The organism is Arcticibacterium sp. SM2516 (genome assembly GCF_057914865.1).
Genome location: NZ_CP195290.1, coordinates 2,652,890 through 2,768,232, shown reverse-complemented (window position 1 = coordinate 2,768,232; position 115,343 = coordinate 2,652,890). Strand labels below are relative to the sequence as shown.

Genomic DNA, 115,343 nt, shown 5'->3' with positions numbered 1-115,343 from the left:
AATATCCACCTGTAATGTCATCTTCTTTAGTCCAAGTCACTTTTACTGGCATTTTAATAATGCTAGAAAGATGTGCTGCTTCTACAGCGTAGCCATCGTCTAGTCTACGACCAAAACCACCACCCATTTTCGTGAGTTCTAAAGAGATTTTTTCCTGAGGAATGTCTAAAAGTTTTGAGATAGAACCTACCGCTCTTCCAGGTGTTTGGGTTGGACCAGCCAGTTCCACCGTACCATCGGCTTTTACGTTGGCGTAAAAATTCATAGGCTCCATAGGGCTGTGTGACAGAAACGGGCATTGGTATTCCTTTTCTATGACTTTATCAGCTGCCGCAAAAGCTGCTTCTGGGTCGCCATTTTTTCGCATCACAGAGCCACTATTAGGATCTTTCATCTGAGCAGTGAAAATACGATTATGGTCGGCTGAGCTTTCTAGATCGCCATCTTGTTCGTAGTTAATGACCACTTTTTTACGAGCCTGCATGATCTCCCAAGTGGTTTTTCCTACAATGGCCACGTTATTATTAAAAGAAACCACGTCTATAATGCCGGGCATTTTTAGAGCTTCCGTGGCATCAAAGGATTTCAGTTTAAGACCAAAGGCGGTTGGTCGCTGTATTTGAGCATTCACCATGCCTTCCTTTTTGAAATCTATGCCATAAAGCGGTTTTCCTACCAACAAGTCGGCGTTGTCTACTCCGGCATGCCAGCCACCTATTTGTTTGTAATCTTTGGCATCTCTTAAAGGAACATCTTTAGGTGGTGTTAGTTTTGTGGCATCTTCTACCAGATCACCGTAGCTTAATCTTTTTCCGTATTCGCTTATTACAAAACCATTTTCGGTTTTCAAGGTGCTACTTGCTAGGCCCCATTTATTGGCTGCAGCTTCTTTAAGAAGTTCTCTGGCGGTGGCACCCGCAGTTCTTAATCTATCCCAAGAGTGTTTGATGGCACCACTACCACCTGTAAGTTGGCGGTCAAATTTATCGGAGAAGTTGGCTTGTACCACCTCTACGGTTTTAAAATCAACATCTAATTCTTCTGCCACTATCACAGGAAAGGCAGTTTTTATGCCCTGTCCAATCTCAGGATTGGGTGAATAGATGGTGATTTTGCCGTTTGGAGCTATGCTCAAAAAAGCATTAAACTCCTGTCCTATGGCGGATGGACTAACCACCTCTGCCGCAATGGCTTTATTTATCGTGTTAAATCCTATCACCAGCCCTCCAGTAAGAATAGAGGCCGACTTCAGGAAATCTCTTCTTGTATTTTTGTTGTTCATTTTTCTGTTTTTTGCCTGCCTTTCAGCAGAGATAAAAATTGGAATTAGATGCTTTCGTTCAACTGCTGACTTGGAGTACTTCCGTCAACGGAAATTCTTTAACTGAGACTTTCTGTCTGCAAACAAGGACTCGGAGTCAGGATCTCGAAGCGGTAGTACTCGAACTAGTAGCCGAGGTACTCGACGCTACATTTTACTCCCAGCCAATTTCACAGCTTTATGAATTCTGTGATAGGTTCCGCATCTGCAGATATGTGCAGACATGGTCGCTTCAATTTCTTCATCGCTTGGTTTTTTATTATCTCTTAAAAGAGCAGAAGCGGTCATCATCTGACCAGCTTGGCAATAGCCACATTGCGGTACATCTAACTCGTTCCATGCTTCCTGAACAGGGTGATCTCCGTTTTCTGAAAGTCCTTCTATAGTGGTGATTTCTGCATCTGCCACAGCAGATATTGGCATCACACAGGAGCGAATGGGGTTGCCGTCCATATGCACGGTACAAGCTCCGCATTGAGCAATGCCGCATCCGTATTTCGTGCCTACTAGGTTGGCGTGTTCACGCAAATACCATAGTAAGGGAGTGCTAGGGTCAATTTCCGTTTGATAGCTTTGACCGTTAATTTTTAGTTTTATTTCTGCCATATGACATTTAAAGGATTGAGATGGTAATACAATTTACACGGTTTAAAATTGAATGCAAAAAATTAGCCGAGCATACTTAAGATTAAAAGACTTAAGCCTAAGGATGAAACTGGCCTAGGTGTAGCTATTATAGAAACGTTTTAAGAGAAAATGTTGCATCGCTGGCTATAAGTCAATTTCACCTCCAACAGGTAAGCCACTAGGTACCTTCACAGGTACTTCTTTGTCAAAATTTGGGTCGTTAAGTGCGTTCAAAAAGGAAATAATAGGAGCCATGTCTTTCACTTTTATTCTTAAATTACCTACTAAGGTGTCCATTTGGGCTTGTCCTACTTTTTCATGTGTTTCTTTACCGTCGGCTATGTCTTCATAGAATTCTAAAACATCTTTTAAATTACTGAAACTGCCATTATGCATATAAGGAGCGGTGAATCTCAGGTTTCTTAAAGTAGCGGTTCGGAAAGCATAGGTGCTGTCAATGCCACTGTCAAAAGCTATAAGTTTCTCGTTTTTGGGTATTCCCAAGGTATGGGCTTTAAAGTCTGAGAACATGGGGCCATTGTGGCAGTTGCCGCATCCCACCTCTTTAAAGGTTTCAAATCCCTCTTTCTCTGAAAGGGAAATGGCATTTGGGTCGCCACGCATAAATTGGTCAAATCTGGAATTGGTAGCTACCAGGGTTCTTTCAAAAGCCGCGATCGCCTTACCAATGTTTTTTTCTGTAATGGGGTCAGGCTCATCAAAAGCTGCTTTGAATAACGAAGTATATGCTGGAATACGATTCAGTCGTTTTACTATTTCTACTAAGATTCCATCTTCCGAAAAATGAATGCCTCGCATTTCTTCATAGGTTTTGATGGGAAGTATAGCTTGCTCTTCTAAACTCTTTGACCTTAAATCCCAAAACATAGGAGCCTCTTCTGGCAAGTAATAGTTTTTTGTATTGATACCATTATAGGCCGTGTTAAGTATGGTATGAGCATTCCTTTTTACGAAAGGTATAGTATTTGGCTGCTTAAAAGTACGTTTACTGCCAAAACCCTTGCCGTTTACGCCTATAGATAGATCTCTAAATTCCGCATAACCATTTTGAGGATGGTGGCATGTGGCACAAGCCACGTCTTTATCTCCAGATAAAATAGGGTCATAAAAAAGGAGTTTTCCCAATGCTATCTTTTCAGGAGTGCTATGGTTGTTTTTAGGGTCGATGATTTCCTGGGGCAAAGCATTAAAAACATTAAGACTATTAAGCAATTCCTTTTGGCGGAGCTTTTCCACTTTTATGGATTTTTCTTCAGCCTTACTGTTAGAGCACTGAGAGAACAGCATGAGACCCAGAAAGAATATAATGACATTTTTTAGAATCACTGTTCAGAAATACATAGGGCTTTAGAAATCTATGGCAATATAACGTTTACCAATTTTCTTTTAAAATAAAATTGATGGTTTCATAGAAGGAGGTTTTGCCTTGGATCAAAACATATGACCGACCACATGTAGCTTAAACTAGCCAGCGAAATGCTAAGTTTTTCCTAAGTAAACCCATAATTTTTATAAAATCGTCTTTCATAAACGATGGAATTTTATCTATATTTAATCAGTATATGGAGCGGAAACCATAAAAAACGGGAGTATTCGAAAATCCAAAAGAGTAGAAACCCTAACCTCATATTTTATGGAAATTCAAATCAATTGGCTAGCGATTTTGCTCGCTGTAGTTGCAAATTTTTTTCTTGGTTTCTTATGGTATACACCTCTTTTTGGTAAAGCTTGGGCCAAAGAAATGGGTATGGATATGTCTCAAAAACCAGACCCCAAAGTCATGTTTAAAGGTATGGCTTTTATGGTGATAGGAAACTTCCTTTTGGCCTATGTTCTTTCACACAATATAGCCGCTTGGGGTTATGTACCAGGTATGGCAGAAATGGGCAAGTTTCCAAGTCTACTAAACACCGCCATTTTTACATGTTTGGGCTTTTATGTGCCTTATCATTTAGGAGCTATAGTTTGGGAAAACCGTTCTTGGAAGTTGTTTTTCATTAATGTAGGTTACTCCTTAGTGTCTTTATTCCTGGTAGCAGGTATTATTATTTATATGAATTGAGGAAATGTAATTTAACTTAAGAGAATTTGAGGGTATTGGAGCCCTCAAATTTATTTAATCTTGAGCATCATTGATGCAATTCCTGCCGATAAGCCGGTACTACGTTTATAGTAGGCAGCTCTGAACTCTATGGCGTTCAAATGCTTTATTCCCAATACGCCCCCAGGAGTAGATTTTCTAAAACCTAAACCCATATAGTGGCTATCAAAACCTGAAATGTCATAATCGCTGCTGTGATAAATACTGTTGGCATCGGCTACTCCATATGGAATGAAATAATCTATAGCAGTCTGTCTATTAAATCTATAGAATGGGCTAATAGATGTGAATGGCGTTATTTTAATAGGTATTTCTAGACTGGCTGTATGGCCTTTCATGCCCCAGTCGTCCGTATAGTATCTGTAAAATCCTCTAAGGATAGTATTATCACCAATAAAATAGCTACCTCTTACTCCTATAGGTAATTTAAGTCGCTGGCTTGGTAGTTTTTCCGTGGAGAGTGAGCCATCTGAGAAATATACACGATGGAAAGGTGTGCTCAATAGGCCATCTTGGAAAGAGGGGTCTATCATTAATAGAACTTGTAAGTTTTTATTGATCACTTGCGATAAGGTGACACCCAGGTTATAAGAGTTTCTTGGCGATTTGCCATTGTCATCTCTATTGTTGGTTCTTAATTCATAGGGTAAAATAAGCGTCCATTGGTCAAAAAATGCTCCCGCTTTAATGCTTATTTCAGTGTTTTTATCTTTAGAAAGTTTAGAGATTCCAGCATTAAATCCAATGGAAGTATAGTCGTATTCATAGGAACCAGAAACCCCAATACTTTTAGTGATTCCTGAGTTTGGATTATTTTGAGAATAGGTTAACGAAGGGTAAATGTGAAGGTCTGATCTAGAAGCCCCAGAATTAGTGACAGGGTCAATGTTATCAGACGAAGCCGAAGTATAAGCATCTACATTTAAGACACCATTCAAAGAATGTATTCTATCCTTTTTGTCTTTTAATGAAAGCGTAACGTCCAGTGAGTTTCCTACGTTTAAAAGTGCTTCCGTACCGATTCCGCCAGTAACTGCAGCGTGGTTACCATTCTGTTGGTAATAACTGGTTACAAAATTTATTTCTTCTAATTTTAGATTTTTAACGATGTAGTTCTTATTAGAATTTTCTTTGAATTTCTTCAAAGTCTGTCCTTGAGCTCCTAAATAGAGGCTAAAATATAAGCCGATTGCGATGAGTAGTTTTTTCATTTTTTGAAAAGGTTTTTAAAGGATCTGATAACTTTAGTAAGTCCATGCTTTATTATTGAGTTACTAGTTACAACCGCATCCTCCACCGCTTTTTCCGCCATTAGCACCCGCGGGTCCTTCTCTATAGAGATAAAAACTCTGCTCAAATTTTTCTGACTTTCTACTTGATAATATCATTTCGGCATCATTGATTTTTCCTTTTTGATATTCTTTTACAGATACACATGATGTTCCCAGCAATGCCAATGTCACAATGCCTAATAATGGTTTGATTTTCATTTTAATGGTTTTTAAAGGTGATTAGAGCTTATGCTATTTTGAGTTTTTTAGAAGTGAAAACGTTGTTTTCACTATCAATAATGATACATTCTAATTGGTTAATTTGATTTATTAAATTAAGCCCAGTTTCCACGCCCATAACCATTATTGGTGTCGCCATGGCATCTGCCAGTTCGGCGTTGGGTCCAATGACAGAAACACTCTTAATTCCGGTTACAGGAAGTCCAATTTTTGGGTCTATGGTATGCGAATACCGTTTGCCATCAATTATGGCATATTTTTCATAATCGCCAGAAGTGGAAATAGCCAAGTCAGTAATATTTAAAGTACCAATAGTGTCCTCTCTATTGTCAGGATTACTAAGTCCAATATTCCATAAGTTTCCGTCAGCTTGCTTTCCCCATGTTACTAAATCTCCAGAGGCATTCACATAGCCCGACTTTATAGCAGATGATTTGAGCAGTTTTTTTGCCATATCTGCGGCATATCCTTTGCCGATTCCTCCAAAACCTATTCGCATACCCTCTTCTTTTAGGAAAACAGTTTTTTCAAAATGATTTAATTCAATATTTCGAAAATTGATTTTTCTAACCATGCTTAAGGCTGTGCTTTCACTTGGAAGTTTTTTCATGGTCGTGTCAAAATTCCAAAGTGATTTATCCAAACCTCCATAAGTAATGTCAAAGGCTCCTTGCGTTAGCTCAGAAATTTTTATGGAACGAGCAATTAAGTCAAAGACTTCAGAGGCGACTTTAACTGGTGTTAAACCAGCGTTTTTATTGATTAAGTTTGTCTGAGAATTTTCTTTGAAAGTTGTAAACAGGTTTTCAATTCTTTTGACTTCGGCAACTGCTCCTTGAAGTAACTTTTGAGCCGTTTTTGGGTCTTCCTCAACCACACAAAACTCGAAGCGATTTCCCATCAGCTTTTCAACTAAGACATGATGGTTGGTCTTATTCATGGCTACTGGCTATAATTTCGGCTAAGAATTCCTCATTTTTACCATTAAATCCGTTCCAGGATTTTATAACATTACCGTTAGCATCTATCAAAACAGTAAATGGGAAATTGCCATCGGAATTATATTTATCAGCAAGGGCTTCATTTGTTTTAAGATCTTCATCTGGTAATTTATTCTTTTTAAGCCTTGGGAAATCTGCCCTTAAAAGAATCAGCCTTTCGGATGCAAAAGCGTTGAATTCAGGAGAGCTGAAAACTTGCTTTTTTAACATGATGCAAGGAGCACACCAGTCGGAACCAGAGAAATTTAAAAGAATTAGTTTGTTTTCAGTTTGAGCTTTTTCTTTGGCAAGTTCTAAATTGTTATCCCAGTCAGAACTTGGGAATATAAGACTCATGAATAGGAAAAGTGACAGAAGGGTTTTCATTTTATAGAATATTTAAGAGGTTTTTAGGAAATACTAAGAACATGACCAGACTGGCTTACGGTATATACCGCTAGGCCCTTTGATGCATCTTTATTTATGCCTTGTCCTGAAGGAGTGAATCTAGCCCCATGATCTGTACAATACCATTCATCATTAAGAAAAATTATTTTTCTTTTGTTCTCATGAGAACATATTTGAGTAGCGGCAATATAGGTTCCATTATTATTAGCAATCACAATGCCGTTGCTCACAAGGTAGCCGCCATTCGTAAGTAATGCATTATTGGTGTTGTCTGATAAATCTATGGACAATGCAAATTCACCAAGAGAGGTTTGTTCGGGGGAGACTTCTGCAGGTAAACAAGATATACCAGTACAGTATATGGCAAAAAGTGCCGAACCTTTGAATCCTAATTTCTTTAAGAATTCATTTCTTTTGATTTTGTCCATGATAGCGTTTTGGTTAGATAGTGTAAAAAGACATTTGTATTAAATACGAAAGGGTATAATCAAATGCAGTCTATGTAGGTCAAAATCTAATCGATAGCTTTGGGTGTTTCTGGACAAATGATGGTAAAAGGTATGATGAAAACGTGTTTTGTGGGGAGTATATTCTATTTGAATAAAAAATTGGTGTATTTATACTGGTTATAAATAAAGATAAAGGAATGCCTGTCCAAAGTTATTTGGACGGGCATTTGGATGAATAAACGCTTGAAAATTACTTACTGAAATCCAATGATTTTACGCCAAAAAGCGGTTTACCTTCGGCAGCTGAATTTTTAAAAACGAGATAAAGATCATTTAGACCTTTGGTAGCTGAAAGTTTTACTTTGATCGGTGTATTACTTACCTCCGGAACAGTAGTAGTTCCAATCAATTTTCCATCTATACCTCCAATTCTGAATTCCGCAGTTCCACCGACGGTCTGTCCTTTTTGGCCGAAAGCCCCCAAGTTTACGGCAGTAATGCCCGTCAAATCGAGGTTTTCATATTTTACCCATGAACCTGCCATAGCGACCACTAATTTACCCACTTGAGGTACATCAAATTCAATGACGTTATTTTTATCATCATAGGCTGTTGCAGGCAAGTTTGGACTTCTTAAAGCTAAAGATGAAGAGCCACTCTGTGGGCCTACCACTTTACCACCTTTGTCAAGATAAGTTGCCTGAATCACGTAAGCACCGTCTTTCTTACCTTCATGAGCTTTCGCAATATATGAACCCGTAGAAGATAGAGACGCTTTTTTGTCGTTTATAGAAAGAATGTATCTCACCATAGATTCTGCATCTGCTTTGGATAAATCTGGGTGCGGAGCCATAGCAGTTTCTCCCCATACACCACCACCTCCAGAAATTATTTTAGCAGTAAGCTTACCTACATTGGTATTATTTAAAGGGTATTTTGTAGCTATACTTTTATAGTTCGGCCCAATAGACTTTTGGTCTACCGTATGACAAGCGAAACAATCGGCATCTGCTATCAACCTTCTTCCACTAGCATTGGCTACACTTCTCTGATGCCCCTGAGCCACAGCATTTTTATCATATCCTTCTAGATAGTCTATACTCACCACCACGTCTTCGCTTTTAATGCCTTTTCCTATAGTGCCATCTTCAGCGTCCTTAACATTGACCTTGTAGTTGATTTTATCATCCCCAAAATAGAAACTCTGATTTCCGGTCACGTTTATAGCGATATCAGGTATCTCGTTTCCTACTTTTACAATTAAGGTTTTCTTACCCGTTTTTCCCTCCGTATCAGAGACAGAGAGTGTTACAAGATATTCACCAGGCTTTTTGAAAGTAACAGAAGGGTTTTTAGCCGTGCTGTTTTCTGCACCACCATTAAAGTCCCATGCATATGTTAAGTCGTCACCATCGTAATCTATAGTGCCTTCAGAACTGAAATTGGCCTTTAAAGGAGCCTTACCCACGGGCTTGTCTACAGATGCAACAGCAAGAGGAGGTCTGTTATGGGCATTAAAGTCTATTCTTGTTAGCGAAGCCTCTTCGTTTTGAGCAGACCATTTAGGACCATATTCTAGCAGATACATCACGCCGTCTTTGCTAAATGTCATATCCATCGGGTGATAAAATTTGGTATTTGGCATAAAGGGCTCCATGCTTTGATAATTACCATTTTTATCTAAAGTGACCACCATTATCCAATCTCTAATCCACTCATAAAGGAAGAGCTTGTTATCAAAATAAGTAGGGAAAGTATTTTCTCCTACCGCAGCGTCTTCCGAATGAAAAACAGGTCCAGCCATTGGATTACATCCTCCTTTACCAAAAAGTGGATAATCTTCAGAAGCACCATAACCATAATACATGAATGGCTCTCTGGCTGGAGGTAAGTTTTTAAGACCAGTATTATGAGGAGAGTCGTTTATCGGATTTAAAACATCATAAGGTTCTCCAGAAACTTTAGTCTCGAAATTATATTTATTGTAAGGTCTGTTGTTTCCAACGATGATAGGCCAGCCAAAAAAGCCAGGCTCCGTAGTTTGATTGAACTCCACTAAACCTTCTGAACCTCTGCCTTCTATTGTTTTGCCAGCATCAGGCCCAACATCTCCCCAGTATAAACGGTCGGTTTTTTTGTCTACAGATATTCTGTATGGGTTTCTACAGCCCATCACAAATATTTCTGGTCGGGCATTCGGGATACCTTTTGGATATAGGTTTCCTTGTGGAATAGTGTATGAACCCTCTTTCGTGGGCTTTATTCTTAAGATTTTACCTCTAAGGTCATTGGTGTTGCCAGAAGTGCTAAGAGCGTCCCAGCCTTCTCTTCCATCTCTAAAATCAATAGGACCAAAGCCGTCAGAAGCAAATGGATTAGTGTCGTCACCGGTAGAAAGATAAAGGTTGCCTTTTGAGTCCCAATCAATAGAGCCTCCAGTATGGCAGCATTCGTTACCTTTTATTTTTATCTTTAGCATGACCTTTTCAGAGCTTAGGTCCAGTTCGTCTTTCTTTTGGTCATAAGTAAATCTAGAAAGAAATTGCTCATTATGAGCGTCTGTGTTCGGGGTGTAATAGATATAAACCCAGTTGTTTCTATTAAAATTAGGATCTAAACCCACACCCATTAAACCGTACTCATAAGTACTAAATACATCTAAACTATTAGCCGTTTTAAATTCCTCTTTCTCCGGAATCCAAACTTTTACGTCACCTCTTCGCTCTACCAGTAAGATTTTACCATTAGGCATGGCGGCTAATTCTGTAGGCTCATTAAGATTACTAGCTAATATTGTTTTAACAAATCTATTTTCTTCAGGAGCTCTTTCTCTATATGCTTTAGCGTAATCTAGTTTTTCTGCCAATACAGATTTAAGACCTTCAATCATATGCTTTTGCATGGGCTCCTCTGTTTCAAATGTAGAATGCACATGGCCGAAATTGGTATAAAAGGCCTTTCCTCCATCATATTCATGATACCAAGCCATCGGGTGAAAATCACCCATTTTTCCTTGCTTGTAAGAATCTTCGTCTACGGTCACTAAAACGTTTAAAATATCTTTTTGAAAAGAACGGAAGTCGTAAAATTCGTCTTTTCTAGAAAACTTACTTGGAAGATGTTTTGTAGCTGGGTGAGTGTTATCAGTAACAGTCATTTCACCATTCTGTACATTGGAAACCTCACCACCCGGATGAGACATAAACCAGCCGCCTACAAGTTTATTATACCAAGGCCACTCGTATTCTGTATCTGCGGCAGCATGAATTCCCATAAAACCACCACCAGCCTGAATATATCTTTCAAAATCAGCTTGCTGTCTGTCGTCTAAAATATTTCCAGTGGTATTTAAGAAAACCACAGCATTGAAGTTTTTTAGATTTCCCTCGTTAATATCTACTGCATTTTCTGAAAAGGTAAAGTCAAGTTTTTCGGCGGTACTGATTTTTTTGAAAAAAGCTTGAGCAGGTTCAATAGAACTGTGCCTATATCCAGCGGTTTTTGAAAAAACAAGCACTTTGGGATTTTGTGCAAAACTGAGCGAAATCGTCATGAAGAAACATAACGATGACAAAAATATTTTTCTCATTTTAAGATCATAGGTAATGGTTGTCGAAATAATAACACAAAAATAAGGAATGAGACGGGATATGTGTGTTTACGACACTTTATTCCCATACCACGGTCTCTTTTTGATCGTACCATTCTTGAAATCGGGATTCGAATTTTTTCTCTATACTTATTCTTTTGATTTTAAAGGTCGGTGTAAGACAGTTGTTTGCTTCATCCCAAGGCTCTTTCAAAACAACTATCCGTTTAATCTTTTCGTATGATTTTAGTTTGGGATTTAGCTCTTCCAAGTTTTGAGCCAGTACCTCGTTAACAGACTTTTTGTTAGCCTTTAAACCCATTTCTGATAAAATAACTAAAGCGATAGGTTGAGGCAGGAGTTGACCTACCACACACACCTGCTCGATGAGTTCATTATCTGCAAAGCCAAATTCTATTTGAGCAGGAGCCACATATTCCCCTTTGGAGGTTTTGTACATTTCTTTGACTCTCCCTGTTATTTTTAGAAAGTTGTCTTGATCCAATTCTCCCACATCTCCTGTATGAATCCAGCCTTCTGGGTCTATAGTTTTGGCGGTAATTTCAGGTTCTTTATAGTATGCGTTCATAATCCAAGCAGAACGCGTTAATATTTCTCCGTTTTCTGGGTCTATTTTTACTTCCATACCCGGAAATACTTTACCTACGGTTCCGTCTTTCATATGGTCAAGAGGCATCATACTTACGGCACCTAAATTCTCTGTCATACCATATACCTCTTGAATATGAATGTCCACTCTTCGAAACCATTTTATAAGGGATATGGGCATTGGTGCGGCCCCCGTTAATACAAATATGGCTTCCGATAAGCCCAAACCTTTCTTGATTTTCCTTTTGACCAAATCCTTAATGACCGGAATGTTGAGCAACAAATTGAGTCTCTTTTGAGGCATTTTAGCCAATATGCCCAACTGAAATTTGGTCCAAATTCTAGGCACCGCCAAAAAATGTGTAGGAGATGCATTTCTTAAATTTTCCGCAAAAGTGTCGAGATTCTCTGCAAAATATACTGTACCTCCAGAGTAGAGCCCTCCAGCCTCTACCACATTTCTTTCGGCAATATGAGAAAGAGGTAAATAAGAAAAGAAGCGGATGTTTTTATAGTTCAAATGGGTCAAATGACGGGTATTATAAATGCCTTCGGCCATCGCTTTATATTTCAACATGACGCCTTTTGGATTGCCCGTTGTGCCTGAAGTATAAATAATGGTAAAAATGGAAGCTAAATCAGGATAGAAATTAACTTCTAGTCTGTCATTTTCTTTCAGAATTTGATTCCACTGTAGATGTTCTATATCTGGATTGTATCCGGGGAAAGAGACACAAGTAAGCTCATCAGGAATACCAAGTTTCATTTCTGGCCAGCGATCCAGTTTTCCGACAAATAGAAGTTTACATTCGCTATGGACTAAAACTTGGTTTATCTGGTCTCCAAGAAGCGTTGGGTAAAACGGAACAGAAATGTTATCTGACATCATAATGGCCAAATCGGCCAAAATCCATTCTGCACAGTTTTTAGAAACTAAACCTATATTACTTTTAGGGGGTAGCTTTTGAGCTTTTAAGAAGTTGGCCATCCTTCTCACTTGATCGGCAGCCTGAGCCCATGTGATATCTCTGTAGGTGTCGCCAGTGGGTTGCCTAAGGTAAATTTCATTGGGTTTTTCTTTTTCCCAGTGGTATAAATAATCTAGAAAGGTCTTTTTATTTGAGATTTCCATAGCGGTAAATAGGTATTGATAGACTAAATATAAGGAATATTTGAAGAAGGCAGTTTGCCTATTTTTCTAGCATTTTTGAAAATTGGAAGCCTGCTGTTTTCATTTTGAAAATAAAGCCACCAATTTTACAGGATGCAGAACATGCCATTGGCCGAGAGGCTTCGCCCCAAAAACCTTGACGAATATATAGGTCAGGAACACATTCTCGGAAAAGGAAAACCCTTAAGGAAATCTTTAGAGGCTAATTTAGTGCCTTCTATGATTTTATGGGGCCCTCCTGGTGTGGGTAAAACTACACTTTCTTTAATGTTGGCAGAACTTACTAAAAGACAGTTTTATTCACTTTCTGCCATTAGTTCTGGTGTAAAAGATTTACGTGAGATTCTCAAAAAGCCTTCCGGCTTGTTTCCACCCATTTTGTTTATTGACGAGATTCATAGATTTAATAAGTCTCAGCAAGACACGCTTTTAGGTGCCGTAGAAAAGGGAAAAGTAACACTGATAGGAGCCACGACAGAGAATCCTTCTTTTGAAGTAAATTCAGCCTTACTTTCGAGGTGTCAGGTATATGTTTTAGAAGCCTTTGGTCAAAAGGAACTGAACGCTATATTGGAAAGGGCTCTTAAAGAAGATGCTCATTTAAGGGAGAAAAATATCAAAGTAGAGACTACGGACTCACTTTTTAGGATTTCTGGAGGCGATGGTAGAAAGCTACTGAATTTGCTAGAAATGGTAGTCAATTCTCAGTTTGGGAACACGGAAGTGCTTATCAATGATGTTTTGGTTGAGGAGGTCGTCCAGAAAAACATGGCTCGATATGATAAATCTGGCGAGCAGCATTACGACATTATTTCGGCTTTCATTAAATCTATGCGAGGTTCTGACCCAAATGCTGCTTTATACTGGTTGGCAAGGATGCTGGTAGCAGGGGAAGACCCCAACTTTATTGCCAGAAGAATGCTCATTTTAGCTTCGGAGGATATTGGCAATGCTAATCCTACAGCGGTTATTATGGCCAATACCTGTATGGATGCAGTGAAGAAAATCGGTTACCCAGAGGGCAGAATTATCCTTTCTCAAACAGTGGTTTATCTGGCTACATCTGCCAAGTCTAATGCTTCCTATATGGCTATAGATGCGGCTATGGCGTTGGCAGAACGAACCTCACACTTGCCTGTGCCTATTGACCTCAGAAATGCACCTACCAAGCTAATGAAAGAAATTGGTTATGGGAAATCTTATAAATATTCTCACAATTATGAAGGGAGTTTTGCTCAACAGAATTTTATGCCGGATGACCTTAAAGGTCAAAAACTCTATGAACCAGGTAATAACCCACGAGAAAATGATATCAGACGTAACCTTCAAAAATGGTGGGACAAGTGGTATGGATACTAAAAAAGCCCATAGAAGGGGCTTTTTAGTCTATTTTAGGAAATGTTCTTATTTCGTAAGCGTTACTTTGAAATCAAGTCTTGCATAGTTTTTAATCGTCGCATCAATGATCAAACCTGTAATGAGGTCAAATGAACCTGACTGATCATTATAAGCATCCAAAAGGTCGTTTATATCTGAATTAAGAATTAGACTATTTGAGCTATCCTCTGTACGGAAATATAGGATTACTTCCTTTTTTAAAGAAGACTCTAGAAGTTTTAATTCTAACCTTCCGTTGTTGTAAACATAGGTATTAGACACTGTTCCTTTAGGGTTTAAACCAAGCTCACCAATTCCAAATTCCGCATTTGATGCGTATGTTCCGTCTGCATTGAATTCTATGAATAGATTATCCTTACTAAAATCAAAAGTGCTATTTGTGTTTTCGTTTGATTTGGTTTCAAAATTAGATTCTGCACTAGAAATATTCCATTTTCCGCTTATTTCTGCAGGTTTTACTTCTTCAGAATCGTCTTTGCTACAGGAGATAAAAAGTAGAGATGCCATAAAAAGCAAACCCAACTGTTTCAATACTTTATTCATGCTGTTAGATAATTTTAAATTTTTGTAAAAGTCCACGAAAATCGTGCCTCGTTTATTCTGTAACTAAAATCATAAAGGTTGCTTCTGAATATGTCGTTCATGTTATTTCCAGAGTTTCTTAAACTGGTAACATAGTTTACCGTATCCATCAGGAACGAAGGGCTATCCGTTGAGATATTAATCACCTCAAAGTTTAATTCGACGGTTGCATCATATTGTCGGTCATCAAATGTAAGTTTAATCATATCCTTATTTCCGGATTCAGAGAAGTCAAAGTTACCCAAAATAGGATTAGCACTTTCTAAGAGGATAATGTTCAAGCCTAAATCGGTATTTGTCGCAAACCTTCCATCCTTTAGAAATTCAAAGTAGAGTTCTTTTCCGGCGTAATCTTGTGTTTTGGCAAGGGCGGGAGCGGAGGACTCTTTTAGGTAGGCGTCAATTTTCTCTATCCTCCATCGGCCATATAAATCTTCAGGGATTTCGGGATCTTTTACTTGGCAAGAGCCTAATGCCATCAAAGCCATCGCGAAGGAAAATCCAAATAGAAAAGGTCTATTATATTTTTTCTTCAATGATGTACTCATTCTTGTTGATGTTTTGTTTCACAAATAGTTCACCAAGAAAACCAGCTAGAAAGAACTGCGTACCAATGATAATAGCCACTAAGGCTAGAAAGAATAGGGGATTATCTGTTACGTTTCTGTAAGGAAGTCCCTTCCACAGATAATAGAGTTTTTCAAAGATTAAGGAAAACGTAATAATAGAACCTAAAAGAAAGCCAAACACACCAAACGCCCCAAAAAAGTGCATGGGTCTGCGACCAAATTTATTGACAAAAGTAATGCTAATGAGATCTAAAAATCCATTAATAAACCTATCAATGCCAAATTTGGTGGTGCCATATTTTCTTGCTTGATGTTTAACTACTTGCTCTCCTATTTTTCCGAAACCGTTCCATTTGGCTATGACAGGAATATAACGGTGCATTTCACCATAGATTTTGATGTTTTTAACCACTCTGCGGTCATAAGCTTTTAGTCCACAGTTGAAATCGTTCAGCTTTACACCAGAGATTCTTCTGGCCGCCCAGTTAAATATTTTACTGGGTAAATTTTTAGAAAGAATAGGGTCATGGCGTTTCTTTTTCCAGCCAGACACCAGGTCGTATTTCTCTTCCGTAATTTTCTTATAGAGCTCAGGTATTTCTTCAGGATTATCCTGCAAATCTGCATCCATGGTGATGATAACATCACCCGAAACAGCTTTAAAACCCGTGTCTAAAGCGGCGGTTTTGCCATAGTTTCTGGTAAATTTTATACCATGTACTTTATCATTTCTACTATTAAGCTCTTGAATAACCCGCCAAGAGTCATCGGTACTCCCATCGTCAATGAAGTAAATTTCATAAGAAAGACCAGCGTTTTGGAGCGTTCGGTCTATCCAATCATGAAGTTCAGGTAGAGACTCCTCTTCATTTAAAAGTGGAATCAGCACGCTGATTTGTGGGTTTGACATGTCAGGAAAGCATTTATTTGGTAAACAAATTTAAAAAATAATGTAGTAATCTTTCATCAACGCTTGAAAATCATTTGAATAGGTAACATTATTGTCATCTTTAATATGGATTTCTGCCAGATCTAAAGTGGCGGTTTTAAAGGAAAAAGTTACTACTTCCCGGAAGACCTTTTGTCCCTTCTGATGTCTGATATGTAGCTTTTTAGAAGGCTTTAAATCCTGAGCCAGCATGAAGCTTTCCATTTGTCTCATCTCTAGAGAAGGTAATAACACTAGGACTTTACCTTCTGGCTTTAGTCTCTTAGAAATTTCCAAAGCTAAATCTTCTAAAAGTAATGTTTGTTGATGTTTTGCCAGGTTTTTTTGGGAATCAGGAGAGTTGAGTCCATTTTTATAGAATGGCGGATTGACAATGATGAGGTCATACATGCCACTTTCAAACTCTTTTATATCGGAGTGATAAATAGTTATTCTAGAATCAAATGGACTATTGACGAAATTTTCCTTTGCTTGTAAATAGGCACTTTCGTCGATTTCTACAGCATCAATCTTTAGTAAAGGAGATTTTTGAGCTAGCATGAGACTCAAAAGGCCGGTACCTGTGCCAATATCCAAGGCTGTTTTCTCTTCTTTAAGCATGACACTGGCTCCTAAAATGCAGCTATCTATGCATACCTTCATGCCACATTTGTCTTGCTCTACCGTAAACTGTTTAAATTTAAACATTACTTTCTTCCAAAGTCGGCGGGGTTTTCACCCCAGCTTTTGGTTTCCCATTTTAAGATTGGGTTTGCGTAAGTATTGGCTTGAAGCCATTCTTCTGCCCTGATGGTAAGTTCTTTAAGTTCTGCGTTATTTTTGGTCCACTCTATTTTGGTATTGGCCTTTTTCTTTTTTACCCAAGCCATGGCCGTTCTAGAATCTGAGTAAATAGGCATGTTGATGTCATGCTTTTTTAGTAAAGCCAAAGCATGAACTATTGCGAGAAATTCGCCAATATTATTGGTGCCGTCGCTATACGGTCCTTTTTTGAAAAGTAGTTTACCATTTCTGAAATCAAAGCCCTGGTACTCCATGTCGCCACTTCTGGTATTCCATGCAGCGTCAACCACGATACTTTCCTTAATTGGAGGTGCGGCATTGGGGTTAATAGCAGCCTTTTTTGAGCCTCCTCCTTTAGATACTACTTGGTAATAGTTTTTAGAAAATGCGTCTTGAGCTTCCTTTTCAGATTCAAAGGATTTGTATTTAGCTCCGGTAAAGCCATCTATTTGTTTTTTACAGGCATCCCATGAAGAAAAGATTCCGGCTTGCCTTCCTTCCCAAACTACATAGAATTTTTTCTTTTTTGCCATTTTAGGCCACTTCTTCGCTTGCTGTTGAAAATATTTGGTCAAATGATGACTGCAATTCCGCCTCGTTAATCTTCTTAACTGTGAAGTTTACATTGCCTGCGTATAGTTTTCTAATGCCTTCTGTTTTATCAATAAGCGACTGAACAAATGGATGTTTAGGAGCACCAATAGCCTGTCCAAACTCCTCAATGTTAGCTTTAAACATCAAAGTGATAGGTATTAAATAGTAATTGCCGTTTTTTGCTGAGCAAATACAGGTAGGTTCCATTTCCTCAGAAGCTCCTAGTTCATTATATTTTTGCTGAGCAGAAATGTATTCGTCTTCATTTTCTCCGAAAACTATCGCAATTTTCTTCTTGCTCAAGGTTTTGGCGGTAGCCATACTCTTGTCAATTTCTGCGAGTAAGTTTCTGTATTTATGTGTTCTTTTTCCTTCTCTTATTCTTTGAACAATGGACTGCCGAATGAGGTAATTTATGGATTGGCTAATATTGATACCTATTTCTGCCATTTGTTTGAATATAAGGCTACTCGGAGACATTCCTGGAAGCGTGTTTGGATCATGGAAAATGACCTTATCGTCTTCAGTTAAGAATCCATCTATTCTACAAACCACATTTTGGGCCAAGTCTTCAAAGGCCTTTATACCTTGTGTTTCTATTTTATGAAGATTCTCAAAATGGGTGTCAATCGGAATTCGCTTTTTGGTAACAGAAGATTGATATTTCGACTTAAAGTCGAAGCTTTCAATATCTCCATAGATTTCTGTAGGAGGAAGAGCAAAAGTGTTGAAATCCTCATCTTGGATGATGCCCATAGAAAATTCTTTCCCCACTATAAACTCTTCTATTAAAACATAATCCTCCGAATTGGAAGAACTAAGAATGACCTCTTCATTGTCTTTAAGAAACTCGTTTAATGCTTTCATTAAATCTGATGGATGTGCTTTCTCTTCCCCATTAATAATGACTGGGAATCCTATTCCTTCTCCCAGATTAAGCATTTTCTCTAAAATATTCTTTTTCTGTCTGGTACTTAATTTTATCCAATCTTTCTGAGCTATGATGGTATCAAAAAAGCATTGGTTCATTTTTTTTGAGAAGTCTTCCATGCTTCTCTTCTTCACAATACCTACGCCAATAGATGAACCTTGGTGAGGAGCTTTAATCACTAAAGGGAAGCCTAATGTTTTAGTAAGCTCACTAAATAAGGCAGAACGGTCTGTAGTATCCCACTCTTTTTTGCTAATAACTCTGGTTTTCTTTTGCTGCCCATTTGATTTGGACAATAGTGCATTTTGATAGGGCTTATTGATACCTATGGCAGAACCCAAAATACTTGGGCCAACATAAGGGATACCATACCACTCAAACAAACCTTGTATGTTTCCGTCTTCTGCATAAGGGCCGTGCATGACAGGGAAAGCTATGTCTATTTTTTCGGAGAGTTTCTCCACTTTAATTTGCTTCCCTATTTTATAAATTAGTTTGTAAAGTTGGGTTTCATTTAAATCACCCAGAGACTCAATATATACTCTGAAGCCGTGATTAAGATTTTTTGAAGGATAAAAATCTTTAATGGCATCTGAATAAATATATTCTGGGTTTATTTCAATGAAATTTCCAATGCTGTCAACAAAAATGAGGATAGGCTCATAATGACTTTTGTCAAGGTGCTGAAAGGCTGTTCTACCACCTTTAAATGAAATTTCTCTTTCTCTGGAAGGCCCTCCGAAAAAAATGCCAACTTTTAGTTTAGTAGTCATTGGACGTAAAGTTTATAAAGGATACACGTTTGTTATGCAATTTAAATAAAAAAGCTACTTACCTCGGCAAGTAGCTTAAATAAAATGCTTTATAATTTCTTATCCTGCTGGAGTGAGGTTAAGGGCAACTACTTTTTTTATTTCTGGCACCGATTTTAAAATGGCTTCCTCAAGACCTGCCTTAAATGTCATGGTAGACATAGGACAAGTACCACAAGCTCCTAGAAGCTCTAGTTTTACAGTGCCATCTTCGGTAATTTCTACGACATTTACATTCCCGCCATCAGCCTCTAAATAAGGTCTAACAGAATCTAAAGCCTTCTCTACACGCTCTTTTAAAGAACTCATTTTCTGAAACTATTATTTGTACAAAAATACTTCACAAGTGAAGAATATCCTAATCTACATTCCACACTTTACGCCATCTGAACTCTTTCTGTAGCGGGCTTAGAAGCATTTCTAATAGCCAACTGCTGAGCCAGTGCTTCTGCTGCTTCTTTAAAAGCGGCAGCTCCTGGATTATTTTCATCCATCATTACGGGTCTTCCTTCATCTCCTCCTTCTCTAATACCTTGAACAATAGGTATTTTTCCTAATAAAGGTACACCAAACTTCTCTGCAAGATTTTTTCCACCATCTTGTCCAAAAATGTAATACTTATTATCTGGCAACTCTAGTGGTGTAAAGTAGGCCATGTTTTCAATTACACCTAAAATAGGCACATTGATTTGTGGCTGCTGAAACATAGCCAAACCTTTGGTGGCATCTGCCAAAGCAACTTTCTGGGGAGTGGTAACCACTACCGCTCCAGTGACAGGCACCGTTTGTACCAAAGATAAGTGTATATCGCTGGTTCCTGGAGGAAGGTCAATCAACAAATAATCTAAATCACCCCAGTCTACATCTCCCAAAAATTGTCTTAGAGCTTGACTTGCCATTGGGCCACGCCAAACTACAGCGTTATCTTTAGGGGTTAAAAAGCCAATAGAGATCATCTTAATGCCATACTGATTCACAGGGTGAATCATGTTTTTGCCATCTTTTTGAGAAATAAGTGGCTGAATATCTTCTGCCCCAAACATCAGAGGGATAGAAGGTCCAAAAATGTCGGCATCTATAATTCCAACAGAAGCCCCCGAGTTTTTAAGGGCAATAGCCAAATTAGCCGTTACAGTAGATTTTCCTACTCCTCCCTTTCCTGAAGAAATGGCGATAATGTTTTTAACACCTGGCAGCTGCGGAGAACTATTTCTTATGGATGTAACCTCTGCGGTCATCGTGATTTCTACCTGTATATCTTCGCCCAAATCTTTATGAAGGGCATCCATACATCTCTGACGAATAACCTCTTTTAAAGGACAAGCCGGAGTAGTTAAAACAACCGTAAATTTTATATTGGAACCATTAACCTCAACATCTTTAATCATATTGAGGGTAACTAGATCTTTTTTAAGATCCGGTTCTTCGACATTGCTAAGAGCAGCTAAAACACTTTCTTGGTTAATCACAAATACTTTTTTTGTTTGAAAACGACCTAACTACCCAACAGACTTGTAGGGCGGAAAGTTTTGCAAAATTAGAAAATGTGGTAAGATTAAATAAGCTGAGCCTTCACTATTTCCATTTCTTGTTCTACATCGACAGAATGACTCAATTCTTCTAAGCGAATCATGAGCTTTTTCAAAAAGGTTTGGTGTGCCTCTGAGTCAGAGTGAAAGGGCTTGTGATTTAATTGACTTTGAACCTTACTCCAGTTGTCGATAAATTCATTGAGTTTTTGAGAAAAGGCGGTTTTTCTAAAGTGTTCAATGACATACTGCTGACCCGTGCTGTTGACATGAATCATGTCGTCCGCATAATATCTATAATCCCTAAGGTCGTCTAGAAGAATTTCGTAAGCAGGGAAATAATAGATATCCTTAAAGTCTTGTGTAAAATAATGGGATGCTAGCCTTAAAATACTTTTGCTGAGGTTGTTGCCTTGTAAGGTGTCTTTGGTATGTCTAACTGGACTAACCGTAAAAATGATTTTTATTTTTGGGTTAATGAGCTTTATTTTTTCATAAAACTGAGTGAATCTAATGCCAATTTCTTTATTGGTAAGCATTTCCTTATGGAAAAGACTAGACTCTTTTTTATGACAATTTGAAACAATGTAGGAGTTCTGTTTTAATCGATAAGCATAAGCTGTCCCTAGCGTAATAAACAGATAGTCAGCCTTTTTTAGAAAATTTCTTACTTTTTGGTGTAAGATGTTTAACTCATTCTCCAAATCACTTTTATTCTCATTAGAGAGCCTTGAATGGAAATCATAATGATACCAAAGACCCTCATTTTGAGTGAAATAATTTGTTCTTACTGGATATTGATTAATACTATGGGTGAGCAGCCTGAAAATGGAAACTGGATTAAACACAACACCGTAGGGATTGTGTAAACAATCTATTTTATTGTCAGATAAATAATTTCCAATATTGTCGGAAAAACATGACCCGATGGTCAATATCTTGGAATTCCGCTCAATTTTGAAAGGGAATTCCGAAAGTTCGATTTCGGTGCGAAAATTCATGTAAGACAAGTACTTTTAAGGGTTTGGCTAGGCTAATACCCTTAAAAGTAGCGAGTTTCTTTTGTTTACCCAAATATATAAACGCAAACTTAATGAGATTCCCTGTTTACGATACTACCAGATTTTCCAATCAAGAAATCCATGTCTGCACCTTCATGGGCTTGATTTACGGTGTCGATATATAATTTTATATAACCTCTGTTAAATCCTAAGTCAATAGGCTCCCATTTCTTCTTTCTTTCAGCTAGTTCCTCATCAGAAACATGAAGGTGAATGGTTTTGGCATGCACGTCACATTCTATAATGTCGCCATTTTCAACCAATGCTAAAGGGCTTCCTAAAGCTGATTCCGGAGAAGCATGAAGGAAAACTGTTCCAAAAGCTGTGCCGCTCATTCTCCCATCAGATATTCTTACCATATCGGTGATTCCTTTTTGAATGATTTTCTTCGGAAGAGTCATGTTTCCAACTTCTGGCATACCAGGATAACCTTTTGGTCCAACATTTTTCAAAACCATGATACAGGTTTCGTCAATATCTAAATCAGGGTTGTCTATTCTGGCATGGTAATCTTCTATGGTTTCAAAAACTACGGCCCTACCTTTGTGCTTTAAAAGAGATGGTGTGGCGGCAGATACTTTTATAACTGCTCCCTCCGTACATAAATTCCCTTTTACCACGGTAATACCGCCTTCTTTAAGGATTGGGTCAGTAATGGGTCTGATCACGTCTGTATTCCAGTTTCTAGCTTTTTGAGAATTTTCTATAAGCGTTTTACCATTGACAGTAATGGCCTCCTCACTTAAATGATTTTCAAGTTCCTTTAGAATAACTTGAATTCCGCCTGCGTAATAGTAATCTTCCATGAGATACTTACCAGAAGGCATAAGATTAAGTAAAAATGGGATTTTAGAACCGTGTATATCAAAATCTTCTAGCGTAAGCTCAACCTCCATTCTTTTGGCAATGGCCAATAAATGCAGCACAAAATTGGTGGAACCACCTACTGCGGAGTTTACTTTAATAGCATTTAAAAAGGCAGGTCTTGTTAGAATTTTTGAAATAGTCAATTCTTCTTTCACCATTTCCACAGCTCTAATACCGGTCATATGAGCCATCATTTTCTTTCTTGAGTCGGCTGCAGGGATAGAAGAAACACCTGGTAGAGTTAAGCCTAAGGCTTCCACCATAGTGGCCATCGTAGATGCCGTTCCCATAGTGTTACAGTGCCCAATACTTCTGCTCATACAGGCTTCAGCTTCCTCCATTTCATCTAAGGTCATTTTGCCAGCTTTAACATCGGCGTCAAATTTCCACACATCCGTTCCAGAGCCTAAGTCTTTGCCTCGAAATTTTCCATTAAGCATGGGTCCTCCAGAAAGAACTATGGAAGGTATGTCTACACTGGCTGCACCCATAACCAAAGAGGGGGTGGTCTTATCACAACCTGTTAAAAGAACCACAGCATCAAAAGGGTTTGCTCTGATACTTTCTTCCACAGTCATGGAAGCTAAGTTTCTGTAAAGCATGGCCGTTGGCCTCATAATGGTTTCTCCCAAAGACATTACGGGGAACTCTAGTGGGAATCCGCCGGCTTCATAGACCCCGTTTTTGACAAATTGAGCTAATTCTCTAAAATGACCATTGCAAGGAGTGGCCTCCGACCAAGTATTGCAAATGCCTATAACAGGTTTTCCTTTAAACTGATGTGCGGGGTACCCTTGATTTTTTATCCAACTGCGATATATGAAACCATCTTTGCCTTCTTTACCGAACCATTCTTGACTTCTTAATTTGCTTTTTTTATCTACAGGCATATATTATTATCTGTTAGGGTTGAATTTATTGATTCCAATTAACTGCAAATACCTCTTTTTTTTGTTTTTTTGCAATCTAATACTTGAATTTGAATACCAAAAAAGCACAGAGAAGATGACATTGTTCCAAAAATTTGATGAAAGCATAACGGATGAATTGATAGAAAGCTTGAAAAATTTGGGGGAGAGAAATTTAGGCGATACTAAAGGGGCAATTTATGCTATTTTCTATACTCTTTTAGCTGGCCTTATTAGGCGAGCAAATAGCGACATGAGCACGAGCATGTTGGTAAACCAAATTAAAAAAATACATGAAAAGGACTTGGCGGGTTTTGACCTCAAAAAGGGTTTTGACTCGACTAAAAGTTTAGCAGGTTTTATTGAAGTAGGAGAAAGGAATATGAGTCAAATATTTCCTTCTTTCAAAAGTCAGCTGCTTAATCTAGTCACTGCTCATAGTGGAACTAGCAAACAAGAAACAACCAAATATGCTTCTTTTATTAATGCCTTGATGATTAGCTTTTTAGCTGAAAAGTTAGACGAAGGTACTAGTAAAGAAGACCTTATGAATTATCTGAAAGAGCATAGAGACCCGCTATTTGCCAAAGCTCCAGAAAATTTGGTGGAAAAGATGATACCTGCTCTTGGCATGCATGATTTGAGAAATATGAAAATGCATTTTGCTAAGAAAAAAGAGCAGCAAGAAGCATTGGAAGAAGCAGGAATTGTTATAAGCGAATCTTCTTATAATGAGGAGGTTAGTTATGATGAAGAGGACAGCTTTTTTTCTAAAAAAACGATTCTAATTATTGGAGTGCTAATTTTAGTAGGTGTGTTAGGATATCTGCTGTATGACTCACGAGAAGAAATATTTGGTTCAGATGTACCAAACGAGTCTTCTGTAATAGAGTTAAATGACGAGCTTGCAATTAGTCCGGATAGCTTAAGCAATTCAGCTGATACGGTAATAGTAGGAGACCCAGGGTGGTTAGCCATTAAAGAGCTGGTTGGCGGTGGTGTGCTTCCTCAAAATAATGAAGTCAAAGTGGAATCATTTAGTTTTGCAGAGGGTTCTGTGGACTTTTTGGATAGCTCAAATCCTATTATAGATAGTTTAGCAAATCTGTTCAAAAGCAATCCTAGATTTCAAATTCAAATCAAGGGTGGGGATTCGAAAGGAAATTCTCAAACGGGAATAAAAAGAGCCTTTCATCTTAAGAAATTATTGCAACAAAAGGGGATAAATCCAATCAAAATTGATGCGATTTCGGATGCCGAGAAGCTCGATTTTTTAAAGCTTCGAATCGTCACTAAATAGATGAGAATTGATATTAATGAGCCTTTAATGGTGACGAATATCAATAGACTATAAGTTATTTTGCATTTCTAAAAGTGCCTGTTTGTGTATTGCAAGCAGGCATTTTTTTGTTTTATCCCGCATTTTCAAGCTTGGCTTTTTCCGAATTCATTTGGTAGCATGTTTTTTTTGCTTTCGTGCTGCCATGAAAATGACAATATTTGAATCGACACTTAACCGATATGCTAAATATTAAATGGCATATATTGATGCGGCAGATTCTCAAGACCATAGAGCAGTTCATCTGCATTTTAGGATAGAATATTTTTCCGGCAGCCTATAAGGCCTGAGTGTGGTTTATGATGCCTTAATGGTGGTAACGCTAGGTAAAGTGGATTATGGTACCTATTAGGATAAGTTAGTCGGTCATAAGTACGGATATTGATTCAGGAGAGTGATTGGTTAGCACAGCGGTTGTTATAATCACCAATACCTAAATGACATACTGAAGCAAGGCCACAACCACGATAACATAACTGACCCAAATTGCAAGTTATAGCTGTCAAGTGGATGTTTGTAAAGCATGGGGGTGATAAGAGCTTTAAGGTACGGTTATGCCTCGCTATGGATGTACTATAGATTAATGTACCAGAGACATCTTTTCACGGTCACGAGCCTACAGTTTCTATTCCAGTACAACTTAAGAATATCAAAAGTTTAAAGTAAAGAATCTATATTAGGGACGAAATACAAGTTTGAACTCGCAGCTTTGCTAGAAGCCTGTGTATTCAATTTGTATAAAAAGGCTCCTTTCTTAGAAAATCCTTTTTGTTTCTCATCTAACTTCGTTAGCCATCCACTGGATAGAATTTTTCTACTGAAATTTCTTTTATCAAAAGCAGAATCAAATATAGCCTCATATAAAGTCAAAAGCTGCGGCAACGTAAATTTCTCGGGAAGTAATTCAAATCCTAAAGGATGAAATGCAGCCTTATTTCTTAGTCTTTGAATAGCGTTTTCTACCATTAGACCATGGTCAAAAAGTAATTCGGGCAGTTCATCAAAATCAAACCATTGTGCCTGATGATCTTTAGAATCGAAGCGTTCGTAGTCATCCACATTTATGAGGGCAAAGTAGGTAACCGAAACCGTTCTTTCTACAGGGTCTCTATCTGGTAAACCAAAAGTGCTTACTTGCTCTAGATAGATGTTTTTTAATCCTGTCAGATCCTCTAAAATTCTAGAAGCGGCTTTATCTAAACCTTCGTTAGGTTTAAGCCAGCCTCCCATAAGTGACCATATGTTTTTACTGTCTTCAATTCCTCTTTTTACTAATAACAACTTGAGTTTAGAGCCGTCGAAACCGAAAATTATGGAATCTAGTGCTACCAAACATTTAGTTTGTTCGCTGTATTGTTCTAACATATGAAAGGAGGAGGGCAGTCTTTTTTTTAATATTTTGCTTTAAACTTAAGACTTCAAAATTGGAATTGCTTATTATTACCGAAATTATTTAAGTTAGCATTTGACAAAAGTACTTGAGGTACGGAATCTAAATTTCAGTATCGAAGACAAAACCATCGTAAGGAATGTATCTATTTCCTTAGAAAAGCATAGAATTTTGGCTCTTTTGGGCCAAAGCGGTTCTGGGAAATCTACTATTTTAAAATTAATTGCAGGTTTACTTGAACCAGATTCAGGGTCACTTAGCATTGGTGCAGAGAGGATAGTACCGCCATCAGAAAAACTCATTGCGGGACATCCTAAGATCAAAATAGTTCGCCAAGATAATCCACTCTTTCCTAATATTTCTTTAAGAGAAAATATAGAATACGAACTCCGATTTTTTAATGATGAGTATAAAAATCAAAGGGTAGAAAAGCTCCTAAAAGTTACCGGACTAAAAAAAGCTGAGCATCAACTGCCGAGACATTCTTCTGAAGGCGAGCAGCAACGAACCGCCATCGCTAGAGCACTGGCAGATGAGCCTTCTTTATTGTTGCTAGACGAACCCTTTAGTAACTTGGATTATAGAAATAAGAGTACACTAAAAGAAGAGGTTAAGCAGCTCGTAGCGGAAGAAGATATGGCTTGTATTTTTGTTACTCACGACATTTCCGACGTTTTTGGAACGGCTGACGAATTGGCTATTCTAAAAAAAGGAAAAATTACACAGCAGACGAAGCCATTAGTGGTTTATAACAAGCCAAAGTCAGTTTATGAGGCATCTATCACGGGAGATTTTACTTTGTTTTCCCAAGACGAGGCTTCGCAATTATTTAAAATTGACGCTAAAAAGAGAAGGGTATTAGTCAGGCCAGAGGCGATTGAAATTGTTGCGGAGGGGGCGTTTGAAGGGAGGGTTAAAACAGTTATAGATCGCGGTATTTTTAAAGAAATTATAATTGACATAGAATCTAGGATTCTTAAAGCCTTTTCAATGCAGAACTTTCAAATTGGTGACTTAATACGATTTAACATTCTTAAGTACGGCGAAGTGAATTAACTACTCCGCCAATATCATTATTTCATCAATATTTCTTCCGAAGCCGTCGTAATCCAGTCCGAAACCAATGACAAATTTGTTTTCAACTTCAAAACCGACATAGTCAATTTTTAGGTCAAATTGGGTCGCCTCTTTCTTATGAAGAAGTGTTAAAATTGTAACAGATGCAGGATTTTGCTTGTAAAAAGAAGGGAGAATTTCTGTCATTGTTTTCCCTGTATCAATAATATCTTCAACAATCACGACATGCCTGCCTTCAATGTTTTCACTCAAACCAATAAGTTCTTTCACATGGCCAGTAGAGTTCATCTCTTCATAAGATTGAACTTTTACGAAGCTAACCTGACAGGGCATTTTAATTTCTTTGAAAAGTTCAGAAAGAAACATGAATGACCCGTTTAAAACTCCCACAAAAATCGGATTTTTGTCGGCGTAATCATGCTCTAAACGCTTGGCTAATTCTTTGATTTTGTTTTGTAAAACATCTTTTGGAATTAAAGGTACAAACTGCCTGTCTTTTATCGTTCTCATTAGTATGAATTGATATATGAAGCCAAGAAAGGAAAAAAATACTTATTTCTCGCTTATAACCGCATATTTGAAATAGATTCGTTGAGTCAAATTTTATGAAGATTTTTTTAAAACTGCTTGTTCTATTAACCATCATTAGTTTTGATGGTTACAGTCAGCTTTTCGATATTTTTGAGAAAGAGAAGGAAAAGCCTGCAAAACTTCTTACCGATAGAGGTATTCAAATTGAGACCACGGCGGCCATAGATAACATGTATAACTTTAATTTCTATGAGTCTGAAAGGGAATTTAAATGGCTTTTGGTGAAATACCCGCACCATCCTATTGGACATTTTCTGCTAGGATTAAATTATTGGTGGAGGATAGTCCCAGATACAGGTATAAAAAAATACGATGACGTTATTCATAATTATATGGATAAGAGCATCGACCTGGCAGACGACCTTTTAGATGATGATAAAAACAATAAAGAGGCCGCTTTCTTCATGGCGGCTTCATACGCTTTTAAAGGTAGGATATATGCCGAAAGAGAAAATTGGCTCAAAGCAGCGTGGGCTGGAAAACAGTCTTTAAAATATTTGGAGCTCAGTAGGGGAGATGATAATATTAACCCCGAATTAATTTTTGGAGATGGACTTTATAATTTTTATTCTAAGTGGATTAATGAGAATTATAAATCTTTAAAACCTCTTTTGACTTTTTTCAGAAAAGGGGATAAGAATTTGGGTATTGCTCAGCTTGAAAATGTGAGTTCAAATGCCTTCTATACCAGAATGGAGGCTAGGTATTTCTTGGTTCAAATTTATGCTATGGAAAACCAGCACAATAAAGCCAGGCAGATGTCAAACATGATGCACGCTTTATACCCAAATAATTCCTTTTTTCACAGATATGCTGCAAGAAGTAGTTTTGTCTTAGGTAGAATGAATGAGGCAGAAGTGTTTGCCAAAGAATTACTAGACAATATAGCTGCGGAAAAATATGGTTATGGGGCTAATGAAGGCAGATATGCCGCATATATTTTAGGCTATATCAATCATAACTATAATAAAGATATAGGTACGGCTAAGTTTTATTATCAAAAATGTACCGAGTTTGCAGAAAGTAATGACTCCGAAGAGTCTGGTTATTATTTAGGATCGCAATTGGCTTTGGGTGATTTTGCCATGGATGAAGGTGATTTTTTAACAGCGGCTAGAAAGTATAAATTAATTATAGATGCAAAACAGAAAAAATCCGCTTCATACAATACTGCAAGAGAGCGGATTAAGACTTTGAAAAAGAAAATTACTGAAGCCAAAAAGAAAAAAAGAAAGGGCTAAGGAATTGGCAATACCTTGCTATTCTTAATGGTTTGCAGAATAACCATGGTTTGAGTACTTGAAACCACTTCAATGTCATTTATGGTGTCCATTATAAGTGCTTGATAGTTACTAATATCCTGTGCAATAACTTTTAAAAGGAAATCGCAAGAACCCGTAACGTGATGACACTCAATAATTTCGGGAACGCTGTTGATTTTGGCAACAAAGGAATCTATAATTGTTTTTTGATGACCTTTAAGGGTTACTTGGACAAATGTAAGTACACCTAAGCCTACTTTTTCCCTGCTAATTTGTGCATGATAACTTTCTATAATTCCTGACTGCTCTAATTTCTTTACTCGCTCTAAAGTAGGAGCTGGCGAAAGACCAACATCTTTAGAAAGCTGTGCATTAGTTATTTTTCCGTTTGTTTGAAGAATCTCTAATAGTTTGTGATCTATTACGTCTAATTTTCCTGTTGCCATGGTGAAGTATTTATTCAGAATTTAATTTGGCATAAAGGTACAATAACTAAACAATGATTTTATATATTATATTAACTAAAATTAATATTCTTAAAAGGAGAGGCCTTTTAATTAAGAATACACAAGAAAATTAGAGTAATTCTGTGTTAGGATTCCAGAAATGTCTATCGAAATCTTGAATTTTATCGTTTTCAATTTTCAAGCCTTCGGCTTCTAATTTTTGTTGCATTGTGGTGGGCGTATCAAAAGCATTTTTCCCTGAAAGAAGACCGATTCTGTTGACCACCCGATGGGCAGGAACATCGGGTCGGTGATGAATAGCATTCATGGCCCATCCCACAATTCTTGCTCCACCTTTTGAACCTAAGTATGCTGCTATTACACCATAAGAAGAGACCTTTCCTTTTGGAATGAGTTTTACAACGTCATAAATTTCTTCAAATTTATTCTCCTTCAATTTCCTTGGTGAGCTTTTGATACCATTCTTCGCCATAGGCCCTTTCTAATGGCTCTTTTAAGAACTTATAAACAGGTACACCTAATTTTTCTCCCAACTCACAGGCATCGCTGCAAATGCTCCATTGGTCGTAGTTTAAGGCGTGATAGCTTTCGTATTTTGTAATCCTGATAGGGTAGAGGTGACAGGAGATTGGCTTTTTAAAATCAATGGCATTGTCGTTATAAGCCTCTTCAATGCCACACTTTAAAGTACCTTTCTTATCATAAATGGCATATGCACATTCTTTGTCATCTACAGTGGTAGTACTGAAATCACCGTCTTCATCTTGTATGTAAATTCCTTGCTCTTCAATGGCCTGAATACCCTCTAAGGATAAATAAGGTTTTATTTTTTCATACAACTCTATAAGAACGGGTAGCTCAGACTCCTCTAAGGGTGCTCCCAAATCTCCTTCTACACAGCATGCTCCTTTGCATTTGTCGAGGTTACAAATAAACTGCTTCTCCTTTATATCATCACTGATACAGGTGTCATCTATTACTATCATGCCGTAAAATTACCAATACCATATTTCAAAATAGAACTAATGCTAAGAAGAAATTTATATTATCTAATTCTAAGGACTTGACCCACACTAATGGTATTGTCAGAGAGGTTATTCATAGACTTTAAATTGCCCAGTGTAATGTCATATCTTTTGCTAATGCTATATAAGGTTTCTCCCTTACTAACAGTATGTGTGCTAGCACTCTGAGAGTTATTGGAGGTACTATTAGTGCCGTCTTGAGAAACTATGAGTTGTTCTCCAATAGATATTTCAGTTCCAGATAAATTATTCCATTTCTGAATATTAACCACCGTTGTGTTGTATTGCTTGGAAAGTGAATATAATGTTTCTCCTCGTTGTACTGTATGATAGGAAAGCTCTTGGTTAGGTCTTTTAGAACTCGTAATTACCGTAGTAGGCCTTGTTTCTGTTCCTCTTCCTGCCTCGCTTACAATTAATTGTTGACCGTATTGGAGTATGTCGCTTGTAGACATTCCGTTCAGGTTCCGTAATTGGCCTACACTCAGATTGTATTTCTTTGATATTGAAAAAAGCGTTTCTCCCTGTGTAACATAGTGCATCTTACTGGCAGGATTTGAGGAGTAACTAGTGGATGCTCTTACAGGTTCTGAGGGTTCTATGTTAGGTTTAGAAATAACGGTTACGGGTTTGGATTCTACCTTTTCAGGTCTGGCTGGCTCACGTTCCACTCTTTTTACCACAACTGGCTTGTCGTCAATTTCTTCCTCTTGTACTTGTGTACTTAATTTTATGACATCTGTGTTCGTACGGCTGTTGGTGGTATTGGTTTCCGCTTCGGATAACACCACATCGTCTCTTTTATATCTTGTTTGTACTGGAAGAGAAGGAAGTTCTTCGTTAATTACTTCTTGAATAATCTCAACGGGCTGATTCTTAGGTCTCTTTTTCTGTAACCATACTACACGGCCAGGTTGGAGATCTTCTGGGCTTTTTAACCTGTTATATTTTAAAAGGTTCTTTAGTCTGATGCCGTACATTTGAGAAATCTCCCAAAAAGTTTGCGATTTACTGGCTGTATGGAATTGTGTAGGCCCTTTTTTTGACTTTTGTTCTAAGTAATAAACTTGACCAGTTTTAACAAGGTGTTTGTCGTCAAGGTCATTAAATTTTAAGAAATAACTTAATACAATATCGCCCTTTTTGGCTAGTTGGGAAGCTTCATCGCCTGGCTCTGCCAATATTCCCTTTTTCTCGTTGATTTCATATAGAATAGGGTCGTTATCGGAGGTGGTAACCAATGTTTTTCTTACCAAAATAGGATATCCCTTGTCCGTAGTGGTTAACTCTCTTCTTTTCTGAATTTGTGCTAATATTTCCTGTTCCCTAGATGCATTAATGGGTATAAGTACCGTATAATCTTTAGTAGTAGGAATGGATGCCGAATATAGCCAAGCATTGTACTCCCTTAGTTCGCTTAGATCTACCGTAAGCTCTACCGCGATTTCGGCTAAAGATTTACCCCGGGTTGGGTATTCAATTAGTTTTTTAGGAGATTTTTTTAATCTATTAAGGCGGTGTTCAAAAGCTATTCTATGAGCCAATGCTTTTAAAAGGTAATCTGGCGTGCTGTCATCAAAATCAATTTCACTGGCATAGGACCAGCTGGCAGGGATATCTTTAGTGGCTCCAGTGGGTCCTTGATTGTAGGCATAAATACATGAAACCCAGTTCTTAAAGATAATATTGTTCTTTCTGAAGTAACTTGCCGCAGCTTTTGTACTGGCAAAAATGTATTTCCGTTCGTCTATATTATTATCTATGGTAAGACCCAGTTCTCTTCCAGTGGCTTCCTTAAATTGCCAAAAACCTACAGCTGCCGATGAAGAAAGAGCATCTGGTTTTAAAGCACTTTCCTGAACCGCCAAATATTTAAGATCGTCGGGTACATTTTCTTTCTCAAGTATGGCTTCTATATAAGGGAAATACCACTGCATGAGCTGCAGTTTACCTTCCAAATAAGAGTTTTGAGGTGTTAATAAACCGACAACGTAATTGTTCACCCTTTTTTGCGTGGCAATGTCAAGGTTAACGATGACGTTCGCAAACTCAATTCTTTTAGGCGTTTCGGGCATGCTGTAATCTGTCTGGGCCGAAATACCAATTGAGATAAATAATAGAATTAGAAATAAAATATTTTTCATGTTAGGAAATTTTTCTTGCCACCAATAAACCATCACGGATAGGTAGCAGCACTTTTTGTATTCTTTTATCTTGCTTAAGCTTCAAATTAAATTTTCTTAGGGCTTTTGTGGTAAGGTCGCGAGATTGATCGTCAAACACCTTGCCGTCCCAGAGAACATTATCGGAAATGATTAAACCATTTTTTTTAACTTTATCTATAACTGCTTCAAAATAGTTTTCGTAATCTCTCTTATTTGCATCAATAAAAACCATGTCGAACTCCTCTTTAAGGGTAGGTATTATTTCAAGAGCGTTACCAGAAACAAATTCAATTTGGTCCTTAAAACCTGAACTTTCAATATTTGAGTTAATGCGGTCCTCCAATTCCTCATTGACATCAATACTGATTACTTTTCCATTTTCATTTAATCCTTCTGCCAGACAAATGGCTGAATATCCTGTATAGGTTCCTATCTCAAGAATTCTATCTGGACGAACTAAATGCGAAAGCATAGATAATAATCTTCCTTGAAAATGCCCTGACAGCATTCTGGGTTGCAGAACGTTGGCATTGGTATCTCTCCTGATTTCTTGTAAAATAGGAGGTTCAGAATCACTTATTGATGTACAATAAGCTTCCGCTTCAGAATTGATTATTAGCATAGCACTTTAACTTGGAGCAAATTAACCCCAAAAAAAGGAGTTATGCAAGTTATTAATAATATTATATTTTCAGAATATATTGAAAATAGTATTCCTTAAAATAGGGCTTGCATAAGCGAGCCCTATTTTAGTTTATTTTAGTGTTCTTTTGATTTCTCTTGTTTCAAAAGATTCTATGATATCACCAATCTGTAGGTCATTGAATTTAGTGATTTTAATACCACATTCGTAACCTTTTTTAACTTCTGACACGTCGTCTTTGAAACGTTTCAGCTGGTCAATCGAGCCTTCATGTAATACGATACCATCTCTAATAATTCTAACATTGTTGGCACGTTTGACGTAACCATCTGTTACAAAACTACCCGCGATAGTACCAACTTTAGAGATTTTGAATACTTCTCTAACTTCAATGTTACCTGTGATAAACTCTTCTTCAGTAGGAGCTAATAGCCCTTCCATCGCATCTTTTATTTCATCAATTGCTTGATAAATAACAGAGTAAAGTCTTATCTCGATTTCTTCTGTGTCTGCTATTCTACGGGCATTAGAAGATGGCCTTACTTGGAAACCAAGGATAATGGCATCTGCAGCACTCGCTAACAATACGTCGGATTCAGAAATTTGTCCTACACCTTTGTGAATGATTTTTACTTGAACCTCATCAGTAGAAAGTTTAAGTAAGGAATCGGAAAGTGCTTCCACAGAACCGTCCACATCACCTTTTACAATGACGTTTAACTCTTTGAAAGTACCAATGGCTTTTCTTCTACCAATTTCATCCAGCGTAATATGTCTTTTGGCTCTGATACTCTGCTCTCTAATTATTTGCTCACGTTTGTTTGCAATTTCACGAGCTTCTCTATCCGTTTCCATGACATTAAACTTGTCGCCGGCTTGTGGAGCTCCTGGTAAACCAAGTATCTGAACTGGTGTCGATGGACCTGCTACCTTAATCCTTCCACCTAGGTCGTCAATCATCGCTCTTACACGACCAAAGTACTGACCTGCAAGAATAATATCACCAACTTTCAAACTTCCTGCTTCTACCAAGATAGTAGCTACATAACCTCTACCCTTATCAAGTGTGGCTTCAATAACGGTTCCATTGGCATTTCTGTTTGGATTGGCTTTTAGTTCTAATAATTCAGATTCTAAAAGGACTTTGTCCATCAGTTCTTCTATACCTTGACCAGTTTTAGCAGAAATTTCTTGCTCCTGATATTTACCGCCCCAAGATTCTAAAAGGATATTTTGTTTAGAAAGATCCTGTCTGATTTTATCTGGATTAGCACCTGGCTTGTCAATCTTATTCAAAGCGAATACAATTGGAACACCAGCATTTTGTGCGTGATTAATAGCTTCACGTGTTTGTGGCATCACAGAATCATCAGCAGAAATCACGATGATAACAATATCCGTAACTTTCGCACCCCTTGCACGCATGGCTGTAAAGGCCTCGTGACCAGGAGTATCTAAGAAAGTAAGTGATTTACCCTTATTATCTCCAGTTTGAATTTCTACGTTATAGGCTCCAATATGCTGTGTAATTCCACCTGCCTCACCAGTAGCCACTTTTGTGGTACGGATATAATCTAGCAAAGAAGTTTTACCATGATCTACGTGACCCATTATGGTTACGATTGGTGCACGAGGTTTTAAATCCTCGGCTGCATCTTCTACTTCAAGATTCTCAGCATGAATCTCTTCTTCCGCCGAAATGAATTCAACTTCAAAGTCATATTCTAAGGCAATCATCTGAATAGATTCTGCATCTAAACGCTGGTTAATGGAAACAAACATGCCCATTTCCATACACGTACCTATCACCTCATTAACAGAAACATCCATTAAAGAAGCTAATTCAGAAGCAGAAATGAATTCTGTTACCTTCAGATAGGTGCTTTCGTGTTGCTCGATAGCTTCATCTAGTTCAGCCCTTTCAGCTCTAGTTTTACGTCTTTCTCTTCTTTGCTTAGCACCGAAGTCTTGCCCGCCCCTAGACTGCATTTTTGCCAAAGTCTGCTTAATGCTGTCTTTAACATCAACTTCTTTGACTACTTCTTTACGTCCTCCACCAGTTTTTTTCCTGCCGGTCGTCGTATTAGTATTGCGATTAGCAGGTCCTCTTTTATCTTGAGTAGAACCGGTGGCAGGAGTACCCGGCTTTTTATCTCCGGCTTGGCCTTCACTTTCTTTTTTCTTAAAGAACTGCTGATCCGTAATACCCGTAAGCTTACCCATTCGGCTAACATGCTTACGTTTTCTTTTCTTACGGTCAACACTGGATTCCGGTTTTTTCTCAACTGGAAGTTCAATTTTACCTAGGACTTTAAGCCCAGCTAATTTATCTCCTTTTGCCTTTATGACATTATCTACAGGAGTTTCTTCTTTTGGTTTTTCCACCACTACTTCAGCTTCCTGAACTTTAGTAACTTCTTTTGTTTCTTCTATTTTTTTCGAAGCTTCCGGCTCTTTCTCCTTAGGAACTTCCTGAGTTGGAGTCTCTTTAACAACTTCTTTTTCTTCCACAGCGGCTTTTTTAACCTCTGGTTCAACCTTTACTTCAGCGATAGGCTCAGGTGTTGGCTCAGGAATTTCTGGGGCCTTAACTTCAACTACTGGCTCTGGAGCTTTAACTTCAACCTTAGGTTCTGGTTCAGGTTGAGGTGTGGGCTCAGGAGTAGGTTCTGGTACAGGCTCCGGTGTAGGAGCTGGTGCTGGAACCTCTTCAGCCACGGGTGGTGTTGGAGTTTCCGTTTTTGGTTTAGATTTAGCGTTTAAATCTATTTTTCCAAGAACTTTAGGTCCATCTAATTTCGATTCGATCTTGATTTTCTCAATCTCTGGCTTTTCAGTAGCTACAGGCTCTTCTCTAAAATAAAGTATTTCAGAATCCTGATTTACAGGCTTAGTATCTTCTGCTTTTGGCTTATTATCACCAATTAAGGCCGTAGAATCATACTTGTCTTGTAAAATAAGTAATAATTCTGTGCTTAACTTGGCGTTTGGGTTAGTTCCTACGTTGTGACCTTCTGAGGCAAGTGCTTCCACCACATGAGATAAACTCACGTTTAAGTTCCTTGCCACTTGGCTCAATCGCATCACTTTATTTTCTGCCATAAATCTGGTTATCGCTTTTTTTTGTTTTAGAAGATAGATTCTGAGGGGTAAAGATACAGCCTTTTTATTCGAATTCGCTTGCCAAAATAGCTAATACCTCTACAACAGTACTTTCTTCAAGTTCGGTTCTTCTTACCAATTCTTCTTTACTTAGAGCCAATACTGATTTTGCAGTATCCAAACCGATGCCATGAAGCTCTTTTAGTACCCAAGAGTCAATTTCATCGGAAAACTCCGTTAAATCCACATCTTCCTCGATGAAGTCTTGCTCCACATCTCGGAATACATCTAGCTCCATTCCTATAAGGCGGCTAGCTAATTTGATATTCAAACCCCCTCTACCAATTGCCAAGGATACCTGATCCGGCTTAAGGAATACGGAAGCTCTTTCTCCATTCTCGTCTATCTGTACAGAACTGATTTTCGCTGGACTTAAAGCTCTTGAAATAAACAAGTGCGTATTATCAGTCCACTGAATTACATCAATATTCTCGTTTTCAAGTTCACGTACTATACTGTGAATTCTACTCCCTTTCATACCAACGCATGCTCCTACTGGGTCTATTCTGTCGTCAAAAGACTCTACAGCCACTTTGGCTCTATCGCCGGGCTCTCTAACAATTTTCTTGATTGATATCAATCCATCAAGAATTTCTGGTATCTCTTGCTCAAAAAGTCTTTCTAAGAAAACCGGCGAGGTTCTAGATAATAGCACCCTAGGGTTACCATTATTTAATTCCGCTTTGTGTACTACAGCCCTAATACTATTTCCCTTACGGAATCGGTCTTTAGGGATTTGTTCGAATTTAGGAAGGGAAAGCTCATTGCCATCTAAATCTTGACAAATGACCTCACGACCTAATATTTGATAAACTTCCACAGTTACCAGTTCTCCTACTTGATCTTTATAAAGATCATAAAGCATTTCTTTTTCTAAATCCTTTATTTTCTGGATAAGTGTTTGACGAGCAGTCTGTACGACCCTTCTTCCAAAGTCAATTAACTTAACTTCTTCAGCGACTTCTTCTCCAATTTCAAAATCGGGTTCAATTTTTCTAGCTTCTGATAACGGAATTTTATCCGTATCCCAAATATCTTCAGAGTTGTCGTCAACAATTTCACGCGTACGCCACATTTCTAAATCGCCAGTTTCGGCATTAAGAATGATATCAAAGTTGTGGTCGTCCTCATATTTCTTACGAATCATTGTACGTAAAACGTCCTCCAAGACCGCAATCATGGTAGGTCTGTCAATATTTTTTTCACGAGCAAACTCCGAAAACGACGCTACTAAATCTCCACTATCCATTAGAAAAGGTTTAAATTTTAGTTAAAAGAAACTTGTACACGGGCTTCTTTAATATTTTCAAATGCCAGAATAACTGTTTCTGGCTGTTTTTTTTCTTTCTTCTTTTTTTCTGGCAACACTGAAACTTCTTGCTCGCTGTAAGTTAACAATTCTCCTTTTATTTCTGTGCCATCCGTTAATGTGAATTTTAAGGTCTTCCCTATATTTTTCACATATTGACGATTGATCTTCAAAGGAGTATCTAAACCTGGAGAAGAAACTTCTAGGGTATAGGCATCTTCAATTAACTCTTCCAACCTATTTGCCAATTCTCTACTAATTCTGCTACAATCCGCAATTCCAATCCCCTCATCCGTATCAATTAGTACGGTGATTTTATTTCTAATTTTAGAGGAAGAGGCTTTTACGTCCACCAAGAAATGTAACTCGGGGTCTAGAAGTTCTTCAACTATCGGGATGATTTGTTCGGAATTAAGCATTATTGTTAGAATTTTGGCAACAAAAAAGGAGGTTTTAACCCTCCTTTTCGCTACCATTCTGCTGCAAAGGTACTTTAATATTTCTTTTTTATCAAATTTTGTCTTCTATTTTCAAACTAGGCTCAGTAACTGCACTTAAGGCTAAAAATTCCTATATTTCGGCATCTTTACGTTGAACATAAATGTTTCATTTCTGAAAAGCTTTATTATTAAATTTTATTTCCTGCTAAATTTTATAGTAGGCCTTTATGCCTTGTTTGTTTTTCAGTTGTCCTATTCTGCTGATATTAAGCATTGGGCAGTAGGATTTTTGATGCTTACAGTGCCAGTGGCTTTTGCTGTAAACTTGTTCTTTATGTTTTCCTATATTTTTACCAGATCATGGAAATTCATATTGTCTTTATTGATTTTGGTGGCTGGCTATCCTCTTTTGGAAAGAACTTTGAAATTTAATTTAAAGGAGAATGAAAATTCTTTGAATAAAAGCTTATCTGTGCTTAGCTATAATGTCATGTACTGTGATTATGGTTCGGCAGGTACGAAAGAAGGATTGGGGAATATCAATGATTTGGTGAATGATTTGGATACTTTAGGTGCTGATATTAAGTGCTTTCAAGAAATGTATAATAGGCCTGATAGTCGTTCCTTTAATACTTTCGAACGCTTGCAGCACGATAATCCTCATTTTACCTATATGCATTCAGAGATAGATGAGAATAGCAAAGTAGGGAACGTTGGACTCGCTATTTTTTCAAAATACCCCATCATTTATAAAGAGGAGATCTCATGGAAAACAAATAATAATGGTCTTTTACTAGCCGATATAGTGGTACGAAAAGACACTATTAGGGTTTTTAATGTGCAAATGAAATCTATGGGGATAAGGGTGCAGAAGGCCATTACAAGAGATGAAGTGGTTAGAAATAAAGAAGCCAAGAATATTTTAAGCCAGTTAAAACATGGCTTTAAAGACAGGGGCGTACAGGTGGATGAATTAGAAGAATTGATAAAGAAAAGTCCATATCCGGTGATTTTAGCGGGAGACTTTAACGAACTCCCTTACGGATATGCTTACGGAAGAGTAAGGAAATTACTGAATAACGGCTTTGAAGACGGTGGTTTTGGTTTTGGGTTTACCTATCACAGGATTCTTAGCTTTTTAAGAATAGACAATGTGTTTTATACCCAAGATAAATTTGAAATACTGAATTTTAAAACATTTAGAGACCTTGGTAATTCTGATCACTATCCAATAAAAGCAGTTTTCGGAATCAAACAATCTTAAAAGCCTATTTTCTTCCTTTTAGGCTGAGCTTTGCCTTCAAAATAATCCTTTAATTCGTCGAGTTCTTTTTCAAATCCCCCACTTAGAATAGGGAATCTACACCAGCTTCTCGGATCTAAATTTCTGTTATCTAAATGAAAAGAGGGTGCATATCTTTCTCTTTTCCATTGGTTTCTGCTCCATAGTTTAAAGAAACGTGTAACCCAATTGAAAATATCCTTTCGGTCGTATTTTTCTGCCCAAAGTACTTCCATATAACGGAAGCTCTCTGTAGGTGATTTTTTGTCTTTAATCGCTACTTTTTCGATAGCATCTAGTACATCATAAGGCATTAAATCTTTCTCATCACTTTGCATTTGGTCTTTCGGTCTTAATTCTGCTGTAGGATTCAATGCATTGACATATTTTAAACCGTCTATTTTAATGTGCTTCCCTTTAACATGACAACCCGTTTTTTCTAACCAAATTAGCCATGACCTAAGCCAGTGCTTGTCAATGCCCGCAATAGGACTTAAACTTCCGGCAGTGTCTCCATCCATGGTGCAGTAGCCTACGGCCACCTCAGACCTGTTAGAGGTAGAAAGTAGTAGATGTCCTGTAATGTTATTTAAAAGCCATACGCCTGGGGCTCTAACACGAGCTTGGATATTTTGAAGAGCTATATCGTCTGTAGCCCATGAGAGCTCACGACCTATTTGTCCTTCTATCATACCCGTGTATTGTTCCACAAGGCCATTGATGTTGACATCATAAAATTGTGCTCCCATAGACTCGGCTAAAGCTCTGGCAGATTGTCTAGTTTCTTCTGAGCTATTTTCGGTCCCTTGATAGATGGTATGAATGAGTTTGTTTGAAACTTCTTCTTTTGTTTTACAATCCTGTATTTTGGCAATATGCCCAAGTCTTTTCTTTAAGTTTTCAAAGCCAATGCTTTCATCTCCTAAACGAATCATTAAACCACAAAGAGCCGTACAAGCACTAGAGTCGGCTCCGCCAGAGAGCGAGATAGTGAAACCCTGAGACCTAGATTTTCTAAGGTAATCGAATAGCCCAAGACAAACGGCCCTGGCAAATTCTTCTTCTTTTAAATATCCGCCGCTTTCAAAAGCTTCTAAGTCTGCTTCTTCATAGCTGGGTTTGACATCCTCAGGAAAACTGAGGCTATAGGTAACTTTATTGCTTGTAGGTTTTGGCTTCTCCTTGATTTTAGTGAAGTCTATGGCTGTTATATCAGTATCAATTACCGCCGTGCTAAGCGTGTAAGAGGCATAACTGAACCTATTGCTTGATTTCAGTAAGACACCATTAGAAGCAATTTGTGCATCGCCATCAAAAATAAGTCTGCCAGATTCGTTGCCCAATAAATTGGTATAAATGTAGCTACAAGAGTGACTCCTAGAACTTTCAATAATGAGTCTTTCTCTAGTCCTAAATTTATGAAACTCAAACGGTGACGCACTTGGGTTTAGAATAATGTCTACACCGTTTTCAAAATATCCCTCGGCTGGCCTATTCGGCACCCATGCGTCTTCACAGATTTCAATACCTATTTTTATGTTATCAATTTCAAAGGTTAAATCACCAACGGGGTATTTGAAGTCGTTGATGCTCACTTCGTCTTTTAAACCAGAAGGCCATCTATGAAACCATCTGTCTTCATAAAACAGACCATAATTTGGTAAGTGCCTTTTGCAGACAAACCCAAGAATAGTCTTGTCTACCAGTAAGCAGGCGGCATTGAAAAGTTTATTGTTTATTTCTAATGGTAATCCCACACAAACCACCATTCCTGCGGTATGTTTTTTTATCTCTTCGAGGCATTCCAGTGCTTTTTGCTGTAAGTCAGGAGCATAGAAAGCATCTTCGCAGCCGTAACCTGTTATAGCTAATTCTGGCAGGCATAAAATACTGACCTGCTCTTTTTTAGCAGCTTCAATGGCATCAATACAGTTTTGCGTGTTTTGATTCCAATCTAAGGGAGTTTGGTTTAGTGCTCCAGAAGCTACTTTAAGGATTTTCATAAACGGTGTAAAAGAAATTGAGTTAAAAAAGTTTTAAAATACCTAGCTCAGCTAAAAATATGATACTAATAGGTCGAGACGCGAGATTTAATAAATCTCAAACTGACCTTCTATTTCTACGGTGATTCTTCCAGGAAGAGAGCCAAAACCTACAGCACTCCTAGAGCCTAAACCATTTTCATAGCCCCAGACTTCTTCAAAAAGTTCGCTACAGCCATTAATAACCTTAGGATGACTCTCAAAGTTAGGGTGGGCATTAACCATGCCTAGTAATTTAACTACTCTTTTAACTTTAGTTAAACTTCCGAATTCGGCTTTAAGCGTTGCTAGCATGGTTAGACCTGTTTGGAACGCGGCCTCTTTAGCAAAAACTTCGTCTACATCAGAACCAACTTTTCCAGTGTGCTGGCTGCCGTCTGGTAAGTTTGGGCCATGGCCACTCACATAAACCATTTTTCCTACAATAGTGAGCGGTTTGTAAACACCTCCAGGAGCTGGTGCTGGAGGAATTTTGTGGGCGTATTTTTCAAAAACTTCGTCTAAAATCATTGCTGGCTGATATATGAATATTAATACTTATGATAAACTTATTTGCTGAACTGGAAGAACCAAGTGGGGTAGGAGACCTCTTTAAAGGCATTGTCCCAACTGTTATGATTCACGCCAGGGTATTCGGTGTAGGTTACGTTGGCATTCAGTGCTTGTAATTTCTTATACATTTCTTGTGAATTTTTAACAGGAACCACGCCATCCACATCTCCATGAAAAATCCAGAATGGAATTTTTGCTTGCTTCTTGCCATAGGCCGAAATATCTCCACCACCGCAAATAGGCATGGCAGCCGCAAATAATTTAGGATAGCGATATACCGCTTCAAAAGTGCCCATGCCTCCCATGGACATTCCAGTGATATAAACGCGTTTTTTATCTGCTTTTTTATTATTGATAAAGCTTTTTACGAGTTCAATACTGGCATGAAGGGCTTCTTTTTCTGGGTAACTGTAGTTGAAATCAATATCTAAGGGATATTGGTCTCTCGTAAACTTTCCAGAAGCCCAATAACCATCTTTAGGACACTGAGGTAAGATGACAATGGCTGGATTGTCTTTGAGTTTATCTGTAAAAACCCAAGAACCATGTTTTAATTGGGACTCATTATCATCTCCTCTTTCGCCTGCTCCATGCAGAAATAAAATCAATGGGTATTTCTGCGAAGCGTCATAATTTTCGGGATATAAAATTCTATAGCTAATCTCTGTTCCTTTACTGTCGATAAATTTTGCGGAATCGTACTTTTCGTTCTGGCTAAAGCCAGAAATGACTAAGAAAGAAAGTAAAAGAGTTAAAAGTGGTTTCTTCATTTGAATTTGAGAAGGTTTATCTGTGTTCAAATATCGGTTTATTCCTTGAGTATGGCAAACCATAAGAGTTCTATAGAAATGGATTTTTTGTAGCTTTATGAACATATTTGAATTGTAATTGGTTAGCCTTTTTCTTGTTACGGATTACAGTCAAAATTGACATCAACAAAAACAGATGAATTGGATTTATTTTTTTGAGATTCTTGGTACCGTTATTTTTGTCATAAGTGGCGTTATGACTGCAATGGATAATGAATTTGATGTGGTGGGTTCTACCATTATAGGTATTGTAACTGCCGTTGGTGGAGGAACTTTAAGAGATATGCTGATAGGACAGACCCCTGTGGGTTGGATGAGAGATACCAGTTATTTGTGGGCTATGCTGGCAGGTGTAATTCTGTCTTATGTGTTTAAGAAATACATAGCTACGCTTAGAAGAAGTATGTTCTTTTTCGATACTATGGGTATTGGTCTCTTTACTATTTTAGGATTACAGAAAACACTAAATGCGGGCTTGGAAGTACCTTTTGCAGTGATGATGGGTATTGTTTCCGCTGTTTTCGGTGGTATCATCAGGGATGTTTTGACCAATAGAGTGCCACTTATTTTTAGAAAAGAAATTTACGCTACCGCCTGTTTGGTAGGAGCGTTGGTGTTTCTGGCATTGGAACAATTCTCAAATGCCCTTACCATTAATATGGGCATTTCTATGCTAGTGGTGGTTATAATTAGATATTTTTCAGTGAAAAACAACTGGTCTTTGAAGATATAAGGTGTTCTCAATTGACATAGAAATACCTTATTCTACAGGCATTACCATTGCTTTTGGCATCTTTGGTTTCAGAAATTTTAATCTGGAGTATGTGGTTTTTGCCATCCAGTTCAGAGCTTAGCGTGTAATACCACGGAAGGTGTAAAAAAGAACTCCATTGGGTATAAAGGTTTAATTCTTTCCAATCCCCTTTGTCTATTCTATATGCAATAGTACCCGCATCTTGACCAGCGGCTACCGCAATTCCAACCGCCTTTCCTGTGAAATTAAAGCTTAGTTTGCTTCCAGGTTTTTCACTGATGAGCATGGGAACATGATGGTAGTTTGGTCTTACCGCTTTGCCATCAGAAGGTGACCACGATTCGTTAATACCCCAACCTTTTGATAGTTTAGCTTCTTTAATATCAATCAATTTGCCGTTTTCATAAGCGTAAGCATCTAAAGCACGGGGTACATTTTGAGCAATTATTTTGTCATCGGCATCTATATGCGAACTATACGCCTTATCTAAAAACTGTAGTATGGAACTGGCGTAAATGCCTTGACCGAATGGGGAAGGATGAAGGTTTTTGAAGTCTTCTGTCCAGCTAAACTCCTTATTGTTAATCCTATCGGTTACTTCTTTTGCCAGATTGATGATGGGTAGATTATAGTACATGGCCACCTTGTTATGGTTTTGGATAACCTCTGGTTCTTTGTTATTACTATAATCTTTGATTTTGTCTGGGTCTACAAAGTGCATGAGAACGATATCTATGGCAGGATTTTCTTTTTTGAGATGTCTCACAATCCCTTCCAAAGCACGTGTTTGCTCTAAAGCATTTCTTCCGTTTGATGCGTCGTTTACGGCGGCTTCCTCAAAGAGTAAATCAACATTTTCTAAGTCCTTGATGTCTCTGGTAAGTCGAAATGCTGCTGGAGTAGTGCCCATAGAAGGTATTCCAGCAGCAATAAACTCAAATTCTGTTTCTGGAAACCTTTCGGTCAAATAATGAGATACGCTATCTCTCCATCCTGGGTTATGCGTAATGGAACCACCTAAAAAAGCTACTCTGCCTTTTTTATATTTTTCAAATTTGATATGGCTGTTTTTAAGCCCATTGCCAAGATTATGATAGGTTTCTGAATTTAGTTTACCACTTTTTAATGCATTATACTTTATGAAATCGGCCACATACCTAGGCGTTTCTATGTCGAAATGATGACCTTCTAATTCTTGTTTTCCTTCTGTGCAAGGTACTACAGTGGCTATTCCTCCAAGTTTAATGTACCTATTGATAAGTATAAAGCTGTTTTCTGCAGGTGGGACTATTTTGTCTTCCAAACCTATCATGTGTAGGATGGGAACCTTTGCTTTAGCAAGATTTTCTAAGCCATCTAAAGGATTGTTCTTATAGTTTTTAGCTTCATCGTCGCTACTAAAGCCGTATTCCACCTTTAATTTCGCCCATTCTTTTTCACTGCCTTTGCCCTCACCAAAGCCCGCTGGCCAACTTTTGAAATCGCAAACGGGAGCTTCTGCATAAATACAAGCCACTTTTTCCGGATTTTGCTTTGCCCAGTTGTACACAAATAAACCGCCTCTGCTGACACCCATTAGGGCTACTTTCTTTTGAAGAGCGTAAGTTTGGACGAGGTAAGCATAAAATTCATCCCAAACTTTCACGGCATCAGGGCTGCCAAATTTATTATCGGTGTTTACATAGACTAAGTGAAAACCTTCTGCCACTAAAATGCTGTCTGCCTCGGTATGCCAATCAGGAAAACGAGCTCGCCAAATCCATGGATTTCCGTTCGCAGCATGCTTTGGAATGATAATTCTGGCTTCTCTTTCTTGAAATTTGAAATCTTTTCTATCAAAGCCTTTCCAATTATTTTGGGCATTTAAACTTGAAAGTGAAAAACAAAAAAAGATAAGGCTAATGATAACGGACTTGGTCATTTTTAGGTTGAATGCGTAATAATAATTAATGATAGAATTTACCGAAATGCCATAAAACGCCTGAAGGGTCGTGCATGAATATTTCTTCGCCCCAATGGTTTTTAACGATTTCTGTAAATCTCACACCTTTGTATTTTGAAGGAAGGTTTTTGGAAAGTAATTCTGTCTGACATTTTTCTACATCGTCTACTTCTAAAAATATCATGGAATTGTTCACCCATTTCTTCTCATAGTAGTCTTGTAAATAGAAGCCTAAGGTTTCGTTTACCTTAAAGTAGGACATTGTGTTGTCTATTTTAACTTCTTCAAAACCTAAGTCTTTGTAAAAATCAGAGGAAACAGAGAAGTCTTTGGCTCCGATGAAAGTTCGAATTGATTTGGATTGAAAAGCCATTTCTTAAATTAGAATTATTTTTCAGTATATCTAAGTGCTATAAATTTAGAAAAAGATTGTGGTAAATCTATTGCTTCAGCCTTAGAAGGAATCTTAAAATAGAACAAAAAAAGTCCGCGGTAGAATTTTCTACTGCGGACTCCTTTTAAGAACGATTGGAATTAACCTTCTAGTTCCTTAAGCACTTTCTCAATAAGAGCTTTTGTAGCTTTGATACCTTCGTCTTCAGAAATGGCTGTGCCTTCATACTCAATACCAATATTGCCTTTAAAACCCGAATCTTTAACAATCTTCATTATTCTAAGATAATCAGATGCTGTTTCGTTTCCTTCGGCGTCAAAGTTGTTCGTTTTAGCACTAACTCCTTTTGCATACGGCATTAACTCAGCTATCCCTTTATATCTATCGTATTCTTTAGCACAGCCATCTGGTGTTCTTTCCATGCAGAAGTTTCCGAAATCTGGTAATGTACCCACGTTTTCCATGTTTACAGCCTCCATCACACCTGCTAACCAAGAACCATCAGAAGAGTAGCCTCCGTGGTTTTCTACGACTATATTGATACCCTGAGTCGCTGCGTATTCGGCTAATTTTGATAATCCTTTTACGGCATTGGCCGCCACTTCTTCAGCAGAACCTTCTCCCGCTGCGTTTACTCTGATAGTGCTTGCTCCTAATTTTTTAGCAATTTTTACCCAGTTGTAGTGGTTTTCTACAGCCGTCATTCTTGATACAGAATCAGCATCTCCTAAGTCTCCAAGAGCATCGCACATGATTAAGCCTACGCTTACGCCTGCGTCATCACATTTTTGTTTGAAAGTGGTCCAGTATGCATCATCTTGAGCTTTGCTGTAATAAAAAGTATTAACCAGTTCAATGACGTTTACACCGTAGCTAGCTGCCAAGGTAGGAAAGTCTGCCGGGTCAATAGTTCCTTGTAATAAAGAATCTGGGTTTTCACGAAGAAGTCTTCCAAAGTTTTCCCAGTCACCATTTAGGGCATCTCCAAAATAAGATTTATGAAGAGACCACTGTGCCAAAGAGATTTGAAGGTCTGGCGTCGTTACAGTTTCTTCCGTAGTTTCTGTGCTGGTTTTACAAGCAGAAAAAATGAGGGTGAAGGCTGCAAAAAGTACTAAAAGCGAATAGTTTTTTTTGTTCATTTTAAGAATGATTTTAAAGAGTTGGTTCTGTTCAAAAACTTCCTAGCTTTTAAAGAAAGGCTAATGGGGTTTTGAAGAGACGAAAGTACCTCGAAATCTTTAATGTTACAAACGGAGTCAATAAAGCCTATTGATGCTGATTTATAACACTTAGATACTTTTTCGATTTGAAAGTCTTTTACCTACGAAAACTAAAATGCCAGAGAGAACAATAAAGACCAGGAGTAAGATTACCGAATTTATCAAGACCTGGGGCAAACCTATCTCCATCACGTTTACGAAAGGGTAGGGGTAAAAGGTGGAAATGTTACCTCGTAACAATATAAATACCAGATAAACCAAAGGGTATATAAGCCAATTAACAATGCTTTTTAGTTTTACTTGTGTTTTCTGTTCATAGAAATACCAGAAAATCAGGGTGGTGAGTGGTACTAAACTGTGTAGAAGTTCGTCAACCAGTTTCTGTAAACCAGTAGGTTCCCAAATAGCTCTAAGTACCAGCTGATAAACCAAGCCAACTACTAAAATGTATACGGTAATAGCTGTCAATGAACCTGGTTTGTTGAGGAGTTTCGAGTTTTTTCCAAATGCTACATAAGTAAAGTAGATAGCGACGAGTGTATTCGTCAAAATAGTAAAGAAGCTAAAGAAACGGATAGTAGCCTCGGTGGTAGATGTTACCCGATTTTCTATCATCAAAACGTACTGAGCGATAACCGCAAACCAACCGATTAAGGCAAAAGCAATGGCGAGATTCTTTTTCATGGTGAGGTTTATATGGATGGGTTAGTAAACTTAATGAAATTTGGGTTGTGTTTTGATTACTTGAATTTGTATTTGGAGGTGTTATTGTCTCCATGTTTTTCAACGATTCCGTTTTCAACGGCGAATTTCAAATCCCTACTAGCAGTGGCTGGTGATATTTCTTTAAAATTCTTTAAGTACTCCTTACGTGTAAAAAAGGCTTCTTTAATAGTGGTTTTGAATAGGTTGATTCTATCTATGTTTGATAGGCTTACATTTTGAATATTCAATAGCTCTTTTAAAGATTCAAGAATAATCTCTAACATGAATTCTATGAAAAGTGTCGATTCTCCTGCGGAATCAGACTTTCTTAAAACTTCGTAATACTTTTCTTGTCGCTCTTTTATTAATGTTTCAATAGGTAAATATTGAAAGACGGGATAAGCGTCTTTTAAAATCAAAGTTTGCCATAGGCGTCCCATTCTACCATTTCCGTCAATAAAAGGGTGAATAAACTCCATTTCGTAATGAAATACACAGCTTTTGATAAGAAAGAGGTCGTCCTCGATCTTTAAATAATTAAACAAATCATTCATTAAAGGCTTTAGCATTTCACTAGGCGGGGCAATATGCGTAAGCTCTGCCCCTTTGACTATTCCAACAGATTTACGTCGAAGTTTGCCTGCCGAATCTACAAGCCCATCCATTAAAAGTCCGTGAGCTTCGCAAAACGAATCGAAACTGAAAGGGTTTAGATTATCTAAGTAGTCATAAACAGTAATGGCGTTTTTAACTTCTAGGATGTCTTTTTTGGGTCCAAGAACGTTTTTGTTTTCAACAATGGCAGTGATTTGCTCAATGGTAAGTGTGTTTCCTTCAATTTCTAAGGAGGCCTGAATGGTTTTAATTCTGTTTTTCTTCCTTAATTCGGTGGGTGGTTTACTCAAATGAGCAGCATTTACCTCACCAATTCTCTCAGAAATAGAGGCAACTAACTTTAAAATTTTCCCAGTAATGGTATAAGGTGGTCTCATTCAAACTGACGATGATAGTATCATATGATACTATCAAAGGTAGTGGTTTTGGTTGAGATTGTTGAGATATCATGTCATTGTATCCGTCTATTTCCTAGTTATTTCACTTCAATTTCTCACTCTTTGAAAAATATAAAATAATAATAAAAACATTTAGGAAAATGCATGAGATAAAACCGAAGACTAATATACCAGGAGATAAGCTTATTATCTCATGCATAAATTGACCTTATAGAAATGAGAGAGAAACCCAATGTATATCATTTATCAATTCTAAGAAGATAGAGTATATTGAGACTATCCAAAATGGTAAATCAATAACCTTTTTTTAACTTTGAGATCCTAAAACCAGGTGAAAGATAAAAGGGATTAATAACAATGAAATCGGTAATATAGTTATAAAGGAAAAAGCCATCCTGATAGATAGTTAAATCCGTTGATGGATACTAAACCACCAAACTCAAAAGCATAACACCAATCAAACCAACTACAGAAACTAGCGTTTCCATTACGGTCCAAGTTTTTAGGGTGTCTTTAACGGATAGGTTGAAGTACTCTTTAAAAAGCCAAAAGCCTCCATCATTTAGGTGACCCATAATTAAACTACCTGAACCTATGGCTAGTACCATGAGTTCTGGTTGGAAGTCTGGCTGAGAGCCAAAGAGTGGGGCTAAGATTCCTACGGCTGTTAAACCCGAAACGGTGGCAGAACCAACACATATTCTAATAAAAGCTGCTGTAGCCCATCCTAATAGTAATGGATTAATGTTTACACCTTGTAACAATTCACCGATATAAGTACTGGTACCTGAAGCAGAAAGAATTTCTTTCAAGGCTCCTGCACCCGCAATAATTAATAATATCACGGCGATGTCTTTAAAAGAATCGGCAAGTGATTTAGAAATATCTTCCAAGTTTCTGCCTTGTTTGATACCTAAGAAATAGATAGCAAAAAATACAGATAGCAACATGCCAAAATATGGCTGAGCCATTAAAAGAATAAACTGGATGTCTGGAAAATATCCTTTAATCACTGAGCCCGCAGAAAGCAGAATAACAGGCATTAATGCCACTAAAAGACTGATGCCTAAACCTGGTTGAAGTTCTTTAGGAACGGGTTTGAAACCAAAAATAGTTGGGTCAGGCGTGATATCGAAATTTTTCAAAGTCTTAGCAAAAATAGGCCCTGCAATGGCAATGGCCGGAATAGCCACTATTAAACCATAAATTAAAGTTTTACCTAAGTCAGCGTTTAACTGAATGCCAATGGCGGCTGGCGATGGATGTGGAGGTAAATAGCCATGAGCCACAGAAAGCGAAGCCAACATAGGAATACCCACGTAGAGCATATTAAAGCCAGAGGCCTGAGCCACGGCAAAGATTAAAGGAATAACGATGATGAAACCGGCATTGTAAAATAAAGGAATACCGATGATGAAACCAGCGAGTGCCAGTCCCCATTGGAGGTTTTTAGTGCCTACTTTATCCAGGAGGGCGTCGGTGATTTTAGAGGCTGCACCACTCTCTGCCACTAACTTACCGAGCATAGCACCGAAACCAATGATTAAGGTCAAATCACCTAAGGTTCCGCCTATTCCACTTTGGATGGCATTGCCCACTTCCACGACATCTAAACCACTGGCGATTCCTATCCCAAGCGATACAATTACGAAAGATAAAAAGGTGTCTAATTTTACAACAGCTATAAGGAGGATTAAAGCTAAAATTCCGAGGAGGGCAATAACTAAAGGCATGTTTTTATTTTAGGGTTATTATACGAACTATCTAAAAAAGCACAATTAATTTATAAGTGCAATCTTTCAAGCTTTTATCCTTTAGGAATCCTTTGTGTTCAAGCTATTTTATCGATTAAAGGCGTGTTAACTAAGTTTGGAGTTGTTTTTTGACAAGCAAAATGAGTCAGAATAATTCTTAATGGGAATGTGAAGGGAGAAGAACGATAGGGATACGGTGTAATTGGATTATTCTACATTGGTGTAGATAATATCTACAATTCTTACAAGGCTTTGAAAATCTTCATCGCTGATGTTTTCCCACATTTTTTTTCTCATGTCTGCGACTATTGGAAACGCTTCTGTATGAATGCTTTCGCCCGTAGGTGTTATGAAAAGCATTTGCTTTCTCCGGTCTAGTTTAGCGGTTTTTCTTTCTACCAATCCTTTTTTTATAAGAATACCTAAAATTCTAGTAATGGTGGGAGCGTCTTTGGCGGTGGCTACAGCCAGGTCGTTTTGTGAAATGCCAGGGCTAGGAACCAGATGATCTAAGACCACCCACTGGTCTACGGTAAGGTCTAAACCTGCACTCAGGAGCTGATTCTGGAGGTAATTCCTTACTTTTTTGACAGTGGTATCAATTTTGAAAAAGTAGGCTTTTTGGTCTGACTTGGTCATTTTGTATTCGTTGCGACTGGCAAATATAGAACATAAGTTGAATTTTATATTACTGAAAATATTGTAATAAGTAAATATTCAGAAAATATTGAAAAATATATAAAATAGATAATTTTGCCTCTTAACGAAGTCTTAACATTTAAAGAGAAAACTCAGAAGCGGTTTTCAGCATCTAAGAGGCATATAATACAAACCAATACAATGAAAAATATCTTAGCATTACTATTCACTATTATCACATCTGCCGGCATGGCACAAAACGCTATCGGGGTAAGAGGAGCATTTACATCATCAACGATGACAAAGTTCGATTTGATTGAAAACGTAACACCAGACTTTAAATTTTTACCATCAGGAAGTGCCGCAATTTTTATGGAGATTCCACTTCAAGGCAATTTATCTATTCAGCCTGAGCTGGCTTTTGTTCAGAAAGGTTTTAAAATAGAAGAGGGTTTTAAGGTAGGCGGAGAGTTTTTAGGGGTAAACATTCCTTTAAAAGGTAAAGTGAGTTTTAAAACCAACTATATAGAGGTTCCTGTCTTATTTAAATACCATATTGGAAATAAAGAAGCGGCACATTATTATGTGGCCGTTGGACCATCCTTCGGTTATATGGCAGACGCCAACATGACGGTGAGAATTCTTGATATTTTCCCTATTAGAACAAATTTGAACAATAATATTTATAAAGACTTTGAGCTAAGCGGTGTGGCTGCCATGGGTTTTGAACTTCCTGTAGCTTCTAGAATGAAAGCTTTTGTGGAAGGTCGCTATCAGCATGGTTTTACAAGAGTTATTGATGCTCCACTTTTTGAACTTCCAGTAAGAAACAGAACACTTTCAGGTGGAATGGGAATCAAGTTCACCATCTAAGATTCCATCGGACTAAAAAAAGCTGCTAAATCGTCAAGGTTAGCAGCTTTTTTGTATTTAAATCTCTTTGGTAAAGATGTAATAATCTGGATTTACTTGGAGGTATTTCCCTTTTATCTTCTTCCATTTATCCGTAGGGATAATCTCCTCATTTTTTCTATTGTCAATGGAAACGCGTAAAGGCATTTCAAAGCCATTTACCGTATTCGTGTAGCGGTATCGTAGTTTTTTACCTTTCCTTTTTACTTCTAACGTGGGTACCCATGTGGTTCTCAGGTATTGCGTAAAGAAAGGCTCTAAGTTCAAATTGGCTTTCTCGGCTATGTAATTTTCTATTTGAGCAGTGGTTACCGTCTGGTGATAGAAATCTTTATTCAAACCTCTCAAAATATCTCTCCATAATTCGTCATTGTTTATCCATTGACGTAAAGAATGCAGCATGTTTCCGCCTTTATAATACATATCTGAAGAGCCAGAGGTATTGACATCATAATCTGAAATGATGGGCGTATCGTTTTGAATTCTTGCTCTGGTACCAATTACATATTCGGCACCAGCTTCTTTGCCATAGAAATATTCCACAAAAAGATTTTCGGCATAATTGGTAAAGCTTTCATGAATCCACATGTCTGCTTTGTCTTTATCAGTGATGTTGTTGGCAAACCACTCATGTCCGCTTTCGTGGACAATGATAAAATCCCATTTTAGACCCCATCCCGTACCAGAAAGGTCTGTCCCTTTATATCCATTTTTGTATCCGTTTCCGTAGGTTACCGAGCTTTGATGCTCCATTCCTAAGTACGGAACCTCTACTAATTTATAGCCGTCTTCATAAAAAGGATAGGGTCCAAACCAGTGCTCGAAAGCTTCTAACGTTCTATATGCATCTTTGAATTGTAGTTTGGCCTTCTCTAAGTTTTCTGGTAAAACATAAAATGATACATCTAAGGGACCTTTTTCTCCTTGATAAACATCTTTCCAACTCACATAGTCGGCTATGTTAATGTTGACACCATAATTATTGATGGGGTTGTTCACAAACCAAGTGCAAGTTCTACTACCGTCTTCATTAAGTTTCATGGCTCTAAGTCTGCCATTAGAAACATCCCAAAGTCCGTCTGGGACCGTCACGCTTATCTGCATGCTGTCGACTTCGTCTGCCATGTGATCTTTACATGGCCACCAAACGCTGGCTCCAATCCCCTGGTTTGCTGTAGCTACAAAAGGTCTTCCATGACTATCTTTTTTCCAGGTTACACCACCATCCCAAGGGGCTTTTGGTGCTATTTTTGGTTTACCCTCAAAGTAAACCGTAATAGCTCCCATTTGTCCTTTCACCTGAGGTTCGGCTAGCTTAATGAGATAAGTGTTCTCTCCATCTTTGGTGATTTCTACTGCCAAATCCGACTGTCGAACCGCGGTAATGGTCATAGGAGCCTGTAGGTCAATCTGTAGCGTTTGACCCTTATCTATGGCTTGATAATAGATGGTATTATGGCCTTTGAAATACTGATTTTCTATGTCTACATTAACCGATAGGTCGTAGTATTTTAAATCCCACCATGCACGCTCAGGGGTAATACTTCCTTTTAGGGAATCTTCGTGCGTGTACTGGCCACGGGCTAGAAAACTAACCAATAAAAATAGAAAAGCAATAAATCCTTTTAATCTGGTCATGAAGCTTTTACTAAATATTCTAAATAATGATATTCGAAAAAAGCAAATATAAGGCTTCGGTAAGGTTTAATCTTCCAAAGCCGAATTTTAGCCAATTTGCTTTGCCAAAAATGCTATGCCTTCTTCAAAAGAAACAGGATCGTAGCCTAAGTCATTCACTGCTTTGTCGATATTGAAACCAGTACGAGGCGGTCTTTTGGCTGGCTGAGAGAATGTGGCTGCGGTGGCTTCTTTAATAAAAGATTTATCTAGCTTAAAGAAATCTGCCGTCATGATGGCCATTTCGTAAGGGTTTAGTAAATCTTTACCCGAAATGTTGAAAATGCCTTCTGCTTCTTTCTCTGCAATAAGAGCACAGCCTTTTGCCAAATCTTCTGCAAGGGTAGGAGTTCTCCATTGGTCATTTACTACGTTAATGGTTTTACCATCTTCTATAGATTTTTTAACCCAAAGAATAATGTTAGACCTGCTCATATCATGAGCAATGCCATAAACCAAAACTGTTCGGGCAATGGCCCATTTTATATTAGAATTTGTGATAAGATGCTCTGCCGCTAATTTGCTCCAACCATAAAAACTAATAGGGTTGGCCGCAGCTTTTTCGTCATAAGGTCCGTCGGAGCCATCAAAAATAAAGTCGGTAGAAAGATGAAGTAAAAAAGTATTGTTCTTTTCACAGGCATTTACCAGATATTCTACTGCCGTTACGTTTTGAGCCCAGCAGTCTTCTTTCTCTGCCTCACATTGATCCACGTTGGTCATGGCAGCGGTATGAATTATAACATCTGGCTGTTGTTCGGTTATTACGCTGTTTACGTTTTCTTGCTTGGTGATATCCATGGTACAGAAAGTGTAACCATCTGTAAAAGGAAGACGATTTTCGCCTCTGGCAGTGGCAATCACGTCTGATTTACCCTCTTCAATTAATAGAGAAACTAGTTTTTGGCCTAAAAGACCATTAGAACCTGTAATAAGAACTTTTTTCATGTTTTTAGTGTGTTTTACTGAAATTGGTAGCCGTAAAGTTTAGTGATCTTTTTCTTTCTCATCTTTTTAACGGCAAGCTTCATAGAAACATTATCTGTAGGTCTGTCTGCCCTGTCTTTATCCACTTTTTCTATATCTTCCGCAGTTGCTATTCCTGATATCACTGTACCAAAAACAGTATAATTATTATCTAAAAATGGCGTTCCGCCTAGTTCCTGGTATGTTTTTTTCTGTTCGTCTGTATACTTAAGTGGTTCTCTACCTTCTTCTTTAGATGCCATGCTAGACTCCATCATAGTTATTTGCTCTGCGGAGTATTTTTTTCCAGTAACTATATAAAACTGAGTACCTGAAGATTCTTTTTTTGGATTGTTTGATCTAGCCGCCGCTAAAGCACCTTTAGTATGTATGTGTTCTGGCGTAAATTCATATGGAATTTTAGCATATTCCTCACCACCACTTCCTAGCCTCGTTCCTCTTTCTGCATTTTTAGAGCTAGGGTCACCACCTTGAATCATGAATTCGTTAATAACCCGATGGAATACTGTGCCATTATAAACACCATCTTCTGCCAATTTGATAAAGTTGGCTTTATGTAATGGTGTCTCATCAAAAAGGATGATTTGCATGGTTCCTTTGCTAGTTTCCATGGTTACCAGATAGTCTTTCTTATTTACTTTTTGACCCATTGTGCTTAAAAAACACATGGTTAAAAGAATACTTAAAACGTGCTTCATGATTTATCTATTTCTCTTCTAATCTGTTCTAAAATTTCTTTTCCTCCATTATTTAAAAGCTCCATACCTACCTTTTTGCCTAGCTCTTCTGGATTTTTACCTTTTTCAGTTATTCTCAAAACCTCTTTCCCGTCTAGGCTTATAATACCGGCATTGAGTTGAATCTCTTGGTCTGCCGTTAATGTAGCTAGACCAAAAACAGGAATAGAGCATCCACCATTCATGGTTTTAAGGAAGGCTCTCTCTGTTCGTAAACAGGTGGCTGTATCAGAATGATTGCAGGCTTCTTTAACGAATTCCTGTTTGCTTTTGTCTAAATTATTGGCTGACTCAATAGCCACAGAACCTTGCCCAACGGCTGGCGTAAAGGTTTTATTGTCAATTACTTCTTGGATGATGTCATGGTATTCCATTCTATGCACGCCTGCATAGGCTAGCAGTAGGGCATCGCATGCTCCACTTTCCATTTTTGCTATTCTGGTTTGCAGATTCCCACGCATGTCTACAATAGAGGCTTTAGGATAAAATGCTCTTAACATCGCAATTCTCCTTGTACTGGAAGTGCCAATCACTATTTCGTCGGATAGGCTTAACTTCTTATGGCTAGCCAACACATCGTTTACTTTTTCTCTTTCTAAGAAAGCTATGATATTGAAATTTTCACCAATGTCGGATTGTAAATCTTTAGCACTATGTACTGCGATATCAATACTCCCATCGAGCAGCTGCTCTTCTAATTCTTCTGTGAAAACTCCTTTGCTACCAATTTTTGATAGAGATCTATCTTGAATTTTATCACCTTTAGTATGTATGACGATGACCTCTGTGGTGGCACCAGCAGCCTTCAGTTTGTTTTCCACATGATATGCCTGCCACAAGGCTAGTTTACTTCCTCTTGTTCCTATTTTAATATGCATATCTAAATAAATATAGAGCCAATAATACTAATAAATAATCCAATAAATAAGCCCGCAATAACTTGTAGTAAGGTGTGAGCGTTTAATCTCAGTCTTGCAGACATGATAAGCCCAGCTGCTAAAAGAGCGATAAGAAAAGGTATGTTGAGTAGATTTTCGTCATATCTAATTTTGAGCATCAATAATGCTCCCAAAACACCACCAATTCCGGCAGAATGTGCACTAATTTGCCATTTGAGACTTATTAAAGCCACCAATATGATAACCAGCGTTATAAAACCAATGATAATTCCCGTGGCCTCTAACTGTGGGCCTTTTTGAAATAGAAAGTAACTTAAAAAACCAGAGCTAGCTATAGAGAATAAATAGGGGATTCTTCTGTCCGATAAATGCTCTAGTTTAATGCTTTTTACAACACCTCTTTTATAAAGCCAAAAAATGAGTAATGAGGGAAACAAAAAAGTATATGCAAAAACAAAACCTAATAAAATAATTTTGGCTTTGGGTGAGGTGCCATCTATTCCGACTATATACGGCGTGAAAAAGTATAATATAGCCAGTAAGACCGCAGGCATAATGCCAGGATGAAATGCGTAGGAAAAGAAATTAGCCAGTTTTTTGCTCACAAAAAGTAAAAATTCTGATGCTTGTATTTCTGCAAATATAGCATCAGAATTAACTATTAAAGCCTAAATTTTATAATTGTTTTCTAAGTCTAGCTACTGGAATGTTCAGTTGCTCACGGTATTTCGCCACTGTTCTTCTGGCAATTTGATACCCACGTTTTTTTAGCTGCTTTTCTAACTTATCGTCAGAAAGAGGGGCGTGTTTTGGCTCAGAGTCTATTAGCTCTTTCAGAATGTTTTTAACTTCTCTGCTAGACGCATCTTCGCCAGATTCTGTAGAGATACCTTCAGAGAAAAAGTATTTTAAGGGATAAATTCCAAAGTCTGTTTGAACCGCTTTACTATTTGCTACCCTAGAAACGGTAGAAATATCCATATCAATTTTCTCTGCAATGTCCTTAAGAATCATTGGTTTTAGTTTGCTTTCATCGCCTTCCCAAAAGAACTCTTGCTGATATTTTACAATGGCCTCCATGGTTCTTAAAAGCGTTTGTTGACGCTGCACTATGGCATCAATAAACCATTTGGCGGCATCTAACTTTTGTTTTACAAAAGTGACCGTTTCTTTTATTTGCTTATTTTTTTTGTCGCTTTTGTCATAAGTGTCTAGCATATCTGAAAAAGATCTGCTTACTCTTAGTTCTGGAGCATTTTTAGAATTTAGAATTATGTCTAGTTTGCCATTCTCTTGCGTAACTATAAAGTCTGGCATCAGATAGGTGGCGGTGGCTCCGGAAGCTCCAACACTTCCTGGCTTAGGATTTAATCTTGTAATAAGAGCAATGGCATCCTTTAAGGTGTCGTGGTCCGTGTCGAGCTTCTTTTGAATCGTATCAAAATGCTTTTTTGTAAACTCATCGAAATAGCTTTCTAAAATTTTCTTTGCATTTACACATGCTACCGTTTGACAATTTAAACGCTCAATCTGAAGTAGAAGGCACTCTTGTAATGTCCTAGAGCCAATACCCGCTGGTTCAAATAACTGAACTTTGTGTAATACATTGATAACTTCTTCTTCAGACACATAAAGGTTCTGACCAAAGGCTAAATCGTTACAGATAGATCTGATGGGTCTTCTGATGTAGCCGTCATCCTCAATACTTCCTATTAATTGTAAACCAATGGCGGTTTGTTTTTCATCTAGCTTAAGAAATCCAAGCTGCTGATTTAAGGTCTCCGTCAAAGTATCCATCGCAATAACCGGCATGCTTTCTCTATCTTCATCCCATGTATCACTTTGCATCTTATAACCTGCATATTCGTCCTTATTCAGGTAATCCGACACATCTACTTTTTCTTGATAATTCAAGCTTTCGTAATCTGTGAAGTCATCACCATATTCATCATATTCAGAACTATACTCGTCAGAATCATATTCGTCCGAAGACCCGTATTCTTCTTCTTTAGTTTTTTCCTGAAATTCCATTCCTTCTTCAAGGGCTGGATTGATTTCTAACTCTTCTTCAATTCTTTGATCTAACTCTGCTGTAGGAATTTGCAAGAGCTTTATAAACTGAATCTGCTGCGGAGAAAGTCGCTGCTGTAAAGATTGATTTAAGGAAAGTTTTTGCATCGTAAGTCATTTATTGAGTAAATAAGTAAGTTGGATACCAACACTTTCACATGAACCATGCCAAATATTTTTCAAACCCTTTTTTTAGGCGATATATTTGATGTATTTCTTCGGGTTTAGGTATGGTGAATTTATTTATTACTCTCATTTATAGTGTGTTATGAAATAATCAAAATCCGTGCCTTATTTCTTTCATAATGATACAAAAAAAAAGGGATTTTGTCACTTTATAGCACAATTATCCCCTTAGGCGATAACTGTTTTCAGCTTAAATTCGGTTTCTTTCCACTCTTTTTCAGGGTTAGAATCGCCAGTGATTCCACAACCTGCATACAGGGTGATTTTATCAGATGAGGCCTTGAGTGTTCGAAGATTTACGAAAAGATTGGTTTTATTTTGGATGTTTACAGGGCCTAAAAAGCCGCTGTAAAAAGATCTATTATAATCTTCAGTCTCCAGTATGAAAGTATGAGCAGCTTCTCTTGGCATTCCGCAAATGGCCGATGTGGGATGAAGCAGGTCAATCATCACCGAGCCAAGCTGTGGGAACTCTATGGCTTTGGTGTCTATTTCAAAAGCGGTTTGAAGGTGGAGTAGATTGCCTGCTTTAATGGTTTTAGGGCCAATTTCTGTGAATTCTCTAACTCTTATTTTCTTTAGACAATTGATAATATATCGGCATACAAACGCCTGTTCTTCTATTTCTTTTTGTCGCCAAAGTGCATCAGCGGTTAAAATTTCCTGACCATCGGTATCGGTTGAGGATTGGGTTCCGGCAAGAGCCATAGTTCTAAAAATGCCGCTTTCGTCTTGTTCTACTAAGCTTTCTGGCGTGGCACCCATCCAGATCTCATTTTGCCAGGGCAAATAAGTAAGAGAACAAAAAACGCTACTATACTTCTGACTAAGTTTAATGAAATGTTTTATAGGCGAAAAATCTTCAGTTCTAGCTATTTCTTTTTGTCTAGAAAGCACCACTTTGTCGAAAAAACCTTCCTTAATCGTTTTAATGGCTTTAGCTACATTTTGAATAAATCTGTTCTTTTCGTCCGTATTTTCATCCAGAATAAAGCGGAATGCGTTTTGTGGTTTTTTCTTTGGTTTAGCACCTATATGGATGTCAATATAGGATGCTAAGGCATCTTCCGCTTCCTGACTTAAGGCATCATCAAAACTAGAAAAACTAAAAGACAGGTCGTTTTGGATAAACAAAGATTTGTTAGAATCAGCGTAATTAAACGGAGCAAAAGCGAAGCCTGAGCCTAGTTCTTCTAAATCAATTTTACGCCAAACGGCTTCTTTATTTGTAGAAATTACACAGTTATAAACGTTTTCGGCATTTGGCATACGCCAAATGGCAAAAGGTAAATGGCCAACTATAAGTTGTTCAAAAACATCTTGGATGGCTAATTGAGATATTTCCTTGATATTTTCTTCCGTCATTGAAGATGATTAGCGAAGAATTGCTGTTTGTTGATTTGAATCCATATCCCCATTATTATACTTTGAAGGGCACTTAAGAAGTATCTGTTCTGCTAAGAAGTAGTTCTTTTCAATATTCATTTTTCCGACCACTACTACCTTTTCAGAACGCTCCATGTCTTGAGGTTTGGCTTTAAGATAAACCACCCTAGATTCGAAATTCATAGAGTCTACCATCATAAACTCAAACTTGTTTGGGTCTATAGAAGGCTCATATTTCATGCCTTGAATATTTCCAGCCTGGTCTTTTTTTAGTTCTCCCACCACATGTACAGAACCACTTGAGCCTTCTTCGGCCATTATCTTGGCCTCATTAAAGTCTGAATAAGTACTAGCATCTCCTACCGTGGAGATAATCATGACAATGGCAACAGCAATGACACCCAATGCTATAATATGTGATTTTTTCATATCTACTAATTCGTTTTAGCTTGCTCTTCTAGTTTTCTAACTTTCTTATCTAACATAAATAAGTACACCATAATTCCAATAGTAACCACGGCAACTACTGCTATAACCACCCAAAACTTTCCGTCTGAACGAAGTTGGTCGGCCATTTCCACATCTTGCTGAAGCATTAAGCTTAATAATATTGATAATAACATCTATTTATCTTGTTTAGCGTATTCTAATTTTTGTATTCTATATTTCAAATTGCTTATCCATAAACCAATTAATATCCAACCAATGATAGCGGGATAGAAAACGATTCTCATATCGTTATCCATGTCGAATTTCCCGAAGGCTGGATTTCCTCCATTTCCTGGATGAAGCGAATCTGTTACTCTTGGTAAAATCCATACTAAAGGCATAAATGCGGCAAAGGCAAAAATGTTATAAACCGCTGAAAGTCTCGCTTTTTTCTGCTCGTCTTCAAAAGACCCACGAAGGATAAAATATGCTGCATAAATAAGCATACCTATTTCTACTGCTATTAGTTTTGGATCTATAGGTAATGCAGAACCCCAAGTAAAGTAACCCCATACGGCACCTGTAAGGAAACCAAGAATTCCGAAAACGAACGCCACATTAGCATGTGCCAAAGCAGCATGGTCAAAATTATTATCTCCTTTAAATAGATATTGAAATGATTTAACCATCGAGACGGTCATTAAGGTCATCATGGCAAACCAGAGCGGTACATGGAAATAAGTATTTCTGATGGTTTCGTTAAGGATAGGTAAACGTGGAACTACACCAGTTAATCCAGCCACTGAAACATAAACCAGTATTATGGCTCCTAGGATTTTCCACCAAGTATTTTTAAACGTCATATGAGTATTATTACAAATTTCTTAAGTCTAAAAAACGATTTAGCTCTTCCATAGAAAAGGGAAGAGTATATAACTTAACGCTATCACTATAGCGTCTATTCCTGCCAAAGTGAAAATTTCATCTTTGCTTACAAAAAAAGCCAAGCCGTCCATCGCGTTTTTGGAAAGCCTCATCAGCATTAAAAGCATCGGTATGATAATAGGGAAGCTTAAAAGTGCCATAAGGGAGCCTGAGTTTTCTGCTTTAGAGGCAATTCCCGCAACCAAAGTTAAAACACCAGAAAAGCCCAATGCTCCAAGAACCAAAGAGAGTAAGTACAAAGGTAGGTCTTGTACCGGATTTTCTAAAAATAAAGTATAAATTCCGAAGCCCATAAATGCCAAGAGAAGCATCAAAAGGAAATTATAAATAAGTTTGGAAAGAATGATGGATTCTGGGTTTGCTAAAGAGTAGTAGTAAGGGTGTCTATTCTTATGTTCCTGAGCAAAGCTCTTAGAAATAGCATTAATGGCCGTAAATAAAATGATTATCCAAAAAAGTGTGTTCCAAACCGGTGGTGTTAAGGAGTTTGACTTTATTCTGAAACTAAGATAACAGATGAAAACAGTGGAAACTAAGTACAGAATCATGCCATTAAAGGCATATTTGTTCCGCCATTCCAAAGTGAATTCTTTTCCCAAAAGTGCCAATATCTCTTTCATACGCTCTTCTGAGGGCAAATGTACTTCACAAATTACTTTGAACCATTACTTTTAGCAGGTTTCGATAGATCTAATATTTCTATATTTCTAAACCAGACTGGATGACCTTCTGCTTGAAGTGCTATATAACCTTCCTTTAAAAGAGTCCCAGCCATTTTTTTAGCCCATGTTTTGTCCTTTAACCATCGGTCGGTTTCGTCCAATTCCCAACCGCCAATTTGAGGTTTATAGTAGGTCAGGACCGTATCTCCTTCTACCACATGATGAACAATTGAATCTCCTAACACTATGGCTTCCACACTGACCCATTGATCTTCAAATGTTCTGCCACTGGAATACATCATATGGTCCGTATAAAGTTTGTTGTCACGTACTACATGTGTTCCAGGTGATGCAAGATTACCTGTGGCTCTGTCGTTGCTATCTATTCTTGAGAGGAACTGCATTTCTATAGATGCAGGAAAGTCTTGATTCAATTGCTGGCTAGCGGCAGATTGGGCATGAAGCATTACGCCGCTGTTGGCCTCAGCATAATATGGGCTACCGGGTGTTAGCTCTCCAAAAATCCTGTATTGCATTCTTAATCTATACTTTGAATAAGGTACATGGTAGTATAGGTGCCCAAATTCATGCGTGAAAGTATCATATTCAGCATAATTAACTTTAATGATGCTGTCTTCTACAATAAAAGTGTTTTTATAGTTGTCGTTGAGTTCATGACCAGATATTTTAATGTCCCATCCGTCTAGATTTTTACCATTAAAAAGAGATACCCATTCCTCTTTAGGTTCTTCATTTTGGCAAGCAGTTAGGAAAAGAAAGAGCAGTGAAAGAATACTTAAATATTTCATGAATATTGTTTTAAGGGCTTTTGAGAACGAATTGAAAAATAAAGACAAATAGGTTTACGTATACAGGTAGAGTTAGCGACTAAGAGTAACTATTAACTCATTACAACCGCAATTATAAGTGAATTTTATCAACATATAAATATTAAAGGTGCTATCTGTATGGAAACTAGATAGGTATCTCATTAGCTTACACCTGTATGTAAAAAGTCTTCTTTTATATTGAAATCTTACTATCTTTGTGGCACCTATTACTACTTAAGAGGGCCTACAAGACAATAAATACACTCTAAACATTTGTTGATATGACAAAAAAAACTACTTTATTTAAAGTAGGTAGAGGACTTGTAATGCATTCTTGTAAAAGTTCAACCCTCAAGAATTTATTTTCTGTTCTATGCCTTCTATTGATTGTGTTTCAGGTTAATGCTGCTCAAAGCGTTACTGGAAAAATAACCGACGAAAATGGTGAAGGCCTTCCCGGCGTTACCGTTATTGAAAAAGGAACCACCAGAGGGACATCTACTGATTTGGAAGGTAATTTCAAATTCGAAGCCTCGGATTCCAAATCTGTACTGGTGTTTTCTTTTATTGGATACAGAACGCAAGAAATTGTGGTTGGTAACCAAACAAAAATCAATCTTTCTTTAGAGCCTGACGCTTCTCATTTAGATGAGGTTATTGTGGTAGGTTATGGTACCCAAAAGAAAGAGACTGTGGTTGGGGCAGTGGCTTCTGTAAAAGGAGAAGACTTGATTAAATCGCCTGCTGTTAATGTTTCCAACTCTATTGCTGGTAGAATACCAGGTGTCGTGGCTGTGAACAGAAGCGGTGAGCCTGGTGCAGATGGTTCTCAAATCAGGATTCGTGGTTCCAATACTTTAGGAAACAACAGTGCCTTAGTGGTCATTGATGGTATTCCAGACAGAGCAGGTGGATTTGAGCGTTTAAATCCAAACGACATCGAAAGCATTTCTGTACTTAAAGATGCTTCAGCGGCCATTTATGGAGCTAGAGCTGCCAATGGCGTTATCCTGGTAACAACTAAAAGAGGTAAAGACGGTAAGCCTGCTTTATCTTATCAGTTTAACCAAGGTTTTTCGCAACCTACAAAGGTGCCAGACTTAGCCAATGCCAGACAATACGCAGAGATGCTCAATGATTTAAGTGTGTATGAGCTTCCTACTTCTCAATGGCAAGCTGCAAACGATGCCTACAAAGCTACGGGTGCTTATGGTGACCGTACTGCACCTTATTCTCCGGAAGATATGGAGCTTTATTCTAATGGTTCTGACCCATGGGGACATCCAGATACCGATTGGTATGGTGAAACATTGAAAAAATGGTCTCCTCAATCTAAGCATAATATCCAGTTGATAGGTGGTGGAGAGAATGTGAAATATATGACATCTCTTGGTTATCAAAAGCAGGATGCCTATTATAAAAACTCTGCGACAGGTTACGAGCAGTACAACATGAGAATTAATTTGGATGCCAATATTAATAAGTATGTTGATTTACAAATTGGAGCGGCTCTTCGTGAAGAATATAGACATTATCCTACGGAATCTGCCGGTGCTATCTTTAGAATGTCAATGAGAGGTAAGCCAAATCAGCCAGCATTTTGGCCAAATGGTAAGCCAGGTCCAGATATAGAGAACGGTCAAAACCCAGTGGTTGTTACCACAGATTTGACGGGTTATGATAGAGACAGAAGAGACTATATTCAAACTAACGGCTCTTTAAACATTAGAATTCCGGGCGTTGAAGGTCTTAAGTTTACAGGTACTGCGGCCATTGATAAGTCTATAACAACAACAAAAAGATGGCAAATACCTTGGACCTTATATGAAAAAGGAAATGGTTTTGAAGCTGATGGCGTGACGCCAGTGTTGGTTCCTAATAAAAGAGGACCTGCCGAGCCTAACTTGTCTCAAAGTAATTCAAATCAGCTTAATATCTTATTAGGAGGAATTGGTACTTATGAGAAGAAATGGGGCGAGCATTCTGCTACTATATTAGCGGGGGTTAACAGAGAGACCATTGAGGGAGATAACTTTAATGCTTATAGAAGATATTTCCTTTCGCCAGCCATTGACCAAATTTTTGCTGGTGGTGACTTAGAGAAGAATAATGGCGGTGGTGCTTTTGAGAAAGCACGTTTAAATTATTTTGGTAGAATAGCCTATAATTATAAAGAGAAGTATTTAGCTGAGTTTCTTTGGAGAAATGACGGTTCTTATATCTTCCCAGAGCAGACAAGATTTGGTTTTTTTCCTGGATTCTTGGCGGGTTGGGTGATGTCTGAAGAAAGCTTTATTAAAAATATTCCTGCCATTAGCTTCTTGAAATTGAGAGGTTCTTGGGGACAAATGGGGAATGATAATATTGAATACTTTGGCGTTCTACAAGAGTATCAGTTCTTGTCTACTTATGGTTTTAACAGTTACATTATTAATAACTCAGAAACCAAAACGTTGTTTGAAACGCGAGTTCCTAATCCAGCTATTACTTGGGAGGTGGCTAATAACGCCAACATTGGTCTTGAAGGAGATCTTTTTAAGAGCTCATTATTCTTCGAACTAGATTTATTTTATAATAAGAGAACCAATATCCTTTGGAAAAAGAATGCTTCCGTACCTCAAAGTACAGGATTGTCCTTGCCAGCTGAAAACATTGGTGAAGTTGCCAATAAAGGATTTGACTTTAATTTAGGTTATAGAGGTCGTTCTGGTGATGTCAAATATGAAGTAAGTGTAAATGGTGGCTATGCTAAGAATAAGATTCTTTTCTGGGATGAAGCAGCTGGAGCACCAGATTGGCAAAAATCTACAGGTAGACCTATCAATACTTTCATAGTTTATCAGTATGATGGTGTATTTAAAGACCAAGCAGAAATTGATGGCAACCAGCTAGATTATTCAGCCTTGGTTAATACGCTTCGACCTGGTGATATGAAGTATAAAGATTACGATGGAGATGGTAAGATTACGCCAGATGATCAAGTGAGAATGGACTTCAATAACATTCCCCTTTTCCAAGGTGGTGCTAACCTATCTGTTTCTTATAAAGCATTTGACTTATCTGTATTGATTCAAGGTGCTTTCGGTGCTAGACAATACATCAGTGCTGGTGAGTCTGGAAATATTGGTAACTACTTCTTAGATATTTACCAGAACAGATGGACCGTAGATAATCCAAGTAGTGTAGATCCAAGAATTGCCAACAGAAGTGATCAGTATTTCTCAGGTGGAAATACTTACTGGTTCAGAAAAGCAGATTATATCCGTTTAAAGAACTTTGAAGTAGGATATACTTTACCAGCTGTTTTGAGCTCAAAAATAGGCCTAAGCAACTTTAGAATTTATGCTAATGGATTGAACTTGTTTGACATCATGAACAAGCTAAAAGTGTTAGACCCAGAATCTGCGTCTACTAACGGTCAGTATTACCCACAAGCTAGAGTATTAAATACTGGCGTTTCTATTACATTTTAATTAAGGACAAATGAAAAAAACGAAATATATATTATTACCAATTCTCATTTCATTATTCTCAGTAACAGGCTGTAGTGATGACTTTGTGAACACACAACCACTCGGTGAGGTTTCAGAATCATCCGTTTGGACAGATGCGGCATTGGCAGAAGCAGCGGTTACTAATATCTATAGAGGTATTGGAAACGGTGGTTTTGATGAGCAAATGTTAGCTTCTTTAACAGATGAGACCATGTTTACGCACCCAGGTAGAGGAATCACCACTGTTACGGAGTCAAGATCTAATTCGGCTGATCCGGGTTGGACAAATAACACCTATGAATGGGGAAATATGTTTACCTATATCAGGGCAGCTAATGTGGCTATTGAGCAGTTGACTGAGCCTCAAATTGATAATTCAGGAGGATTAGTGGATCGCTTAATGGGCGAGGCTAAATTTCTTCGTGCCTATTATTATCAGCAGTTGCTTCGTTATTATGGTGGGTTTCCTATTATCGCTAAAAGTTATGGCTTATCTGATGATGATTTCTTGGTAACAAGAGACAGCTACGAGGATTGTGTGAACTTCATTGTTAAAGATTTAGATGATGCCGCTACTTTATTGGCCGGCAAAAATCCAGCTACAGGAAGATCAACTGAATTAGCCGCTTTAGCTTTAAAATCGAGAGTCTTACTTTATGCTGCCAGTGATTTACATGATATACCAAAGGCATCTGCCAAGTCATCTGTAATTTCTGGCTTTTCTAAGAAAGACTTATTGGGTTATACTTCTGGAAGCCAACAAACCAGATGGCAGGCCGCCAAAGCTGCTGCAAAGGCAGTATTGGACAAAGGAACTGGAAGCTTGTTGAATTACTCTGAGCCTGTTTCCGCGGCGAAAGGAAAAGAAAACTACATGAACAATTCTTTGTCAAGGAATGGCGGAGAAAGTGAGCTAATCTTAGGTAGATATTTCATTGCTGCTAAAAGAGAAGGGGGAGGGCGTCAAGGACTTTTCAACGGACCAAACGGTTATAATAACTGGGCAGGTAACACCCCCGTTTCTTTATTGGTAGATGATTATCAAATGATGGATGGTTCTTCATTTGATTGGAAAAAAGCAGAGCATGCTGCAAAACCTTATGAAAATCGTGACCCAAGATTTTATGCATCTATTCTTTATGATGGAGCACAGTGGAAACCAAGAGCATCTGCAAACCAGCCTAGAGATCCATTAGGTCAGATTCAGACAGGACAGTATGAGCTTCCAAGCGGAGATACACATTTTGGTTTAGATACTAGAAATGGTCCTATTGAAGATTGGAATGGTAGCTACACAGGTTATTATATCAGAAAATTCACAGAGCCTGCGGCTGATTTTGTAGATCAAAATACATGGCAGGAAATTCCTTGGCCAGTCTTGAGATACACAGAAGCTGTTTTAAACTATGCAGAAGCTTGTATTGAGTTAGGTGAAGATGCAGAGGCTATTAAGTGGATAAATAAAGTTCGTTTTAGAGTAGGTATGCCTGCTATTTCTGCCACAGGAGATGCTTTAATGAAACTTTACAGACAAGAGAGAAGAATAGAGATGGCTTTTGAAGAGCAGCGTTATCATGACGCCAGAAGATGGATGATTGCTAAAGAAACTTTAGGAAGAAAAGCCAATGGTATCAATATCGTAGGTACGCTTAAGCCAGGTAAAACTATTGGTGTCTATAAATATGACCCTACCATATATAATTACTCATATACTGTAATTAATATGGATGAAGGAAAAGAAAATAGACAGTGGGCAGATAAAATGTACTATTTGCCAATCAATAGAAACGAAATAAATAGAAATGCAAACTTGGTTCAAAATCCAGGTTTTGAGTAATTGAATCTATTTAAACCGAATTGAAAAAATCTATCCCTAAATTGGGATAGATTTTTTTACATTTATATATACATGAAAAAACACCTTAAGCTAGACTTACTTACGCTTTTCTTAGGCATTTTTATGCTCGTTTCTTGCACTTCTTCAAGCCCTGAGGAAGAAGAAAAGGAAGGAACATTATTTACCCTACTATATCCAACTAAAACTAATTTGAACTTCCAGAATACCCTAACGGAAGGCCTCAATACCAACATTTTAATGTATGAATACTTCTATAACGGAGCTGGTGTGGCCACAGGTGACTTCAATGGCGACGGCAGAGAAGATTTATACTTTACAGCTAATTTATCTGACAATAAACTCTATTTAAATAATGGAGATTTTAATTTTCAGGATGTCACAAAAATAGCTGGGGCAGGTGGAAGACCGGGTCCTTGGAAAACAGGTGTAACCATGGTAGACATAAATGCAGACGGTTTACTTGATATATACCTTTGTTATTCTGGAGCATTGCCTCCACAAAAAAGAGTGAATGAGCTCTTTGTTAACCAAGGCAATAATGACAGTGGTATTCCTATATTCAAAGAAGAAGCCGCTAAATATGGTTTAAACAGCCCTGGTTTTAGTAATCAAGCGTACTTTTTCGATGCAGATTTAGATGGAGATTTAGATATGCTTTTGTTGAATCATAACCCCAAAAACTTACCGATTCTTAATGAAGCCAGTACGGCCGAATTTATGCGGACAGACGACCCTGAAATGGGACTGAGATATTTTATGAACCAAGAGGGGTTTTATAAAGATGAAACGAAAGGCTCGGGTATAAATGGTTCTGCTTTAAGCTATGGCTTAGGTTTAGGTATTTCTGACTTTAATCAGGATGGCTGGCCAGATTTTTATGTGTCTAATGATTATTCTGTTCCAGATTACATCTATATCAATCAAAAGAACGGCAAATTTAAAAATGAAATAGACAATAGCATAGGGCATACCAGTCAGTTTTCAATGGGTAATGACATGGCCGATATCAATAACGATGGCTTGGTGGATATCTTCACGTTAGATATGCTCCCGGAAGATAATAGACGTCAAAAACTTCTTTTAGCACCAGACAATTTTAACAAATTTGACCTCAATGTACGCAGTGGGTTTCATTACCAGTACATGCGAAATATGCTGCAGGTCAATAATGGGAACGGTACGTTTTCTGAGGTAGGTCAGCTTGCTGGTATCTCTAATACAGATTGGAGTTGGTCGGCACTTCTAGCAGATTATGATAATGATGGTTGGAAAGACCTCTTTGTAAGTAATGGGTATTTTAGAGATTATACCAATTTGGACTTCATCAAATACATGGACGATTTTGTGAAGGAAAAAGGGAGATTAGTGAGAGATGATGTATTGGAAATTATATCTCATATGCCATCATCAAATGTAGGTAATTACATTTTTAAAAATAAAAATGGTAACGGTTTTGAAAACGTGACCAAGAATTGGGGCTTGGGTGAGGCGTCAAATAGTAATGGGGCTGTTTATGTAGATTTAGATAATGATGGCGACTTGGATCTTGTGGTTAATAATATCAATAAAGCCGCTTTTGTTTTTAGAAACGATGCTACCAATAATTACTTAAAAGTAAAGCTGAAGGGTTCTGATAAAAACACTTTGGGGATTGGGGCAAAGCTTACCGCAGAAATAGGTCAAAATAAAATGATTTTGGAACAGTATATCGGGAGAGGTTACCTTTCGTCGGTATCTCCCATCTTAAATTTAGGATTAGGGAAAACGGATAAAATAGATAGGCTTACCATTGCTTGGCCAACAGGAGAAGTGGAAGAATTGTTAAACGTGATGGCCAATCAGACGCTTAAAGTGGATTTTAAGAATGCACAAAAAAAAGAAAAGGAAAAAACTATTACCGTTCCACTTTTTAGCCAAATATCTTCTCCTCTAAACATAACACACCAAGCTCCAAAATATAGGGATTTTGACCGGCAACCGCTTTTGATTCATGAGCAATCTTTTAATGGACCTTTCATGATCAAAGAAGATGTCAATAATGATGGTTTAGATGATGTCTTTATTGGCGGATCAGTAGGTCAAAGTGCTGCTCTTTTTATTCAAAATAATAATGGTGGTTTTTCTAAAGTTTCAAATCTGGGTCTTGAAATTGATAAAATGTATGAAGATACAGACGCCCTTTTCTTGGATGTAAATGCAGATGGGTTTAAAGACCTTTATGTGGCGAGCGGGGGGTATCATCAGCTGGGAGCAGACGACGCCTTATTGGCCGACAGGCTATATCTCAATGATGGAAAAGGGAGTTTCTCTAAGGTGAAATTGTCTTTAGAAAACACGGCCACATCTTGTTTAGCAAAAGAAGATATCAATGGTGATGGGCTGGTAGATGTTTTTGTAGGTGGAGGTATATCTCCAGGAAGATATCCTGAAGTTTCGGAAAGTTACTTTTTGATAAATAATGGCAAAGGAGGCTTAAATAAGCAAGCTATAAGGGGTCTTGGGAAGGTAGGCTTGGTAAAAGAAGTGAAATGGGCAGATTTGGATGGCGATAAGTCTTTCGAAATGATTGTGGTAGGGGAGTGGATGGGCATAAAAGTTTATAAGAATAATAAGGGAACACTGACAGATATCAGCAATAAGTTTTTTGATCAGGAGCTTTTGGGCTGGTGGAATACCATAACTATTAAAGACTTAAATGGTGATGGTCATCCAGATTTAGTGGTGGGAAACGAAGGATTAAATACGCAGTTTAAAGCGAGTAAAGTAGAGCCATTAGAGCTTTATGCAAAAGACTTCGATTCTAATGGAATAGTGGATCCGCTGTTTTGTTTTTATATTCAAGGGAAAAGTTATCCTTATATCACGAGGGACGAATTACTTAATCAATTGTCGAAGTTTCGTTCAGATTTCACCACCTATGCTAGCTTTTCTGAAGTTGGTTTAGATAAACTATTTCCTGAGTCAGAACTAAAAACGGCGAGTCATTTTAAAGCGGATTATATGTCGACTACCGTATTTTTAAGTCAGGCAGATGGTAAATATAAAATGGCTAATGTACCTTTGGAAGCTCAGTATGCACCCGTTTTTTCAATAAATGTTACAGATTTTGATAAAGATGGCTTTGAGGACATCCTTTTACTAGGAAATAATAGCCATAGTAAACTCAGGTTGGGTAAATCGGATGCTAATTATGGATTACTTTTAAAAGGAAATGGAAAAGGCGAATTTAAAACTGTTTCTCAAGTTAAATCGGGATTAAATATAAAAGGAGATGTACGGAGCTCTTTATTAATCAATAACAAGCTCTTGATAGGGATTAATGATATTGGAATAACAAGTTATAGTTTCTAAAAATAGATTTTATGAAGGTGATATTTTTGGTATTGGTTTCTTTATTCTCATTCATAGAGAAAAGATCGGCAGAGGCTAAATCAACAGCTGATTCTTGGAGTTCTGAGGTTTTGAGCCATTATGAACGACTTATTTTGTCTCATTATCCTGGTTTGACTTATCTCTCAGATAAGATTGGGATACAGGCTGAGGTTGAGGATGATCAGGAAATCAAGAAGGAAAAGCCTGAGGATGAAAAAAATGAGGTGCCGGACTCTTTTTACATTTTAACCTTAATTGTCATTGTGATTTTGGCTTACCTTATGAATAAGAGAAAGCCATTAATGAATCCTTAACTCGGTATTTACAATTATTTCTTCGTAGGGCAATGGCTCGTCGTTTTCAATACACTGAAGCAGTAATTCTGCGGCTTTGGTACCCATAATGTAGGGAAATTGCTCAACAGAAGCCACTGGTGGGTTTTCTAGTAGGCTTGTAATGGGTAAATTGGCAAAACTCACAAAAAGAATATCCTTATTGGGCATGATGCCTTTTTTTCTACAAGCTGACATGGCGTGAAGAGCTACGTAATCATTAAAAGTCAGAACTGCTTCAGGCCTATCTTCTAGTTCACAAAGTTCCAGCATTTTCTCCTCTGTTTCTTCTCTTGTCAGATTGGAAGACTTAATGTATTTCTGAGAAGTCTGAAGACCAAACTTCGAAATGGTCTCCAAGTACCCGTTTAATCTTTCATCCGACACTTGAAGGTTTCCAGGACCATTTATAATCGCAATTTTTTTGACACCTTTGTTTACCAAAAACTGAATGGCTTCTATACTACCCATGGTGACGTTGCTTCTTACTTTATTGGCTTCAAGATTTCTGGGTACTCTGTCAAAAAAAACCACTGGAATACCATATTCCTCTAAGACTTTAAAGTGACCATAATGATTGGTTTCTGCGGAAACGGATGCAATGAGTCCATCTATTCTGGTGGAAATAAATGCGTCTAACATTTTTTTCTCTCGTTCCAGATTGTCTCTAGACTGACTCACCATGACATGGTAATCATGTGGCAATACAGCGTCTTCAATAGCTGTAATGGCAATGGTGAAAAACTCCTCTTTTAAAAAAGGAAGAAGCACACCAATTTTAAGCGTTTTATTATTTTTTAAAAGTAAGGCTGCAGGGTTTGGAACATAATGAAGCTTACTAGCCAATGCCTTAACACGCTCCTTAGTTTTGATGCCAATTCTTGGATGATCATGTAGAGCTCTAGAAACTGTACTAGGAGATATGCCTAATTCAGTAGCAATATTCTTAATCGTTATGGTGGTTCGAGCCATTATGTGAGTAGCGTTTTTTCTATTGGCAAGTTACTATTAAATCCGCACTGAGTGCAATTGTTTGCACCTTTTATATAAGGACGTTTTTGGCTTTGTGCAAACGTTTGTACGGTGTTTAGGGCACTATTATGCATAACTTTTAATGGTAAGAATTATAAACCTATCTACATTTGTATTAGGCCAACTTTACAAGTAGATGTTTGTTTTTGAAACTTGGGCTAAAGTTAGTTTAGCTTTAAGAATGACGAAACGTCATATATGGAATAAGGTTAAAATTTAGGTAGAGAATAAGGAAACTATGCCGACATTGTTGGCATAGTTTTTTAATGTAATTATTGACAATACCACTTTGGTTATTGTGGGTACAAGGAAACTTATTCTCTGAAATTAATAATAAAAACTGCTTTACAATAATGAATGAAACGGTAATATCCGAAGCTTTTGAAAGAGCGTATAATACATTACCCACTATTGCCGTAAGAGCCCCTGGTCGAATTAATTTAATAGGTGAGCATACAGATTACAACGATGGTTTTGTACTTCCAGCTTCCATAGATAAGGCCATTTACTTTTGTCTCTCCAAAAGGGAAGACAGGAAGGTGATATTTCATTCAGTAGACCTAAAAGATAGCCTTGCGATAGACTTGGACACATTGGTGAAGTCGGATAAAGATTGGGCCAATTTTCTTATTGGTGTTACCAAAGAGATTATAGATTCTGGAGGAGACTTGGTTCTAGGATTTAATTTGGCTTTTGGTGGAGATGTGCCTTTGGGAGCAGGATTATCCTCCTCCGCGGCCATTGAGAGTGGTTTGGGCTTTGCCTTAAATCAACTTTATAACCTCAACTTAAGTCTTTTAGATTTGGCCTTGGTGGCACAGAGAGCCGAACACAATTTTGCCGGAGTGAGGTGCGGCATTATGGATATGTATGCCTCTTTAATGGGCAGAGAGCATAAGGTTATTAAGCTAGATTGTAAAAACTTAAGTCATACTTATTTACCCTTCGATTTTGAAGAAGTAAACTTAGTTCTTTTTAATACGGGCGTAAAACATAACCTAGCAGACTCAGCGTATAATAAAAGAAGAGAGGAGTGTGAATTGGGCTTAAGTATTTTGAAAGGTATATATCCAAACGTTTCGAGCTTTAGAGACGCAGACCTTTCTATGCTGGAAGCCAATAAGTCAGCATTTGAAGCAAAAGTGTATCATAGGTGTCATTACGTTCTTTCTGAAGAGAAGAGAATGAAAGAAGCCACTGTGGCTTTGGAAAATGGAGCTTTAGAAACCTTCGGTCAATTGATGTTTGAAACACATAATGGCTTAAAGAACGACTATGAAGTGAGCTGCAAAGAATTAGACTTTTTGGTAGATTTGGCCACAGAAAACAAATCCATTCTAGGTTCAAGAATGATGGGTGGAGGGTTTGGTGGATGCACCATAAATCTTATTAAAAAAGAGGCTGTTCAGGGAATAGTTGATGGTTTTATGGTAAAGTACTTTGACAAGTTTCAAATCGAGCTAGAACATTTCGAGGTTAAAATTATGGATGGTTGTTCGGTCATCTACGATCTAGAAAACCATGAGCATAAGAATTCAAAATAAATAATGAGCTCTTCAAACACGCAATGTGAAATTTGTTTGAATTAAATTTGAATTAAAGATGATATAGATCATATCATTTTTCAAGAAGGGTCTTATCCACTAATTTCTACACCATTACATTATTAAAGAGATAGGTTTTTACCTAGATCAGCTTTGAAAGCATGTATCTTAAGTAAATGTTTTTAAAAGTGACGCAACCATTCTACATCTTCGTTTGTTGCAAAGGGGCGTTAGAAGTAAAATAGCTTTATCGCATGTGCCATAAAAGCTCAAAAATAACAGCTATTCTTGTGCCTGCGTCATTAATTAGATTAATTATCTCTTAATTTTGGGGCTTCGTTGTCAAAAAAATAAATGGATCGTAAACATCATCTTTCTAAGCTTAAATCTGAAGAATTCGATATTTGTATCATAGGTGCAGGTGCTAGTGGTTCGGGAGCAGCTTTAGATGCTATTCTTAGAGGTTATAAGGTAGCTTTAATAGATAGAAATGACTTCTGTGCAGAAACCTCTGCCAAGTCTACTAAACTTATTCATGGTGGTGTACGCTATCTGGAAAGGGCCTTTAAACAATTGGACTTGGAGCAGTTGAGACAGGTAAGGCATGGTTTGCATGAGCGTCATACGCTATTGAAAATAGCACCGCATTTGGCTAAACCCATTCCACTAATTACGCCCGTTTTTTCTTGGTTCGAAGGATTGTATTATTCTATCGGTCTGAAAATATACGGACTTTTTGCTGGTGGAGACGGTATGCCGTCTGCCAAATGGCTGAGTAAAAAGGATACTTTGAAAAGGATGCCGGGGCTTACAGAAAAGATGCACAGCTCTGTGATGTATTATGATGGTACTTTTAACGACGCCGCCTTTAGTTTTGCATTGGTAAAATCTGCCGAACATAAAGGTGCTGTGGTCGCCAATTACGTTTCTGTTAATGCTTTCAAGAAAGATAAAGATGGTAAGATAGAGAAAGCCATTGTGCAAGATGAAAGCAATAGTGAATCATTTGAGATAAAAGCTAAGCTTTTTCTGAACTGTACGGGCCCTTTTGCAGACCATGTGAGATTAATGGCCGATAAGGACGAGGAATTAAGAATGAGGCCTGCCAAGGGTGTACATTTCGTTTTTCCATCTGAATTATTGACAGGGGAGGATGCCATGCTTATTCCAGAGACCAAAGACGGGAGAGTGGTTTTTGTGAAACCTCTAGGAAATAAAGTGATGGTAGGCACCACGGATACAGCCTATAATGACATGAATGAGGAACCTTTATTGGAATCGGAAGAGGTGGATTATCTGCTAGAAACCGTCAATCCTTTTTTAGAAACACCTTTAGAAAGAAAAGATATCGTTTCGGGTTTTGCGGGTGTAAGACCTCTTTTAGCTCCTAAAAGTAGTAAAAGGAAAGAAACGAAGTCTCTTCTGAGAGACCACGAAGTAGAATATTTGCCAGAATCTGGTCTTTTAAGCTTATTGGGTGGAAAGTGGACTACCTATAGAGTTATGGCAAAGGATGCGATAGATTATGCGGGTGTAATATTAAATAAAGAGGCAAACTGCAGTACGGATAAACAGCAATTGGTGGGAGCACAAAACGGTGCTTTTGTGATGGATGTTTATAAAGAAAAAGCTTCTCAACTGCTAGGAGAAGATACCGTGAAACATCTTTATGAAAACTATGGCGACCTCTCTTTAGAGGTGCTTATGTTGGTTCAAAAGGATCCAAAATTGGCAGAGAAACTTCATGAAAAGTATCCGTTTATTAAAGCGGAAGTGGTTTATGGTGTTAAAGGTGGCATGTGCGTAAAGCTGAGAGACTTTTTCTCAAGAAGAATTAGAATGGAACTGATGGATTGGGAAGCTACCAAAGAAGCTATAGACAAAGCGGCAGTTCTTTTTCAAAAGGGATTAGATTGGACCGATGAAGAATTAGAAAAAAATAAGAAGGAATACCGTGAGCTTTTAGACAAATTTCAGTCCGTTGCAGGAATTTAGTAGATATTTCTCTTTACAGCAGAACGAAAACTATTAGATTTGTGTTTTATTTAAACTGATTCTAAATAGCATTTAATTGGACAACACCACTCATATTTTATCCGATTTTTCTCCTGGAGAAACTGTCATGGTTGACGGTTTTAAGGACGAAGAACTTTCTTTAAAACTAATGGAGATGGGTTTTGTGCCTGGCACAGTTGTCAAGATTGACCGTGAAGCTCCCTTCGGTTGTCCGGTTTGTGTCACTATAGGTGGAGATTATCAGGTATCTCTTCGAAAATCTGAGGCCGCTACGGTTTTGGTTAAAAATCTTAAAAAATAGGAAGTATGAAAGTAGCTCTGATTGGTAATCCAAACAGTGGTAAAACTTCTTTGTTTAATCAGTTAACTGGTCTTAGGCAGAAAGTAGGGAATTTTCCAGGCGTTACAGTAGATAAGAAAATAGGAATAACCAAGCTTATTTCAGGTGAAAAAGTGGAGGTTGTAGACTTCCCGGGTACCTATAGTATTTATCCTACCTCTGTGGACGAGCAAGTGGTTTTGGAGGTGCTCTCAAATCCTAAAAATATTGATTATCCAGATTTGGCCGTGGTGGTGGTGGATGCCTCTAATCTTAAAAGAAACATGTTGCTTTTCGAGCAAGTTTCTGATTTAGGAATTCCAACTGTTTTAGCACTTAATATGCTGGATTCTGCCTTAGACGCGGGAACAGAAATAGATACTTTAAAGTTAGAAAAACACCTTGAGGTACCGGTTGTAGAACTTAATGCCAGAGAGGGAATAGGTGTAAACGGACTAAAAATTGTTATAGAAAAGGCTCTAGAAGACAGAAAAGTGCATTATAATAATGATGCCAAGAGCGTTTATGAAGATGCTATTTCTGCCGTTAAAAAGGAATTTAATATTGAGAATGATTATCTAGCCAGTCAATATTTAGCTCAAAGTAAAAAGCTATCGTTTCTGACCAATGATGAGAAGTTCAAGATTTCTGAGATATCTCAGAAATACGGTTTTAATGCTAGAACTTTTCAGTCGGCCGAAACCTTGGCACACTTTCAGGATATATCTCAAGCCTTAAAAGAGGTTGTTAAAAATGCGGATGTTAAGAAGGAGTCTAGAACGGAAAAAATAGATGCCATTTTACTACATAAAGTTTGGGGCTATCTGATTTTCTTGGGAATTCTGTTTGCTATTTTTAATGCTGTTTTTGCCTTAGCAGAATATCCAATGGACTGGATAGATGGGGGCATTGCTCAGGTAAACGATTGGTTGAAAACCACACTTCCTGACAGTAAATTGACGTCGCTTTTAACAGATGGGATTGTGGCTGGGATTGGTGGTGTCATTATGTTTATTCCACAAATTGCTCTTTTGTTTGCTGGTATAGCCATTTTGGAGGAATCGGGTTATATGGCTAGGGTAGTGGTGCTAATGGATAAGCTCATAAGAAGATTTGGAATGAGTGGAAAATCGGTGGTTCCGCTAATGTCTGGTATAGGCTGTGCGGTGCCTGCGGTGATGTCTGCTAGAACCATCGGAAACTGGAAAGAAAGACTGGTGACCATTATGGTGACGCCATTAATGAGCTGTGCAGCCAGGTTACCTATTTATACTATTTTGATAGCCTTAGTGGTGCCTAATACCAAGTTTTTAGGTCTTTTGAGTATGCAGGGTGTGGCTTTAATGGGACTTTATCTTTTAGGTTTTGTTTCTGCTTTGTTGGCTGGCTGGGTGATGAAGAAAATTCTAAAGTCCAATGAGCGAAGCTTCTTTGTAATGGAGCTGCCAACTTACAAAGCCCCTAGATGGGGACAGGTTTTTTATACCATTTATGAAAAAGTAAAAACCTTTGTCTTTGAAGCAGGAAAGGTCATATTGGCTATTTCCATAGTTTTATGGGTGTTGGCATCTTATGGTCCTGGTGATAAAATAGAGCAAGCTCCTGAAATGGTAGCCGCTGCCAAACCAGAGCTTTCAGGAAACGATCTGACCAACGCCATTGCCAGTTATCAATTGGAAAATTCTTACGCAGGGTATTTTGGGAAGGCCATAGAGCCAGCCATCAAACCTTTGGGTTACGATTGGAAAATAGGGATAGCTTTGATTACATCATTTGCCGCTCGTGAGGTGTTTGTAGGCACCATGTCTACCATCTATAGCATTGGAGGGGACAGTGCCGATGATAATAGCATTAAAGCCAGATTACGAAGAGAAGTGAATCCTGAAACGGGAGAGCCGGTTTTCAATACTGCTACCTCGTTTTCGCTGCTTATATTCTACGTTTTTGCTATGATGTGTATGAGTACCATTGCCATCGTATATCGAGAAACCAAGGGCTGGAAATGGCCAATGATTCAGCTGGGTTACATGAGCGTCTTGGCTTATGTTTCTGCCTTTATTGTTTATCAGATTTTGAAGTAAGGATTTTTACCAATAAAGGTTTTGTCTCTAGCGAAAGCCAGTGACTTGTAAATATGGATTGGAATTTAGACTATTCTAGGGCCTTCTGAAGGAGATATTATAAGTACCTCTCACTTTCCCTTATCGCAAGGTCATTAATACTGGCATATCGTTTTTGCATAAGCCCATTCTCATCAAATTCCCAATTTTCATTTCCATAAGCTCTGAACCATTCGCCATTTTTGTTTCTATATTCATATTCGAATCTTACCGCAATTCTATTTCCAGAATGGGACCAATATTCCTTCTTTAGTTTATATTCCAATTCGTTTTTCCACTTATTGCTTAGGAAATTTACAATTTCTTCGCGGCCGTTAACAAATACATTTCTATTTCTCCATTCGCTATTAACGGTGTAAGCTAGGGAAACCTTTGCAGGGTTCTGAGAATTCCATGCGTCTTCCGCCATCTGTATTTTTTGCTTTGCGGTTTCAACGGTAAAAGGTGGGAGAGGTTGTTTTTGCTCCATATGATTTGATTTAAATGATGTTGTTTACAATGAGTTTTGACTTTTCAATTATCTCATTGGATTGAAAGAGTTGACTTTCTATGATTGAACTCTCAAAGAGTAAATAAATGTGTGTCGATAATATTTCATCCGGAATTTCACAACTAAAGAAATTTCGTAAATCATTTTTATGATTCTGGATAATTACTAGGATGTCCTTTTGTTCTTTGGATATTTCGGATAGTATATTCAAAAAGCTACAGCCTCTAAAGTTTTCGGTCTCATTCATGTAAATCAAGAAGTTGAAAGCGGCCAATATTTTTTCTTTGGAATTGAGAGCTGGAGATACAAAACTTTGCATCTGGGCAAACCAAAAATCATGTCTTGTATTTAAGAATTGTGCACATAAATCATTTTTAGATTTAAAATGCAGGTAAAAGCTTGCCTTGGCAACTTTTGCTTCGCTTATTATTTGGTTAATTCCGGTGCTATTGTATCCTTGTTGATGAAACAATATGGAAGCAGTTTCCTGTATTCTATGACGTGGTGAACTCATTTTCTTTTTTTTACAAAACTATAAATATAAAATAGACATACAAGTCTGTCTACTATGTTTTTTTGAGAAAGTTAATTGTGTTAAAGGAATAGATATCTGGTTAATCTATTTATTGGATTTTTTCTTACTACTGAGTTTCCGCAGTGACTCCGTTTTTTACTTCTGCCACAGGACGCTAGAATTCCTGAGCTGACTCCGGGAATAGGGAAAAGGTGTCAAGCTAAATGTCTTCTACTTATTCTTTGTGCTGATGCCTATCCTCTAAGTAAAAGTCATGTTCGCAGAAAGGGCAGTGTACCTTTTTAGAGCCTTGTCGTTTCCCGCGAATTTGTTCTGCAAATCCACTCGCCAAAATACCAGTAGGAAGAGCAAAAATGGAAACGCCTAGTATGGCCATAAGTCCCCCTAGAACTTTCCCCAATGGCGTAATTGGATGCATGTCGCCATAACCAACGGTGGTCATCGCATTTACACCCCACCAAAGGGAGGCAGGGATAGAAGAAAATGCTTCAGGTTGAGCTTCTTGCTCTATATAAAAAGCAAGGCTTGAAGAGATTAAAAGCAGGAAAATAATGAATGAAATACTAAGCAGGAGTTCCTCTTTTTTCTCCTTTAACACATTTTGAATAACACGTAAGGCATGAAAGTATCTGCTAACCCTAAAGAGCCTGAAGATACGTAGGAGTCGAAGTATCTTTACGAAGCTTAAATCCGTTCTGAACAACGAAAAATAGAATGGGAAAATAGCTAGAAAATCAATGATTCCCCAAGGAGAAAAAATAAACTTAATTCTTCCCCAAAATGGGTGTCTATATTCGGCTTTTTCTACACTAGACCAAACTCTTAAAATATATTCAATGGAGAAAATAGATACGGAGAAGAACTCAAAATCTAAGAAGAACCGGCGATATTGGTTACCAAAACTTGGTACCGTATTGAGTATAATGGCGACGGTATTAAGGAATATTAGAATCGAAAGAGCAATGTTTACAATAAAGCTTAATCCACGCTTTCGCTGAAACTTAATTTCCAAAATCTCGTGAACTCTTTTTCGCAGTGTCAAAATTCGTTGTTTAACTATTCACAAGTATAGGGTTTTATGAGCTATTTACGGCGACCAAACATACATTTTTTACGATTAACCTTAAGCGTTTATGTATACCCGAGCAAGTAGTAGTTAAATACTTCTTCGAAATAGAATTTACGATGTACGAAGAATCTTATCCATTTTTCTCCCTTTTGCTAATTCATCTACCAGTTTGTCTAAATATCTGACTTGTTGTGTCAAAGGTGTTTCAATATCTTCTATCCTGTAACCACATATCATTCCTTTGATCAGGGTTGCGTTTGGGTTTAGTTTTGCTCTTTCAAAGAATGTTTTAAAAGTTATCTTTTCTTCAATGAGTTCTTGTAACTTTTCTTCATCAAAACCAGTGAGCCATTTAATGACTTCATGGAGTTCTGTTAGGGTTCTGCCTTTCTTTTGCACTTTAGTAATGTAATGTGGATAGACAGAGGCGAATGTCAAAATTGCTATTTTTTCGTCATGAGCAGGAGTTGTATTAGGCATAATGGCGTATTTTGGTTTGAACAATACTTTCTGCTAGCTAATTTAAAACTTATTTACAGCAATTTCTTTCGACGCTTTACTTTGCGTCCCCCAAATGTGTAGGTTTCCTTCTTTATCTATTTCTAAGCCAGCAGCGGAGCCAAAATCAACGCCATTGGTAGTTTTAAAAGTTTTACTGGCTACTTGTTTCATTATCGGGTCAAAAGCTTCTGGATGACTAACAAGAATTAAGTCGGCGTAGCTAACGTTTGCTTTGCTGTAAAAACCGATAGCGTAAATGGCGTTTTCATCTCTAAGAAGATTAATTGACTGATAGCCTGCCCAGTGGTCTGGGGCAGTGAATGAATGTAATATTTCTTGTTCTTGCTTTTCTGGATTAACCGCGTAAAAGTCCCAAATCCTGCTATCCCAATTACTTACCACCATAAGATAATCACTGTTTAGGGCTAATAAACCTACAGCTCCTGAGGTTTGCTGTTCGGCTTCGCCCGCTCTATTAATATTTAAGGAATGGAGAGTCTTTCCTAGATTATCGTTCTGGTAATTATAAAGTCGAACTTTAGAAGATGTTTTGATGATATTATCTTCAATGCCAACGGCTAAATAGTCGCCACTTACCTGAATGCCGCCAGCATGTCTATAAGGGTTGTCCATGAGAGCGATGAGCTTTTCTGTCTTTTGTGAGGCTAAGTCGGCCTGCAAGATGTAAGCTAAAGAAGAAGAACTGCCAGATATTAAAAGCTTCTGATCAATGACTTGTACACCCTGAAAGTGGCCTCCATCGCGAGGCACGTTTAAGTTATTTTTTAGGATAAATACCGTGGGCTCAGAACTTATGCTGTCAAATGCTTCAGGGGCGTTTTTAAGTTGCTGGGCAAAGCTTTGAATTGGGCTCAAACTGAGGCCAATCATAATGCAGAGTGCCATGAGTATAGTTCTACGGTATGGCGTAAAAGATGATTTCAACTTGTCAGACATCAGAATAATATTCTATGAGATTATTTAAACATAAATCTAGGTACTTTTTAATTGCTTTAGAATGTTTAGGAAAATGCTCTACGAAGTTTTCAGTTTTGTAGGGGTGTTAATTAGCCTCTGGCTGATATGGAGGAGTTTTAAGCTTTTTAAGGGTGAATGATAGAACTAGTACAAATCAGAGGTTTGATATCACCTTAGCGAAGCTTTTAGCTTCGCTAAGCGAACCATTTTATTTAAAGTTTAACATTTCCCCACCAAAACTTTTTTATTTCAAAGCAGTTGCTTAGCTTTGTGTCATCAATGGGAAGACAAAAAGCATATTGTGAAGAAGAGGTGATAGAAAAAGCGATGGCTGTTTTCTGGAAAAATGGCTATGAGGCTACTTCTGTCCGTATGCTAGAAAAGGAAATGGGCATTAATCAGTTTTCTATCTATGCTAGTTTTGGCAATAAGCAGGGTGTCTTTTTGGAGAGTGTGAAGTGTTATAAGAAGAAGTTGAGCTGTATTACGGATAAGCTAAAGGCTTCTGAAAATGGCCTGCTTGGTATCAAGGAATACTTCTACGATTTTCAGGAATTTTCAAAAGACAGTGAATTAAAAAAGGGCTGTATGGTAGCGAATACCATGAGCGAAACATGTGAAAAATCGGACCCTACTGTTTTAGAGGAATTGATGAAGTTTTCTAACAGTTTAAAAGACCTTTTCAAACAAAATTTGGCACAGGAAGCGGGAAGAGACGCTCAGGATATTGAAAGGCAGGCCAATTATTTGATGATTTCACTTCAGGGTTTATCTCAGGCTTCCAGGGTTTATTCTCAGGAGCAATTGGAGGACTTTATTGAAACAACGTTTAAAAACTTATAGATTTTTTTTGATTAATAGCTAAGCATTTGCTTAGTAAAATATAGATATAAACAATGGATATAGGTAGACTAAAAGTAGGGGATAAGGCCCCTCATTTTACCACAAAGGATATTCGTAATCATAAGGTGACGCCTTTTCAGGCTAACAAATGGACATTAGTGTCGTTTCACCGTTTTGCGGCTTGCCCTTTCTGTGTTTTACGGACCAATGAGCTTGTCAGCAGGTATGATGAGTTTGGAGAAAATGATATTGATATTATCAGTATTTGGCCTTCTAGTGCAACGGCTATGTTGAAAGTAGGTGAGCATGCTACCACACCCTTTCCGATGGTTTCTGATGAAAAGAAAATCATTTTTGAAAAGTTTGGGGTAAAAGAATCCTCTAAAAGTGCTGCCATCAAGTTGTTACTTCATCCAAAACTCGTTTGGGATGCCACCAAATTGGCCATGAAACTAAAAGACGAAGAAACAGACATGGATCATGCCTTATTACCTGCCGAATTTTTGGTCAATCCAGAAGGAGAGATAGTGCTAGCTCATTATGCCGAGCATTACGGAGACCACGTGCCAGTAGAAGATTTATTGACAATGGCGAAATCAGAAACCCGAGTTTTGGCTTAGGCCTAAACTTCTTATATATTTTTTTACACCAAATCTAAGCGAACGCTTAGTAAATTTTAATAACCAACATATTTATGAGTTTTACTATCGAAGGTAAAGTAGCCTTAATCACAGGAGCAAATCGTGGAATCGGAAAAGCGATCACAGAGTCATTTTTAAATCACGGAGCTAAGAAAGTGTATTTGGCCGTGCGTGATGTTAATTCTACAAAAGCACTAGAAGAAAAATATGGTGATAAAGTAGTGACACTTCAGGCCGACTTGACCAACCAAGCCTCTATTAATGCATTGGCTGGAGCGGCAAAAGATGTAGACATTGTGGTAAACAATGCAGGAATAGCAAAATTAGCTTCACCGCTAAGCGACAATGCAGAAGAAGCATTGACACAAGAGTTGGACGTGAATGTCTTTGGTTTATTACGCGTTGCAAATGCATTCGCAGGAATTTTAGAAAGCCATAAAGGAGCTTTGGTACAGTTAAACTCAGTGGCGTCTATTAAAAACTTCCCAGATTTATCAACTTATTCAGCCTCAAAAGCGGCTTCTTATTCTTTGACGCAAGGTTTGAGAGTAAAGTTGGCTGAGAAAGGTGTTAGTGTTTTAAGTGTTCATCCAGGGCCTATCGCTACAGACATGGGAGCAGCGGCAGGTTTTGAAGAAGCAGCAGATCCTTCTATCGTTGCGGAAGGAATAGTGAGTTCCCTGAAAGCTGGAGATTTCCACTTGTTCCCAGATGAGTTGGCGAAGCAGTTTGAAGGTGCTTACCAATCGTTTTCAGACAATGTGGTTATGGCTTAACACTAAATTATCTTAGCAAAAACAAAAGCGGCAATTCATCAGAATTGCCGCTTTTAGTTTATATATACTTAGGTTATTTTTTAACCCCAAAGGCTTTCAAAAGTATAATCTGAGCCATCCATGCACCAGAAATCTCCTTTGATAAACCTGTAGTCTTTATTTAAGTCATTCAGTGACACCATTTGAACATCTGAAAGTTCTATATCTGCAGCAGCTAAATTTTCAGCCAAACGAGATTCGTTTACAGATTTAGGTATAACCGTGGTACCTCTCACCACAGCCCATGCTAGCATTACTTGTGCTGCAGAACAGCCTTTTTCTTTCGCTATATTTTTAACTGTTTCATTCTCAAAAAGTTTAGGCTCGTCGGCTGCTTTTCTTACCTCCGGTCTATCGGCAGAGCCTAAAGGAGCATAAGCTGTCATGATGATGTTTTTCTTGTCACAATAGTTCTTTAGCTCATTTTGCTGTAAGAAAAGATGCATTTCTACCTGATTGACTTCAGGACTTACGCCCGTTTTTTCTATCAAGCTATCGATTTTACTTGGACTGAAATTGGAAACACCAATGTGTTTTGTTAGACCACTTTCTTTCACGGCAATCATGCCTTTCCAAGTTACTTCTAGCGGTGTCACACTAAGACTCACTAGATCGGCACCTGATTCTGGATACATGACGGTATCTTTCAAAACGACTGGCCAGTGTATAAGATAAAGGTCCAGATAAGCTAACTGTAAATTTGCCAAGGTCACTTTTAAAGCAGCTTCTACTTGCTCCTCTCGGTGTGCGTTATTCCAAAGTTTTGAGGTAATCCAAAGGTCTTCCCTTTTGGCTTCTCCTGCTTTAAAAGCATCCGTGAAAGCTTCGCCGATCTCCTTTTCGTTGCCGTAAACATGGGCACAGTCAAAATGCGTATAACCTAAGGTAATAGCAGTTCTGACAGCCTTGTAAACATCTCCAGGAGCTGCTTTCCAAGTTCCTAAACCCAGAGCGGGCATTTTGTCTTTATTTGAGAATTCTAAGTATTTCATTTTTTATAGTTAATGGCTATTAGCTTTGGGCATTTAGCTATAAGCCTTTTTAGGACGTGTTTAATGGCTATTAGCTTTGAGCCCTTAGCTATCAGCTTTTTCAGTATATGTAAAAAAAGACAAATTTAAAATCAGGAATCGAATAACGTAGAATTAGCACCTAATATGAAATATCAGATATTGAGTAAAAAGAGCAAATTTCCAACAACGAATATCTAATATCGAAAAAACGAATATCTAATATCGAACAACGAATATCCAACAACGAATATCTACCCAAAGGCCGCTTTCAAACGCTCCACTGCCAGTTCTAAATTTGCTCGCTGTGTACCGAAATTTAGTCTAAAATAACCTTTTCCTTTAAACTGATGCCCACCAGAAACACCAAGTCCAAATTTGACAAGATAATCTTCTAGATTTGGTATATCTTCCCTATCACACTTTATCCAAGCGAGGTAGGTTGCCTCCAAGGGATTCATTGTTAAAGAAGGTATTTTGTTGATTTCATCCCATAAGTAATCATGGTTTGATTTTAAGTAAGCTACAAGTTCTTTTCTCCACGGTTCGCCATGTTTATAGGCCGCCAGCATAGTTTGAGCCATGAAATAATTATTATGAGGCGTAATTCCAAAAGTTGCATCTTGGAATTTTTGACGTATTTCCGGATTAGGGATAATGGCCATGGAACCTCCTAAACCTGCAATGTTAAAGGTTTTACTAGGAGCTAAAAGTGTCACGCTATTTTGCTCCGTGCGGCTATCTAAAGAAGCCGTAGAGATATGTTTGGCTTCTGAATCTAAAATCAAATCGCAATGGATTTCATCAGAAACCAAAACCAAATCATGCTTTTCGCAGAATGCATTCAGGGCGGTCAATTCGCTTTTGTCAAATACCCTTCCGTTGGGATTATGAGGGTTGCAAAGCATATACATTTTAGTATTAACGTTGACCTGATTTTCCATTTCTTCGAAATCCATTTCCCATCGGTCATTTTGCCAAACGAAAGGCACTTCCGCTGTTTTTAAACCAATGGTTTTACCAGCCAAGCTTAGATGTAAGTAAACAGGTGTGGAGGTCATTATTTCTGCCGCTACATCATTGAAAATACGTGCAGAAGCATGTAAACCTGGAACTAGACCTGGCAATAAAACGATCCAATCTTTTTCTACTTTCCAGTTATGTCTCGTGGCCAAACGGTCTATAATGACTTTGTAAAGCTCATCTGACCCCATTGCATAACCATAGATTTTATGGTCCACTATCTTTTGAAGAGCCTCTGTGATTTCTACAGGACTTTCGAAATCCATGTCTGCCACCCAAAGCGGTAAAACGTTATCAGGGAATTTATCCCATTTTATACTTCCCGAGTTTTTTCTGTTTATCGGTTTATCGAAATTGAATGGCATTGAAGTCGATTTTGGTTATAATTTAAATGATAATCCGCGAAGAAAAGTTCGCTCAAAAGGTGTATTCTTAGGAATTGATTATTGATGTATCATTTCCTGTTTTGGTCTATTTAATGATTTGATTTATTTTAAATAGGCTTACTTTTAATCCATAAACTCAACCATAATGAACCGTAAAACATTTATAAAAACTTCTGCATTGGCGTCGGCCGGAATACTTTCAAGACCTTTCATAACCTACGCTAATGCCGCTAAATATCGTGTGGCTCTCATAGGCTGTGGCTGGTGGGGAACCAATATTTTAAGAGAAGCCGTAGCCAGTGGTGTAGTGGAAGTGGTAGCTCTGTGCGATGTACACGAAGCTCAAATAAATGGTTGTGCAAAAGAATTAAACACTTGGTGTACAGACAAACCAAAGAAATTTAAAGACTTTAGAGATTGTATCAAAAACGCCAAGCCAGATTTGGTTATCAATGCCACGCCAGATCATTGGCATGCCTTAATTGCAATTCATGCCCTTAAGAATGGCTGTCATGTATTTCTTGAAAAGCCGATAGCTCATACGCTTAAGGAAGGAACAGCCATTCAAAAGGCTGCTAGAGCCAATAATAGAATCTGTATTGTTGATTTTCATAGAAGGTATTCTCCACATAATGTGAGTGGGATGGAGTTCTTAAAGTCTGGCAAAGTTGGCAGGATTCAGGAAGTTAGAGCATTTGTGAATTATGCAGGTGGTGGGGGTAAGCAGAAACCAAGCGAGCCTAAACCGGCAGATATGGACTGGGATATGTACTGTGGTCCAGCCAAATTGATAGATTATCATTCAAGTATTCATCCACGAGCGTGGCGACGTCAAAGAGAATTTGCCAATGGTACATTAGGCGACTGGGCACCACATTGGTTTGACCAAATTCTTTGGTGGACGGAAGAAAAGGCTCCAAAGAAAATTTTCTCTACCAGTACAAAGAAAATTCACGATGACATTCATACTGTTCCCGAAAATCAATTGGTGACCTACGAATTTGAAGATTTTATTTGCTTTTGGGAGCACAGTATTAATAATACCAGACCGGTACAGCAAGGCGAAAATGTAGGTGCTTATTTCCATGGCACTGAGGGTACATTCCATATGGGCTGGCATGGCGGCTGGACATTCTATCCGCATGGTAAAAATGCCACAACCATACATGAAGACCCACAATTGGATTTGCCAGATGGTCAGAACATCAAACTGGTGTGGGCAGATTTCTTGAAGTCTATCAAAACAGGGGAGTTACCACATGCTGATATAGAGCATGGACGTCAAGCCACCAATATGTCGCTCTTAGGAATGCTGTCAAATGATTTGGGCAGAAGTATCATCTGGGACCACGAAAAAGATATGGTAGTAGGTGATGCAGAAGCCAATAAGCTTCTTACCCGTGATTATAGAGGAGAGTGGGTTTATCCTAGCTGAAATTAGTTTTGAATAATTGGACACGGAAGAATATAAATTCGTGTCCAATCCCTGCCTCTCGGCAAGCGGGCCTGCCTGTCGGCAGACGGGCCTGTTTATCCGTGTTCTATTTGACGTGAAAAAGAATCCATAAAAACCTTTAAATCCTTTCGTAAAGCATCATTCATAGAAGGATTCATCTTCCCCTTAATACCAGAAATTACCAGCTGCGTTTCTGAACTCAGTTGGCACTGAATGGTACCCAAAACCAATACTAACTGTTCCATAGCTTTTTCTCCAGAAGCAGCTCCTACGATGATTCCAGCAGGTTTATGGGTAAATACTTCCGTTGAAACACACCATTCCAATGCATTTTTAAGGACTGCTGGCATACTGAAAACGTATTCTGGTGTTGAAATCAAAACTGCATCTGCAGAATTAATCTCCGTTCTTAAAGCTTTAACATTTTCGGAAACATTATCAGCATCAATGTCTGGACTAAAATGAGGTAAGTCTGCTAAGTTGATATGGTCTATGAAACAGGCTTCTTGATGAAACTGTTCAGCAATAAAAGTTAGTATTCGATTATTACTAGAATCCTTTTTTAGGCTTCCAGATAAAACTAAAATTCTTGGCTTGCTCACTTCATATTTGCGTTTGATGAAATGAAAACTAAGCCAAGAATATATTGATTCCCTATTTACCCCTTTTTCTTAAAAATACCTTTCCAAGACTTCTTTTTAGTTGGGATAGATGCCCAGTTGGTTTTCTTTACGGGTAATTCTAAAACTTTAGCAGCAAGCTTCGGCAAATCTGTGCCGCCGAATGTTCCAGAAGACATAAGTAGCAAATTGGAATGATACCAGTTTTGTGCTTTTAGGAAGACTTCTAGCTCTTCGGAAGTGGTAAAAATTTCTAAATCTTCTCTGCCAAAAGCTGCCTTAATTTCTTCTATAGAAATGGGAGGCATCTTTTTCATTTCTACCGTATGAGGGCTGTAAAATACTACTGCCAAGTCTGCGGCATCCAATTTACCTTCATAGTGAGGTAAGAATTCTTTACTGAGACTGCTGTATGTATGTAATTCATAGCATGCCACTAATCTTCTTTCTGGATATATTTCTTTACCGGCAGATGTGGTGGCTCCTACTTTTGAAGGTGCGTGTGCAAAATCTCTATAGATGACGGTGTTTTTGTTTTCTCCTAGTTTCTCAAGCCTTTTTGCAGCACCGCTGAAAGTTTGAATGGCTTCATAAAACATAGGCTCTGTAATGGCTATTTTTTCCAATATGAGCTTTGCACCCTGAAGGTTTTTCATATTGTGCTCACCAAAAATCTTTAAGGGAATAGCACCATTATTGGTTTTTAGCCAAGTTTTGCCATTTTTTACATCGTAAGGATGGGCAGCATATGGTTCTTTGCTAATGTCTGGTCTTACTTGTTTTCCTATGATATTGGCTATGTCGTCGGTTTCATCCCAAAGTAGTGTTCCAGCTTTTTCCATGCCGTCGGCTAATTGGTCGAAAGCTTTGACGTAATCATCAAATTTTGGGAAGACATTAAAGTGGTCCCAAGCTATTCCAGAAATAAGACTTATATGAGGATGATAAAAAAGAAACTTAGATTTCATTTCTAAAGCAGATGAAAGGTATTCGTCACCTTCCAGTATAATGACTGGAGCGTCATCGGTTAGTTTTACCATGAGGTCAAAACCTTCAATCTGAGCTCCCACCAAGTAATCGAAATTTCTATTATAGTATTTCAAAACGTGTAGTATGATACTTGTAATAGAGGTTTTTCCGTGACTTCCAGCAATAACGATACGCTGCTTATTTTTGGTTTGTTCAAAAACATATTCTGGAAAAGAATAAACCTTAAGTCCAAGTTCTTGGGCTCTTAAAAGTTCAGGGTTATCTTTTCTGGCATGCATTCCTAAAATAATAGCATCCAGCTTATCGGTGATGATTTCTGGGTTCCAGCCTATTTGTTTTGGAAGTATCCCCGCTTTCTCTAAACGTGATTTAGCAGGGTCGTAAATTTCATCATCAGATCCCGTAACATGGTATCCTTTCTGATGTAAAGCGAGTGCCAAATTGTGCATAATGGCTCCGCCAACTGCTATAAAGTGTATGTTCTTAATTGATTTCGACATTTAAATGAGATTGACTCCGGAGTTATAAATTATGATTTTGCCAGAAAATTCGATTGCAATTTGTAAATTTTATGTCACTTTTGCACAAGGTTTTTGTGGGTCCAGCCCTTTCTGGAATTAATTTTTTTGCCTTCAGTAGGTTTTTTACCTTAAATGAAAAGATATATAGATCTTATTCAGCAAACTTTTGAGTTTCCTACAAGAGAGTTTGGTGTTGATGTAAATAATAATCTCTTGTTTAATAATGTTCCGGTGATGGATATCATCAAAAAATACGGAACACCACTAAAGTTAACTTATCTTCCTAAGATAACGGAGCATATCGAGAACTCTCGTTTGATGTTTAAGAATGCTATTAAAAAATATAATTACAAGGGCTCTTATACGTATTGTTATTGTACTAAATCAAGTCATTTTAAATTCGTGTTAGAAGAGGCTTTAAAGAACAATATACACCTTGAAACGTCTTCGGCTTTTGATATGCCTATCATTCAGACACTAGAAAAAGAAGGTAAAATTACCAAGAAGACTTTCATTGTTTGTAATGGTCATAAAAGACCTCAGTATTTAGAATCTATTTCTGAAATGCTGAATGATGGTTACGAAAATCTTATTCCTGTTTTAGATAATTTAGATGAAATAGATTATTATTTAGAGCATGTAGATAAGGCTGAATCAGTACAAATAGCAGTGAGAATTGCGACGGATGAAGAGCCAAACTTCCCTTTTTATACTTCTAGATTAGGAATAAGATATAAGGATATAGACGAGCTTTATTTAACTAAGATAAAGCCTAATCCACGTTTTAATCTTAAAATGCTTCACTTCTTTATCAATTCTGGTATAAAGGATACAGCATACTATTGGTCTGAGCTTACTCGCTTTATGTTTAAATACTGTGAGCTAAAGAAAATTTGTCCAGAGTTAGATTCTATTGATATCGGAGGAGGTCTACCTATTCAAACTTCAGTAGTTTTTAATTATGATTATCAAGCGATGATTGATGAGATTATTGAAAACATTCAGTGGATTTGTAACAAAAACAATGTACCCGTTCCAAATATCTTTACCGAGTTTGGCAGTTACACCGTAGGAGAGAGTGGTGCCACTATTTACAAGGTCATAGACATCAAACAGCAAAACGACCGTGAGTTTTGGTATATGATTGATGGTTCTTTTATAACGCAGTTGCCAGATTCTTGGGGTATCGGTCAGAAGTATATCATGCTTCCTGTCAATAACTGGGACGCTCCATACACGAAGGTAAACTTAGGCGGACTTACCTGTGATTCGGCAGATTATTATAATACCGAGGCTCATTCTGAGGATTTATATTTGCCAATGTTTGAAGAAGAGACTCAAGAGCAGTATATTGGATTTTTCCATACGGGTGCTTACCAAGAATCTTTAGGAGGATATGGCGGTATTCAACATTGTTTAATACCCGCATCAAAGCATGTTTTGGTAAATTTAGACGAAGAAGGAAACTTGACTACCGAGCTTTTTGCGGAAGAGCAAGATGCCGAGTCCATGATGAGAATTTTGGGTTACAGATCAGAAAGAAGTAAACCAGAGTTGCTTAATCCAATTATTAAGGAATCTGACGAGTAAATAATATTACAAGTCTTGGTTCGTTTTTTGTAGGAATGCTTAAAAAAGACTATTTAAATACGATGAAATATAGATTATTCGCTTTCTTAGTAATAGCTACCTTTATTTTTTCTTCATGTGTGAAGAAACAGTGTCCAGCATATGGTCACGTGCCTCAAGCTTCTGAGGTGGAGGTTGTTAAAGCTTAAGGTGCTTAAATATTAATATGTTTTGAGAGAGACGAATTTTGGTTCGTCTCTCTGATATTGCGTATTAGTCTATTCTTTGGCAAATCTGCTCTAAGGCCCAATTTGTTCTGGCGGCCGAAATTCCTGTAGAAACACACTTCGATTTTTTACCAATAAGTTCATCTACAATAGACTGAATTAAAGGCTGTTGTATATGTTTAGGCATATCAAAACTAAAGGTTTGTTTTAAGTGGCCGTCTACAAACAGGTCCACCTCTGACCCATCAAAAAAAGGAAATTCAATTCGCCCTTTTGAACCATAAATGGTGGTTCTTTCTAACTCAGATTCTTTAGAGGCTACAAAGCACCAGCTTCCCATTCCCAAGGCACCCGTTTCAAATTCGAAAGTTCCTAGGGTGGTATCTTCTGCAGGATAAAAGCCGCCAAGATTTTTAGCCATACCCGTGGCTTTTTTGATAGGTCCTAAAAGAAAGTCTAGATAATCTAATTGGTGAGAGGCCAGATCATAGAAATGCCCTGCTCCAGCCACTTCAGGATCTGTTCGCCAACTAGGCTCTGAACTTTCCTTTTCAAATTTATGAATCTTAACGTCTACAAAACGTATATCTCCTATAGCACCGGAGTCTACCAGTTCCTTTATTTTTAAGAAGTTTGGAAGTGCTCTTCTGTAATATGCCACAAATAATGGCACGTTGGCTGCTTCGCAAGTTTTAATCATACTAAGGCACTCTTCGTGACTTCTGGCCATGGGTTTTTCCACATAAATAGGTTTGCCAGACTTAGCGGCCATTAAGGTGATTTTCTCATGACCATTAGGAGGAGTAGCTATGTAAATGGCGTTTACTTCTGGGTCATTGATGAGATCTTCCGCTTGGTCATACCACTTGGGTACGCCATGTCTTTTAGCAAAGTCTTCTGCCAATGAGCCCGTTCTTCTCATCACAGCCACCAGTTCAGAACTTTCTGCTTTTTGAAAACCAGGTCCACTCTTTTTCTCACATACATCTCCTACGCCTATAATTCCCCACTTTATCATTTCTTTTCTTTTTGATTGAATATGAGTACCAAGATAAAGAGTTTAGAAATTAAGGGCTGGAGATTTCTATAAAAATTCTTAAAATCAATTCTATTTACTTTCCGGTCAATTCTTGTTTAAACTGACTGGGGGTAGTTTTCATAATCTCTTTAAACTTCTTATTGAAGTTGGAAAGGGTGTTAAACCCACTTTCGTAGCAAACCTGACCTATGCTTAAGCTTTCGGAACTTATTAATTTGCAGGCATGGCCTATTCTAATTTCGGCTATAAAATCTGAAAAGGTCTTATTAGAACGTTTTTTGAAATATCTACAAAACGCGGGTACGGTCATATTGGCCAGAGCGGCTACCTCGTCTAATCTTACGCTTTCTTTAAAGTGCTGCATGGCGTATTTATATACTTTATCCATCCTCTCTGTTTCGGATTGTTTATGGGTGTTGGTGTAACCTAAGCTTGAAATAAAAGAGGTATCCGTACTTTTCGACAGTTTATTTAGCAAGGCTAGAAGTTGCAAAATGGAATCATAGCCATCAGATTTAGATAGTTTTAACAGGGCTTCTATTACTATTATCTTAGACTCATTTTTAAACTCTACCCCTCTATAACTTTCGTTTAAGAGCTTTTGTATTTTGATGGACTCAGGGATGTTACTGAGGGTTTTATCTAGGAAATCTTGTGTGAAATAAACCACAATTCCGTGTGTACTTAAATTGGAATTTGGCTCAAAATAGATTTTGTCGTTTCTCCATAGATGGGGTAAATCTGGACCAAGCAGAACGGTATCGCCTTTTTCAAAATGTTGGATGCTGTCTCCTATAAGTCGTGTTCCTGCTCCTTCTAGAACAGTAAATAGTTGATAGTGTGGGTGAAAGTGCCAGTTAGGGTCAAAGAAAGGCTCTTTTAAGTCTAAAACCGTTATGGAGTTTAAAGGGTTTTCGATATTTTTTTCTAAGACAGTCCTCACTTTTAATTACCTGTGTTAATATTTTATCTTTCAAATATAGCTTAAATGCTAATGATGGTTAAAATATAGTCAACATTCGCAAATTTACAGGTAAGGAATTGACTTATTCTTTGATAATATTGTAACATAAACACAAGCCTAAAAAGTCAATGAAGAATAAACTAGGAATGAACCTATTGCTTTGGGGCACAGACATGTCAGAAGATATGTTTCCCATATTGGAGCTTATAAAGGAGACGGGTTATGATACTGTTGAGATTCCAATCATGGATCTGAATCCTAAAAAGTGGGAAAAATGGAGGAGGAAATTAGACGATCTTGGATTGAGCTGTGTGGCAGAAACCATCAATGGCCCAGCATATAATTCGATAGACCCTAGCGAATTCAGAAGAAAGGATGCTTTAGATTTTAACAAGGCTGTTCTGGATTGTGCTGACGTTTTAGGTGCCCAGTTACTTATTGGTCCTATTCATTCTGCATTAGGTGTGTTTACTGGGCAGCCAGCCACTCAAGAAGAAAAAAAATGGGGTGCAAGCGTGCTATATGATTTAGCCGAGCACGCCCAAAAATATAATATTGTTTTGGGTTTGGAATATCTGAACAGGTTTGAGAGCTATTTGGTCTCCTGTACAGATGAGTTAGTAGAGCTTATGGTCAGCGTTAATCATCCTTCCTGTAAGCTCATGTTTGATACTTTTCACGCCAATATTGAAGAGAAAAGGTTACCAGATGCCATTAGAAAAATGGGAGATCATCTTGTTCATGTGCAGTTGTCGGAAAACGATAGAGGAACAATAGGGCATGGTCACATCAATTTTGAGGAAGTGATAAACACCCTTAAAGAGATGGATTACAAAGGCGTAATAAGTGTGGAGGCTTTTAGCCAAAAACTGGTTGCTGCTAATATTTGGAGAAAGATGTTCGAGTCAGAGGAGCAATTGACCAAAGACAGTTATAAGTATTTGAAGGTGTTGACGAGGTAGGTCAATAAAAGATGCAATGCTGGAATGATTCAATAAAATTGTTAATGGTAGCGATGTCCCCGCCTGTCCTCCTTGCGGCGGATAAATCGGCAGGAAGGGAGAACAATCCGACAACGAAAAAGAAATTTAAAAACGCTGAAGGCTAAAAGCCAACAGCTCAAAGCAAAATAAAATGAGCAAAAAAATAAACATAGCAATAGTGGGTCTTGGCTTTGGAGCCGAATTTATTCCAATTTATCAGCGTCACCCGGATGCCAACATGTTCGCAATTTGTCAGAGAAATGTAGAAAAGTTGAATGCCATCGGTGACGCTTTTGGAATAGAAAAAAGATATTCTGACTATGACGAGTTATTAAAAGACCCTGAAATTGACGCAGTACATATCAATTCACCAATTCCTAATCACGCAGAGCAAACATTGAAGGCTTTGTATGCTGGTAAACACGTGGCCTGTACAGTGCCTATGGCTACATCTTTGGAGGATTGTATGAAAATAGTGGATGCTTGTAAAGAAACGGGCAAAAAGTACATGATGATGGAAACCGTGGTTTATGCCCGCGAGTTTCTTTATGTAAAAGAGTTGTATGAAAAAGGAGAATTAGGGAAAGTACAGTTTTTAAAAGCGACCCACCAGCAAGACATGGATGGCTGGCCTGACTACTGGCCAGGTTTGCCGCCTATGCATTATGCGACACACTGTGTTGGTCCTGTTACAGGTTTAATGAAATTAGAAGCAGAGTATGTTTCATGTTTCGGTTCAGGAACCATTAGAAAAGAACTAGCCGATATACATAACTCACCATTTGCGGTAGAGTCGGCTCATATAAAATTTAAAGATTCAGATTTAAGTGCTCATGTGTACCGTTCGCTATTTGACGTGGCTCGCCAGTATAGAGAGAGTTTTGAAGTGTACGGTTCTAAAAAGTCTTTTGAGTGGTCATTGATAGAAGACGAAGAGCATGTGTTGCACACTGCTAAATTGCCAGAACCAGAGATTCCTTCAAAAGTGAGCGTGCCAGATTACGCTCATCTTTTGCCAGAAGAAATTAGAAGCTTCACTACCAAAGGAGTTTATGACGTAGCAGAAAACGAACATCTGAGTTTTGCTCAAGGTGGTGGTCATGGTGGTTCTCACCCGCATTTGGCACATGAATTTGTAATGGCTCTCATAGAAGACAGAGAACCTTTTCCTAATGCGGCACAGTCGGCCAACTGGACGTCTGTAGGTATTTTGGCTCATGAGTCTGCTTTAAAAGGTGGAGAAAAAATGTATCTGCCAGATTTTAACTAAATAACCTTAGAAAGGCAACGAAATATATTATGAAGAAAATTATTGTTTTACTCTTACTGGTTTCAAATATCGTCTTGGCACAAGAAGGCAGACGACTAGAAGTACTATTTTTAGGTGATAATAGTCACCATAAACCCATAGAAAGGATTCCTAGTTTAATGGAAGCTTTAGGGCCTAAAGGGATCAATTTTACTTATACGGATGATGTGAAGGATTTAAATCCGAAAACACTTCAGATGTATGATGCATTGATGATCTATGCCAATATTGACGAGATAGCTCCAGACCAAGAGAAGGCCTTATTGGACTTTGTAGCTTCAGGTAAAGGTTTCTTGCCTATTCACTGTGCATCTTATTGTTTCAGAAATTCTGATAAATACGTGAAGCTAGTGGGTGGTCAGTTTTGGAGGCATACCATGGATTCTGTAAGTACTAAATCCTTACAGCCAAACCATCCTATTATGAAAGGCATAAGTCCTTTTACTGCTTACGATGAAACTTATCTTCACAGTCATTTAGAAGCGGATAATAATGTATTGGCAGAAAGAGAAATTAAAGCAGACCAAGCTAAAGATAAACCAGGTGTGAAAACAGAGCCATATACATGGACAAGAACACATGGCAAAGGAAAAGTTTTCTATACGGCTTATGGTCATGATGAAAGAACTTGGAGTAAAAAAGGCTTTCAAGATTTAATTTATAACGCCATTCTGTGGACGGTTAATGACGAAGCCCTCAAAGCATATCATGCTAGAAACCCAGAGCCTTTTAAGTATAGGGAAGCAGATCTTCCTAATTATGAGCAACGCCCTGGAGTGCAGCTTCAGCAGTTGGCATTAAGTCCAGAGGAGTCCATGAAACACATTCAGGTGCCTGTAGATTTTAACTTAGAATTGTTTGCGGCCGAGCCAAATGTAATGCACCCGATGGCCATGACTTGGGATGAGAAAGGAAGATTGTTTGTCTTAATCACCAAAGATTACCCAAACGAACGAAAGCCAGAAGGCGGAAGCGATTACGTTTTAATGTGTGAAGATACCGATGGCGACGGTAAGGCAGATAAATTTACACGTTTTGCCGAAGGTTTAAGTATACCCACAGGTTTAGTTTTTGCAAATGGTGGTCTGATAGTATCGCAAGCACCAGATATCATTTTTTTGAAAGATACCGACGGAGACGATAAAGCCGACGTAAAGAAAATTATCTATTCTGGTTTTGGCACTTTTGATACACATGCAGGCCCGTCTAACTTACACTATGGTTTTGACAACTGGATATGGGGATGTGTTGGCTATTCTGGTTATGAAGGAAAAACGGCTGATGGCAAAGACTTGAAATTTGGACAAGCCTTTTTTAGGTTCAAAGCGGATGGCTCTGCTTTAGAGTGGATGACCACTACGTCAAACAATACTTGGGGTTTTGCTTTCAATGAAACCAATGATGTTTTTGGCTCTACGGCCAATAATTCTCACGGATGGTATATGGCTATACCGCATAGCTATTTCAATGCCACCAATAGGGTAAATAATGGTAGCCGAAGTACAGATACACATAGGGATATGAAGCCTATTACGGCTAAAGTGAGGCAGGTAGATGCCTTTGGTGGGTTTACAGCGGCTACGGGACATAACTTTTATACCGCAAGGGCCTTTCCTCAAAAATATTGGAACAAAATAGCCTTTGTAACGGAGCCTACTGGTCATATTGTTCACCAAAATAACATGGTGAAAAATGGCACAGACTATAGCGATAAAGAAGCCTTCAACTTAATGGCTGGATCCGACGAATGGTTTTCTCCCGTTTTTGCTTCCACGGGTCCAGATGGTGCCGTTTGGGTAGCAGACTGGTATAGTTACATTATTCAGCATAACCCGAGACCAGATGGCTTTGAAATGGGTGAGGGAAATGCTTATGAGACAGACTTAAGAGACTTTACGCATGGTAGAATTTATAGGGTTTCTTACAAAGGAGCTGATGCTTATACGCCATTAAGTCTATTAAAAGATGATACAGAAGGACTTTTAGCGGCTTTGCAAAGCGATAACATGTTCTGGCGTATGCAGGCTCAGCGATTATTGGTAGAAAAAGGAAATAAAGATGTAGTGCCGCAATTGGTGGAGCTTTTGAAAAGCAATAAAACAGATGAAATAGGTTTAAACACTTCTGCTATTCATGCTTTATGGACGCTAGAGGGTTTGGGTGCTATAAACGCTGGAATTATTGAGATAGGTTTGGCTCATCCAGATGCGGATGTTAGAAAGAATACGTTGAAAGTGATGCCTTTTACAGCGACTTCTGTCAATCAAATTTTGGCTAAAAATCTCCTTTATGATAAAGAGCCTTTAGTAGTATTAAATGCTCTTTTGGTTTTCTCTAAGTCGCCATTAAATGCCAGGGCCGAAAAAGCTTTCTTTATGAAACTAGCTGCATCTAAGGATACGGAGGACAGATGGTTGCCAGATGCTTTTTCAGTAGTATTGACGGCCAATGGAGGTAAGTTAATGAAGGTTCATATGGCTGAGCAGTCAAAAGTTTCTGCTGCCGACAAAACCATGATGAATCATGACCATCACAAAATGATGGAGGCAGCCAAAGAAGAGATGGTTAGAACCAAAGGTTTAGATTTAGTAGTCGCAGGAATTACGCTTACACCGTCAAACCCTTCTGTACAAGAAAAGGTAGGGGTTTCTGTGGAAATCAAAAATCAAGGAGACGTGGATTTAGCCGAGGGTGTATTTGTTCCTTTTGAAATAAAGTTTCAAGGAAACGGAATTTTGAATTCACAAACTAGTAGAAACTATGCTGGAGGTATTAAAGCTGGTGAAACGGTTTCTATCACGGGTAATTTAAATGGACCCTGGAAAGGGAATATTGCTTTTAGTTCGGATATAGCGGGTGAATATTATGTGGTAGTGGAGCTGGATAAATTTAATGAATTGACAGCTGAAGATGGTTCTAATAACTATAAAGCAAAGAAAATGACGGTGAATCCACCTCAGAATATGAATGCTTTTGTGTTGGAAAGGGCCATACGTTCACATACATCAGTTTCTTCTCCTGCGGAGGTTATTCAGCTGATTAAGGATGCTCAGAAATTTGCGGTGTCAGGAAGAAATTCTATCTATAAAGCTATTTCTGAAGGCATAGATTATAGAGCTGAAAATGTGCAGATCTCTGCGGCAGACAGAGCTTATTTAATAGGACTTAAAGATGCCAATAACAGCTACCTCAATAAAGTACTAAAAGCTTGGGAAGTGGTGACTAGAGCAGAAAACGTAAAAGTTGTAACCATCAAGGCCATCAGAGAAGCCATGAAATATGACTTGACGGAGTTTAAAGTGAAAGCAGGTGAAACGGTGGAATTGGTATTTATAAATCCTGATGCCATGCAGCATAACATTGTTATCACGAAGCCAGGAGCCATGGAAAAAGTGGGAACGGCTGCAGATAAAATGATGATGGACGATAAAGGAGCTGAGAAAAACTATGTACCAGAAATGCCAGAAGTTTTGTTCGCAAGTCCATTGGTTAATCCAGACGAAACTTTCAGCTTAACTTTCAAAGTACCCTCGAAACCAGGCAGGTATCCTTATATATGTACGTTTCCGGGTCACTGGAGACTGATGCAAGGGGTGATGATAGTGGAGTAAGATAAACACTATTTACTTAAGTAAAAGCGGCCGACTCAATCATATGAGTCGGTCGCTTTTTATTTGTATGACTCCAAAAGTGAATGTATGAATCATTTGAATGATGAAACCGTCTGCTAAGCCGGTAAAAACGACTTCCTTCTTGATAGGTCTCCAATAACTCAAGGAGCGTTTTACTTCGAGCTTAAGTATAAAAGGAAGGGGAAACAATCTACCATAAACTAGTTGTTACCACTGGTGCTTCAAAGAACCATAAAACCAAACGATGTCCTTAAATGAAATCCGAGTTAATTTATCTGAAGCTGCTTCTTGGGTTTATTCATACCTCTCCCCAATAGTATTTATAGAGCTGGAATAAAAGCGTGGGTTTGTCCCTTTTAGAGGGTAATCGTCATATTGAAATTGCAGTCATTTTTTTGTAAAAAGAAGGTTTGCTTTATCGGGCTATTTTTAAAAATCCGAGTAATGGCTGTCCCCCTTTCACCAAAAGGGTGATATAAAAGCGGCGAAATACTCGAAATGTCACCCTTTAGGGTGATTGACAGGGGTTTGTTTAATGGGGAACTTTGGTGTTCCATCGAATGACCATTGATATGAACACATCACTTCAAAGAAATACCGAGGAAATACCTAAGATTATTAAAGAGATTAAAGTTGATGAAATCAACCGATTTCAGGCATCTTCAAATTATACCATTGTCCTTTTAAAAAATGGTCAGAAACTTCTTTCCGGATATTCCTTAGGAGTGTTTGAGAGAATTTTTAGTCAGCATGTTTTTTTAAGAATTAACCGCACTAACCTAGTTAACAAAGGTTACATCAGCTCCATTATTGAAAGAGACAATTCTCATTATGTCAGACTTCAAAACATCCAGGAAATCCTTATACCAAGAAGAAAAAAGAATACACTTCTGAGAACTATACCATCCATCCTTAAACCATTTTAATTATGAAAAGACTACTACTATTACTGATAGCTTTAACCGCTAATTTCTCGGTTTTGGGGCAAGTTACCAATGGTAATACCTATAATATGGAAGTACATTTCACCCGTGGCTGGGGTGAAGTTGATGATGAAAGTAACGATTCTGAACCAAGCTTTTTAATAAAAGTTCAGGAAGATATTGGTTATGACAAAAACATTCTTCTTAGTCATTCTGATGGAGCGGCAAATAGTGATGCTACCTGCTATTATTATGATATCGACGGAAATGGATATGGACCAGCCGTAGATTATAACTTAGGAACTTTTACTAATTCTACAGGAAGGTTTGATTGGGAAGTTTTTAGCTGGGAGCATGACGGAGGGTATAGATGTAGCTGGGATAGTGGAGATGATGACCGCTCTTGGCAATATAATTACCGAACTGCTTATAGCGGCGTGGAATCAAGTACTTGGAAATCAATTGAAGAACACAACGCTACTAATAATTCTTATAGTACGCTTAAACACGCTTGGAGGTATTCAAATGGTCAATACCTTTCAAGTGCTCTGGATTTCGGAACAATAACCTCTGGTAGTAGGTCTCATACTAACTCTAATAGAAGTGCTCCATCTGGGGCAGCATCCAGTTTAGGATATGGAAACTTGGGATGGGCTTCGGCGTCGTTCGCAAGAAGTGGAAACGACGTTACATATAAGTTTACACTCACAACAGCTAAAACGGTTACTATTTCTACCAATAACGGAACAACTGATTTTGATACCTATATCCATTTGCTCAATTTCTACCCTCCTAATAATTATGGTTATATTGTTAGTCATGATGATGTTGGGGGTGGGAATACAAAATCCACGATCACAAGAGATCTTTGTCCTGGCACTTATGCTGTTGTTGTAGAAGGGTATGATTCCGGAGCAAGTGGTGATTTTAATTTGTCTATTTCAACATCATCTCTAAACGTTAATGCCGGAGCTATCCGTATAGCTAGTTCCAATGGAAGTACAACCACAACACTATGTCCAAATGCTAACCTAAGCTCCATATATAATAACACCTCAGCATCTAGCACATTAGGAGGAGTAACTTATACTTGGGAAAGAAGTAATAATTATGGTTCTTGGTTTTCTATTTCAGGAACTGGTTCTTCCAATACCTCTAGTTCAGCCCTTGGAAATATGGGGACCACAGGTACCATAAGAATTAGGAGGAAAGCTTCCGATTGCGGAAGCTCTGCTTATAGCAATATTTTATCTTTCTATAAAGCCAGTACCTCTGCCACAGGGGGGGCAATAATGGGTTCTAAAATGATTCCATACCCGCATGAGGTCAGTAATGGTTATCTCTTTAATTCTAGTACCGCTTCGGCCAGACCTTCTGCTATATTCTCATGGGAAAAGGATGATGGCGGCGGCTGGCAAACTATAGCAGGAGCTGACGGTCAGTCTATTACTTTGCCTGACTCAATTTCCACAACCACGGAATATCGTAGGAAAGTTAAAAGCTCTTGTACAAACCCAGAAGTGGCTGCATACTCAAACGTGTTGGAGGTAGAAGTAGTAAACCCTAATGGTGTAATAACTGGTCATGTAAAAGACCGAAATGGTGTAAATGGTATTCAAGGAATAACAATTACCGCAAAAAGAACGACTGCAGTAGAAGGGGGACAAGCCAATAAGGAGTATACCGCCATAACAGGTAACGGTGGCTCTTTTAGCATTCCTGGTGTTTATTATGGTAGTAAATCTCCTGGCTCCGGAGCTACTGCTGATTTTGAAGTAACACCCTCAAGGCCAGGACATGGATTTGACCCAGACATGGCTCCAATTACTTTACAGCAAACCTTGCCTCATCCGTCGGACTTAATATTTAAAGACACCACGGGCTACGTGATAGCTGGTACTGTTACGCAGGAGTGTTATGACTGCGATGGTGCAACGCCAAGCAGCCCAAAGATTTACCCTCTTCCTAATGTGAAGATGCTAGAGTCTATGACCGTAGGAGGAACCCCACTTGATAATCAAACTACCACAGGGCTTGATGGGAAGTATGCCACCATCAAAGAGTTTGAAGGAAGCTATTTTATAAAGCCAGAATATGAGACACATCAATTTGAGCTTTATCAGGAGTCTGTGGCAGTAGGAGGAAGTAATGGCGTGGAGGTCAATAATGTTAATTTTAAAGATACCACCACACATGTAATCTCAGGTAATGTAATTATTAACTGTGAAGATTATTATATTGGTCAAGCGAGTTTGACTTTTTCGCAAGTATTACCTGATATTGAAGGGAATCCTGTGTTGCCTACTTTTCAAAAAACAATTATAACTAATTCTAGTTCTGGGTCCTATTCAGTAAGGCTTCCTGCCGCTAAATATAGGGTTTCTGTTAATTCCTTTTCAGGCGTTCCGTCAGGGAAAGATTTGAACGGAGAAGAAATGAAAACATTTTTAAATGCCTACCCTGACTCTATTAGAGTGAGAGATATTACAAATTCAGATACCACTTTAAATTTGTATTTTCATGAGAGACCGCAAATAACCGTAGTTGGTTTAGAAGGGCCGTGTTCGGGGTCGGCACTTGCAGGTTCACAAGATCTGTCTAGTAACCCTATCTTTGAACAAAGTGTACTCCGTACATTTACGGTAAAAGTATGGGAAGGAAACCCTGCCAAGGCATGTCCTGCTCAAGACTCTACACTTATAATGAATACTAATATTCAGATAGACGATGCGAATGAGCAATTAGACACCATGACGGTAAATGGCGAAATAGAATTGACTTTAACAGGAGGTATTCCAAACATTATTCCTCCGCATCATAAAACTTTAGCTTTCGTATTTACAGATATATGGCAACGTACTGCTCCTAATATTGTATTAAAACCAGTAGTGACAGGATTAAAGTCTAATATTGGAAGTTTTGCTACCGTATCTCCTCAGGTTCCACTTCTAATCTTAAGGGACCCACCAGGTGATCAAAGTTTTAGTTCTTGGAGTCAAAATACAACCGTTGAAACCGCTACAAGGTTTTATAATAAAGTAAGTGGAAGTGAAGAGGTGTGGGGTAAAGTAAAAGTAGGCGTGGAAACCCAAAACGGAATTGGGGTTGCGATTAAGTCAAAAGTTTGGGGTGAATTAGGGGGCTCTATAATAGCTTCCGGTAATTACAAAAAAGGGGAGGAAGTAGTGGTCTCCACTACCAACAGTCAGGCCTTTTCTACTTCCAATAGTAATTTTGTTACTGGAGAAAAAGGAGACGTATATATTGGTGCTGCTATGAATTTGAAATATGCAGTGACCAATGAGGTGATTTATTCGCCAGATACTTGCTCTTTTTATTTAAGGAAATTCTTAATGATCTCCACAGAAGGCTTTGAAACAAAATACATTTATAGTGAAAATCATATCGAAAAGACCTTGATTCCCACGCTAAGAGCTTTCAGAGACAACCCGGGTAATACACAAGCCCAAATAGAAAATTACGAAGATCAAATAAGTGTGTGGGAACAAACCATAGAGAATAATAAAGAACTCAAAAGGAAAGCGAAGTTTGTAGAAAACATATCTTTTGATGGGGCAGGAGGTACCATAACATCTAGCACAACAGCGAGATCTAAAAAAACTATTTCAACAGAATTTGACCTTGCAATAGATGCTGGTGTAGCTACGGAGATAGGAGCGGAGATAGGTGGTGCAGGTATAAGTGGTGGTGTAAAGATTAGGGTGAAAATGGAAACAGGAAAGTCAGCTTACAACACTGTTACTCAAAGTACCACCACGGGTTACTCCATAGGAGATCAAAACCCCGGCGATTTCTTTACCATTGACGTCAAGACTGATCCTGTATATAATACGCCCGTTTTTGACTTAATAGCGGGTACAAGTAGTTGCCCTACAGAGCCAGGTACTCAGCCACGGTACGAGGTGTCACTAACAGCACCCAATCCAGTGATTTCTGGAATTCCAGCCAATGCGGAGCAAATGTTTGCACTTAATATTGGCAATACGAGTCAAAGCGAAGAGAACCGAACCTATTGGCTAAGGCATATAAATGGAAGTGGAACTGGAGCCACTATTAAGAATGATGGAAATCCATTTATCATACCTTTCCAATATGACCTTAATTACCTGCAACAGCAAACGGTTAATGTAGGAGTCTCTAGATACGATCAGAATGTTTATGGTTTTGAAAACATTAGATTTGAAGCCATCGATGCCTGTAGAGGAAAAGATACGGCTTTCCCATTGTCCAGAAAGGAAGTAAGTATTTCAGCATTTTTTGCAAATGGTTGCAGCCCAATAACCCTCGCAGCACCAGAAAATGGTTTTGTGGTAAGTCAGGCTAACAATAACCTGCTAGGTCTAACCATGAAAGACTATGTTTATGCCAATCTTGATGAGATAGTGGTGGAATATGCCGCGGTAGGAACTAGTAATTGGGTGGAGGCTATTACCATTCCAAAGGCTCAAATTCAGAATAGTAGTTTTGGAACCTCAATGAATTTAAGTGTTGAGAATATTTCCGATGGCGAGTACAGCTTTAGATTAAAATTAAAGTGTGGTTTAGATGTGGTTTACTCACAAAGAGTAAGTGGAGTTATAGACAGAAAGGGGCCAGAGGCTTTTGGACTTCCTCAGCCAGCAGATGATGTTTACTCGCTTGGTGATGAAATTTCACAGAGTTTCAATGAAGCTCTAGTATGTGGTTCTTTTAACGCTAGTAACTTTACCATGACTAGGCTGTCAAACAGTGCTTCTATTCCGGCTATTCTGGGATGTTTTAACAACAAAATAATTTTAACACCCACGGTAGATATTCTTCAATATTTAGGAGATAGTATTAAGGTTGACCTTGTTAATATTTCAGATAAATATGGAAACCCTGCCACTACCAATTATTCATGGAAGTTTAATGTTGGTAGCCCAGAGGTGGATTCTACAGTGTCTTATTATGCTCAGCTCAATCCTTCCGCTTCTGGCTTTAGTACATCATCTTCTATCTCAAGTGTACCGAATTCTTTGAATGAGGATGATGCAGGTACACTAAATGTAGACTTTACGGTCTCCCAAGCTGCTAGTGACAGTATTTTGGTTTATTTTATAGTGGCTGGTACCGCAACATATGGTATAGACTACACCGTCTCTGGTGCACAAAATTTTAATGGTAATGAAGGCTCTATTTATATACCCAAAGGGTCATTGCTTGCTCAGTTGCATATCGACCCCACGGCAGATTCAGATTTAGAGTCTGATGAAAGTATTATTCTTGGAATATTAAGTGGTGGAGACTATAATATAGGTGGAAGTAATAAGGCAACCTTTACCATATTAAATGACGACAGCGATGATTGTGAAAATGGAGGTGCTCCGTTCCTTGTGACGAATAATAATCCAGGAAATTCGGCGATATCTACTGGTGAATACCATAAATCATATTTAGAGTCAGATGGTTTAATTCAATCTCCTACCACTGTGATTTTTAAAGGAGAACATTCGGTAACACTTAAGCCAGGGTTTGAGGTACAAAATGGCTCTGTTTTCTTAGCTATTCAGGAAGATTGTCCTAACCAAACTACGGGCGGTTCGTCAGGTGGAGGTAAGGGAGCTAGATTAGCGGCAGCTAATACTTCCACGGCAAAAGAGCTTGCTACCTACACCCTAGAAAATAAGGGTAGCTTAGACGAAAGTAAGGGAATTGTCCAAAAGATAGATAAAGATGGAAAAATCCTTATTCCTTTTGCAAGTGCCTTTGAACAACAGTTCGAAATAGCATTACTAACTTCTGTTGCTTCTAAGGAGGGAGAATTTAATTCTGACATCATTTATGAAAGTGGCGTGAACACTTTCAGCTTAGACACTAATGAGCTGGAAGCTGGAACCTATTTCCTTAAATTCAAAGGACTAAAAGATAAAAAAGAAAGCTTTCATAAGTTGGTGGTTTCAGGTAATCAGTAGGGATTAATTCAGAAACTAAAGAGGCTGTCTCCATTACGGAGGTGGCCTCTTATACGGTTATAAGTGAAATTACAAAAGTTCCAAGACTGTCCATAAGCAGCCCTTTATTGTAATATATGCATGACAAAGTAAAGGTGGCTGGGAAGACAGGAAATAGAGCATTTATCCCGATTTATCATCTATTCCGTGGTTAAATTGCTCAAAATCAGTTCGTAAACTCATTACGATTCTCTATTGGGTAAACCGGGTTTAATCCTCTTGGATGCGTCTTGATATAATTTTGGCAAACTTTCGAGTGGATTCTTTTCCTGAGCTATCTTTTACCGAAATTTGGTAGGCGTAAGTTTCTCCCTCTTTTACATCTTTATCCCAAAATCTACTTTTTTCTACATCCACTTCTGCCACCTTCTGGAATTCTTGTTCTGATGCCGTATTCGCCAACATTTTATAAATGACTACCTTATCTATAGCTGGTTTTTTTGGCCAAAGCCAGTTGATTTCTATACCTGGAGGTATGTTTTTATAAGATACACGAGACAAGTGGTTGTCCTCTTCATGGAAAGCGTTTAAACCCTCAATAATTTGACTTACGGATACTGGGCTTTCTTTTTCATTTATTCCCATGGCTGAAATAGCGTATTCATAAGCTAATTCTGGAATAGCGGCCTCGTCTAAATATTCTGGAACATTAATAAGGGAGTCTATCACGAAAAAAGGCTCTAAGGCACTGGCACGTCGGTAAATATTATACGACGAAATAAAGTTGGAGGACATTTCCCGCGTTTCCCAAGTTAGTTTGTTTCCAGACGCCCATCGTTTTACATTAAGACCAATGGGTTTCTCTATCTCCGTCTCAAATTTTGGCTTAATGGAAGCAATAGTGGAGAGCTGGCTTAATTTCATGTTATAGCTCATACTTTTTATACCGTAATACCTGGTTTGATGCTGGAAATCTCCATTTAATGTGCTATCTATTAAGTAAGTACTGTCTCTGGATGACCCTACGGTTTCAAATGTCTCGGCATCCGGAGTAAGGGAAGAATACACAAAATAATTCATCAAATTAGTCTCATCTACGGGCTCCCAATCAATTCTTATATAAGGACCTACATAACTCAGCGTGAGCTTTTCAGGAGGTAGTATTCTTTCGCTCGTTGTATGACTACCAGCGGCTTTAACCGATGGGAAATCTTTATAAATAAGGTTATTTATAGGTGAAGAAATCACCTGCAAATCATAATTATAAGATTGGCCATTTTCTACGTCATAATCCAAGTAATAGTTTTGATTTAGAGGAATGGTATCTAAAATAGCATAAATTCTATTGCCTATTTCGCGTGAAAGTAAATAGCCGCTCACATAAGAATGCTCTGTTACAGGTTCCCATGTCAAGTAAATGGCATTTGTGCTGTCTTTGGCGGTGAAGTTTTTGGGGTAAGGGAGCCTTCCCTTGGTAAATGCTGCAATGGTAGCCGTATCTGAGGGAGTTCCTCTATTGCCCAGAAGATCTACGGGCACGGCAAACACATCCCAAACTTCCATAGGGTTTACTCTGTGAAATATGCTGGCTTTAACGGTATCCGCAGCATAAAACATTCTTTTGGTATAAAGCTTCTCAAACTTTTTATCAAATGTCTTTTTGCCATAAAAATCTACTTCGAAAGCCATTTTGTTTTCAATTCCTGTTTGTAACCATCCTCCAGTAATCAAAGAATCAAGAGAGGATATTGACATTTGATTGAAACGAAGTTTAACCTTATCAAGCATTTTGTTTGAGGCTCCAAAAGTAGTACTCCCTGTCACAATTGACTCCCCCGTATCATTCCATTTTACGCGGTAGGTGTATTTGTTTCCTTCTTCAACGTCAAGGTCTACATAAGCATGTCCCATGGCTCTCAGCTGCTTTACAGGCTGGAGAAATAGAAACGAAAAGGGGCTATTAGAAGATTGATAGGCTTTTATGATTTCTGCTTCTGATTGGAAACTATAATTGACTTTATCTTCCAAAATAGCCTGAATAGTTCCTTCACCAAAAATGGCTTCTAGTTCTGTAGAAGACTGAATAGGTTTTAACGTATCAATGACCACAAAGGCACCATCATTTACACTTCGTTCAATTAAGAAAAAACGACCATTCTGATAGGGTTCAGGAAAGAGACCATTGTGCTCCATCATATATTTTTCATCTACCAAGAAGATATAATTACCGTCGGCACCAGAGCAAATTCTATCTTCCACGAAATTGCCAATAAACTGGGCATGAGTCTTTTCTGAGAATAGACTTAATGCGAGCAATAGGAGTATGTATATTCTTTTCATTACCATTCTATTGGACAAGTTGTTGATTGGAAATCGTCGGCTTCTTCGGTGGCCATTACCCATTTTCCATTTTCATAGCCAGCTTTGTCGGGGTCGGTGTAAAAATAGAAATAGATACATGGTCGCCAGTAAAATAAACCTACAGAATTGCAGTCTGCATCATCTCCTCCTGCTCCAATGATTTCGTCAAAAGCAAAAAGTTGGAATAGGAATCGCCATTTCCATTTTTCTTTAGAAGCAATGTCTGAAGTGTATCCTGCTCCGCAAATTTTAGCAATTTGGACGGTGTATTCAAAAAGTATCATGTCTATAGGAGCCCTAGATTTTACACCTAAGTCAATAACAGGTGAGCCACTGAATCTTAGCTCAAACTGACCATCATTGAAGCTTTTTAATAGGCCCAATTGAAGTTCAATCCCAATTCCGGCACGAGCAGATCCAGATACAAAATCATTACTAAATTCTTTGGCAACGCCCAATAGAACAGCGGCTTTGATTCCAAAGTATAATCCTGAGAATAGGCCATCTCCGTCTTTAAATGAATCTGGTATGGCGTCAAAGAAGGCTGTTCTTTGTTGAATAGATTGTTCCGCAATATCGTTAAATGAAGAACCCATAAACTGAACAACTTTAGAAGCTGTTTCTGAAAGCGTTTGTCCACCGGCAGTGGTGGCGTCTGCTAGTTTTTCGGAATCTGTTTCCGCGTTTACACCAATGGCAATTTTTGCTGATAATTTGAGATAAACAATGGCATGAACTGGCCAATCTCCTTCCGCGGCACCCATGATGAAAAAGTTGGTTTTATCGTTTTTAGAACCAACGTCTAATTGGAAATTGGCTGTAAAGTCTATAAACGGTCCTACTGTAGCTCTACTAAATGAGGGTATTCCAAGAAAGAAACGCCAACTTTTTTCTGCAGGGTCATTACTAATAAGGAAGGCGGCATCGAGGAGGTATTGTCCTTTTAAAGCCACTCCGGAAGCTCCAGTAAGCGTAAAAGCACCTGGCTTGCTGGCTATAAAAGCTACAGTAACCTCGGCGTCACTAAGGCTTACATCATGGTTTTTAGGCTCATAACCAGAGCGGCCAGAACTTGCAAAAAATAACTCATCAAAACCTATATAAATTGGGTTATGGCTGTTTCCTTTCTTCCATTTTTGTTTAATAGCGGCATCAGTAGTGGCCTTATCTGCCGTTTGAGTTGCTGTCGAATCTTTTAGGTATTGCACTATCTCTGCAGGAAAAGTTTGCTCTTTCCCTATACCAATAGATGTGGCCAATTGTAAAAAAGTGGCATCAGTGGCCTTGTCGTATAAGAAACCAGCTTTCAAACTATACATTTTGAAACTAGGTGCCCCTATTCCGCCTTCTGAAGCTACGGCTAAACTTCCACCCCATATGATATCTCCGTTTACATTCACATAGCCTCCTGAACCAGATATTTCTGCCCCAACAATCTCCAAATTGCCATTAACAGATAGGAAAAGACCGTTTACCTTATTGGTAGAGTCAAAAAACAACATGCCGCCAACTTCCAGACTTATGACTGTTGGTAGCCTTAAACTACCAGAGGCGGAGGCCGTTTCTCTATTAAAAGTATTGGCACTTTCATCCCATTTTGCCACTACTTCCATATCAAAAGTCGAAATTAGAGGAATAGCGGCTCCGTAAACGATATTTATTTCACCATCATTTAGATTGGCCTCAGGTAATGAAGTAAGACCATCTTCCATTAACTTATCTTCTATATTGACGTCTGTGGAGCTTCCAGCAAATTGTTTGGGCCTGAGTACCGTATAACCCCAAAAGTTATTGGATTTCCAACTTTCCAATTTCATAGCCCAAACGGAATCGGCATCACTGTATTTCCATGAAAGCATAAAATCATGAGGGTCAATAGAAATTTCGGCAAGTCCTTCTAGTGTAAGACTGCCTTCGGTATCGGCTAGAAGCATATTTAGTTTGGGAATGTAGCTGTTACCTGTGTTGTTGGCGAAAAAATTATCTTCTCCAAAAATCTGTTCAATGTACCCTAAGCCGTCCGTATTTGTACCGGCAGAAGCCGTTATCTTAATTCTAGAACCAGGTCCCATGGCTGGTTGGGGAATTTTGAACATCTCAACTTCATTTAATACCGCGGCTGTTTGTACTACTTCTTTTTGATTTTTATAGTCTGAATAAGAGATGCCATTGGCGTTATAAGAGATCTCTTTTAGACTCTCGCTATTGGCTTTGATTTTATTGCCATCGTTATTCGTAAAATAGACTATTTCTACGCCATCGCTTTCTACATAGACTTCTTCAATTTGGGCTTGTACCACATCAGCTCCCATGGAGAGTTTTCTGGGCGACCTAGAATAATCGATTAGCACACCTGAAATAGACTCGTTTGCGAGGCGTAGCTTGTCAATATTCAAAAGAGAAATATGGATGTTAGGAATACTCATGAGGGGCATCACCACCATATTGTGTAATTCGGTTGTTATCGGACTTAAAGTCAAAGCTTCAAAAATCAAATTACCGTTTTGAAATACATTTTTATTGGCATTACTCTTTTGAAACATTTTTTCAAGCTGCTTGTTGTCTGATTTTATAGTCTCATAATATCCGAACAATTCTTGAAGTGCAGCTGCTGAAGATGTATTGCTTTTTTTAGAGATAAATTTAAGTTGTGAAATGGGTATGTCACCATTACTGTAAGCAATAGGATATGGCATGTTTTCAAAATTATTTATGCCGAGATCTTTATTGTAGGTAATTCCTTTTTCCTCATCCTTATTTTTATAGCCGATGTTAGACTGGGAAAACTTGGTTAAATCTGCTTTTTGATAAACACTGAGAATGTCAGAAGAAAGCTTACTTTTTTCCAAACTGAATGATTTGGTGTAAATCATCCCTATTTTATGATCGTTTTCCTTTACAGGTCTTAGGTAAATTGCGGCGTCGGCTTTTACATCCAGTTTATTTGCGAAAAGCATTTCTCCTGATTTGTGAACTAAGCTGACTATTGGTGAGGTGAATTTGAAGGTAGGAATAGACACACCCTTACCCTCTATTTTTAAATTGACGTCGGCAAATTCAAATGTATTACCCTGTCTGTCCGCTATTGTCCCTGATACGGGAATATTAGCGACAATGTCTGGGTAAGTTGCTAATATTTGCCCCAACATAGATTCAGAATCAAATTGCGTGATTTCAGTAATATTAAAGCCATACAAAGACACTAACTGTGGGGCTTTGGAATTTATAGTAGAGTCCGTTTGAGCCCCAATTTTTATATAGATATCTCTGGTGTAGGTTAGACCATAACTTTCTGCAGTGGCCATGTGCACTATTCTATCGTAGTAGCCATCTTTTGTGGCTTCAATGGTTAGAAAGTTTTCATCTTCTGAGGGCTGGAATTTTACAGAATAGTATCCATTTTCATCTGTGGTTGTTGTCGTTTGTGTTCCTAAGAAGTCCACTTGAATGTTGACATTGGCCAAAATGCCGGAAGTGCCATATTTATAAACAATCCCACTTATTTTGCCTCCAGACTCTAATTCAATCGTAATGGTTTGTGTGCTTGCTTGACCGTTTTTAAGTGGCGGGAATTCGAATGGGATATCTACATTTCCATATTTTTGCCCTTGTGCATCAACAGAGGTACTGCTTGGCATAATGTTGAAGACTTTGTTTCCACGGCCAATATGGCTGTCTAGCATCAACAGACCTTCCGTATTGGTCTGGCCAATGACATCCAAACGATTTTCATTAATAACCACATCTTTGATGGGCTGCTGCGTTTCTTTATCTATGACCTTGAAAGTTAGCTGAAAAGCCTTTGGTTTAGCGTCATCAAAGCTTCTATAAATACTTGCTCCTGCGTAAAAGGCATCTTGATTTTTTGATTGTAGAAACTGAGAGCCGACTAAATGAGAATAATAACCCAGTTTATAGTTATTTGGTTTTGCATCGGTTGGGAGGTTTTCGGCTAAACTTGTGAAATCTTCTTCTATATATTGTTTGACCAATGACCTATCAATGTCTGTCCTGTTGTTCTTTATTTGACTGGAAATGGGTAGGCTAATAGTGGCATTGTCATAACCTGGTCTTCTGATTTGTAAGTTGGCGGTGGAGTTTTCAGGAGCTAAGAAGTGAAGCCAACCGTTGCCGTCTGTGGTAAAACTATAAGCGGCATATTCTACTAAGGTGTTCTTCAAAGGTTCGTTTTCTTCATTCAATAATTGAACCATAACGGCGGTGAGATATCGCTGTTTAATGAGGAAATCTTTTCTGGTTCCTAAGTTGCTTTTATCCAGTTTGAGGTTGACCGTTTCTACAAGGTTATTCTTAAAATAAACTTCAATTTGATAGGTCAAATCTGCCGTAGCGGCGGAGGTTGATAGATTAAAACGATAAGAATTGTCATTTCCCGTAAGCAAAGTACTTATTGTGCCATTTGGAGATGTTAAGACCAGCTTGACAGACTCTCCTTCATTCAGGCTATTTTCATAAGAAATGTTACCATGAATGTATGGTTTGCCTTTTTTCTGACTTATGGGAACTGTGATTTCGTAAACGCCATTTTCCGTGTCTAGTTGAGCAAATTGAAGCTTGTCGAGATAAGGAGAAGGACCTTCTATTTTTAGTAGATACTCTTGTTTGAATTTACTGGCAGCGTAAAACATACCATTGGCAAATTCCCCTGGTTTTAACTCCGCTACTTGGAAATAGTCTTCATTATTGATCCTTTCAACATTATAGCTGCCCGATTTAAAGTTCTCATATTTGGCATAAGGGGCAGTCTCTAGACTAGAAACTCGTCTATAAACTTTTACCAGATGGTCTCGAGGATTTGAAGATTGAAATCCTCTTTCAGATAGTTCTGTGGTGAATCTAAATGTTTTGGCTGGAATTACCCATTCGCCAATGTCCAATGAGTTTTCAAAACTATTGGAATTTATTTCTTTTTTAAAGGTGCCAAAAACCTCATGTTTTACGCTTAAAT

Annotated in this window: 92 protein-coding genes and 1 pseudogene (2 of these 93 running past the window's edge); 26 read left to right on the top strand and 67 right to left on the bottom strand. The window is 38.1% G+C overall.

The genetic code is table 11. From position 1 onward, the window contains the following. The 3 genes from ACSBFT_RS11475 to ACSBFT_RS11465 all read right to left on the bottom strand — a co-directional run. Positions 1–1,282 carry the 5' portion of a xanthine dehydrogenase family protein molybdopterin-binding subunit gene (locus ACSBFT_RS11475; protein WP_489604724.1) on the bottom strand. The gene continues 848 nt to the left of window position 1, outside the view, so 1,282 of the gene's 2,130 nt are visible here — the first part of the coding sequence; the start codon lies at positions 1,280–1,282; its stop codon lies beyond the left edge, outside the window. Positions 1,283–1,468: 186 nt separating this feature from the next. Next, entirely contained in the window at positions 1,469–1,927 is a 459-nt protein-coding gene (locus ACSBFT_RS11470; RefSeq protein ID WP_489604723.1) for a (2Fe-2S)-binding protein, read from the bottom strand. 165 nt (positions 1,928–2,092) lie between these two features. Further along, positions 2,093–3,205: a cytochrome-c peroxidase gene (locus ACSBFT_RS11465; protein WP_489604722.1), complete on the bottom strand. Its 1,113-nt coding sequence runs from the start codon at positions 3,203–3,205 to the stop codon at positions 2,093–2,095. Positions 3,206–3,602: 397 nt separating this feature from the next. Between ACSBFT_RS11465 and ACSBFT_RS11460 the strand changes: the two genes are divergently transcribed. After that, entirely contained in the window at positions 3,603–4,031 is a 429-nt protein-coding gene (locus tag ACSBFT_RS11460) for a DUF1761 domain-containing protein (protein ID WP_489604721.1), read from the top strand. Between the two features lie 50 nt (positions 4,032–4,081). On the opposite strand, the gene ACSBFT_RS11455 is transcribed toward ACSBFT_RS11460, so the two are convergent. The 7 genes from ACSBFT_RS11455 to ACSBFT_RS11425 form a co-directional block, all read right to left on the bottom strand. Further along, positions 4,082–5,281 (bottom strand): DUF3570 domain-containing protein, encoded by a 1,200-nt coding sequence (locus ACSBFT_RS11455; RefSeq protein WP_489604720.1) that lies wholly within the window; start codon positions 5,279–5,281, stop codon positions 4,082–4,084. Positions 5,282–5,344: 63 nt separating this feature from the next. Next, positions 5,345–5,560, bottom strand: coding sequence for a DUF4266 domain-containing protein (locus tag ACSBFT_RS11450; RefSeq protein ID WP_489604719.1), 216 nt, complete (start codon positions 5,558–5,560; stop codon positions 5,345–5,347). Between the two features lie 28 nt (positions 5,561–5,588). Beyond that, on the bottom strand, positions 5,589–6,521 hold the full coding sequence (locus ACSBFT_RS11445) for an FAD:protein FMN transferase (protein WP_489604718.1): 933 nt from the start codon (positions 6,519–6,521) through the stop codon (positions 5,589–5,591). Next, complete coding sequence (locus ACSBFT_RS11440; protein ID WP_489604717.1) at positions 6,514–6,948, bottom strand: thioredoxin family protein; 435 nt, start codon at positions 6,946–6,948, stop codon at positions 6,514–6,516. Before ACSBFT_RS11440 ends, ACSBFT_RS11445 begins: the two co-directional genes overlap by 8 nt. A gap of 23 nt (positions 6,949–6,971) precedes the next feature. Continuing rightward, positions 6,972–7,397, bottom strand: a complete 426-nt coding sequence (locus ACSBFT_RS11435) for a Rieske (2Fe-2S) protein (RefSeq protein WP_489604716.1) — start codon at positions 7,395–7,397, stop codon at positions 6,972–6,974. 271 nt (positions 7,398–7,668) lie between these two features. Beyond that, on the bottom strand, positions 7,669–10,971 hold the full coding sequence (locus ACSBFT_RS11430; RefSeq protein ID WP_489604715.1) for a ThuA domain-containing protein: 3,303 nt from the start codon (positions 10,969–10,971) through the stop codon (positions 7,669–7,671). 115 nt (positions 10,972–11,086) lie between these two features. After that, positions 11,087–12,748 carry an AMP-binding protein gene (locus tag ACSBFT_RS11425; RefSeq protein ID WP_489604714.1) on the bottom strand — a complete coding sequence of 554 codons (1,662 nt, stop codon included), beginning with the start codon at positions 12,746–12,748 and terminating at the stop codon, positions 11,087–11,089. 132 nt (positions 12,749–12,880) lie between these two features. On the opposite strand from ACSBFT_RS11425, the gene ACSBFT_RS11420 reads away from it, so the two are divergent. Next, positions 12,881–14,146, top strand: coding sequence for a replication-associated recombination protein A (locus ACSBFT_RS11420; RefSeq protein ID WP_463045937.1), 1,266 nt, complete (start codon positions 12,881–12,883; stop codon positions 14,144–14,146). Positions 14,147–14,191: 45 nt separating this feature from the next. Here ACSBFT_RS11420 and ACSBFT_RS11415 read toward each other — a convergent pair whose 3' ends face one another. From ACSBFT_RS11415 to ACSBFT_RS11365, 11 genes and pseudogenes are all read right to left on the bottom strand, one after another. Continuing rightward, positions 14,192–14,728 carry a hypothetical protein gene (locus ACSBFT_RS11415; RefSeq protein WP_489604713.1) on the bottom strand — a complete coding sequence of 179 codons (537 nt, stop codon included), beginning with the start codon at positions 14,726–14,728 and terminating at the stop codon, positions 14,192–14,194. A gap of 14 nt (positions 14,729–14,742) precedes the next feature. Further along, the gene (locus tag ACSBFT_RS11410; protein ID WP_463045935.1) at positions 14,743–15,315 is read right to left on the bottom strand and encodes a hypothetical protein; all 573 of its coding nucleotides are present in this window, start codon (positions 15,313–15,315) and stop codon (positions 14,743–14,745) included. After that, complete coding sequence (locus ACSBFT_RS11405) at positions 15,287–16,246, bottom strand: glycosyltransferase family 2 protein (RefSeq protein WP_463045934.1); 960 nt, start codon at positions 16,244–16,246, stop codon at positions 15,287–15,289. Before ACSBFT_RS11405 ends, ACSBFT_RS11410 begins: the two co-directional genes overlap by 29 nt. A gap of 30 nt (positions 16,247–16,276) precedes the next feature. Then, positions 16,277–16,972 carry a tRNA1(Val) (adenine(37)-N6)-methyltransferase gene (locus tag ACSBFT_RS11400; protein WP_489604712.1) on the bottom strand — a complete coding sequence of 232 codons (696 nt, stop codon included), beginning with the start codon at positions 16,970–16,972 and terminating at the stop codon, positions 16,277–16,279. Then, a complete protein-coding gene (locus tag ACSBFT_RS11395) occupies positions 16,972–17,601 on the bottom strand; it encodes a ribonuclease H1 domain-containing protein (RefSeq protein ID WP_489604711.1) in 630 nt (209 codons plus the stop codon). Before ACSBFT_RS11395 ends, ACSBFT_RS11400 begins: the two co-directional genes overlap by 1 nt. 1 nt (position 17,602) lies before the next feature. Continuing rightward, positions 17,603–18,889 (bottom strand): D-alanine--D-alanine ligase family protein, encoded by a 1,287-nt coding sequence (locus tag ACSBFT_RS11390; protein WP_489604833.1) that lies wholly within the window; start codon positions 18,887–18,889, stop codon positions 17,603–17,605. Between the two features lie 32 nt (positions 18,890–18,921). Further along, a pseudogene (locus ACSBFT_RS11385) lies at positions 18,922–19,366 on the bottom strand (D-alanine--D-alanine ligase); the annotation flags it as partial. 99 nt (positions 19,367–19,465) lie between these two features. Next, entirely contained in the window at positions 19,466–19,714 is a 249-nt protein-coding gene (locus ACSBFT_RS11380) for a NifU family protein (protein ID WP_463045931.1), read from the bottom strand. Between the two features lie 68 nt (positions 19,715–19,782). Beyond that, positions 19,783–20,874 carry an Mrp/NBP35 family ATP-binding protein gene (locus ACSBFT_RS11375; protein ID WP_463045930.1) on the bottom strand — a complete coding sequence of 364 codons (1,092 nt, stop codon included), beginning with the start codon at positions 20,872–20,874 and terminating at the stop codon, positions 19,783–19,785. An 86-nt stretch (positions 20,875–20,960) separates the two neighbouring features. Further along, positions 20,961–21,935 carry a GSCFA domain-containing protein gene (locus ACSBFT_RS11370; protein ID WP_489604710.1) on the bottom strand — a complete coding sequence of 325 codons (975 nt, stop codon included), beginning with the start codon at positions 21,933–21,935 and terminating at the stop codon, positions 20,961–20,963. An 89-nt stretch (positions 21,936–22,024) separates the two neighbouring features. Then, a complete protein-coding gene (locus tag ACSBFT_RS11365) occupies positions 22,025–23,752 on the bottom strand; it encodes an IlvD/Edd family dehydratase (RefSeq protein ID WP_463045928.1) in 1,728 nt (575 codons plus the stop codon). A gap of 115 nt (positions 23,753–23,867) precedes the next feature. On the opposite strand from ACSBFT_RS11365, the gene ACSBFT_RS11360 reads away from it, so the two are divergent. Then, entirely contained in the window at positions 23,868–25,070 is a 1,203-nt protein-coding gene (locus ACSBFT_RS11360; protein ID WP_489604709.1) for an OmpA family protein, read from the top strand. 696 nt (positions 25,071–25,766) lie between these two features. On the opposite strand, the gene ACSBFT_RS11355 is transcribed toward ACSBFT_RS11360, so the two are convergent. Then, positions 25,767–26,474 (bottom strand): NUDIX hydrolase, encoded by a 708-nt coding sequence (locus ACSBFT_RS11355; protein WP_463045925.1) that lies wholly within the window; start codon positions 26,472–26,474, stop codon positions 25,767–25,769. 100 nt (positions 26,475–26,574) lie between these two features. Here ACSBFT_RS11355 and ACSBFT_RS11350 point away from each other — a divergent pair, with 100 nt between their 5' ends. Then, positions 26,575–27,555 (top strand): ABC transporter ATP-binding protein, encoded by a 981-nt coding sequence (locus ACSBFT_RS11350; protein ID WP_489604708.1) that lies wholly within the window; start codon positions 26,575–26,577, stop codon positions 27,553–27,555. Here the strand turns inward: ACSBFT_RS11350 and hpt are convergent, their stop codons facing one another. Further along, complete coding sequence (gene hpt, locus ACSBFT_RS11345; protein WP_463045923.1) at positions 27,556–28,086, bottom strand: hypoxanthine phosphoribosyltransferase; 531 nt, start codon at positions 28,084–28,086, stop codon at positions 27,556–27,558. 95 nt (positions 28,087–28,181) lie between these two features. Here hpt and ACSBFT_RS11340 point away from each other — a divergent pair, with 95 nt between their 5' ends. Continuing rightward, positions 28,182–29,408 carry a tetratricopeptide repeat protein gene (locus tag ACSBFT_RS11340; protein WP_463045922.1) on the top strand — a complete coding sequence of 409 codons (1,227 nt, stop codon included), beginning with the start codon at positions 28,182–28,184 and terminating at the stop codon, positions 29,406–29,408. On the opposite strand, the gene ACSBFT_RS11335 is transcribed toward ACSBFT_RS11340, so the two are convergent. The 8 genes from ACSBFT_RS11335 to rimP all read right to left on the bottom strand — a co-directional run bounded on the left by ACSBFT_RS11335 (position 29,405) and on the right by rimP (position 38,619). Continuing rightward, entirely contained in the window at positions 29,405–29,875 is a 471-nt protein-coding gene (locus ACSBFT_RS11335; RefSeq protein WP_463045921.1) for an Lrp/AsnC family transcriptional regulator, read from the bottom strand. The genes ACSBFT_RS11340 and ACSBFT_RS11335 overlap by 4 nt on opposite strands. Before the next feature lie 130 nt (positions 29,876–30,005). Then, the gene (locus ACSBFT_RS11330) at positions 30,006–30,368 is read right to left on the bottom strand and encodes an MGMT family protein (protein ID WP_463045920.1); all 363 of its coding nucleotides are present in this window, start codon (positions 30,366–30,368) and stop codon (positions 30,006–30,008) included. After that, positions 30,319–30,882: a DUF3109 family protein gene (locus ACSBFT_RS11325; protein WP_463045919.1), complete on the bottom strand. Its 564-nt coding sequence runs from the start codon at positions 30,880–30,882 to the stop codon at positions 30,319–30,321. The genes ACSBFT_RS11330 and ACSBFT_RS11325 overlap by 50 nt, the downstream gene beginning before the upstream one ends. Before the next feature lie 59 nt (positions 30,883–30,941). Then, complete coding sequence (locus ACSBFT_RS11320; protein ID WP_489604707.1) at positions 30,942–33,065, bottom strand: LysM peptidoglycan-binding domain-containing protein; 2,124 nt, start codon at positions 33,063–33,065, stop codon at positions 30,942–30,944. Between the two features lies 1 nt (position 33,066). After that, the gene (locus tag ACSBFT_RS11315; protein WP_489604706.1) at positions 33,067–33,708 is read right to left on the bottom strand and encodes an O-methyltransferase; all 642 of its coding nucleotides are present in this window, start codon (positions 33,706–33,708) and stop codon (positions 33,067–33,069) included. Between the two features lie 132 nt (positions 33,709–33,840). Next, the gene (gene infB / locus ACSBFT_RS11310; RefSeq protein WP_489604705.1) at positions 33,841–36,831 is read right to left on the bottom strand and encodes a translation initiation factor IF-2; all 2,991 of its coding nucleotides are present in this window, start codon (positions 36,829–36,831) and stop codon (positions 33,841–33,843) included. Positions 36,832–36,895: 64 nt separating this feature from the next. Further along, a complete protein-coding gene (nusA, locus tag ACSBFT_RS11305) occupies positions 36,896–38,140 on the bottom strand; it encodes a transcription termination factor NusA (protein ID WP_463045915.1) in 1,245 nt (414 codons plus the stop codon). Between the two features lie 17 nt (positions 38,141–38,157). Further along, positions 38,158–38,619, bottom strand: a complete 462-nt coding sequence (gene rimP / locus ACSBFT_RS11300) for a ribosome maturation factor RimP (RefSeq protein ID WP_463045914.1) — start codon at positions 38,617–38,619, stop codon at positions 38,158–38,160. A gap of 172 nt (positions 38,620–38,791) precedes the next feature. On the opposite strand from rimP, the gene ACSBFT_RS11295 reads away from it, so the two are divergent. Next, the gene (locus ACSBFT_RS11295; RefSeq protein ID WP_489604704.1) at positions 38,792–39,904 is read left to right on the top strand and encodes an endonuclease/exonuclease/phosphatase family protein; all 1,113 of its coding nucleotides are present in this window, start codon (positions 38,792–38,794) and stop codon (positions 39,902–39,904) included. Here the strand turns inward: ACSBFT_RS11295 and nadE are convergent. The 3 genes from nadE to ACSBFT_RS11280 all read right to left on the bottom strand — a co-directional run bounded on the left by nadE (position 39,901) and on the right by ACSBFT_RS11280 (position 43,286). After that, a complete protein-coding gene (gene nadE, locus ACSBFT_RS11290; protein WP_489604703.1) occupies positions 39,901–41,925 on the bottom strand; it encodes an NAD(+) synthase in 2,025 nt (674 codons plus the stop codon). The two genes, ACSBFT_RS11295 and nadE, sit on opposite strands and share 4 nt — an antisense overlap. A gap of 87 nt (positions 41,926–42,012) precedes the next feature. Then, positions 42,013–42,474, bottom strand: a complete 462-nt coding sequence (locus ACSBFT_RS11285) for a RidA family protein (RefSeq protein WP_489604702.1) — start codon at positions 42,472–42,474, stop codon at positions 42,013–42,015. 38 nt (positions 42,475–42,512) lie between these two features. After that, entirely contained in the window at positions 42,513–43,286 is a 774-nt protein-coding gene (locus tag ACSBFT_RS11280; RefSeq protein WP_489604701.1) for a carboxylesterase family protein, read from the bottom strand. 175 nt (positions 43,287–43,461) lie between these two features. On the opposite strand from ACSBFT_RS11280, the gene ACSBFT_RS11275 reads away from it, so the two are divergent. Next, positions 43,462–44,058, top strand: coding sequence for a trimeric intracellular cation channel family protein (locus ACSBFT_RS11275; RefSeq protein WP_463045909.1), 597 nt, complete (start codon positions 43,462–43,464; stop codon positions 44,056–44,058). A gap of 7 nt (positions 44,059–44,065) precedes the next feature. On the opposite strand, the gene ACSBFT_RS11270 is transcribed toward ACSBFT_RS11275, so the two are convergent. From ACSBFT_RS11270 to ACSBFT_RS11240, 7 genes are all read right to left on the bottom strand, one after another. Then, a complete protein-coding gene (locus ACSBFT_RS11270; protein WP_489604700.1) occupies positions 44,066–46,000 on the bottom strand; it encodes an SGNH/GDSL hydrolase family protein in 1,935 nt (644 codons plus the stop codon). Positions 46,001–46,025: 25 nt separating this feature from the next. Next, entirely contained in the window at positions 46,026–46,394 is a 369-nt protein-coding gene (locus tag ACSBFT_RS11265; RefSeq protein ID WP_463045907.1) for a VOC family protein, read from the bottom strand. Between the two features lie 161 nt (positions 46,395–46,555). Then, a complete protein-coding gene (locus ACSBFT_RS11260) occupies positions 46,556–47,557 on the bottom strand; it encodes a sugar phosphate isomerase/epimerase family protein (RefSeq protein ID WP_489604699.1) in 1,002 nt (333 codons plus the stop codon). A 150-nt stretch (positions 47,558–47,707) separates the two neighbouring features. Next, the gene (locus ACSBFT_RS11255) at positions 47,708–48,322 is read right to left on the bottom strand and encodes a Pr6Pr family membrane protein (protein WP_489604698.1); all 615 of its coding nucleotides are present in this window, start codon (positions 48,320–48,322) and stop codon (positions 47,708–47,710) included. Between the two features lie 56 nt (positions 48,323–48,378). Continuing rightward, the gene (locus ACSBFT_RS11250) at positions 48,379–49,335 is read right to left on the bottom strand and encodes a Fic family protein (protein ID WP_489604697.1); all 957 of its coding nucleotides are present in this window, start codon (positions 49,333–49,335) and stop codon (positions 48,379–48,381) included. A gap of 446 nt (positions 49,336–49,781) precedes the next feature. Next, positions 49,782–51,089, bottom strand: coding sequence for a gluconate:H+ symporter (locus ACSBFT_RS11245; protein ID WP_489604696.1), 1,308 nt, complete (start codon positions 51,087–51,089; stop codon positions 49,782–49,784). Positions 51,090–51,317: 228 nt separating this feature from the next. Next, entirely contained in the window at positions 51,318–51,749 is a 432-nt protein-coding gene (locus ACSBFT_RS11240; protein ID WP_463045902.1) for a MarR family winged helix-turn-helix transcriptional regulator, read from the bottom strand. 201 nt (positions 51,750–51,950) lie between these two features. Between ACSBFT_RS11240 and ACSBFT_RS11235 the strand changes: the two genes are divergently transcribed. Beyond that, positions 51,951–52,622: a porin family protein gene (locus tag ACSBFT_RS11235; protein WP_489604695.1), complete on the top strand. Its 672-nt coding sequence runs from the start codon at positions 51,951–51,953 to the stop codon at positions 52,620–52,622. A gap of 57 nt (positions 52,623–52,679) precedes the next feature. Here the strand turns inward: ACSBFT_RS11235 and ACSBFT_RS11230 are convergent, their stop codons facing one another. The 12 genes from ACSBFT_RS11230 to ACSBFT_RS11175 form a co-directional block, all read right to left on the bottom strand. After that, positions 52,680–54,299: a M1 family metallopeptidase gene (locus ACSBFT_RS11230; RefSeq protein ID WP_489604694.1), complete on the bottom strand. Its 1,620-nt coding sequence runs from the start codon at positions 54,297–54,299 to the stop codon at positions 52,680–52,682. A gap of 87 nt (positions 54,300–54,386) precedes the next feature. Continuing rightward, positions 54,387–55,286 carry an SDR family oxidoreductase gene (locus tag ACSBFT_RS11225; RefSeq protein WP_463045899.1) on the bottom strand — a complete coding sequence of 300 codons (900 nt, stop codon included), beginning with the start codon at positions 55,284–55,286 and terminating at the stop codon, positions 54,387–54,389. A 14-nt stretch (positions 55,287–55,300) separates the two neighbouring features. Continuing rightward, positions 55,301–56,023 (bottom strand): peptidylprolyl isomerase, encoded by a 723-nt coding sequence (locus ACSBFT_RS11220; RefSeq protein WP_489604693.1) that lies wholly within the window; start codon positions 56,021–56,023, stop codon positions 55,301–55,303. After that, positions 56,020–56,940 (bottom strand): hydroxymethylbilane synthase, encoded by a 921-nt coding sequence (gene hemC, locus ACSBFT_RS11215; RefSeq protein ID WP_489604692.1) that lies wholly within the window; start codon positions 56,938–56,940, stop codon positions 56,020–56,022. Before hemC ends, ACSBFT_RS11220 begins: the two co-directional genes overlap by 4 nt. 2 nt (positions 56,941–56,942) lie before the next feature. Continuing rightward, positions 56,943–57,566 (bottom strand): phosphatase PAP2 family protein, encoded by a 624-nt coding sequence (locus ACSBFT_RS11210; RefSeq protein ID WP_489604691.1) that lies wholly within the window; start codon positions 57,564–57,566, stop codon positions 56,943–56,945. Positions 57,567–57,636: 70 nt separating this feature from the next. Continuing rightward, a complete protein-coding gene (rpoN, locus tag ACSBFT_RS11205) occupies positions 57,637–59,139 on the bottom strand; it encodes an RNA polymerase factor sigma-54 (protein ID WP_463045895.1) in 1,503 nt (500 codons plus the stop codon). Positions 59,140–59,385: 246 nt separating this feature from the next. Continuing rightward, a complete protein-coding gene (locus ACSBFT_RS11200; RefSeq protein WP_463045894.1) occupies positions 59,386–60,582 on the bottom strand; it encodes a chorismate-binding protein in 1,197 nt (398 codons plus the stop codon). Positions 60,583–60,591: 9 nt separating this feature from the next. Beyond that, positions 60,592–61,032, bottom strand: a complete 441-nt coding sequence (locus tag ACSBFT_RS11195; RefSeq protein WP_463045893.1) for a cytochrome c maturation protein CcmE domain-containing protein — start codon at positions 61,030–61,032, stop codon at positions 60,592–60,594. A 5-nt stretch (positions 61,033–61,037) separates the two neighbouring features. Next, positions 61,038–61,226 carry a CcmD family protein gene (locus ACSBFT_RS11190; protein WP_463045892.1) on the bottom strand — a complete coding sequence of 63 codons (189 nt, stop codon included), beginning with the start codon at positions 61,224–61,226 and terminating at the stop codon, positions 61,038–61,040. After that, a complete protein-coding gene (gene ccsA / locus ACSBFT_RS11185; protein ID WP_489604690.1) occupies positions 61,227–61,895 on the bottom strand; it encodes a cytochrome c biogenesis protein CcsA in 669 nt (222 codons plus the stop codon). It abuts the gene before it with no gap. 39 nt (positions 61,896–61,934) lie between these two features. Beyond that, positions 61,935–62,597: a heme exporter protein CcmB gene (locus ACSBFT_RS11180; protein WP_463045890.1), complete on the bottom strand. Its 663-nt coding sequence runs from the start codon at positions 62,595–62,597 to the stop codon at positions 61,935–61,937. Between the two features lie 32 nt (positions 62,598–62,629). After that, positions 62,630–63,448, bottom strand: coding sequence for a 3-keto-disaccharide hydrolase (locus tag ACSBFT_RS11175; protein ID WP_489604689.1), 819 nt, complete (start codon positions 63,446–63,448; stop codon positions 62,630–62,632). A 347-nt stretch (positions 63,449–63,795) separates the two neighbouring features. On the opposite strand from ACSBFT_RS11175, the gene ACSBFT_RS11170 reads away from it, so the two are divergent. From ACSBFT_RS11170 to ACSBFT_RS11155, 4 genes are all read left to right on the top strand, one after another. Further along, positions 63,796–66,942: a SusC/RagA family TonB-linked outer membrane protein gene (locus tag ACSBFT_RS11170; protein ID WP_489604832.1), complete on the top strand. Its 3,147-nt coding sequence runs from the start codon at positions 63,796–63,798 to the stop codon at positions 66,940–66,942. A 10-nt stretch (positions 66,943–66,952) separates the two neighbouring features. After that, entirely contained in the window at positions 66,953–68,800 is a 1,848-nt protein-coding gene (locus ACSBFT_RS11165) for a RagB/SusD family nutrient uptake outer membrane protein (RefSeq protein ID WP_489604688.1), read from the top strand. A gap of 72 nt (positions 68,801–68,872) precedes the next feature. Then, positions 68,873–72,172 (top strand): VCBS repeat-containing protein, encoded by a 3,300-nt coding sequence (locus tag ACSBFT_RS11160; RefSeq protein ID WP_489604687.1) that lies wholly within the window; start codon positions 68,873–68,875, stop codon positions 72,170–72,172. An 11-nt stretch (positions 72,173–72,183) separates the two neighbouring features. Next, positions 72,184–72,507: a hypothetical protein gene (locus ACSBFT_RS11155; RefSeq protein WP_489604686.1), complete on the top strand. Its 324-nt coding sequence runs from the start codon at positions 72,184–72,186 to the stop codon at positions 72,505–72,507. Here ACSBFT_RS11155 and ACSBFT_RS11150 read toward each other — a convergent pair. Further along, positions 72,493–73,497, bottom strand: a complete 1,005-nt coding sequence (locus tag ACSBFT_RS11150) for a LacI family DNA-binding transcriptional regulator (protein ID WP_489604685.1) — start codon at positions 73,495–73,497, stop codon at positions 72,493–72,495. The genes ACSBFT_RS11155 and ACSBFT_RS11150 overlap by 15 nt on opposite strands. Positions 73,498–73,910: 413 nt before the next feature. Here ACSBFT_RS11150 and galK point away from each other — a divergent pair, with 413 nt between their 5' ends. The 4 genes from galK to feoB all read left to right on the top strand — a co-directional run bounded on the left by galK (position 73,911) and on the right by feoB (position 79,517). After that, positions 73,911–75,101 carry a galactokinase gene (gene galK / locus ACSBFT_RS11145; RefSeq protein ID WP_489604684.1) on the top strand — a complete coding sequence of 397 codons (1,191 nt, stop codon included), beginning with the start codon at positions 73,911–73,913 and terminating at the stop codon, positions 75,099–75,101. Between the two features lie 354 nt (positions 75,102–75,455). Next, on the top strand, positions 75,456–77,096 hold the full coding sequence (locus tag ACSBFT_RS11140) for a glycerol-3-phosphate dehydrogenase/oxidase (protein ID WP_489604683.1): 1,641 nt from the start codon (positions 75,456–75,458) through the stop codon (positions 77,094–77,096). A gap of 76 nt (positions 77,097–77,172) precedes the next feature. Beyond that, on the top strand, positions 77,173–77,418 hold the full coding sequence (locus ACSBFT_RS11135; RefSeq protein WP_463045882.1) for a FeoA family protein: 246 nt from the start codon (positions 77,173–77,175) through the stop codon (positions 77,416–77,418). Between the two features lie 5 nt (positions 77,419–77,423). After that, on the top strand, positions 77,424–79,517 hold the full coding sequence (gene feoB, locus ACSBFT_RS11130) for a ferrous iron transport protein B (RefSeq protein ID WP_463045881.1): 2,094 nt from the start codon (positions 77,424–77,426) through the stop codon (positions 79,515–79,517). A gap of 97 nt (positions 79,518–79,614) precedes the next feature. Here feoB and ACSBFT_RS11125 read toward each other — a convergent pair whose 3' ends face one another. The 5 genes from ACSBFT_RS11125 to ACSBFT_RS11105 all read right to left on the bottom strand — a co-directional run bounded on the left by ACSBFT_RS11125 (position 79,615) and on the right by ACSBFT_RS11105 (position 83,108). Beyond that, entirely contained in the window at positions 79,615–80,025 is a 411-nt protein-coding gene (locus tag ACSBFT_RS11125; RefSeq protein ID WP_489604682.1) for a DUF1348 family protein, read from the bottom strand. 10 nt (positions 80,026–80,035) lie between these two features. Next, the gene (locus ACSBFT_RS11120; RefSeq protein WP_489604681.1) at positions 80,036–80,560 is read right to left on the bottom strand and encodes a TetR/AcrR family transcriptional regulator; all 525 of its coding nucleotides are present in this window, start codon (positions 80,558–80,560) and stop codon (positions 80,036–80,038) included. 235 nt (positions 80,561–80,795) lie between these two features. Then, positions 80,796–81,623, bottom strand: coding sequence for an ion transporter (locus tag ACSBFT_RS11115; RefSeq protein ID WP_463045878.1), 828 nt, complete (start codon positions 81,621–81,623; stop codon positions 80,796–80,798). Positions 81,624–81,761: 138 nt separating this feature from the next. Beyond that, positions 81,762–82,130 carry a DUF2200 domain-containing protein gene (locus ACSBFT_RS11110; protein ID WP_489604680.1) on the bottom strand — a complete coding sequence of 123 codons (369 nt, stop codon included), beginning with the start codon at positions 82,128–82,130 and terminating at the stop codon, positions 81,762–81,764. Positions 82,131–82,172: 42 nt separating this feature from the next. Continuing rightward, positions 82,173–83,108 carry a hypothetical protein gene (locus ACSBFT_RS11105; protein ID WP_489604679.1) on the bottom strand — a complete coding sequence of 312 codons (936 nt, stop codon included), beginning with the start codon at positions 83,106–83,108 and terminating at the stop codon, positions 82,173–82,175. 300 nt (positions 83,109–83,408) lie between these two features. Here ACSBFT_RS11105 and ACSBFT_RS11100 point away from each other — a divergent pair, with 300 nt between their 5' ends. The 3 genes from ACSBFT_RS11100 to ACSBFT_RS11090 all read left to right on the top strand — a co-directional run bounded on the left by ACSBFT_RS11100 (position 83,409) and on the right by ACSBFT_RS11090 (position 85,389). Further along, positions 83,409–83,972 carry a TetR/AcrR family transcriptional regulator gene (locus ACSBFT_RS11100; protein WP_463045875.1) on the top strand — a complete coding sequence of 188 codons (564 nt, stop codon included), beginning with the start codon at positions 83,409–83,411 and terminating at the stop codon, positions 83,970–83,972. A gap of 53 nt (positions 83,973–84,025) precedes the next feature. Beyond that, on the top strand, positions 84,026–84,592 hold the full coding sequence (locus tag ACSBFT_RS11095) for a redoxin domain-containing protein (protein WP_489604678.1): 567 nt from the start codon (positions 84,026–84,028) through the stop codon (positions 84,590–84,592). Between the two features lie 74 nt (positions 84,593–84,666). Then, positions 84,667–85,389, top strand: a complete 723-nt coding sequence (locus tag ACSBFT_RS11090) for an SDR family oxidoreductase (protein WP_489604677.1) — start codon at positions 84,667–84,669, stop codon at positions 85,387–85,389. A gap of 80 nt (positions 85,390–85,469) precedes the next feature. On the opposite strand, the gene ACSBFT_RS11085 is transcribed toward ACSBFT_RS11090, so the two are convergent. Beyond that, complete coding sequence (locus ACSBFT_RS11085) at positions 85,470–86,420, bottom strand: aldo/keto reductase (protein WP_489604676.1); 951 nt, start codon at positions 86,418–86,420, stop codon at positions 85,470–85,472. Positions 86,421–86,692: 272 nt separating this feature from the next. Then, entirely contained in the window at positions 86,693–87,826 is a 1,134-nt protein-coding gene (locus ACSBFT_RS11080) for a MalY/PatB family protein (protein ID WP_489604675.1), read from the bottom strand. A gap of 166 nt (positions 87,827–87,992) precedes the next feature. Between ACSBFT_RS11080 and ACSBFT_RS11075 the strand changes: the two genes are divergently transcribed. Continuing rightward, entirely contained in the window at positions 87,993–89,282 is a 1,290-nt protein-coding gene (locus tag ACSBFT_RS11075) for a Gfo/Idh/MocA family protein (RefSeq protein WP_489604674.1), read from the top strand. A gap of 95 nt (positions 89,283–89,377) precedes the next feature. Here ACSBFT_RS11075 and ACSBFT_RS11070 read toward each other — a convergent pair whose 3' ends face one another. Then, the gene (locus ACSBFT_RS11070; RefSeq protein WP_489604673.1) at positions 89,378–89,905 is read right to left on the bottom strand and encodes an NADPH-dependent FMN reductase; all 528 of its coding nucleotides are present in this window, start codon (positions 89,903–89,905) and stop codon (positions 89,378–89,380) included. Between the two features lie 56 nt (positions 89,906–89,961). Continuing rightward, positions 89,962–91,413 (bottom strand): UDP-N-acetylmuramate--L-alanine ligase, encoded by a 1,452-nt coding sequence (locus ACSBFT_RS11065; RefSeq protein WP_489604672.1) that lies wholly within the window; start codon positions 91,411–91,413, stop codon positions 89,962–89,964. Between the two features lie 153 nt (positions 91,414–91,566). Here ACSBFT_RS11065 and ACSBFT_RS11060 point away from each other — a divergent pair, with 153 nt between their 5' ends. Then, entirely contained in the window at positions 91,567–93,024 is a 1,458-nt protein-coding gene (locus ACSBFT_RS11060; protein WP_463045865.1) for a type III PLP-dependent enzyme domain-containing protein, read from the top strand. Between the two features lie 252 nt (positions 93,025–93,276). Here the strand turns inward: ACSBFT_RS11060 and ACSBFT_RS11055 are convergent, their stop codons facing one another. Together ACSBFT_RS11055 and ACSBFT_RS11050 are read right to left on the bottom strand one after the other, a co-directional pair. Further along, positions 93,277–94,248 carry a Gfo/Idh/MocA family protein gene (locus tag ACSBFT_RS11055; RefSeq protein ID WP_489604671.1) on the bottom strand — a complete coding sequence of 324 codons (972 nt, stop codon included), beginning with the start codon at positions 94,246–94,248 and terminating at the stop codon, positions 93,277–93,279. A 94-nt stretch (positions 94,249–94,342) separates the two neighbouring features. After that, positions 94,343–95,212, bottom strand: a complete 870-nt coding sequence (locus tag ACSBFT_RS11050; protein WP_489604670.1) for an AraC family transcriptional regulator — start codon at positions 95,210–95,212, stop codon at positions 94,343–94,345. A 149-nt stretch (positions 95,213–95,361) separates the two neighbouring features. Between ACSBFT_RS11050 and ACSBFT_RS11045 the strand changes: the two genes are divergently transcribed. The 5 genes from ACSBFT_RS11045 to ACSBFT_RS11025 all read left to right on the top strand — a co-directional run bounded on the left by ACSBFT_RS11045 (position 95,362) and on the right by ACSBFT_RS11025 (position 108,034). Beyond that, complete coding sequence (locus ACSBFT_RS11045) at positions 95,362–96,195, top strand: sugar phosphate isomerase/epimerase family protein (protein ID WP_489604669.1); 834 nt, start codon at positions 95,362–95,364, stop codon at positions 96,193–96,195. Between the two features lie 172 nt (positions 96,196–96,367). After that, positions 96,368–97,486, top strand: a complete 1,119-nt coding sequence (locus ACSBFT_RS11040; protein ID WP_489604668.1) for a Gfo/Idh/MocA family protein — start codon at positions 96,368–96,370, stop codon at positions 97,484–97,486. A 29-nt stretch (positions 97,487–97,515) separates the two neighbouring features. Continuing rightward, complete coding sequence (locus ACSBFT_RS11035) at positions 97,516–101,136, top strand: PVC-type heme-binding CxxCH protein (RefSeq protein ID WP_489604667.1); 3,621 nt, start codon at positions 97,516–97,518, stop codon at positions 101,134–101,136. Between the two features lie 593 nt (positions 101,137–101,729). Continuing rightward, positions 101,730–102,083 carry a LytTR family transcriptional regulator DNA-binding domain-containing protein gene (locus ACSBFT_RS11030; RefSeq protein WP_463045859.1) on the top strand — a complete coding sequence of 118 codons (354 nt, stop codon included), beginning with the start codon at positions 101,730–101,732 and terminating at the stop codon, positions 102,081–102,083. Positions 102,084–102,085: 2 nt separating this feature from the next. Continuing rightward, positions 102,086–108,034 (top strand): 3-coathanger stack domain-containing protein, encoded by a 5,949-nt coding sequence (locus ACSBFT_RS11025; protein WP_489604666.1) that lies wholly within the window; start codon positions 102,086–102,088, stop codon positions 108,032–108,034. Between the two features lie 249 nt (positions 108,035–108,283). On the opposite strand, the gene ACSBFT_RS11020 is transcribed toward ACSBFT_RS11025, so the two are convergent. Continuing rightward, entirely contained in the window at positions 108,284–110,353 is a 2,070-nt protein-coding gene (locus ACSBFT_RS11020) for a fibronectin type III domain-containing protein (protein ID WP_489604665.1), read from the bottom strand. Then, positions 110,353–115,343, bottom strand: partial view of a fibronectin type III domain-containing protein gene (locus ACSBFT_RS11015; RefSeq protein WP_489604664.1) — the 3' portion only. Its footprint extends 1,792 nt past the window's final position; 4,991 of the gene's 6,783 nt are visible here — the last part of the coding sequence; the start codon falls outside the window, past its right edge; it ends in the stop codon at positions 110,353–110,355. The genes ACSBFT_RS11020 and ACSBFT_RS11015 overlap by 1 nt, the downstream gene beginning before the upstream one ends.

Bases quoted from the DNA above. Each gene is read 5' to 3' on its own strand.
- galK (WP_489604684.1), top strand. From the start codon at position 73,911: ATGAATGAAACGGTAATATCCGAAGCTTTTGAAAGAGCGTATAATACA.
- ACSBFT_RS11460 (WP_489604721.1), top strand. From the start codon at position 3,603: ATGGAAATTCAAATCAATTGGCTAGCGATTTTGCTCGCTGTAGTTGCA.
- ACSBFT_RS11095 (WP_489604678.1), top strand. From the start codon at position 84,026: ATGGATATAGGTAGACTAAAAGTAGGGGATAAGGCCCCTCATTTTACC.
- ACSBFT_RS11425 (WP_489604714.1), bottom strand. From the start codon at position 12,748: ATGGAAATCTCAAATAAAAAGACCTTTCTAGATTATTTATACCACTGG.
- ACSBFT_RS11245 (WP_489604696.1), bottom strand. From the start codon at position 51,089: ATGCCTTTAGTTATTGCCCTCCTCGGAATTTTAGCTTTAATCCTCCTT.
- ACSBFT_RS11080 (WP_489604675.1), bottom strand. From the start codon at position 87,826: ATGCCATTCAATTTCGATAAACCGATAAACAGAAAAAACTCGGGAAGT.
- ACSBFT_RS11200 (WP_463045894.1), bottom strand. From the start codon at position 60,582: ATGACGGAAGAAAATATCAAGGAAATATCTCAATTAGCCATCCAAGAT.
- ACSBFT_RS11225 (WP_463045899.1), bottom strand. From the start codon at position 55,286: ATGAAAAAAGTTCTTATTACAGGTTCTAATGGTCTTTTAGGCCAAAAA.
- ACSBFT_RS11260 (WP_489604699.1), bottom strand. From the start codon at position 47,557: ATGAACAAAAAAAACTATTCGCTTTTAGTACTTTTTGCAGCCTTCACC.
- ACSBFT_RS11085 (WP_489604676.1), bottom strand. From the start codon at position 86,420: ATGAAATACTTAGAATTCTCAAATAAAGACAAAATGCCCGCTCTGGGT.
- ACSBFT_RS11235 (WP_489604695.1), top strand. From the start codon at position 51,951: ATGAAAAATATCTTAGCATTACTATTCACTATTATCACATCTGCCGGC.
- ACSBFT_RS11180 (WP_463045890.1), bottom strand. From the start codon at position 62,597: ATGAAAGAGATATTGGCACTTTTGGGAAAAGAATTCACTTTGGAATGG.
- nusA (WP_463045915.1), bottom strand. From the start codon at position 38,140: ATGGATAGTGGAGATTTAGTAGCGTCGTTTTCGGAGTTTGCTCGTGAA.
- ACSBFT_RS11455 (WP_489604720.1), bottom strand. From the start codon at position 5,281: ATGAAAAAACTACTCATCGCAATCGGCTTATATTTTAGCCTCTATTTA.
- ACSBFT_RS11445 (WP_489604718.1), bottom strand. From the start codon at position 6,521: ATGAATAAGACCAACCATCATGTCTTAGTTGAAAAGCTGATGGGAAAT.
- ACSBFT_RS11165 (WP_489604688.1), top strand. From the start codon at position 66,953: ATGAAAAAAACGAAATATATATTATTACCAATTCTCATTTCATTATTC.
- ACSBFT_RS11035 (WP_489604667.1), top strand. From the start codon at position 97,516: ATGAAGAAAATTATTGTTTTACTCTTACTGGTTTCAAATATCGTCTTG.
- ACSBFT_RS11395 (WP_489604711.1), bottom strand. From the start codon at position 17,601: ATGGCAAAAAAGAAAAAATTCTATGTAGTTTGGGAAGGAAGGCAAGCC.
- ccsA (WP_489604690.1), bottom strand. From the start codon at position 61,895: ATGACGTTTAAAAATACTTGGTGGAAAATCCTAGGAGCCATAATACTG.
- feoB (WP_463045881.1), top strand. From the start codon at position 77,424: ATGAAAGTAGCTCTGATTGGTAATCCAAACAGTGGTAAAACTTCTTTG.
- nadE (WP_489604703.1), bottom strand. From the start codon at position 41,925: ATGAAAATCCTTAAAGTAGCTTCTGGAGCACTAAACCAAACTCCCTTA.
- ACSBFT_RS11405 (WP_463045934.1), bottom strand. From the start codon at position 16,246: ATGTCAAACCCACAAATCAGCGTGCTGATTCCACTTTTAAATGAAGAG.
- ACSBFT_RS11120 (WP_489604681.1), bottom strand. From the start codon at position 80,560: ATGAGTTCACCACGTCATAGAATACAGGAAACTGCTTCCATATTGTTT.
- ACSBFT_RS11470 (WP_489604723.1), bottom strand. From the start codon at position 1,927: ATGGCAGAAATAAAACTAAAAATTAACGGTCAAAGCTATCAAACGGAA.
- ACSBFT_RS11170 (WP_489604832.1), top strand. From the start codon at position 63,796: ATGCATTCTTGTAAAAGTTCAACCCTCAAGAATTTATTTTCTGTTCTA.
- ACSBFT_RS11335 (WP_463045921.1), bottom strand. From the start codon at position 29,875: ATGGCAACAGGAAAATTAGACGTAATAGATCACAAACTATTAGAGATT.
- rimP (WP_463045914.1), bottom strand. From the start codon at position 38,619: ATGCTTAATTCCGAACAAATCATCCCGATAGTTGAAGAACTTCTAGAC.
- ACSBFT_RS11025 (WP_489604666.1), top strand. From the start codon at position 102,086: ATGAAAAGACTACTACTATTACTGATAGCTTTAACCGCTAATTTCTCG.
- ACSBFT_RS11160 (WP_489604687.1), top strand. From the start codon at position 68,873: ATGAAAAAACACCTTAAGCTAGACTTACTTACGCTTTTCTTAGGCATT.
- ACSBFT_RS11365 (WP_463045928.1), bottom strand. From the start codon at position 23,752: ATGCCTGTAGATAAAAAAAGCAAATTAAGAAGTCAAGAATGGTTCGGT.
- ACSBFT_RS11360 (WP_489604709.1), top strand. From the start codon at position 23,868: ATGACATTGTTCCAAAAATTTGATGAAAGCATAACGGATGAATTGATA.
- ACSBFT_RS11055 (WP_489604671.1), bottom strand. From the start codon at position 94,248: ATGATAAAGTGGGGAATTATAGGCGTAGGAGATGTATGTGAGAAAAAG.
- ACSBFT_RS11410 (WP_463045935.1), bottom strand. From the start codon at position 15,315: ATGAGTACATCATTGAAGAAAAAATATAATAGACCTTTTCTATTTGGA.
- hemC (WP_489604692.1), bottom strand. From the start codon at position 56,940: ATGCATATTAAAATAGGAACAAGAGGAAGTAAACTAGCCTTGTGGCAG.
- ACSBFT_RS11100 (WP_463045875.1), top strand. From the start codon at position 83,409: ATGGGAAGACAAAAAGCATATTGTGAAGAAGAGGTGATAGAAAAAGCG.
- ACSBFT_RS11435 (WP_489604716.1), bottom strand. From the start codon at position 7,397: ATGGACAAAATCAAAAGAAATGAATTCTTAAAGAAATTAGGATTCAAA.
- ACSBFT_RS11415 (WP_489604713.1), bottom strand. From the start codon at position 14,728: ATGAATAAAGTATTGAAACAGTTGGGTTTGCTTTTTATGGCATCTCTA.
- ACSBFT_RS11155 (WP_489604686.1), top strand. From the start codon at position 72,184: ATGAAGGTGATATTTTTGGTATTGGTTTCTTTATTCTCATTCATAGAG.
- infB (WP_489604705.1), bottom strand. From the start codon at position 36,831: ATGGCAGAAAATAAAGTGATGCGATTGAGCCAAGTGGCAAGGAACTTA.
- ACSBFT_RS11110 (WP_489604680.1), bottom strand. From the start codon at position 82,130: ATGCCTAATACAACTCCTGCTCATGACGAAAAAATAGCAATTTTGACA.
- ACSBFT_RS11045 (WP_489604669.1), top strand. From the start codon at position 95,362: ATGAAGAATAAACTAGGAATGAACCTATTGCTTTGGGGCACAGACATG.
- ACSBFT_RS11175 (WP_489604689.1), bottom strand. From the start codon at position 63,448: ATGAAATATTTAAGTATTCTTTCACTGCTCTTTCTTTTCCTAACTGCT.
- ACSBFT_RS11325 (WP_463045919.1), bottom strand. From the start codon at position 30,882: ATGATAGTAATAGATGACACCTGTATCAGTGATGATATAAAGGAGAAG.
- ACSBFT_RS11285 (WP_489604702.1), bottom strand. From the start codon at position 42,474: ATGATTTTAGACGAAGTTTTTGAAAAATACGCCCACAAAATTCCTCCA.
- ACSBFT_RS11265 (WP_463045907.1), bottom strand. From the start codon at position 46,394: ATGGCTTTTCAATCCAAATCAATTCGAACTTTCATCGGAGCCAAAGAC.
- ACSBFT_RS11140 (WP_489604683.1), top strand. From the start codon at position 75,456: ATGGATCGTAAACATCATCTTTCTAAGCTTAAATCTGAAGAATTCGAT.
- ACSBFT_RS11315 (WP_489604706.1), bottom strand. From the start codon at position 33,708: ATGCTAATAATCAATTCTGAAGCGGAAGCTTATTGTACATCAATAAGT.
- ACSBFT_RS11355 (WP_463045925.1), bottom strand. From the start codon at position 26,474: ATGTTAGAACAATACAGCGAACAAACTAAATGTTTGGTAGCACTAGAT.
- ACSBFT_RS11040 (WP_489604668.1), top strand. From the start codon at position 96,368: ATGAGCAAAAAAATAAACATAGCAATAGTGGGTCTTGGCTTTGGAGCC.
- ACSBFT_RS11250 (WP_489604697.1), bottom strand. From the start codon at position 49,335: ATGAGACCACCTTATACCATTACTGGGAAAATTTTAAAGTTAGTTGCC.
- ACSBFT_RS11270 (WP_489604700.1), bottom strand. From the start codon at position 46,000: ATGACCAAGTCCGTTATCATTAGCCTTATCTTTTTTTGTTTTTCACTT.
- ACSBFT_RS11380 (WP_463045931.1), bottom strand. From the start codon at position 19,714: ATGAGTTCTTTAAAAGAGCGTGTAGAGAAGGCTTTAGATTCTGTTAGA.
- rpoN (WP_463045895.1), bottom strand. From the start codon at position 59,139: ATGCAAAAACTTTCCTTAAATCAATCTTTACAGCAGCGACTTTCTCCG.
- ACSBFT_RS11190 (WP_463045892.1), bottom strand. From the start codon at position 61,226: ATGTTATTATCAATATTATTAAGCTTAATGCTTCAGCAAGATGTGGAA.
- ACSBFT_RS11400 (WP_489604712.1), bottom strand. From the start codon at position 16,972: ATGTTTAAATTTAAACAGTTTACGGTAGAGCAAGACAAATGTGGCATG.
- ACSBFT_RS11150 (WP_489604685.1), bottom strand. From the start codon at position 73,497: ATGGCTCGAACCACCATAACGATTAAGAATATTGCTACTGAATTAGGC.
- ACSBFT_RS11370 (WP_489604710.1), bottom strand. From the start codon at position 21,935: ATGAATTTTCGCACCGAAATCGAACTTTCGGAATTCCCTTTCAAAATT.
- ACSBFT_RS11195 (WP_463045893.1), bottom strand. From the start codon at position 61,032: ATGAAAAAATCACATATTATAGCATTGGGTGTCATTGCTGTTGCCATT.
- ACSBFT_RS11420 (WP_463045937.1), top strand. From the start codon at position 12,881: ATGCAGAACATGCCATTGGCCGAGAGGCTTCGCCCCAAAAACCTTGAC.
- ACSBFT_RS11320 (WP_489604707.1), bottom strand. From the start codon at position 33,065: ATGAAAAATATTTTATTTCTAATTCTATTATTTATCTCAATTGGTATT.
- ACSBFT_RS11020 (WP_489604665.1), bottom strand. From the start codon at position 110,353: ATGAAAAGAATATACATACTCCTATTGCTCGCATTAAGTCTATTCTCA.
- ACSBFT_RS11340 (WP_463045922.1), top strand. From the start codon at position 28,182: ATGAAGATTTTTTTAAAACTGCTTGTTCTATTAACCATCATTAGTTTT.
- ACSBFT_RS11440 (WP_489604717.1), bottom strand. From the start codon at position 6,948: ATGAAAACCCTTCTGTCACTTTTCCTATTCATGAGTCTTATATTCCCA.
- ACSBFT_RS11090 (WP_489604677.1), top strand. From the start codon at position 84,667: ATGAGTTTTACTATCGAAGGTAAAGTAGCCTTAATCACAGGAGCAAAT.
- ACSBFT_RS11275 (WP_463045909.1), top strand. From the start codon at position 43,462: ATGAATTGGATTTATTTTTTTGAGATTCTTGGTACCGTTATTTTTGTC.
- ACSBFT_RS11240 (WP_463045902.1), bottom strand. From the start codon at position 51,749: ATGACCAAGTCAGACCAAAAAGCCTACTTTTTCAAAATTGATACCACT.
- ACSBFT_RS11075 (WP_489604674.1), top strand. From the start codon at position 87,993: ATGAACCGTAAAACATTTATAAAAACTTCTGCATTGGCGTCGGCCGGA.
- ACSBFT_RS11065 (WP_489604672.1), bottom strand. From the start codon at position 91,413: ATGTCGAAATCAATTAAGAACATACACTTTATAGCAGTTGGCGGAGCC.
- ACSBFT_RS11060 (WP_463045865.1), top strand. From the start codon at position 91,567: ATGAAAAGATATATAGATCTTATTCAGCAAACTTTTGAGTTTCCTACA.
- ACSBFT_RS11330 (WP_463045920.1), bottom strand. From the start codon at position 30,368: ATGGCGAAGAATGGTATCAAAAGCTCACCAAGGAAATTGAAGGAGAAT.
- ACSBFT_RS11450 (WP_489604719.1), bottom strand. From the start codon at position 5,560: ATGAAAATCAAACCATTATTAGGCATTGTGACATTGGCATTGCTGGGA.
- ACSBFT_RS11220 (WP_489604693.1), bottom strand. From the start codon at position 56,023: ATGAAGCACGTTTTAAGTATTCTTTTAACCATGTGTTTTTTAAGCACA.
- ACSBFT_RS11105 (WP_489604679.1), bottom strand. From the start codon at position 83,108: ATGTCTGACAAGTTGAAATCATCTTTTACGCCATACCGTAGAACTATA.
- ACSBFT_RS11280 (WP_489604701.1), bottom strand. From the start codon at position 43,286: ATGAAGAAACCACTTTTAACTCTTTTACTTTCTTTCTTAGTCATTTCT.
- ACSBFT_RS11430 (WP_489604715.1), bottom strand. From the start codon at position 10,971: ATGACGATTTCGCTCAGTTTTGCACAAAATCCCAAAGTGCTTGTTTTT.
- ACSBFT_RS11230 (WP_489604694.1), bottom strand. From the start codon at position 54,299: ATGACCAGATTAAAAGGATTTATTGCTTTTCTATTTTTATTGGTTAGT.
- ACSBFT_RS11030 (WP_463045859.1), top strand. From the start codon at position 101,730: ATGAACACATCACTTCAAAGAAATACCGAGGAAATACCTAAGATTATT.
- ACSBFT_RS11255 (WP_489604698.1), bottom strand. From the start codon at position 48,322: ATGAAAAAGAATCTCGCCATTGCTTTTGCCTTAATCGGTTGGTTTGCG.
- ACSBFT_RS11125 (WP_489604682.1), bottom strand. From the start codon at position 80,025: ATGGAGCAAAAACAACCTCTCCCACCTTTTACCGTTGAAACCGCAAAG.
- hpt (WP_463045923.1), bottom strand. From the start codon at position 28,086: ATGAGAACGATAAAAGACAGGCAGTTTGTACCTTTAATTCCAAAAGAT.